The sequence below is a fragment of the Mesorhizobium sp. WSM4809 genome (assembly GCF_055811655.1).
In genome coordinates this window covers 1-87815 of record NZ_JBVVQW010000021.1, presented here as the reverse complement: position 1 = coordinate 87815, position 87815 = coordinate 1, and the positions used below count along the sequence as shown (strand labels likewise).

At 61.1% G+C, this 87815-nt stretch carries 74 protein-coding genes, 1 tRNA gene and 4 pseudogenes; 40 read left to right on the top strand and 39 right to left on the bottom strand.

Going from position 1 to position 87815, the window contains the following annotated elements:
* The 3 genes from AC0L24_RS30495 to AC0L24_RS30485 all read left to right on the top strand — a co-directional run.
* Positions 1 to 440: ATP-dependent Clp protease proteolytic subunit (locus AC0L24_RS30495; RefSeq protein ID WP_473564693.1), on the top strand; the 440-nt coding region annotated here is incomplete at its 5' end.
* Between the two features lie 403 nt (positions 441 to 843).
* On the top strand, positions 844 to 2127 hold the full coding sequence (locus tag AC0L24_RS30490) for an SDR family oxidoreductase (protein ID WP_127395298.1): 1284 nt from the start codon (positions 844 to 846) through the stop codon (positions 2125 to 2127).
* On the top strand, positions 2127 to 2609 hold the full coding sequence (locus tag AC0L24_RS30485) for a DUF2269 family protein (protein WP_128362374.1): 483 nt from the start codon (positions 2127 to 2129) through the stop codon (positions 2607 to 2609). The genes AC0L24_RS30490 and AC0L24_RS30485 overlap by 1 nt, the downstream gene beginning before the upstream one ends.
* Before the next feature lie 307 nt (positions 2610 to 2916).
* On the opposite strand, the gene AC0L24_RS30480 is transcribed toward AC0L24_RS30485, so the two are convergent.
* From AC0L24_RS30480 to cphA, 4 genes are all read right to left on the bottom strand, one after another.
* A complete protein-coding gene (locus AC0L24_RS30480) occupies positions 2917 to 3906 on the bottom strand; it encodes an alpha/beta fold hydrolase (protein ID WP_292336062.1) in 990 nt (329 codons plus the stop codon).
* 126 nt (positions 3907 to 4032) lie between these two features.
* Positions 4033 to 4857: a cyanophycinase gene (locus AC0L24_RS30475; protein WP_127807844.1), complete on the bottom strand. Its 825-nt coding sequence runs from the start codon at positions 4855 to 4857 to the stop codon at positions 4033 to 4035.
* Entirely contained in the window at positions 4854 to 5756 is a 903-nt protein-coding gene (locus AC0L24_RS30470) for an isoaspartyl peptidase/L-asparaginase family protein (protein WP_127395295.1), read from the bottom strand. Before AC0L24_RS30470 ends, AC0L24_RS30475 begins: the two co-directional genes overlap by 4 nt.
* Positions 5756 to 8536: a cyanophycin synthetase gene (cphA, locus tag AC0L24_RS30465; RefSeq protein WP_292679198.1), complete on the bottom strand. Its 2781-nt coding sequence runs from the start codon at positions 8534 to 8536 to the stop codon at positions 5756 to 5758. The genes AC0L24_RS30470 and cphA overlap by 1 nt, the downstream gene beginning before the upstream one ends.
* Before the next feature lie 659 nt (positions 8537 to 9195).
* Between cphA and sdhD the strand changes: the two genes are divergently transcribed.
* Positions 9196 to 9585, top strand: coding sequence for a succinate dehydrogenase, hydrophobic membrane anchor protein (gene sdhD / locus AC0L24_RS30460; RefSeq protein WP_127395293.1), 390 nt, complete (start codon positions 9196 to 9198; stop codon positions 9583 to 9585).
* Between the two features lie 77 nt (positions 9586 to 9662).
* On the opposite strand, the gene ctaD is transcribed toward sdhD, so the two are convergent.
* Positions 9663 to 11321, bottom strand: coding sequence for a cytochrome c oxidase subunit I (gene ctaD / locus AC0L24_RS30455; RefSeq protein WP_127395292.1), 1659 nt, complete (start codon positions 11319 to 11321; stop codon positions 9663 to 9665).
* Between the two features lie 332 nt (positions 11322 to 11653).
* Here ctaD and AC0L24_RS30450 point away from each other — a divergent pair, with 332 nt between their 5' ends.
* Together AC0L24_RS30450 and AC0L24_RS30445 are read left to right on the top strand one after the other, a co-directional pair.
* Entirely contained in the window at positions 11654 to 12460 is an 807-nt protein-coding gene (locus AC0L24_RS30450; protein WP_127807846.1) for a DUF2243 domain-containing protein, read from the top strand.
* Positions 12461 to 13336: 876 nt separating this feature from the next.
* Positions 13337 to 13639 carry a hypothetical protein gene (locus AC0L24_RS30445; RefSeq protein WP_245481911.1) on the top strand — a complete coding sequence of 101 codons (303 nt, stop codon included), beginning with the start codon at positions 13337 to 13339 and terminating at the stop codon, positions 13637 to 13639.
* 154 nt (positions 13640 to 13793) lie between these two features.
* On the opposite strand, the gene AC0L24_RS30440 is transcribed toward AC0L24_RS30445, so the two are convergent.
* Both AC0L24_RS30440 and AC0L24_RS30435 read right to left on the bottom strand, forming a co-directional pair.
* Positions 13794 to 13943: a DUF3606 domain-containing protein gene (locus tag AC0L24_RS30440; protein ID WP_348629727.1), complete on the bottom strand. Its 150-nt coding sequence runs from the start codon at positions 13941 to 13943 to the stop codon at positions 13794 to 13796.
* 131 nt (positions 13944 to 14074) lie between these two features.
* The gene (locus tag AC0L24_RS30435; RefSeq protein WP_164873702.1) at positions 14075 to 14218 is read right to left on the bottom strand and encodes a hypothetical protein; all 144 of its coding nucleotides are present in this window, start codon (positions 14216 to 14218) and stop codon (positions 14075 to 14077) included.
* 179 nt (positions 14219 to 14397) lie between these two features.
* Here AC0L24_RS30435 and AC0L24_RS30430 point away from each other — a divergent pair, with 179 nt between their 5' ends.
* The 4 genes from AC0L24_RS30430 to AC0L24_RS30415 all read left to right on the top strand — a co-directional run bounded on the left by AC0L24_RS30430 (position 14398) and on the right by AC0L24_RS30415 (position 17149).
* Positions 14398 to 15204, top strand: coding sequence for an ATP-dependent DNA ligase (locus AC0L24_RS30430; protein WP_348629332.1), 807 nt, complete (start codon positions 14398 to 14400; stop codon positions 15202 to 15204).
* A 1133-nt stretch (positions 15205 to 16337) separates the two neighbouring features.
* On the top strand, positions 16338 to 16571 hold the full coding sequence (locus AC0L24_RS30425; RefSeq protein WP_127807847.1) for a hypothetical protein: 234 nt from the start codon (positions 16338 to 16340) through the stop codon (positions 16569 to 16571).
* Positions 16572 to 16719: 148 nt separating this feature from the next.
* On the top strand, positions 16720 to 16923 hold the full coding sequence (locus tag AC0L24_RS30420) for a hypothetical protein (protein ID WP_127396924.1): 204 nt from the start codon (positions 16720 to 16722) through the stop codon (positions 16921 to 16923).
* A complete protein-coding gene (locus AC0L24_RS30415) occupies positions 16850 to 17149 on the top strand; it encodes a plasmid partitioning protein RepB C-terminal domain-containing protein (protein ID WP_365937225.1) in 300 nt (99 codons plus the stop codon). The genes AC0L24_RS30420 and AC0L24_RS30415 overlap by 74 nt, the downstream gene beginning before the upstream one ends.
* Here the strand turns inward: AC0L24_RS30415 and AC0L24_RS30410 are convergent.
* Genes AC0L24_RS30410 through AC0L24_RS30400 form a run of 3 tightly spaced genes read right to left on the bottom strand, consistent with a single transcriptional unit; the run spans position 17119 to position 18813 of the window.
* Entirely contained in the window at positions 17119 to 17712 is a 594-nt protein-coding gene (locus tag AC0L24_RS30410; protein ID WP_174800298.1) for a LysR family transcriptional regulator substrate-binding protein, read from the bottom strand. The two genes, AC0L24_RS30415 and AC0L24_RS30410, sit on opposite strands and share 31 nt — an antisense overlap.
* Positions 17654 to 18145 carry a LysR family transcriptional regulator gene (locus tag AC0L24_RS30405; protein WP_281040147.1) on the bottom strand — a complete coding sequence of 164 codons (492 nt, stop codon included), beginning with the start codon at positions 18143 to 18145 and terminating at the stop codon, positions 17654 to 17656. The genes AC0L24_RS30410 and AC0L24_RS30405 overlap by 59 nt, the downstream gene beginning before the upstream one ends.
* Positions 18142 to 18813 carry a FadR/GntR family transcriptional regulator gene (locus tag AC0L24_RS30400; RefSeq protein WP_127807849.1) on the bottom strand — a complete coding sequence of 224 codons (672 nt, stop codon included), beginning with the start codon at positions 18811 to 18813 and terminating at the stop codon, positions 18142 to 18144. The genes AC0L24_RS30405 and AC0L24_RS30400 overlap by 4 nt, the downstream gene beginning before the upstream one ends.
* Before the next feature lie 125 nt (positions 18814 to 18938).
* Here AC0L24_RS30400 and AC0L24_RS30395 point away from each other — a divergent pair, with 125 nt between their 5' ends.
* From AC0L24_RS30395 to AC0L24_RS30340, 12 genes are all read left to right on the top strand, one after another.
* Complete coding sequence (locus AC0L24_RS30395; protein ID WP_245481794.1) at positions 18939 to 19895, top strand: fumarylacetoacetate hydrolase family protein; 957 nt, start codon at positions 18939 to 18941, stop codon at positions 19893 to 19895.
* Positions 19892 to 20671: an alpha/beta fold hydrolase gene (locus AC0L24_RS30390; protein ID WP_127396928.1), complete on the top strand. Its 780-nt coding sequence runs from the start codon at positions 19892 to 19894 to the stop codon at positions 20669 to 20671. The genes AC0L24_RS30395 and AC0L24_RS30390 overlap by 4 nt, the downstream gene beginning before the upstream one ends.
* 52 nt (positions 20672 to 20723) lie before the next feature.
* A complete protein-coding gene (locus AC0L24_RS30385) occupies positions 20724 to 22052 on the top strand; it encodes a metal-dependent hydrolase family protein (protein ID WP_127807850.1) in 1329 nt (442 codons plus the stop codon).
* The gene (locus tag AC0L24_RS30380) at positions 22049 to 23098 is read left to right on the top strand and encodes a branched-chain amino acid ABC transporter permease (protein WP_127807851.1); all 1050 of its coding nucleotides are present in this window, start codon (positions 22049 to 22051) and stop codon (positions 23096 to 23098) included. The genes AC0L24_RS30385 and AC0L24_RS30380 overlap by 4 nt, the downstream gene beginning before the upstream one ends.
* Complete coding sequence (locus AC0L24_RS30375; protein WP_127395525.1) at positions 23095 to 24123, top strand: branched-chain amino acid ABC transporter permease; 1029 nt, start codon at positions 23095 to 23097, stop codon at positions 24121 to 24123. Before AC0L24_RS30380 ends, AC0L24_RS30375 begins: the two co-directional genes overlap by 4 nt.
* 55 nt (positions 24124 to 24178) lie before the next feature.
* On the top strand, positions 24179 to 25420 hold the full coding sequence (locus tag AC0L24_RS30370) for an ABC transporter substrate-binding protein (RefSeq protein WP_473564695.1): 1242 nt from the start codon (positions 24179 to 24181) through the stop codon (positions 25418 to 25420).
* A gap of 41 nt (positions 25421 to 25461) precedes the next feature.
* Positions 25462 to 26232 carry an ABC transporter ATP-binding protein gene (locus tag AC0L24_RS30365; RefSeq protein WP_473564694.1) on the top strand — a complete coding sequence of 257 codons (771 nt, stop codon included), beginning with the start codon at positions 25462 to 25464 and terminating at the stop codon, positions 26230 to 26232.
* Positions 26225 to 28432: an ABC transporter permease gene (locus AC0L24_RS30360; RefSeq protein ID WP_292133547.1), complete on the top strand. Its 2208-nt coding sequence runs from the start codon at positions 26225 to 26227 to the stop codon at positions 28430 to 28432. Before AC0L24_RS30365 ends, AC0L24_RS30360 begins: the two co-directional genes overlap by 8 nt.
* An 81-nt stretch (positions 28433 to 28513) precedes the next feature.
* Positions 28514 to 30703 carry a flotillin family protein gene (locus AC0L24_RS30355; protein ID WP_127395522.1) on the top strand — a complete coding sequence of 730 codons (2190 nt, stop codon included), beginning with the start codon at positions 28514 to 28516 and terminating at the stop codon, positions 30701 to 30703.
* A 17-nt stretch (positions 30704 to 30720) separates the two neighbouring features.
* On the top strand, positions 30721 to 31158 hold the full coding sequence (locus AC0L24_RS30350) for an SRPBCC family protein (RefSeq protein ID WP_292133541.1): 438 nt from the start codon (positions 30721 to 30723) through the stop codon (positions 31156 to 31158).
* Positions 31159 to 31167: 9 nt separating this feature from the next.
* On the top strand, positions 31168 to 32682 hold the full coding sequence (locus AC0L24_RS30345; protein WP_292133539.1) for a zinc-binding dehydrogenase: 1515 nt from the start codon (positions 31168 to 31170) through the stop codon (positions 32680 to 32682).
* A gap of 1132 nt (positions 32683 to 33814) precedes the next feature.
* Positions 33815 to 34345, top strand: coding sequence for a GNAT family N-acetyltransferase (locus tag AC0L24_RS30340; protein ID WP_164873703.1), 531 nt, complete (start codon positions 33815 to 33817; stop codon positions 34343 to 34345).
* Positions 34346 to 34784: 439 nt separating this feature from the next.
* On the opposite strand, the gene AC0L24_RS30335 is transcribed toward AC0L24_RS30340, so the two are convergent.
* The 9 genes from AC0L24_RS30335 to nanR form a co-directional block, all read right to left on the bottom strand.
* Positions 34785 to 36761 (bottom strand): D-apionate lactonase family protein, encoded by a 1977-nt coding sequence (locus tag AC0L24_RS30335; RefSeq protein ID WP_473564692.1) that lies wholly within the window; start codon positions 36759 to 36761, stop codon positions 34785 to 34787.
* On the bottom strand, positions 36758 to 37852 hold the full coding sequence (locus AC0L24_RS30330) for an ABC transporter ATP-binding protein (protein WP_127380543.1): 1095 nt from the start codon (positions 37850 to 37852) through the stop codon (positions 36758 to 36760). The genes AC0L24_RS30335 and AC0L24_RS30330 overlap by 4 nt, the downstream gene beginning before the upstream one ends.
* A gap of 12 nt (positions 37853 to 37864) precedes the next feature.
* A complete protein-coding gene (locus AC0L24_RS30325; RefSeq protein WP_473564691.1) occupies positions 37865 to 38671 on the bottom strand; it encodes a carbohydrate ABC transporter permease in 807 nt (268 codons plus the stop codon).
* A gap of 41 nt (positions 38672 to 38712) precedes the next feature.
* A complete protein-coding gene (locus AC0L24_RS30320) occupies positions 38713 to 39654 on the bottom strand; it encodes a carbohydrate ABC transporter permease (RefSeq protein WP_127380542.1) in 942 nt (313 codons plus the stop codon).
* Between the two features lie 88 nt (positions 39655 to 39742).
* Complete coding sequence (locus AC0L24_RS30315; RefSeq protein WP_127807859.1) at positions 39743 to 41398, bottom strand: extracellular solute-binding protein; 1656 nt, start codon at positions 41396 to 41398, stop codon at positions 39743 to 39745.
* A 119-nt stretch (positions 41399 to 41517) separates the two neighbouring features.
* Positions 41518 to 42570, bottom strand: a complete 1053-nt coding sequence (locus AC0L24_RS30310; RefSeq protein WP_128362381.1) for an NAD(P)-dependent oxidoreductase — start codon at positions 42568 to 42570, stop codon at positions 41518 to 41520.
* 13 nt (positions 42571 to 42583) lie between these two features.
* A complete protein-coding gene (locus tag AC0L24_RS30305) occupies positions 42584 to 43360 on the bottom strand; it encodes an HpcH/HpaI aldolase family protein (protein ID WP_127807861.1) in 777 nt (258 codons plus the stop codon).
* 49 nt (positions 43361 to 43409) lie between these two features.
* Positions 43410 to 43715, bottom strand: coding sequence for a putative quinol monooxygenase (locus AC0L24_RS30300; protein WP_127807862.1), 306 nt, complete (start codon positions 43713 to 43715; stop codon positions 43410 to 43412).
* Positions 43715 to 44422 carry a transcriptional regulator NanR gene (gene nanR, locus AC0L24_RS30295; protein WP_473564690.1) on the bottom strand — a complete coding sequence of 236 codons (708 nt, stop codon included), beginning with the start codon at positions 44420 to 44422 and terminating at the stop codon, positions 43715 to 43717. Before nanR ends, AC0L24_RS30300 begins: the two co-directional genes overlap by 1 nt.
* Between nanR and AC0L24_RS30290 the strand changes: the two genes are divergently transcribed.
* The 5 genes and pseudogenes from AC0L24_RS30290 (at position 44421) to AC0L24_RS30270 (ending at position 47495) form a co-directional block, all read left to right on the top strand.
* Positions 44421 to 44984 carry a 3-keto-5-aminohexanoate cleavage protein gene (locus AC0L24_RS30290; protein WP_473564689.1) on the top strand — a complete coding sequence of 188 codons (564 nt, stop codon included), beginning with the start codon at positions 44421 to 44423 and terminating at the stop codon, positions 44982 to 44984. The two genes, nanR and AC0L24_RS30290, sit on opposite strands and share 2 nt — an antisense overlap.
* Positions 44911 to 45147 (top strand): hypothetical protein, encoded by a 237-nt coding sequence (locus AC0L24_RS30285; protein ID WP_127395391.1) that lies wholly within the window; start codon positions 44911 to 44913, stop codon positions 45145 to 45147. The genes AC0L24_RS30290 and AC0L24_RS30285 overlap by 74 nt, the downstream gene beginning before the upstream one ends.
* Positions 45148 to 45161: 14 nt before the next feature.
* The gene (locus AC0L24_RS30280; RefSeq protein ID WP_127395390.1) at positions 45162 to 45755 is read left to right on the top strand and encodes an SOS response-associated peptidase; all 594 of its coding nucleotides are present in this window, start codon (positions 45162 to 45164) and stop codon (positions 45753 to 45755) included.
* 5 nt (positions 45756 to 45760) lie between these two features.
* Entirely contained in the window at positions 45761 to 46471 is a 711-nt protein-coding gene (locus tag AC0L24_RS30275) for a hypothetical protein (RefSeq protein ID WP_189367265.1), read from the top strand.
* A gap of 148 nt (positions 46472 to 46619) precedes the next feature.
* Positions 46620 to 47495, top strand: a pseudogene (locus AC0L24_RS30270) (alpha/beta fold hydrolase).
* 62 nt (positions 47496 to 47557) lie between these two features.
* Here AC0L24_RS30270 and AC0L24_RS30265 read toward each other — a convergent pair.
* Genes AC0L24_RS30265 through AC0L24_RS30255 form a run of 3 tightly spaced genes read right to left on the bottom strand, consistent with a single transcriptional unit; the run spans position 47558 to position 53020 of the window.
* Positions 47558 to 50824 (bottom strand): error-prone DNA polymerase, encoded by a 3267-nt coding sequence (locus AC0L24_RS30265; protein WP_473564688.1) that lies wholly within the window; start codon positions 50822 to 50824, stop codon positions 47558 to 47560.
* On the bottom strand, positions 50821 to 52344 hold the full coding sequence (locus AC0L24_RS30260; RefSeq protein ID WP_127395389.1) for a Y-family DNA polymerase: 1524 nt from the start codon (positions 52342 to 52344) through the stop codon (positions 50821 to 50823). The genes AC0L24_RS30265 and AC0L24_RS30260 overlap by 4 nt, the downstream gene beginning before the upstream one ends.
* Entirely contained in the window at positions 52256 to 53020 is a 765-nt protein-coding gene (locus tag AC0L24_RS30255) for an ImuA family protein (RefSeq protein WP_127807866.1), read from the bottom strand. The genes AC0L24_RS30260 and AC0L24_RS30255 overlap by 89 nt, the downstream gene beginning before the upstream one ends.
* Positions 53021 to 53956: 936 nt before the next feature.
* On the opposite strand from AC0L24_RS30255, the gene AC0L24_RS30250 reads away from it, so the two are divergent.
* The 5 genes from AC0L24_RS30250 (at position 53957) to AC0L24_RS30230 (ending at position 56755) form a co-directional block, all read left to right on the top strand.
* Positions 53957 to 54151, top strand: coding sequence for a hypothetical protein (locus AC0L24_RS30250; protein WP_245481798.1), 195 nt, complete (start codon positions 53957 to 53959; stop codon positions 54149 to 54151).
* Positions 54152 to 54381: 230 nt separating this feature from the next.
* Positions 54382 to 54579, top strand: a complete 198-nt coding sequence (locus AC0L24_RS30245) for a hypothetical protein (protein ID WP_127266529.1) — start codon at positions 54382 to 54384, stop codon at positions 54577 to 54579.
* Between the two features lie 930 nt (positions 54580 to 55509).
* Entirely contained in the window at positions 55510 to 55650 is a 141-nt protein-coding gene (locus AC0L24_RS30240) for an entericidin A/B family lipoprotein (RefSeq protein ID WP_127395386.1), read from the top strand.
* Positions 55650 to 55838 (top strand): hypothetical protein, encoded by a 189-nt coding sequence (locus tag AC0L24_RS30235; RefSeq protein ID WP_236383367.1) that lies wholly within the window; start codon positions 55650 to 55652, stop codon positions 55836 to 55838. The genes AC0L24_RS30240 and AC0L24_RS30235 overlap by 1 nt, the downstream gene beginning before the upstream one ends.
* Before the next feature lie 692 nt (positions 55839 to 56530).
* Positions 56531 to 56755: a KTSC domain-containing protein gene (locus tag AC0L24_RS30230; protein ID WP_164873705.1), complete on the top strand. Its 225-nt coding sequence runs from the start codon at positions 56531 to 56533 to the stop codon at positions 56753 to 56755.
* Here AC0L24_RS30230 and AC0L24_RS30225 read toward each other — a convergent pair.
* Positions 56680 to 56949: a hypothetical protein gene (locus tag AC0L24_RS30225; RefSeq protein ID WP_245481799.1), complete on the bottom strand. Its 270-nt coding sequence runs from the start codon at positions 56947 to 56949 to the stop codon at positions 56680 to 56682. The genes AC0L24_RS30230 and AC0L24_RS30225 overlap by 76 nt on opposite strands.
* A gap of 41 nt (positions 56950 to 56990) precedes the next feature.
* Between AC0L24_RS30225 and AC0L24_RS30220 the strand changes: the two genes are divergently transcribed.
* Positions 56991 to 57851 (top strand): ATP-dependent DNA ligase, encoded by an 861-nt coding sequence (locus tag AC0L24_RS30220; protein ID WP_127807867.1) that lies wholly within the window; start codon positions 56991 to 56993, stop codon positions 57849 to 57851.
* 153 nt (positions 57852 to 58004) lie between these two features.
* Positions 58005 to 58250 carry a hypothetical protein gene (locus AC0L24_RS30215; protein ID WP_127807868.1) on the top strand — a complete coding sequence of 82 codons (246 nt, stop codon included), beginning with the start codon at positions 58005 to 58007 and terminating at the stop codon, positions 58248 to 58250.
* Between the two features lie 536 nt (positions 58251 to 58786).
* Here AC0L24_RS30215 and xth read toward each other — a convergent pair.
* The 7 genes and pseudogenes from xth to AC0L24_RS30180 all read right to left on the bottom strand — a co-directional run bounded on the left by xth (position 58787) and on the right by AC0L24_RS30180 (position 66516).
* The gene (gene xth / locus AC0L24_RS30210) at positions 58787 to 59578 is read right to left on the bottom strand and encodes an exodeoxyribonuclease III (protein ID WP_127807869.1); all 792 of its coding nucleotides are present in this window, start codon (positions 59576 to 59578) and stop codon (positions 58787 to 58789) included.
* A gap of 1927 nt (positions 59579 to 61505) precedes the next feature.
* Entirely contained in the window at positions 61506 to 63092 is a 1587-nt protein-coding gene (locus AC0L24_RS30205) for an FAD-dependent oxidoreductase (protein WP_127395383.1), read from the bottom strand.
* 225 nt (positions 63093 to 63317) lie between these two features.
* Positions 63318 to 63696 (bottom strand): annotated as a pseudogene (gene dnaE2, locus AC0L24_RS30200) (error-prone DNA polymerase); the annotation flags it as partial.
* A gap of 500 nt (positions 63697 to 64196) precedes the next feature.
* On the bottom strand, positions 64197 to 64877 hold the full coding sequence (locus AC0L24_RS30195) for a site-specific integrase (RefSeq protein ID WP_245491243.1): 681 nt from the start codon (positions 64875 to 64877) through the stop codon (positions 64197 to 64199).
* 107 nt (positions 64878 to 64984) lie between these two features.
* Positions 64985 to 65443, bottom strand: coding sequence for a hypothetical protein (locus AC0L24_RS30190; protein ID WP_245481801.1), 459 nt, complete (start codon positions 65441 to 65443; stop codon positions 64985 to 64987).
* 167 nt (positions 65444 to 65610) lie between these two features.
* Positions 65611 to 65687 (bottom strand) — tRNA-His (locus AC0L24_RS30185).
* Positions 65688 to 66057: 370 nt separating this feature from the next.
* Positions 66058 to 66516 (bottom strand): phasin, encoded by a 459-nt coding sequence (locus AC0L24_RS30180; RefSeq protein WP_127327947.1) that lies wholly within the window; start codon positions 66514 to 66516, stop codon positions 66058 to 66060.
* A gap of 248 nt (positions 66517 to 66764) precedes the next feature.
* Between AC0L24_RS30180 and AC0L24_RS30175 the strand changes: the two are divergent.
* Positions 66765 to 70363, top strand: a pseudogene (locus AC0L24_RS30175) (histidine kinase dimerization/phospho-acceptor domain-containing protein).
* A gap of 327 nt (positions 70364 to 70690) precedes the next feature.
* On the opposite strand, the gene AC0L24_RS30170 reads toward AC0L24_RS30175, so the two are convergent.
* Complete coding sequence (locus AC0L24_RS30170; RefSeq protein WP_473564687.1) at positions 70691 to 72649, bottom strand: acetoacetate--CoA ligase; 1959 nt, start codon at positions 72647 to 72649, stop codon at positions 70691 to 70693.
* A gap of 272 nt (positions 72650 to 72921) precedes the next feature.
* Here AC0L24_RS30170 and AC0L24_RS30165 point away from each other — a divergent pair, with 272 nt between their 5' ends.
* Positions 72922 to 74772, top strand: a complete 1851-nt coding sequence (locus tag AC0L24_RS30165; RefSeq protein ID WP_127327951.1) for an AsmA family protein — start codon at positions 72922 to 72924, stop codon at positions 74770 to 74772.
* Positions 74773 to 74795: 23 nt separating this feature from the next.
* Here the strand turns inward: AC0L24_RS30165 and AC0L24_RS30160 are convergent, their stop codons facing one another.
* From AC0L24_RS30160 to AC0L24_RS30130, 7 genes and pseudogenes are all read right to left on the bottom strand, one after another.
* Positions 74796 to 75614 carry an ABC transporter permease gene (locus tag AC0L24_RS30160; protein WP_013530251.1) on the bottom strand — a complete coding sequence of 273 codons (819 nt, stop codon included), beginning with the start codon at positions 75612 to 75614 and terminating at the stop codon, positions 74796 to 74798.
* A gap of 4 nt (positions 75615 to 75618) precedes the next feature.
* Positions 75619 to 76593 carry an ABC transporter permease subunit gene (locus AC0L24_RS30155; RefSeq protein ID WP_127397455.1) on the bottom strand — a complete coding sequence of 325 codons (975 nt, stop codon included), beginning with the start codon at positions 76591 to 76593 and terminating at the stop codon, positions 75619 to 75621.
* A gap of 8 nt (positions 76594 to 76601) precedes the next feature.
* Positions 76602 to 77741: an ABC transporter ATP-binding protein gene (locus AC0L24_RS30150; protein ID WP_127397456.1), complete on the bottom strand. Its 1140-nt coding sequence runs from the start codon at positions 77739 to 77741 to the stop codon at positions 76602 to 76604.
* A gap of 84 nt (positions 77742 to 77825) precedes the next feature.
* Positions 77826 to 78923 (bottom strand): polyamine ABC transporter substrate-binding protein, encoded by a 1098-nt coding sequence (locus tag AC0L24_RS30145; RefSeq protein ID WP_127268369.1) that lies wholly within the window; start codon positions 78921 to 78923, stop codon positions 77826 to 77828.
* 340 nt (positions 78924 to 79263) lie between these two features.
* A pseudogene (locus AC0L24_RS30140) lies at positions 79264 to 80215 on the bottom strand (DMT family transporter).
* 178 nt (positions 80216 to 80393) lie between these two features.
* A complete protein-coding gene (locus tag AC0L24_RS30135; RefSeq protein ID WP_127807876.1) occupies positions 80394 to 81296 on the bottom strand; it encodes a DUF2167 domain-containing protein in 903 nt (300 codons plus the stop codon).
* Positions 81297 to 81445: 149 nt separating this feature from the next.
* Complete coding sequence (locus tag AC0L24_RS30130) at positions 81446 to 82888, bottom strand: helix-turn-helix domain-containing protein (protein WP_127807877.1); 1443 nt, start codon at positions 82886 to 82888, stop codon at positions 81446 to 81448.
* Between the two features lie 220 nt (positions 82889 to 83108).
* On the opposite strand from AC0L24_RS30130, the gene aceA reads away from it, so the two are divergent.
* The 3 genes from aceA (at position 83109) to AC0L24_RS30115 (ending at position 85382) form a co-directional block, all read left to right on the top strand.
* On the top strand, positions 83109 to 84398 hold the full coding sequence (gene aceA / locus AC0L24_RS30125; RefSeq protein ID WP_127268366.1) for an isocitrate lyase: 1290 nt from the start codon (positions 83109 to 83111) through the stop codon (positions 84396 to 84398).
* Positions 84399 to 84455: 57 nt separating this feature from the next.
* The gene (locus AC0L24_RS30120; RefSeq protein ID WP_006202762.1) at positions 84456 to 84698 is read left to right on the top strand and encodes an SMc00767 family acetate metabolism repressor; all 243 of its coding nucleotides are present in this window, start codon (positions 84456 to 84458) and stop codon (positions 84696 to 84698) included.
* A gap of 279 nt (positions 84699 to 84977) precedes the next feature.
* On the top strand, positions 84978 to 85382 hold the full coding sequence (locus AC0L24_RS30115) for an ANTAR domain-containing protein (RefSeq protein WP_245463682.1): 405 nt from the start codon (positions 84978 to 84980) through the stop codon (positions 85380 to 85382).
* A 69-nt stretch (positions 85383 to 85451) separates the two neighbouring features.
* Here AC0L24_RS30115 and AC0L24_RS30110 read toward each other — a convergent pair whose 3' ends face one another.
* Positions 85452 to 86165 carry an HAD family hydrolase gene (locus AC0L24_RS30110; RefSeq protein ID WP_127807878.1) on the bottom strand — a complete coding sequence of 238 codons (714 nt, stop codon included), beginning with the start codon at positions 86163 to 86165 and terminating at the stop codon, positions 85452 to 85454.
* Positions 86166 to 86328: 163 nt separating this feature from the next.
* Here AC0L24_RS30110 and AC0L24_RS30105 point away from each other — a divergent pair, with 163 nt between their 5' ends.
* Positions 86329 to 87765, top strand: coding sequence for a glutamine synthetase family protein (locus AC0L24_RS30105; protein WP_027035719.1), 1437 nt, complete (start codon positions 86329 to 86331; stop codon positions 87763 to 87765).
* Positions 87766 to 87815 lie beyond the last annotated feature (50 nt).

The window sequence follows — 87815 nt, the reverse complement described above, 5'->3', positions numbered from 1 at the left end:
TGATGGAGTTGAACACCAGCGGCGGCGATGCCGATGCCGCGCGTCGCATCGCGCTCGAAATCCGCCTGTTCCGCCTGCATTCAGGGCGACGCGCCTATTGTGTCGGCAAGACGCAGGTCTACTCGGCGGGAGTGACCATCTTTGCGGCGTTCGACCGGCATTGCCGCTTCCTGACGGAAGACGCGGTTCTGCTCGTGCATGAGCGGCGCATGGACACAAGCCTGGCGCTCAACGGCCCGATGCGGTCCTGCATCCAGATCGTGCGCGAAGAACTCGCCTTGCTCGAAACCGCCGAGCAGCTCGAAATGGAAGGCTTCAGGGAACTGGTCAACGGAAGCTCGCTGACCGCCGAAGAACTCTACCAACGCGCCACCAACAATTGCTATATCCATGCCGAGGACGCGTGTCGGTTGGGGCTCGTCGCCGAAGTGCTTGGCTAGGCCGATTGGTCGGTTGTGCAAAGCCCGAACCGTTTGGCTTTGCCAACTCGGACTTGCCACCCTTCAGACTTGACAGTTTTCAGACTTGCCGAGCAAAGTTTTGCAGGAACAGCGTGGCAGCTTAGGATGAGCACCCGATGATGGGCACCAGAGGAACAACCAACCCGAGTCCGCGCTCGGCGCCTTTGCTCCAGGACAAGGCCGCGCGAACAATGATGGGAGCTCTGGGCGCAGTTGCTTCCAGCGCCGCGCGGACGCTTGCTTCAATCAGCCCTCACCTGGGCGACCAGGTCTCGGACCACCCGATCGAGTGGCCGGGCTGCGAAGACAGCTTTGTGGCGTCGTCCGGCTCCGCGTCCAGACAGGTCGAGGCGCGCCTGCCGTCCCAGTTAGGGCACGCGGGATGAGGGTTCTCGTCACCGGCGCGTCGGGTCTGATCGGAACTTCGCTTTGCGCGCGCCTGGCCGCCGATGGATATGAAATCGTTCGCGTGCTGCATCGTGCCGGCACCGCGCCCTTCACAGGCTTGCCGCCTGTCTTGCTCGACATGGCAAAGGCGCGGACGCAGGACTGGAGCCCGCATCTGATAGGTATCGATGCGGTCGTTAACTGCGCCGGCGTGCTGCAGGACAGCACGCAAGAAAGCACTGGCGGTGTGCATGCGGGCGGCGCATCGGCACTCTTTGCCGCCTGTGAGCAGGCGGGCGTGAGAAAAGTCATTCACTTCTCGGCAATCGGGGTCGATCGGCTGCAGCCGTCCGCCTTCTCGGCCACCAAGCTGGCTGGCGACCAGGCGTTGATGGCGCGCGATTTGGACTGGGTCATCCTGCGCCCGTCGGTCGTGCTGGGCCGGCCGGCGTTCGGCGCCAGTGCGCTGTTTCGCGGACTGGCCGCATTGCCGCTGTTGCCGGTGATGCCCAGCACGGGTCGGCTTCAGGTCGTACAGTTGGACGACGTGATCGCCACTGTCCTGCATTTTCTCCGGCCCGATAGCGCATCGAGCATCGCGCTTGACCTTGCCGGACCTGAAGCGCTGCCGATGAGCAAGGTGGTTGGCCTCTACCGCTGCTGGCTCGGGTCGAGACCGGCTGGAGAGTTCACTCTGCCCGGAAGCGTCGCGGCCGGCCTGTACCGGATCGGCGATGCGACGGCTCTGCTCGGCTGGCGCCCGCCGATGCGCAGCAATGCGGCCAAGGAAATCGTGCGGGGCGCTGTCGGCGACCCGCACCCGTGGATCGCAGCGACAGGCATCCAACCATCCAGCCTCGAAGCAGCGCTAAAGCTCAATCCCGCGACGGTGCAGGAGCGATGGTTCGCCCGTCTCTATTTCGTCAAGCCGGCGATCTTTACTGTCCTGCCCTTCTTCTGGATCATGACGGGTGTCATTTCCCTGACCACTGGCTGGCGCCGCGGGGTCGACTTGCTGGTAGGCACTGCCATCGGTCCGCTGGCGGAACCGGCGGTCATCGCCGGAGCGCTGGCCGACATGGCGGTCGGCGCGTTGATCGCCTGGCGACCGACCAGTCGGCTGGGTCTGTTCGGGGCGATCGCGGTGGCTCTTTTCTATGCGATCGCGGGGACCATGCTGCGGCCCGAGCTGTGGAACGAGCCGCTCGGCCCTTTCTTGAAGATCCTGCCGATCATTGTTCTGCATTTTGTCGCGCTGGCGGTCCTGGAGGAACGCTGATGATCTACTTCATGCTCAAGTTCCTGCATGTCGTCGGCGCAGCGGTGCTGCTGGGCACCGGCGCCGGCATCGCCTTCTTCATGCTGCTCGCCCATCGGACCGCAAATTCGGCAACCATCGCGGCGGTCGCACGCATCGTCGTGATCGCCGATTTCATGTTCACTGCAACCGCCGTCGTCGCCCAACCTGTCACCGGCGCGTTCCTCGCCTGGCATTCCGGCTATTCGCTGACCGAGGGGTGGATTGTGCTTTCGATCCTGCTCTACCTCATCACCGGCCTGTTCTGGCTTCCAGTCGTGTGGATGCAGATCGAGATGCGCAATCTCGCCCTGCAGGCCGCGGCAGCGAAGCAACCTCCACCACAGCGCTATAACACCTTGTTTCGGCTCTGGTTCGCGTTCGGCTTTCCTGCTTTCGGGGCTGTGCTCGCCATCTTCTGGCTGATGATTTCGCGACCTTCGATCGATTGGTTCGCCTTGTAGCACCGGACTTCGTCTCCCTCGTCACGGTCTGCAACGTTGCGCCTAGCAAGTTGGGCGGCGATGGACGCCAGCCGCAGACTGCCTCGTTCCGTTCTTGCATTCGGGTGGCAATGGTTGCACAGGTCCCCGCTCATCGCCCGAGCACCTCTGTGGCGCTTCATGAGGCGGTTCGGCGGGTTGGTGTCGGGAGAAATCGGAATCTTTTGTAGGCTCTCAGCCTGCGGGCACCCGGCGAACCGGCTCCGCGCAAGTACCCCTGCCCTGCCCTGCCAACACGACAAACCGCAGGCTGCCCTGATCGATGATGTCAGCGCGCAGCTGGCGAGAGCGCGTCGCTGCTGCCTCCGTCTTTTGGTGGACGAGGCATACAGGTGACCTTGTCGATCATTCGGAGCACCGCCTGCGGGTCACTGTGGTGAGCCATGTGCCCGGAATTCGGGATTATTTCTATCAGTGATCCATAAATTTCGGCATGCAAGCGTTCCGCTTCACGCCGAGCGTCGAACAGCCTGTCCCCTGCTCCAGCGACGATTCCGGTAGGCACGTCGATGTCCCGATAGCAAGGCTTCGTGAACAGCGCCGCGCCGAGCATCAGGGCTGTCTCCACACAGACTGAGCGCAACTGAGAGGGGCGGCTGGCGACCTCCTTTGTGCTCACCGAAAAAACGTTCGAGATCGGCCCAGGCCGGAATATCTTTCGCATGGTCGACGGCCAGCCGAGCCTTACTGCGAGCGGCAGCAAGGTGTGACGGAATGCCGAGCCCATCAGCGGTACGGTCGGTAGTGCTGCAAGAGCGAGATCCAGCCTCGGTGAAGGATAGTAATATCCAGAGACGAGGACCAGGCCGGCGACCGAGGGAGCGTGCCTGCGGGCCATCTCCAGCGCGATCCAAGCGCCCCAGGAATGTCCGAGCACGAGGTATTTGTGAATGCCTAGTTTGGCGGCGGCCTCGTGGAAGAGATCGGCCTGCTCGCACGCCGACCATCGCTTTCGAGCCGGCCGCGAGCTTCCGCCGAAGCCTGGCCGGTCGAAGGCGAGGACCCGATGCTTGGCACTCGCCAGGTCGAGCACGCCGCTGATCGCAAAATCCTCCGCAACCGAGCCATTGCCATGCAACAGGAGCAAAGGAGGCCCGCTGCCTTTCTCAAGGATGCTCAAGTCCACCCCATCGATCCTCGGAGTGCGTTCCATCGAACGGGGAGCCAAGGCCTTCCTGGCGCGTGCGTTATTGTATGCCGCCAGCGACAGGGCGGCAGCCGCAAACAGTGTGGCGAGTTTTATCCGGTTCGAAAACATACTGACTCCTGCGCTGGGTCTGCACGGTGGCCCACCGTTGAGCGCGTCGCGGTTGCGCATCGGCATCGGCGTCGCCAACTCGGTTAGCCTGTCCCGCCGTATCTTTGCCATCCGGGTGTCAAAGCCTCACGGAACCCCGACCGGGCGTCGCATCGCGAGATCGAAGGCATCACCGGAGCTCAGCACGTGAACCCTCAAATCATGGATGGAAAGGGCGGCATCAGGTTCACCTTCCGCGATGTTGGAATGCGTGACGCCGGCTGCATCAACCAGATAGACAGCGCCGCTGCCGATGACCTTGAACATCTCGCCATTCACCACGATCGCCGTGTCTTCATCAATGCCGATGCCCAGGACCCGTGGGTTCTGCGACACCGCTCCGATGAGCCGCCCGATGCGGCCTCGCTCCGCAAAGTGCTGGTCGATGATGACATTCGGCAGCAGGCCCAACCCCGGCGCCATGCGAATATGGCCGATCCGAAAGGACGCAGCGTTCGGCCCCTTCACCATCATGGTATCGCTCATGACCGACGCGCCCGCGGAGGTGCCGGCAATTATGCCTCCGGCTTCATAGATTTCGTGCACCCGCTCGTCGATGGGGGTGTCGCCGATCTGGCTGGTGATGCGGAGCTGGTCGCCACCGGAGAAGAACACAGCGCTCACGTTTGCGAGCGCGCTTATTTTTTTTTCATGAGCCGCCTCGAGACGGTCGTTGACGTAGAGCTCGACGACTTCCTTGATGCCCAACTCGCCGAAGGACTTCTGATACTTCTCGAGATAGCCATCCGGCTCATGCGACGCGATGGTGGCAAGCACCAGGCGGCCGTTCGGAACCAGGCTGGCGACCTCCTTCAATATGACGCGATCGCCGTCATGGTCCTCGTGGCCACCGATGATGACAAGCGTTCCGGCTTTGCCATTGGAGGGGCGCCTTTTCTTCTTGCCGGTCATCTGCCCTCGTCTTTCTTGCGCAGGAAGACATGCCGATGGTTGTCCTCGCTGGTCATGAACGCGACTGCGAACTCCCGGCTGTTGTGCGCCCACCCGGACTTCCCGGTTGGGGTAAGCACGATGGCTCCCGCTTCACCGCCGATCGCCTCAACCTCCCTGAGGGAGGGCTCCAGCACCTCCTCCACGCCCGCCATAGCTGCCCGTCCGGCGGAAAGTGCGCGCCGCGCGGAAAGCGCCTGCATGACCCGAGCGGCGAGAGCCTTTCGCGCGATATGCTCGCCGTCTCCCGAAAAGGCCACGGCGCCCAATTGGTTGTCGGCGTAGTAGCCGCAACCGGGTTGAGGAGAATCGCCCACTCGGCCCGGAGCGCTGCCGTCCAGTCCCCCGGTGGAAGTGCCCACGGCGAGATCCCCATACTGGTCAAGGGCAACGACACCGATTGTATCCTTCGCCTCCGACTTGCTGGCGAAATCGCGTTGTTGCGGCGTGACCAAGTCAGCCGGATCGCAAAGCTCCAGTTGTTTATCGGCGGCGAAACGCCTGGCGCCGTCCGACGCCAGCAGGATTGGCTCCTCATGGAGCATGGCCTTGGCGACACTGATGGGATGGCGCACGCCCTTGATCACAGCCACGGCGCCCACATTGAAGTCCCTGCCCTCCATGACGCCTGCGCACATTTCGACCTCGCCGTCCGAATTGAGGGCACTGCCATATCCTGCATTGAACGTCGGGTCCGTCTCGAGGACACGACCGGCGGCTTCCACCGCATCGACTGCAGTTCCGCCGCCGGCCAGGACGGCGCGACCGGCCTCAAGCGCCTTGATGCACCCGTTGCGATGCGCCTCCTCCTCTTCTGGATCGATCTCCTTGGCGCCGCCGTGCAGGATGAGCGACCACATCAGCCAGCCCTCAGATGGCGAATATGGCTCTGATCGGGCCCTCGCCGAGAAGGTGCTGCGCCCTCAAACCCGGTCACCTGGCTCCAGACCGCCTCGACGTCGTCGACGGTGAGCACGACAAGGTCTTTCTCCCGAGCAAGCTGGAGACACACTTCGACAGCCTCTTTTTCGGGACAGACGGCTTGTATGCGCCCTGGAGCGCAGCCGGCGTTCAAGGCGCCTTCCCGCAGCAAGCCGGCGATCGTTCCGGGGGCTCGGCCGCGCAGTTCATGTTCATCCTCCTTGAAGACGATGACGTCGAATATTCGCGAAGCCACCGCCCCCATCTCGCGTATGTCGCAATCGCGGCGGTCGCCCGGTATGGCGACAAGGCCGATCGTGCGCTGATACCCGCGCTTCATATGGGAAACGAGTTTTCCCAGCGCCTTCAACCCCTCGGGATTGTGCGCGTAGTCAACGATCGTGCGGAAACCATGCCCGTCGAAGACGTTGAGGCGACCGGGAGAATGCTCGAACGAGGTGGTGAACTCGGTCAATGCAGCGCGGATAGTTGCCGCAGGTACGTCGTGGCAATGTGCCATCGCAACGGCCGCCAAGCTGTTGGCGACGTTGAATTCAGCGGACCCCTCGAAGGTCGCGGGAATTTCGTCGACGTCCATCAGGAACATCGACTCCCCATCCTCGTGGATGACGATGTCCCAACCGTCCCTGCTGCGCTCCCGCGTCACGGCGCGGCCGCCTTCCGCCACGTGGCTGCGCAGGAAATCGGGCCAGTCGCTCCTGTTCGCCAGCGAGAAGTAGCAGATCCTGCCCCCGGCGTCGCGCGACATCGCGGAGGTGTGAATGTCGTCGGCGTTGAGGATGCTCCACCCGCTGCGGCGGACCGACTCGACGACCACCGACTTCACTTCCGCCAGGTCCTCGATAGTGTCGATGCCTCTCAGCCCCAGATGATCGCCATGGACGTTCAGCACCGCGCCAATGTCGCACGCGTCGAATGCAAGGCCTTCGCGCAGCATGCCGCCGCGTGCACATTCCAGCACAGCGACATCGACACCTGGCTCGCGCAGCACGATCCTGGCGCTTTGCGGACCCGAGCAATCGCCTGTCATGATCCGCTCGCCGTTCAGGTAGACGCCGGTGGTCGAGGTGAGCCCGACCGTTGCACCATTCGCATGCAGAATGTGCGACAGCATTCTGGCGGTGGTCGACTTGCCGTTTGTCCCTGTGATCGCGAAGATTGGAATGCGGCCGTCCTTGCCACCCTTGAAGAGCAGATCGAGCACCGGCCGTGCGACATTGCGGGCGCGGCCCGAGGACGGTTCGAGATGCATGCGAAACCCGGGACCGGCATTCACCTCTATGATGCCGCCGCTGGTCTCGCTGACCGGCCGCGAAATGTCAGGACAGACGAAGTCGATCCCCGCGATGTCGAGACCGACGATCTGTGCCGCCCGCCTGGCGATCAGCGCGTTTTCCGGATGGATTTCATCAGTCCGGTCGGTTGCCGTCCCGCCGGTCGACAGATTAGCGGTGGGTCGCAGGAGCACCATTTGACCCGGCGCTGGAACGCTCGAAAGCGTGAGCTGCGACTTTGACAGGAAATGCTCGACACATTCGTCGATCTCGATGCGGGTCAGCACCGAAGAATGGCCCTCTCCCCGTCGCGGGTCGCGGTTCGTCTGCTCGACGAGTTCGGCGACAGAGCTCCGGCCATCGCCGACGACATGTGCCGGGACCCTCTCGGCAAGCGCCACCACCTTTCCTCCGATCACCAGGATCCTGTGGTCCGAGCCGACGAAGTGCTGCTCGACGATCACGCTGCGACTGTGTTCTCGCGCCTGTTCGAAGCCCCAGCGGACTTCGTCCTCTGTTGCGAGGCCGATGTTGACGCCGCTTCCATGATTGCCGTCCAGTGGTTTGGTGACCACAGGGTATCCGAGCCGTGCCGCTGCCGCGACAGCGTCCTGCGCCGATCGCACCAGTTCCCCGCTGGGGACCGGCAGCCCGGCCTGCTGCAGCAGGAATTTTGTCAGGTCCTTGTCGGAGGCGATTTCGGTCGCGATCTCAGAAGTGAGGTCGGTGCAACTGGCGCGAATGCGCTTCTGATGCTTGCCTTGGCCGAGCAGCACCAGGCTGCTGTCATCGAGCCGCGCCGCGGGAATCCCCCGTCTCTCGGCCTCGCGCACCAGAGAGGCGGTCGTGGGGCCGAAGGCACGCTCGGCGGCGCCAGCCTTGAGCTGCTGCAGCCTCACCGCGAAATCGAATGGCCCTTCCATTTCGGCAATCTCGTCGAGCCCCTCGAGGCCATGCAGATTGCCCGGCAGGAGACTATCCACCAACTCGAGCGCAACTCGTCCGGCGAGCAGCCCCACAACCTCATCATTGTAGGAGAACATGACGTTGTAAGTGCCCGGACTGCCTTTGACCGAACGTGTCTTTCCTCGTGTCACCGGGTGGCCCAGCATGCTCTGCAGTTCCAGGGCGACGTGCTCCACGACGTGGCCGAGCCAGGTTCCTTCCTGCATACGGCGGACGAACCCGCCGGCGACGCCATAGCTGCAGCCATGGCCCGCAAGGCCGGGCAACAGGCGAACGATGTCATCGGTAAATCCGGGCAGCTTGTCTGTCGGGAACGCTTCAAGGGCTCCGAGGTCGATCTGGATCCGGACCATTGGCGTCATGCTGTAAAGATGAGGTCCGCGGAACACGCGGGCGTCCACGACACGGATGCTGGTGCGAAAACGCGCGGCGTCTTGATGAATTTCGTTGCCCGACATAGTCCGTTCTCCTGACTAGCCCCGCAAACTTCTTGAGGATCGATAAGTTCCCGGCTGTGAAACGCAAATCTTTTTGCCCGATCGAGAAACAAAAAGGGCTTTTAACATATGTTGGCCAAGAACAGATTCTGGTCATCTTACCCGCCGCAAGGGGCGGGCCATGCATTGCGCCTGCTTGTTCCTAAGCGTAGCACGGCACGCTGCGGCCCATTGAAGGCAACCCCCGACCTACCGGACTGCGCAGAGATCCCAGCTGCCGAGTGCCGGGCGCCCGGCTTGGGCTCGTGGCGACCGCTTTGAGGGCAGCATCGAGGCGTTTGAATTTTCAACGCCGGACGGCCACCAGGGAACATTTTCAAATGCACTGTGTTTGGCGCCAACCTTGCACACCGGAACTACCGCCATGCAGAGTCGCGCGCTGGTCAAAGAGATCGACGCCGTCCGCCTCAGCATCTCGCTCCTTGAAAAGGAGTTGTGGACAGCTGGCAGACCCAACAAGATCCGATGGCGTTCAGGATACGAGCTAACCGCCCAAAAAGCTCGCCTTGCCAAACTGGAGAACGTGCTTGCCCACTATCAATCCGTGACGCGAGCCCGAGCATTGGACAGCAACAGCTTGAGTTACGGGCAAAGGAACCAGGTGAGTTAGGGGAAGCAAGATGGCTGACAGACACTCGATCAGAACTCCGTTAGCTCGAGTGCAGGGCCTTGGGTCGGCGAAACACGGAACCGAAACGTTCATGCTGGAACGACTGACATCTGCTGCACTTTTGATCCTCGTCATTTACATCGTCGCGGTCGTTATAAGGCTGATCGGAGAGCCTCGAGATGTCGTCATCCGCGCAGTCGGATCGGTCTATGTCGCACCCGCCCTCATCACCTTCATTCTGGTGAACTGCGTCCACATGCGGCTGGGCATGCAATCGATCATCGAAGACTACTGCCACGCCACCGTGCTGAAATCTGTCCTGCTGATCGCTAACTGGTTGTTTTGCTGGGCAGTAGCCCTCGCCAGCTTTTTCGCCGTGCTGGTGATCAGCTTCCGATAGGCGGATTCACGAACAGCGCGGCGCGGTTCCAACTCAGCGCGCCGATCCCGTTGTCTGTCGCGCACGGCGAGCCGTCTTCATTCTATTTTCGGCAGCCTGTCCCATTGATGGAAAGGCGGCGGAGAGGTCAATTCCCATTCCAACGTGGTGGCTCCCGGCCCCCAAGGGTTCATGCCGGCGGCCCTTCGCCGGTGGAAAGCCTCCACGATGCTGGCAAGGAAAATCAGGACACTCGCGGCCGACAGATAGGATCCAAAGGAGGAGACCATGTTCCAACCGGCAAAAGCGTCGGGATAGTCGATATAGCGACGCGGCATGCCGGCCATCCCGAGAAAGTGGTGGGGGAAGAAGACGAGGTTCACACCGACGAAGGTCGTCCAGAAATGGATCCCAGCCAAAACCGGATTGTACAAATATCCTGTCATCTTCGGGAACCAGTAATACCAGCCCGCGAAGATGCCGAAGATGGCGCCCAACGAAAGAATGTAGTGGAAGTGTGCGACGACATAGTAGGTGTCGTGCAATTGCCGGTCGAGGCTGGCGTTCGCAAGCTGTACGCCGGTCACGCCTCCGACAGTGAACAAGAATATGAAGCCGAGCGCCCACAGCATCGGGGTGCGCAAGCTAAGGGAACCGCCCCACATGGTTGCGATCCAGGAGAACACCTTGATCCCAGTCGGCACCGCGATCACCATCGTGGCGAAGGTGAAATAGCGCTGCGTGTCCAGCCCTATTCCGCTGGTGTACATATGGTGAGCCCAAACGACGAAACCGATCGCCCCGATCGCGACGATCGCATAGACCATCCCCAGATAGCCGAAGATCGGCTTTCGCGAAAATGTCGAGATCACCTGGCTCACGATGCCGAAGGCCGGCAAGATCATGATGTAGACTTCAGGATGGCCGAAAAACCAGAAGAGATGCTGGTACAGGATAGGATCGCCGCCGCCGTCCGGCGCGAAGAATGTGGTGCCAAAATTTCTATCGGTCAGGAGCATTGTAATGGCCCCTGCTAGGACAGGCAGGGCCAGCAGCAGCAGGAATCCGGTGATGAGGATCGACCACACGAACAGAGGCATTCTATGCAACGTCATCCCTGGCGCGCGCATATTGAAGATCGTGGTGATGAAATTGATGGCGCCGAGTATCGAAGAGGCTCCCGCGATGTGCAGAGAAAGAATGACCAGATCGACGGAAGGACCGGGATGGCCGGAGGTCGAAAGGGGCGGATAGAGGAACCAGCCGGTCCCGGGACCGTAGCCGCCGGGGACACTGGGCATGAAGATCGACAATAGAAGCAGCATCAATGCCGGCGGCAGCAGCCAGAACGAGATGTTGTTCATGCGTGGGAAGGCCATGTCCGGGGCGCCGATCATGATCGGAACCATCCAGTTGGCGAAACCACCGATCAGTGCGGGCATGACGGTGAAGAAGATCATGATCAGCGCGTGCGCCGTGGTGAACACGTTATAAAGTTGCTTGCCGGCATCTATGGCCGCGTCGCCTTGGTAGCCGTAGATCATCGATGCCAACCCGGGGAAAAGCTGGATCCCGGGTTGCTGCAGTTCAATTCGCATGCCCACCGACAAGAGCATGCCGATGACCCCCGCGATGAAGGCGAAGATCAGGTAGAGGGTTCCGATATCCTTGTGGTTTGTCGAAAACAGCCAGCGGGTGATGCCCCGCGGCTTGTGGTCGTCGCGGCTGCTCGGAGCCGCCGCCGAATATTCACTCATGAGCGTTCTCCGCTTCAGCCATCCGCCAACAGGGCATCCGAACCATGATGTCAGTTGATTGTTCCCTCCCCAGAACGCCCGACGCGAGGGAACATACGGCAGAAGCCGAGGTTCGGGTCGGGCGCGGCCTGTCCCTGCGCGGTTGAAGGATCGACATTCCATGCTGGCAGTCATTGCTGGGACTTTGGTTCTGACGACAGTGGTCGGCGGGCTGATTACGGCCTTCTGGATCGAGGCCCGTCATGATCTCCACGACCCGACGGCGGACAGGGCGATGCACCTGGAGCTGCTAACCAGACTTGGCTCTCCGGCTTCGGCGGAGTCGTCCTGATATGGACACCATCACCGCGAAACTCGATCCAAGAACGCGAGTCGGCTGGCTTCTGCTCGGCTTCGCGCTGGGCGGTTTCTTCGACGGCATCGTCCTGCACCAGATTCTACAATGGCATCATCTTCTCTCGGGCCTCGCCGACCCGGCGGGTTCCGACCTGCGCTTCCAGATCATAGCCGACGGCCTCTTCCACTTGTTCATGTACGTGTTCGCCGTTGCCGGCACGGTGCTACTGGTGGCGGCGAGGGCAGCAGGCGGGCGGGCCGGAACGACGACCGAGATCCTTCGGCTAGCCTTCACCGGGTTCGGCCTCTGGCATCTGGTGGACGCCATTGTGTTCCATTGGCTGCTCGGCCTGCATCGGATCAAGATGAACAGCGACATGCCGCTCGCCTGGGATATTGCGTGGCTGGTCATCTTCGGAATCGTGCCGCTGCTGTTGGTGCTGGTGCTGCCCAACCGCGGTAGACCGGCACGCGGTGCCTCGGCGGCTCTGACCAGCATCGTCCTGCTTGCAGGACTGACTACGGGTGCCGGCCCGCTCTTCAACGGTGCCACCACTTCCGTTATCGTCTTTCGAGCTGGGATGGAACCGGCCGCGATGATGCGGGCGGTTCAAGCCGCCGACACCGACCTCAAGTGGGTCGACGCCAGCGGCACCATCTGGGCGGTCGATAGGGTCTCATGGCGCGGGTTGATGACCCTGCACGCGCGCGGCGCCCTGGTCGTCGGCACAACGCCTGTCATTGCCGGATGCCTCGCCTGGACCGATGCCGCTGGTGCGAGCAGTCGCTCCGGCCAGCAGTGAGGCATCCTAGCCCGCTTCCGGAAGGTGGCGGGCTTTTTGTCGGCCGATTGCCACGCCTGGTCGAAGGCAAAGAGTGGCACATTGCGGATTGGCAAATTAGATCGAAGAAGAAGAGCTATCAGAAGCCCGCATTCACCAAAAGTGAGCGGCTGTCGTCGGTGACGGCATCGCCCAGTTCATCCGGGGTCTACGGGATCATCGATTAATCAAGAGAATTGCAGCTTGGAAGCCCGCTGCTGAATGGTGGCGGGCTTTTTAGTGCATTAGTGGAACCTGATATGTCGAGGCAGGTTGGAACCGGCGGCAGCGTCCCCCGCTGCCGGGCCGAGGCCCCAAGCCTTGGCCGGGTCCGCCTCTGCCCGCCAGTAGGGGCGGACCCACTGCAACATGGCTCCGAAATGAGTTTGGATCGCTCTCGGTTTCCCTGGCCGTGGATAACACCGGAAGGCCCGTTACTGCTCCCTCAGTGGCGGGTTTTTCAATGGCAGGTTGGCCGGTGAAGCATCACGTCCCGGTTCTCAGGAACCCGTAATGCTACCCTGAATTGCTGGATTTCGCTGCCCTTTGGCATCGCAGACCGTGCATATCAGATCGAGACGGGAGCCAGCCCCAGAACGGGCCAGCTCTGCCAGGATCTCGGTCAGTGCATCGGTGTCGGAAAGTTCGAAGCCAGTTCACTGACGGTGGAACAAAACTGCCCTGTCGAACTTTGGTCGTCGCACTGCTCCCGGTGCTTTCCCCCATGAGAACTGCCCGCTGGCTCCGGCCGGCGGGCTTTTTGCGTCATGTGCTGGGCGATTCTCGGACCCCATTCGTTGGAACCGCCGCTTCAATGCGAAGTTAGGTGCCCAGGGACATTCAAACATGGAGTTGATCATGAAACAGCTACTTTTCGCGTCCGCCATTGTGGCACTGTCAACTGGGTTGGCCTTTGCCCAATCGAGCAACACCACCGGTACTGGCGGGTCATCCACGACGACAACCAAGACCATGCCGAGCACTACGACCGACCAGGGCACGGATTCGACCACCACGAGTGGAACGAACTCGAACTCCGCCAAGGACTGCGCTCCTGGTCAGCAAACTGGCAGCGCCAACCAGGCCGCGCCAGGCCAGCAGGATACAAACGCTAACTCGGCCGCTCCTGGCCAGATGAAAAAGACCACGGACGGCTGCTGAGCGCGCTTTCGGAACCTTTGCCCCTGTCTCAGGTTGGTACAAGCGGTCGATTCCTAGGATGTAGCCGCACATATAGCCCGTCGTGCAAGGCCAGCACGGCGGGTCTTTCGCACGATACGAGCTGCCTGGTGCTTTCGCTTCGCGCTCCAGCGTCTCACGGGTCGTTGCCGTGCTTTTTGATAAGTTCCCGGACTTCAGGGATGGTAAGCTGGGATTTGCTGGCGAGATAGCCGACCTCGTATTCCTCGTCGCCCGATACGCGGTCGCGGTCACGAAAATCGCGCTTGCTTTTGTCATCTGGCATGGTTGTTCCTCCTGAGAGGAGAACAGCGAAAGTAGCGCCGGGTTCCACGTAAGGACGGGCCAGCGCTTGTCGCAGAGTTGGCCTGCGCCGGCTTGATTCTGCCTGCACGGGTTCCTTTGTTGCTCGGGAGTCTATCGATCTTGTATGGCGGCCTCGACCAAACGCCGTATCCTGCCGGAACGCTCAATGTTTTGAGCCACCATCTCTTTCGAGCGCTGAATCGCGAGCTCGGCCCGTTCCAGGCGTTGCTTGGCACTGGCGACTTCGGCCTCCATCGCGATTCCCTGGCGTTTCGGGATGTTTGTCATGAGATTGAAACACAGGGAGGACGGAATCGTTCCCTGACGCCGGCCGAAACGGGTGTGGCATGAACACCTGCCCAAGTGCCTGGTGCATTCCTTTGCAACTATTTTAGCCTATTCTAATTTAAATTCGGTCCTGTCCGAGTTCGCGTATGTTGAAGTTCATCCGGCCAATGTTCCCCACGCTTGTCGAGGTGCCGCCGACAGTGGACAACTGGATTCACGAAATCAAGTATGATGGCTACCGGACGCAAGTCATTGTCGAGGACGGCACTGCCCGAACGATCACGCGGAGGGGCTACGACTGGTCATCGACGTACAAGACGATTGTCGAGGCGGCGGCAACCATTCCGAAGTCGGCAATCATCGACGGCGAGGCAATCGTCCTTAACGAGAAAGGCGTGTCGGATTTCCATTCGCTGCGGTCGGCGATGCGATGGGCGCCGGATCGGATCATCTTCGTTGCCTTCGATCTGCTGCACCATGACGGCATCGATCTGCGTCGCGAACCGTTGCTGGCACGTCGGGAAAAGCTGCTCGAACTCGTCGGGCCTGCCAAAGGCGTGATCCAGTACAGCCACCATGTGCATGGCGGCGGGGCTGACTTTTATGCCGCGGTTGATCGGATGGGCCTAGAGGGCATGGTGTCGAAGCGGGAAGAGAGCAGCTATCGGTCAGGCGACACCGAAGCCTGGGTGAAAACGAAATGCTATGAGGAAGTCGACTTTGAAGTTGCAGGCGTGCAGCGAACGCCCGGTTCGGCTCCACTCGCCTTGATGGCAACCCGCGATGCGGAACGCCGCTACGTCGGCTCAGCAAACATCGCCCTGACCAAAGCCATGCGGGAACGCCTCTATGCCAAGGTGCAAGAGGGGAAAGGCGCGCCACCGAGGGGCGCCGACAAGCCCGACGCCGAATGGATCAAACCTGGCCTTGTCGGACGCGTGAAAGACCCTTAAGCGCGAAAATAAACTACGCCACGCCACGCTGCGGGCGATCCGGGAGGCAAAGGCATGACGGGCCGACGCGGCGACGCATCGCCCACAATGCACATCTCCGGAAGCGACCGGTGCGAGGGGTGGCCGGCGCCTGTGGCGGGTTTGTTGGGACGTTAGGCGCCGGCCGGGCGGGCGGAGGTGAGCCGCCGCAAGCTCAAGCTAATATATCCCCGACTCTCATGCCTATGGTGCTATCGCGGAATGGCCTGACGGGCAGTCTAGGCCAACAGGATTAATTGCTGCGCTTTCATTCTGCCAGTAGCTTGCAGGCCTGGTCATTTAGCCCCAGATGAGGTCGGCACGCTCACCGTTACCGGTGCGTGGTAACTTGATCGTGCCGACCTCACCTTTGACACATGGAACCGATGCCCCTGTGGCAACCGAGCGAAGCTCTGGCCAACGCGATCATTGAGACCGTCGAGCGTCTGACGAAGGAAGCCCGCCGCTGAAGGACACGGACAGCGACGGGCCTTGCACCAGAGCTTGGACTTGAGGAGGGGACATCTCAACCAAGCACATTTCCAACTTCAATTGCGGATGCTTGTTCCAGCCCTACGAGAAAGATTTAGCGCTAGCCGACGTCTGACGAAGTAGGCCCGTCACTGGACTTCAGGGAAATCAGTGACGGGCCTCTGCTAGGGTGTTTCCACGAGTTATCCTTGCACTTGGATGAGACTGCAAGGAGCCTGTTCCGCATTCTCCGTGGGCAGTTGCTTGCCTTCTCAGGGCGCGCCAGAGCTGAGTTCCAGATACGGACGGCAAAAGTCAAGCCGCTCGGGAACGACACAGCTTGGCACATGGCCGCCCGGGCGGCGGAATGCGATGCCGAGGCGAGAGTCATCGAAGGGATCATCCATCGCCAAAAATCATGACGAACAGCATTCTTAAGTCGGTAGAGATAGAGGCCGTTTAAGGTAGTGCAGTTTGCGGCCCATCCTTGCGTGCGCTGGCGTCTCGGAACACACGCCGGCGCCTCCAAAGAAATTTGTACGATTTTTACCAAGCGCCTCCTTGTACGCAAATGATAATGACCGTTGCTGGCTTTGGAGCCATTCTTCAGCACTCAAGATCAGCATTATTCAAAGGACGTTCATATGAATTTCCCCATCGGCGGCGAGCAACCTATTTTCCCCGAGGAACTGGGCACGCTGAGGATTGTATTCTCGCAGCTTTGTGAGGAACACGAGATTCTAACCACTTCCGGTGAGGCCGGGGAACTCGCCTCAGAGTTGGTCCGACTGTTTCAAACACGCATCAAAGACGAGACTGTGCTGATGGTCTTGATGCGCGCCAGGTTGAACCACTGGCAGGCCCAGTCCGTAGGCTAGTAAAAGTGGTTCCAGTGACACGGTGGGTGGTCAGTTTTGACCACAGCCGTATGGAGGAAAATTTATGTTGTACCCTGGTCACTGCCTTGGTCCGTGCGAGATTGAAATGTTGTCTCGCATTTGCCGGACTGTGTGCGACGAGAGCAAATTGCCGCTTACTTCGCCCGATGCCGAAAAAGCGGCTTCTCACCTGCTGAAGCTCTTTATGAACGGCCTTACCCGCGAAGAGGAACTGGTTGATGCGGCCAGAAACCGTATGAAATGGCTGCCTCCAGCTCATGGTTTTCAAAAGGCGACGCTGCCGCACTTCCGAGCCGTTAATCACCCCGACATCAGCCAGGAAGTGGCTTAGCCGGTTACGAATGCGGGCAGCTCATTTTTCACGCAGGCCCTGCCAGGCCGAGTTGAGCCAGGAATTTCGAAACTCCGCTGAGCACATGGGTTCGTGGGGCCTCGAACTTGTAGCGGTACGACGATACCTAAACCGGCTGATGGATAGCCACAAACTCGTACGCTACCTCGCTCATCATTTTCCAAAGCAACTCGCTCAATTCCAAGACGGTTTGGAAACGGCTTGAGTTCCCAGTGCGGCCGCCGGCGCACGCGCCGCGCTTGGCCGCCTAGTGTCGTTCTCTAGCCGCCCTCTGAGAAATCTCACCCTTTCGCAGGGGTGGAAAAGGCCGCGATGATCGCCTCGAGCGACACGCTCAGAGGCATTCGAAAAGGTCCTGCCCTTCTGCCAAATCGCGACGTAATGATAGAGCGCTGACGGTTCCACCGGTTTTGCTTGGAGGTTAAACGCTTCGTATTCACGCGCAATGATTTCATTGGTTATGGAAATGCCCAGGCCAGCCGAAACGTATCCGGCCTCGTGACCGTTGCAATCGGATTCCACCAGTATGTCTGTCTCAACGCCGGCGAAGCGCAACGCATTGAAGTTCATCTGGTGGGCGGCGAACTGGGGATCGATATCGACGGTCGTTTCGCCTGCCAGGTCGTGAGCCTCGATACAGGCCTGTTTCGAAAAGCGGTGGTCGGGATGAAAGATGCATACGTTTTGTGCCGACCCGAGCGGCGCCCATTCAAACAGGCGTGGGTCCAGCGGCAATCTCGAGATCCCCAGATCTGCGCGACCGGCCAAGATGTGCTCGCCGATCTGGTCGTAGCTTCCAGAAAATTGACCGGACGTTCGAAGCGGTCTTTGCGTGGATCATCGCCACCACCTTGGGCATGGTCACGAAACCGAAAACAGAAGGCGCGGCAATTCCAATCCTTTGCTTTTCCTCGTGCTTCATCGCGAAGATTGACGCTTCCAGCCGATCCAGGGACGTCAGGGCAAGTTCTACGTTTCGCAGGAGCTCCCATGCTTCCTGCAAGGGGACGATGCGGTTGGCTGATCTCTTGAAGAGGGTGATGCCGAGCGTGGTCTCGAGCTGCTTCACATGTTGACTGACAGCCGGCTGGCTTATCCCGAGGGCTGCCGCTGCTCGCCTTGTCGAACCGGCCCGCAACACAGACTGAGGGGTCGAGGAGACAATCGAATGGCCAGGCACGCTGACTTTGGCCGACTTCAACGTCCCAGAAGGTTCTTCTCGACGGTTCTGAGATGAACCAGCATCGCTGTCTTGGCGCCATCGGGATCGCGACGGAGCAATGCATCTAGAAGCGCCTGATGTTCCTCGCAATACACTTGGCGGCGCTCTTCGGAGAATGACCGCTTTTTCATCTCGAACCAGGGCGACTGGTTTCGGATCGCACGCATGAGATTGTGGATTTCCTTCAAAAAATCATTGCGGCAGCATGCGAACAAACGGTGATGGAATTCCGCGTCCCAATGCTCGAAGGTGGGCATGTCTTGCGACTCGCAAGCGGTCTTGTGAGCTTCGCGAACAGCGTTGAGGTCTGCCGCACTTGCATTGGTTGCGGCAAAAGCCGCGGCAGTTGGTTCCAGCAATTGCCTGATTTCCATCATATCAGCCGGGCTGGTGCCTTCCATCCGCGCCACAGTCGAGGCAATCGACAAGGGATTTGTCGCGGTTAGAAACGTCCCACGACCGACGTGGCGAACAACCGTTCCGTCACCTTCCAGGAAACCGACGGCGCGCCGCACTGTGTTGCGCGCCACCCCAAACTCGACCGCCAGATCACGCTCAGGAGGCATCCGCCCGTCCTCAAGCCATTCGCCGGATGAAATCCGCTTCTTGAGCATCAAGGCAATATCGTTCGCAACGAGCTTCGGCATATCAAAACTTCTATCTGATCCAATTGTGGACCAATACTATCAGTCATTGGGTGTCCGGTCTAGTAGTTCGAGCCCTTAAATAGGGCGTTTTCATCAGATATGCAAAGATTCTTGCACTCAGCCCATTGCCAAGCCCAACCAATCGTGGCTATCGTGTCTTCAAAGGCCACATATTGGCTCATAAAAGGTTCAGGGAGAGAGGCATGAAAATTGCGACATTCGCGATCGCCGGAGAGCGTCGCGTCGGCATCGTCGATCTCGAGAAGCAGACCGTTTCGCCTTTTGATCTGCCCGTCGAACAGGCGCAGACAGGTCTTCTGGCGTTGATCCGTCGCAATGGCGCCGGGATGCCGCGAACGCTTTCGCCGATCCCCCTTGCGCAGGTCGAGATCGAAGCGCCAATCCCGCTGCCGGCCCGCAACATTTTCTGCGTCGGCAAGAACTATCATGAGCATGCCCACGAGTTTTCCCGCAGCGGATTTGATTCAAGCGCGGCCGCAGGGACCATCCCCAAGCACCCGATTATCTTCACCAAGGTTCCAGAGTCGGTGATACCGACCAACACCAATGTGTTGATCGACTCCTCTGTATCGACTTCCATCGACTATGAGGCAGAGCTTGCCGTCATCATCGGCAAGGGTGGGCGTGGAATTTCAAAGGAACACGCTTACGATCACGTTTGGGGCTACACGATCGTCAACGACGTCACCGCCCGCGATTTGCAGGGCAAATACAGTCAGTGGCTGATAGGCAAGTCCCAGGACACTTTCTGCCCCATGGGGCCTTGGGCCATAACCAAGGATGAACTCGACCTCGATAGTGCTTCGGTCCGCTGTTTCGTCAATGACGACCTGCGCCAGAACTCGAAGATTTCGCTGCTCATTTTCGATATCCCGACGATCATCTCGACGCTCTCGCAAGGCATCACACTGAACCCGGGCGATATCATTGCGACGGGCACACCAGCGGGAGTCGGTATCGGGTTTGACCCGCCGAGATATCTGAAGGCCGGCGACGTTGTGCGCGTCGAGATCGACGGCATTGGGTCTCTGGAGAACCGCTTCGCGGAGCGTGCGCAATGACGACCGTGACGATCGGACCGATCGTTGCCGAGGTCACCGGCGAAGGGATGCCGGTGGTGATGATCCATGGCCTCGGCGGAACATCAAATATGTTCCAGCCTCAGATGGCCGCACTTTCTGGATATCGTGTGGTCCGGCTCGATTTGCCTGGCTCGGGGCGCTCGCCAAGGCCGTTCGAGCCTCTGACGATGGAAATTATGAGCGAGGCCGTTGTCCGTGCTATGGACGGCATGGGCGTGACGCGGGCACATTTCATCGGCCATTCGATGGGCACCATCGTCTGTCAGCAGATCGCTGCCAAACATCCTGCACTGGTCGCCTCGCTGGCATTGTTCGGCGCCTTGGCCGAACCTGCCGAAGCGACACGGCTGGGCCTCGCCAAGCGAGCCCAACTGGCCAGGTCCGGCGGCATTGCCGACATTGCCGATCAGATCGTCGCCAATGCGCTGTCGGCGCATACAAGGGAGACGTCGCCTGCGGCAATCGCCTTCGTGCGCGAGTCGATAACACGTCAGGATCCGGAGTCCTATGCGCGCACTTGCGAGGCACTGGCGAAGGCGGTGGCGGTCGACCCCAGGCGCATTGCGGCCCCTACCCTGTTGGTTACCGGCGACGCCGACACGGTCAATCCGATGAGCGTCGGTCAGGCGCTTGCCGATGGGATCAAGGGAGCCGTAATCTCGTCGCTCGATCGGTGCGGACACTGGGCTACCATTGAGTGCCCCCGCGAAAGCAGCCAAAAGCTCGCCGATTTTTTGCGACGCGTTGATAGGTGAGGACCTGAACAGCGCGTAAAACTGCGCGTTCGAAAGTTTTTGGGAGGATAAGATGGCAGAAGACAGCTGGAACGGAAACGGTTCGGGCGGCACGCTCTTCACCAATGTGCGCGTGCTCGACGCGACGGGTGAGTATCCCTACACCGGGGAAGTGCTGGTGCAGGGCAACCGCATCAAGCAGATCACCAAGGGTTCGTCACGTTTTGGCTCATCATCGTCACCGTCATATGGTGGCGGTGCGACGGTCATCGACGGCATGGGCGCGACGCTGATGCCCGGCATGATCGATGCCCATTTGCACCTGTCCTGGAACAATGCGCCCGGCATCGACCCGATCCAGATGATGGAAATCGAAGAGCATATGCTGGTCACCATGGAAATGGCCAAGCTCGTGCTGGACGCGGGCTTTACAGCCGGCCGAGGTGCTGCGGCAGCCAAGCCCAGGCTGGATGTCGTGTGCAAGAAGTTCATCAATCAGGGACGGTTTCCTGGCCCGCGCTACCTTGCAGCTGGACCCGAGATCACCACGGTGGGAGGCCTCGGAGATTCGTCGCCGTCTCATATCCCCCATGAAGGTCTCAACCTCGGCATCGTCGTCTCGGGGCCGGAAGAAATCCGGCGCACCGTGCGCCAGCTGATCAAATACGGCGTCGACTCGATCAAGCTCAACCTGTCCGGTGAAAGCATCACCGGCATGGGCGCCGAAGAGACACCGATGTCCGAAGAGGAGGTCGCCATGGCGGCCTCGGAGGCACGCTGTCGCAACAAGGTGTTGTCGGCGCACGCGCGCTCATCCGGATCGGTCAAGCAGTGCATCAGGCACGGCATCCAGAACATCTACCATGCCTCTTTCGCCGACGAAGAGGCACTCGACATGCTTGAAGCAGCCAAGGACAAGCACTTCGTTGCGCCCGGCATTGCCTGGCTCATCAACACTGCTCGCCATGCCGAGCAATGGGGCATCAAGCCGGGCTCGCCACTTTCGCTCGAATATGAGCGGGAGCTCGAAATGTGCATCGATACGATGAAGAAGATGCATCGGCGCGGTATCCGCGTCTGCATCGGCGGCGACTATGGTTTTGCGTGGACGCCGCAAGGCACCAACGCCAAGGACATCCAGACGTTCGTGGAGATGCTTGGCTACTCACCGATGGAAGCGATCCAGGCCGGAACCAAGTTTGGCGGCCAGATCATGGGCATGGGCGACGAGCTCGGTCTGATCAAGGAAGGCTATCTCGCCGACCTGCTGCTGATCGACGGTGATCCGATCTCGGACGTGCGCATCCTGCAGGACAAGAACCGCATCCTCGCCATCATGAAGGACGGCAAATTCCATAAGGCGCCGCGCATCAACGAACAGCGCCGTCGGCTGACTGCATGAGTATCCTGGACCGGCCATCTTCGTCCGGGATTTCGGGCGGCGGCGTGTCGCGCCGGCAGGCGTGGGGCCTTTTCTGGCTCCTGGTCGCCGCGCTCGTCGCATGGCTGGTTTTCGCCGTCTGGCCGGATTGGCTCAACGCGATCCTGATATCGAAGAAAGCCTTTGTCAGCGCCATCCTCAATGGCATCACCCTGGCAGGTCTCTACTTTCTGGTTGCCAGCGGTTTCACATTGATCTTCGGCCTCATGCGCAACGTCAACCTGGCGCATGGCTCGCTCTATCTGCTCGGCGCCTACATCGGCTACGAAGTGGCGAGCCGCACAGGTTACTGGCTGCTGGGGGTCGCTGCCGGCTTCATCGTGCTGGCCGCGATCGGTGTCGTCATGCAGGTCGTCGTCTTCCGTCGCCTGGAGGGTGACGATCTCAGACAAACCCTGGTCAGCATCGGCATCTCCATTGTCGCTGCCGACCTGATGCTTGCCGTCTGGGCCGGCGGCACTTACCAGATCGCGGTGCCGGAATGGCTGGACGGTGCAGTGACCTTGCCGGTTATAACGGCAGTCCGATCCAACGGCGCATCGGTCTTTCTTACCTACCCATTTTATCGGATAGCCGTGCTGGCCGCCGCCATCGTCATTGGCATCGGCCTGTGGCTGATGCTGAACAAGACCCGCATCGGCATGATGATCCGCGCCGGCGTCGACGACCGCGCGATGCTCTCGGCGTCCGGCGTCAACGTGCATGCGGTCTTTGCCATCGTCTTTGCGGTCGGCGCCGGACTTGCCGGCTTTGCCGGCGTCGTTGGCGGATCGGCGCTGTCCGTCGCGCCGGGCGAAGACATTCGTTACCTGCTGGCCTCGCTCGTGGTTGTCATCGTTGGCGGGATGGGCTCGATATCAGGCGCAGCCATAGGCGCGCTTCTCATTGGTCTGGCCGAGCAACTCGGCCTCGTCTACTTCCCGACCTATGGCGTCGTGCTGACCTTCATCATCATGGTCGTGACACTTGCGATCCGGCCGCAAGGCATCATGGGCAAATCACGATGACCATAAGCCTCCAATCCACGCCCGTCGCAACCCAGCCAAACTGGCTGGACAAAATTGGCGCGGGCCACATTCTCCTCGGCATCGCGCTGGTTCTGTATCCGTTGGTGGCGTCGGATTTCTTCCTGACGCAGATCGGCGGCTACTCCTTGATCTTTGGCATGCTTGGGCTGTCGTTGATGATGCTCGCCGGCTACGGCGGCATGGTCAGCCTGGCTCAGATCACCGTTGCCGGCATCGCTGCCTATTGCATCGCGATCTTCGGCGACAACAACAGCCATCTTCTTGGCTTTGGCTGGCCGTGGTGGATTGCAGCCCCGGTTGCGATCCTGATCGCGGCGATCGCCTCGTCCCTGATCGGATGGATATCGGTCCGCACCGAAGGCATCTACACCATCATGATCACGCTGGCGATTGCCACCGCCACCTTCTACTTCGCGCAGCAGAACTACGCGATCTTCAATGGTCATTCGGGCTATGCCGGCATACGCGCCCCAGCTTTCTGGGGCGTGAACTGGCGCGATCCGAAGGCGTTCTATTATCTGTGCCTTGGGTTCTCGGTGCTCGCCTATGCCGCGATCCTCTACGGCTCCAGGTCAACGTTCGGGCTGACCCTGCAGGCGATCCGTGACAATCCGCGCCGGATGCGCGCTCTGGGCTTCAACGTCACCGCGCACAAGGTGTTCGCCTGGTTCCTGGCCGGCATCATAGGTGGCTTGGCCGGTGTGCTCCTGGTCTGGTTCAACGGCCGCGTCTCGCCCGGCACCATAGGTGTGGACGCTGCAATCGATGTTCTGATCATCGCTGTCATTGGCGGCCTGCGGCATCCGATCGGGCCGTTCCTTGGCGCCCTCGTCGTCGTCCTGATGCAGACGTTCGCGATCGATCTCGTCGGGGCCGAGCGTTTCAACACGCTGATCGGCCTGGTCTTCCTGGTGATCGTTTTCATTTCACCAGACGGAATTCTTGGGTTGTGGGCAAAGTTCAAGCCCAACTTTTCTCAGGAGTCCTTGCGCCCCGGCCTGTGACGGCCGGGCGGAATGAACTGCATAACTCTGTCAATCAAGGGAGGAAATAATGAAGATGCACAGACGCACATTACTGGCTTTGGCATTGGCGAGCGGACTGACCGCTCCGTCCTTGGCTCTCGCTGCTGACGACACCATCAAGATTGGTCTGCTTGCGACCTTCGAAGGGCCCTTCACGGTGCTTGGCGAAGATAGCGAGCGCGGCGCAATGACTGCCGTGGAAGAGGTCGCCGGCACCGTGGCCGGCAAAAGAATCGAGATCGTCAAGGGATCGTCCGATGCGTCGCCCGACAGTGCGGTGCGCGCAGCCCGCAAGCTGGTCGAACAGGATGGCGTCAAGGTCCTGATCGGTCCGCTTTCCGGCGACGAAGGTCTGGCCGTCAAGGACTACGCCAAGACCCAACCGACCGTCACGTTCCTGAATGGCGCCTCTGCTGCCCAGGACACGACTTTCCGGGATCCCGCGCCGAACTTCTTCCGCTTTGGAACCGATGGCGCGCAATGGATGGCAGGCCTCGGCACCTACGCCTTCAAGGACAAAGGCTACAAGAACGTTGCGACCGTGGCGGAGGACTACTCCTTCCCCTACACGCAGGTGTTCGGCTTCATGGCCGAGTTCTGCAAGGCAGGCGGGCACGTGCCATCGAAGTCCTGGGTGCCGATCGGCAACAAGGATTTCTCATCGGTCATCGCTGCCATCCCCGACAATGTCGACGCAATCTATGTGGCACTCGGCGGTGCAGATGCCGTCAACTTCCTCACTCAATACCAACAGTCCGGCGGTGCAGCCCCGCTAATCGGAGGCTCGATCACGGTCGATCAGACGGTGCTCACGGCCAAGGGCAAGCTGCGGGACGTGCTCGTTGGAACGCCTTCGGCCGGTCCGACGGCCGATACAAATGACACCCCTTCCTGGACCAAGTTTGTCGAGGCTTACAAAAAGCAGCCAGGTGCATTCCCGTCGCCGTCGCTGTTTGCCCATGCCTACTACATCAACATGAAAGCCGCGCTGCTTGGCCTCGACAAGGTCGGTGGCGATGTGTCGGATGGCGGTGCGAAGCTCCGCGAAACCCTTTCGTCGCTGTCTTTCGAGACGCCGACGGGCAAGGTTTCGCTCGACAAGAACCGCAATGCGATTGCCGACATCTTCCTGACGGAGGTGACTGAAAACGAAGACGGGACGCTGTTGAACAAGCTGATCAAAGTGGTTCCGCAGGTAAACCAGACACTCGGCATCGCTGAAGCGGACTTCACGGCGCTGGGCGCGGTGAGCCGCGACAATCCGAACTGCCCATAATCGGTCGAACGCAGGAGCGCGCGCCAGTGGCCGAGAATGACATGGCTTCCCGTCTGCAAGGAACCGGTGCTTACGCACTGGAACTGGACGGCGTCGCGCGTCACTTCGGTGCTCTGGTGGCGCTCTCCGGCATCAATATGAGGATCGCGGCCGGTGAACGGCGCGCGGTCCTCGGCTCCAACGGCGCCAGCAAGACGACGCTTTTCAACGCGGTGACCGGCGACTTCTTGCCAACCGCCGGGCGCATCCGTTTCTTCGGCGAAGACATAACCGATCTGCCCCCACATGAACGCATCAGGCGTGGCTTGCGGCGGACCTACCAGATTTCGCAGCTGTTCAAGGGGCTGTCGGTTCTGGATTCGATCTTCCTAGCGTGCCGTGGAGTGTCGCGCCGCCGGTTCTCATTGCTTCGGCCGCGGTTGAATGACGTCAACAGGGTTCAGGCCGAGTCGATCCTCCACGCCGTGCATCTGGACGGCGACCGCGACGCGTTGGTGGCGACGCTAAGCCATGGTCAGCAAAGACAGCTGGAGATCGCTCTGGCGCTCGCCGGCGCACCGCGTTTCATACTGTTCGACGAACCCGCAGCCGGTCTGTCCCCGACAGAGCGCCGTGATCTGGTTGCGATCCTGAACGGCCTTCCCAAGCACATCGGCTATGTCATCATCGAGCATGATCTCGACGTGGCGCTTCGTGTCTCCGAATATGTCTCGATGATGCACAATGGCCGACTGTTCAAGGAAGGCACGCCCCAGGAGATCGAGGCCGATCCTGAGGTCCAGGAAATCTACCTTGGAGGCAAGCATGGCTGAGCGCGCCGCTTCCTCAGGCAAGGCGGTTCTCAAGATCGAGGACCTTCAGGTCTACTATGGCCAAAGTCATGCGCTGCAGGGCGTCTCGCTGACTTTGGAAACCGGCGTGTTGTCGGTCGTCGGCCGCAATGGCATGGGCAAGACGACACTGTGCAACACCATCACTGGCCTGAAGCGCGCACAATCCGGTTCCATTCGAGTCAACGGTCGAGAGATATCATCGCTCGAACCGCACGAGATCCACCGCCTCGGCGTCGGCTACGTCCCGCAAGGCAGGCGAGTCTGGCCAAGCCTGTCCGTGGATGAGCATTTGCGGATGTCGTCGAAACGCGACGCCAACTGGACGGTCGAGCGTGTCTACCAGACCTTTCCGCGCCTGGCGGAACGCAAGAGCAATGGCGGCTCTCAACTGTCGGGTGGCGAGCAGCAGATGCTGGCCATTTCGCGTGCGCTGCTGAGCGACCCTAAACTGCTGGTCATGGATGAGCCGACCGAAGGGCTGGCGCCGGTCATTGTCGAACAGGTCGAGCGCATGCTCGTCAGCCTGGCGGAAGAAGGCGAGATGGCGATCCTCGTCATCGAACAGAATATCGGTGTTGCAACGGCGGTGTCGGACCGCGTCGCTATCATGGTCAACGGGCGCATCAACCGGGTCATGGAAGCCTCGGCGCTTGCCGCCGATCGCGACTTGCAGCAACGCCTGCTCGGCGTTGGCCGCCACTCCGATGAACCTGCTGTTACTCCAGCCGCGATCGCCGAAGCACAAGAGCAACTGGCGGAGATCTACCGCATTGATCGGGCAGGCACACGCACAGAGCCGGTGGTTCAGAATGGGGTCTATCGTCCGGTCACTGAGCTGCCAAACCGGTGGAACGTGCCGGTTGCAGCCATGCGGCAAGCGGCAGTCGAAAAACACAATCCTCAAGACGAACTGAAAAAGGTCTTCGCCATCCCCTTCGCCGAGCGGATCGGCCGCACCGTTCTTGTCGCCGGAACGTTCGACACGAAGGCGAAGGAATTGCGGTTCGTAGCCGATCGTCTGAAATCCCTAGGGATCCCCGTTCGCACAGTCGACCTCTCGACCTCGGGAAGGCCGTCGAGCGCGGACGTTCCCGCTATGCAGGTCGCAGGCATGCATGCGCGAGGATCATCGGCTGTGTTTTCGAATGACCGCGGCGGCTCGGTCGCCGCAATGGCCGAGGCCTTTGCTCGCTGGATCGAACGCGAGCCAGGTCTTGGCGGGGTGATTTCGGCCGGCGGCTCAGGTGGAACAACCATGGCCACCGCCGGCATGCGCGTCCTGCCGGTGGGCGTCCCCAAACTGATGGTGTCCACCGTGGCAGCCGGCGACGTCGGCAAATATGTCGGTGGCGCCGATATCATGATGTTCCACTCGGTCGCGGATGTTCAGGGTCTCAACTCAATCACTGAGGCCGTCCTGGGCAACGCTGCTCACGCTATGGCGGGTATGGTCGCGCAGCTGCCTACCGGCGAAGCCTGGGAAGCCAAGCGAAAGCTGGCACGTCCTGCTGTCGGCATCACCATGTTTGGCGTCACCACGCCCGCCGTGCAGGCCGTGACCAAACGTTTGGAAGCGGATTATGACTGCCTGGTTTTCCACGCGACAGGCATTGGTGGCCGGGCCATGGAGAACCTCGCCGATTCCCGAATGCTGTCAGCCTTCATCGACCTGACCACGACGGAAATAGCCGATATGGTGGTCGGCGGCGTGTTCCCGGCAAGCGATGATCGCTTCGGTGCGGCGATACGCACGGGCTTGCCCTATGTCGGATCCACCGGCGCGCTAGACATGGTCAATTTCGGTCCGCGCGACAGTGTGCCGGAGAAATTCAAAAGTCGGAAGTTCGTCGTCCACAATCCCAACGTCACCCTGATGCGCACCACCAGGGACGAAAACCGGCAGTTTGGCGAATGGATCGGCGCGCGGCTGAATTCCATGAACGGGCCTGTGCGCTTTCTCCTGCCCGAAGGCGGCGTCTCGATGCTCGACGCACCCGGCCAGCCATTCCACGATCCGGAAGCCGACAATGCGCTGTTCGAGGCGATCCAGAAAACCGTGCGCCAGACCTCACTGCGTGTGGTTCAGCGGGTCCGATCCAACATCAACGATGCGCCATTCATCGATGCGGTGATCACTGCATTCCATGCAATCGGACCGAAACTGCAGAGGCGCGCATGACCCGATCTGCAGTTCGACAGCTTCAAGAAAATCAAGCCGGTCGGCTTCGGTCGATCGCATCCTGTTTGGGAGGGTAGAAAAATGGCCGCGCAGACTTTTGGCACGTTCCTTTTGTGGTTGATCGTCGCCGCGATCATCGTCGTGATTGCTGTCTATATCCTGCGATGGCTGTATCGCCGCTCCACCAAGGAAACTGCGTTCGTGCGAACCGGTTTCATGGGCGAGAAAGTGGTCGTCAATGGCGGCGCTTTCGTCATACCGGTCCTGCACGAAATAACTCCCGTCAACATGAACGTGCTGCGCATCGAGGTGCGTCGCGAAGACGCTCACGCGTTGATCACCAAGAACCGGATGCGCGTCGACCTGATCGCCGAGTTCTTCGTGCGGGTCGGAGCAAGCCGCGAATTGGTCGCCGCCGCCGCGCAAACACTTGGTCGACGCACATTGCAGCCTGAAAGCCTGCGCGAATTGCTTGAGGGAAAATTCGCTGGCGCTATGCGCACGATCGCTGCGCAGATGAGCCTGGAGGAAATGCACGAGTTGCGCGGCGACTATGCGGCCAAGGTGCGCACGCTTGCCTCCGAATCGCTAGCCGCAAACGGCCTCGAACTTGAGAGTGTCGCTATCGTCGACCTCGACCAGACCAGCCTTGAGTATTTCGATCCGTCCAACGCTTTCGATGCCGAGGGTCTGACGCAACTGACGGAATCCATCGAAACTCGCCGCCGGATGCGCAACGAGATTGAACAGCGCACCCTCGTCGATATCCGCAACCAGAACCTCGATACGCAGCGCAAGGTTTTGGAGATCGACCGTGACACCGAATATGCCCGGCTCGAACAGGAGCGCGAGGTCGAAATCCGTCGTGCGTCGCAACGTTCTGAGCTGGCCATAGAGCGCGCGCTCCGCGACCAGGAATCGGAACAGGCGCAGTTGTCCTCGCGCGAAGCCGTCGAAAAATCCCGGCTGAATCAGGAAAGGAACATCACGGAAGAGCGTATCAAGAGCGAAGAGGACACACAGCGGCGCGAGATCGCCCGCCGCCGATCCCTCGATGAAACTGAGATGAAAATGCGCGAATTGACAGAGCGGGAGCAGATCGCCCTGGAACTGTCGCTGGAAAAGGCCCGCATCGAGCGCGAAGGCGCGCAGAGCGGACTGGAGATCGAGCGCAAAAAGGTGCTCGAGATCGCGGAGCTTGAGCGACAGATCGCGTTGGCAGAGAAGGCGCTGGAAGTCACGAAGGCAGAGGCTGAAAAGCGCCGCGCCGAGATTGTTGAGAACCAGGCCACGGAAACCGCGCGCATCGCGCAGGAGCGCGCCATTGACGAGGTGAGGATCGCTCGCGAGCGCCACCTTGAAGCGTTGCAGATCGCCAAGCGCCAAGCGTTCGAGGAAGCCGAGATTTCTGCCGGCGAAGAGGTGGAACGCGCCCGCATCACCACCGAGCGCGGCATTGAGGAGGCCCGCTTGATCAAGGATCGCGACATGCGCCAGCTCGGTGTCGATCGCGACCAGAAGATCGAGATCGCCGAGATCCAGAAGGCTATCGACATCGCCAAGAAAACACAGGAGCGTTCGTCCGCGATCGCCGCATCGGAAGCCGTTCGTGCAAAGGCCATTCAGGCGGAGGAACAGGCCTTCACCGCCCGTGAGCGCGAGATTGCCGAGCGCCGCAAGCTGACCGATCTCATCGGCGCCGCCCGGGAAGCCGAGCGCGATGCCCTGCGCATCACCTCGGCCGCCGACGCCGAGATGAAGGCGGCCAAGAGCCTGGCGGAAGCGCAGAAGATCGCTGCTGTCGCTTCGGCGGAAGCGGAGAAGATCCATGCCCTGGCCGCAGCCCAGCGCTACGAGGTCGACGCCGCCGGTCACAGGCAGCTCAACGAGGCCGAGAACCTGCTTTCCGACGAAGCCCGCGCGGGGCGCCTGCGCGGCAAGTTGCTGGACCATATGGAAGGCATCATCCGCGAGAGCGTCAAGCCGATGGAGAAGATCGAAGGCATCAAGATCCTGCATGTCGAGGGCATCAACGGTGGCCAGGGCGGCAGCCGCAACGTCACCGACGAGGTCATCGATTCAGCGCTGCGTTACAGGGTGCAGGCGCCGATGATCGACAATCTGATGAAGGAGATCGGCATCGAGGGCGGATCGCTCGGCCGCATGACGGACGTTTTGCGAGACGCCAAGGACATAGCCAGCCTCAGCCGCGACAAGAAAGGCAAAGCAAAGAGCGGCAAGGAAACCGACGATGACGATCGCGACCAGTGAAGCCGTAGGGTTACCCAATGCCGAAGATCTATGTGTCGTCGACGATCAATGCGCCAGCTGTGGAAGTCTGGAAACTTGTCCGAAGCTTCAATGGCTTGCCAAGCTGGACGCCGTTCGTAGCGGAGAGCCGCATCGAACAGAACGCGCATCCGGACCAGATCGGCTGCATTCGCAATTTCACGCTGAAGGACGGCGCCCGGATTCGGGAGAAACTGCTGGCTCTGTCTGACTACGACCTCTCCTGCAGCTATGCGATGCTGGAGAGCCCGATGGAAGTCGAGAACTACATAGCCACACTCTCCCTGACCCCTGTCACCGACGGCAACATGACGTTCGCCGAGTGGCAGGCCGAGTTCGACTGTGCACCCGACCGGGAAAGCGCATTGGTGCAGCAGATCGGCACGGGCGTATTCCAGAGCGCCTTCACAGCGCTCAAACAGCGCTTCGCGCGCTGACATCGACGAATGGTCAAGGTTTGCCAGAGTACGATCATCAACGCGCCTGTCCAGGACGTCTGGTCTGTCCTGCGCGATTTCAACGGTCATGAACGCTGGCATCCGGCAATCTCCTTCAGCGAGATCGAGGGCGGTGATGCGGCCGATGCGATCGGCGCGGTGCGTCATTTCCGGCTTACGGATGGCAGCGAGCTGCGCGAACAACTCCTGGCCTTGTCCGACAAGGACCGGCGGCTGAGCTATTGTCTGCTGGAAGCGCCGTTGCCGTTGATGGGGTATGTCGCGTCGATCCGGCTGAAGCCGGTGACTGACGGCAACGCCACCTTCTGGGAATGGTCCTCGGAGTTCCATCCGCCGGCGCATCGCCGTGATGAACTGGTCAAGCTGGTCACCGAAGACATCTACCAAGCCGGTTTTGAATCCGTTCGCCGGCTCTTGAACGGAAGGCCGGTTGCCGGACCAACCAGGACCACGTCAGAGCAACCAGTAGCGCGGTTGATCCCCGAGATGCGCCAGCTGGAGCCGCCTGGAGCCAGCGCCCAGGGCACACGGACCAAGGCAATCCTCGTCGAGCGACACGGAGGACCGGAGGTTCTGCGGCTTGCGGAGATCGGCTTGGCGCCGCCATCGCGTGGCGAGGTCCAGATCCGTCACACATTCATTGGGGTCAACTTCATCGACGTCTATTGCAGGACCGGCTATTTCGATCTCCTGCAGCCGCCAGCCGTTCCAGGCATGGAAGCCGCAGGCGTCATTGCAGCGGTCGGCCCCGAAGTTTCGGGCTTTTCAGTCGGCGACCGGATTGCCTACGCATGCCCGCCGGTCGGCTCATACTGCGAACGACGCAACATGGCACCGGACCTTTTGGTTCACTTGTCGGACGATATTGCCGATGCAACTGCCGCGGCAGGTCTGTTGAAAGGCATTACCGCGAGCTTCCTGCTCCACGACGTCTATCCCGTGAAGCCCGGGTCCTTCGTGCTCATCCATGCGGCAGCTGGCGGGGTCGGCCAGTTGCTGATGCAATGGGCACGCCATCTCGGCGCGACGGTGATCGCCACCGTCTCGAGCGACGACAAGGCCCGGATCGTGGAACGCCTCGGCGCCCACCACGTGATCGTCTACTCCAGAGAGAATTTCGCCGAGGCCGTCATGCGTTTGACCGAAGGCAAGGGCGCAGATGTCGCCTATGACGCCGTCGGCAATGACACGTTCGGTGGATCATTGGCCGCATTGGGTATCCGTGGCCATCTCGTCAGTTTCGGTCAGGCCTCGGGACCTGTGGGAAATTGGGACATCGGTAGGTTCTCTTCGAAGTCGATCACCATTTCCCGTCCGAACTACGCCCATTACACGGACAGCCCCGAAAAGCTTGGTCCTCACATCAACCGGTTTTTCGCTGCTTTGCGCCAAGGTGTGATCAAGATCGGCGCGCCCAGGCAATATGATCTGGCACGGGCTGCCGACGCTCATCGCGACCTCGAGGCTAGGAGGACAACCGGGGCACTTGTGCTGAGGGTGTGATAGTACTGCCCCCCGGTGCCTTCTGCAGGCGCTCTCAAGGTCCGCTTCTGACGAACGTCGAGTTGGGCTTTGACGACCGATATTAGGCGCAAGGCCGCCGTTCACCTCTCCTTCTAGTCAGCGCTCCGGCCAGCGAAAAAGCGTCGAGGCCCCAACAGAGTGAAAATCGGTATTTCACATTGACGCGCAACCAGGTGATGAAGGTATGCCGCAGCTCATCATCGGCGACCGCAACAGCACCGGCCGCAGCGCCCAGCAGGAATGCAACGAGGGTTTCATGAGCGCTCGTGCTGGGCCGTCCCGAGCGCCCAGCCAGGTGCTTGGACTTGCGGTTCGATAGCGCGCGAAGTGTGAGAAGCCGCGCGAGAAGAGCCCGGACCGCCGCGAGAATCCGGGACGCTGGCGGAAATTTCGCCGAACCGCGCCCGAAACAGACATCCGTTGCCACATTGTCGTCGTAACTTTCCGGTGGTGAGCATGAACGCCAAAGCGCGACCTCCTCCTAGGGCAAGCCCCCTCAGCTCCCTGCCGGTGGGGCTTTTCACATATTGAGACCTATATTTGTTGGCTCAAAGCATTGGTCATTGATGTGGTGGCAGCGCGCCTGGGCAGAGGAACTTGTCTTGAAGGCGAGGGAGACGCGTGCGATTAGCGAAACCCTTACGAGATGGTCACGCCGGAGATGTCGCCCAAGCACTCTTCAAGGCTGCTCGAAAGAGCATCCCAAAACGGCCAACAAGGATATCGCCAGAGCGGCGTTCTACTCGATTATGCCAATGCGGATCAGGAAACCGTCAAGGTCAGGAACCTGCAGGCATTCGCTCTCGCTGAGCGCCCCGGCCGGAGAATTAAACTAGGACAATCAGCGAATTCTGTAGGCTTGATCGTCTGCGGGAATTGGAGTGGCGCAAGCATTGGTCAACGGGGTTCCCTGCCGCGATCGCACCATAACGGCACGCCCACGAATCGGCCATTTAGGATAGGCGGCGGGCCTGAGCGTCCGCTTGGCCGGCGTCGAGACCCATAACTCCCAACCCTTGGCGCCGGCCGCCCTCTATGAACACTGCCTTGCGAACGCGTTTGCATTGCGTAATGTTCAGCCGGGGCAATGGATTTCACAGGGGTTGGGCACGTGGCGAACGCCGATATTGCACAGATCGACGCGGCAGGTCTGAACCGGGTCCGGGATCTGGCTCTGATCATCTGGCCAGCGCACTATGCGCCGTTGATCGGCGCCGACCTGATCCCACCAATGGTAGCGGACATGTATTCGCTTAACACGCTTGGCGCGGACATGCGCGAGCGAGGCCACCTGTACTGGATCGCCTCGGTTGATGGGAAAGATATTGGCTATGCGTCGGCCTACTTGAAAGACGGGCGGCTGTGGATCAAAAAGCTTTACCTGCTGCCGTCCGTTCGGGGCATGGGGCTGGGAAAGCAGCTTATCGCGACGATCAGAGACCATTACGGGAGGCAGCACCCGCAGGCCCTCTACGTAAGCGATCGCAATGAGACAGCCATCGCGTTCTACAAGTCGCAAGGCTTCACCGTCGAGAGCTTGGAGCCTGTACAGATGGGCCCTTATCATTTCGAGGATTATGTGATGGTACGCCCTGGAGAGATTGCCTTGCCCCAGTCTCGTCCGGACGTGCCGACCTACTGAATGGCGCAGTAGCCAACCCCCTTTTGACCCCGTTACCAGCTATCCGAACAAAAGGGCTACAGGTGCACTTCGCGGAGCCCGTTCGTTTTGCCGCTACTCGTGTCCGTTTCGTGCGTCGCAGAAAGTCGGACCGGCGCCCTGGTGGCCGCCTGGCGTCAGATTGACCGATGGGCAAAAAATCGTTCCACGGCCGGTCGACCGGTTCTTCCACAAGCGATCCCATAATTCCGGAGTGGTAAACCCGTGAAATGCCAGATAATTCCAGACGTACCAGTATCCATGTTATGCTACTTTGTTTTTAGCAGCTATTTAGTAATGTGGATCAGCGCCCTTCCGGACTTTCCAGTATAGTCTTCAGCGAAACCTTGGCCGAGCCCGGCTTCAGCGGTTTCGGCTGCGAAGCGTCGGGCGATCAACGCCTCAATCCACCTACGCGGGGCTAAATCGAACACGAACCGTGCAGATCGACCCGCGCCACGGCGTAGGCGTCCAGAATTAATTGCTCATCCAACTGTCGTCCGAACCCTCCCATGAAGTTCGGATCGGCGGCCGCCCGCTCGAAATGGTCGGCAGAAAGAAGACAAATGCGCGCGCCGACCGGCATACCCGAAAGCCGCACGGATTGCCTCTTGGCAGTAAGGTTAGAAAGCCAAAGCGTCGTGCTCCCGTCTTTTTCGGCGGCGATCGCCGCGATGCTGTCAAGTCCGGAAGTTCCCACCGACAGCAGACTGGCGCCACCGAGCTTTGATAGGCCTGCCATGATATGGAAAGCGGGATACACCATTGGGCCATCCTGTTGGTCGAACCACGGCTGCGCGAAATTGCCTCTCCTGTAGACGAAACCAAATGGGCCGGTGAAGTCACCGAAGGCGACGGCTTCGATGCCCTCGCGAGCGCAGGCCGCGAAATAGCCGATGATCCAGGCCGCATTGAACAGCCCGCGCTGGCGAGGATCGATGCGGGTGAGGCAGACGCGACCGTTCGCTTCGTTCTGCGCCGTGGAGGCTCCGTAAGGGTTCTCGCGGCAGCCGAGTTGACTGGGGCCCACACGCAGGGGCAAGCGTTCGCCCATGAAGGCACGGGCAGAGCGGATCAGATGGGGAATGGCCTCAAGCGTCTCCATCACCGACACATCGTCTGCAGCGTGCACGCTTGGACAGGTGGTGAAGGTCGCGTAGTCGAGCGCCTCGCGTGGCGGGCGCTTGCGATTGAGCTCGGTGAAGTACGCGGCCATGCCGCCGCCCAGCGTTACACCCGGGAAAGCCCGGCGCGCCGCGGAGTAGTTTTCGTGGAAGCTTGGCATCGCCGGCCATGTTGCTCCCGGCTGTACCGATTTCATGTCCTGCGTCGGAAAGACGCAGACAGCCTCTGGAGCGAGGCCGAGGCGACGGACAGCGTCCGCGACCGGCTTCAACTCGCCGAACGGATCCAGCGTTCCCCTGGTTATGATCTCCAGTACGACGCTTGCCCCGATCAACCGGGTCAGCGCTGCGTAGCGTTCAAGTTCATCGTGACCGTGGCCGAGACGGAGATCGACCTGGCAGACCATCCACTGCGGAGCCAATTGCCGAATTAGATCGGAGGTTTCAAGGGCGTGCCTGGCTTCCCCGGCGGCGACGCCGACGCCAATGCGAGGCACTCGGCCGGCCGGTCCGCCAATTGTCACGTTGATCGGTGGGTTGGGGTTTTCAGACGTCCCCCTACAAAGCGTCCCCGACACATGAAGCCGGACGGCCTGCGTGAATTTCTCACCCTTGGGCAGTCTGTAGGGCCACGGGCGACGCAGGGGACGAACATAGGTCTTATAGGAGGCATCAGACCAGTTGCGTTGGTCCTCCATCTCAAAGGCATCACCATCCATGGTGCAGGTGGCCCAGATCCCAGGCGCGATCTCATGCGACAACGCGCGCACGTCAGTAAACGGACATTCAGGATCAATAACGTCTGGAAAAAGCGAAGGCCTTTCGAGACCATCCTGATGCAGCACCCTCACCGGCTTGCCGGCCAAAGCCGCGATCGGATGCAGCACGACGAAGCCGGTCCGGTTGGTCAAAAGGTCGGTCTCGGGCTCTGCTTCTGCCACAAACGACAGTGCGCCATCGCTACTGCCCGAGATCCGGGCCCGGTAAACCAGGCGGCCCGATGTTGCGGCACATGTTCCACGGTATTCAATGGCGAACGCATCCGGCCTCTCGTCGATCCGCAGATCATCGAGAACGGGGGTACATGTTCCCCAGTTTTCGTCCCGTACAAGGAACGAGATTCCGCGCAAAACCTCGATCGTCCCAATGCGGATGTAACGCAACGCCCCATTGTCGAACGCGAGCGACAGGGAGCCGGCGCGCAGTGTGCGCAGCGGTTCCTCGAGCTGTTCGGTGCCACACAAGCGGACTGCCAGAGAAGCTGTCGAGGTCAAAGTGCCCGCTCCGTCGTGGCGTCGAAGATCGATGCCCGTTTCATGTTGATGTCGATCGCCAGCTTCTCCCCAGGACGGCTGACGTCGTGCGCCTGCAACTCCGCCATCACCGGCGCACCCGCAAGTCGGAATGTCGCGTAGCTGCGCGAGCCGGTCGGCTGCAGCAGGTCGATTGTTGCCTCATAGCGAAACGTGCCCTGCGCCGGCGTGGCAGTGTGCGCACGAGTGAGGTGCTCCGGTCTCAACCCGAGCAGCACCTTCTGTCCGTCTGCGACGCCCTGCAGCCCCCTGCCGGGCGCTAAAGGCAGCAGTGCGTCCGCGAGCCGGATGGCGGCGGTGCTTCCCTCCAAGGCAAGGGTCCCTGGCAGGAAGCTCATCCGCGGCGAACCCAGGAACCCAGCGACGAAGGTCGAGGCCGGGCGCTCGAACAACTCGAGTGGCGCGCCCTGCTGCTCTATCAGCCCGTCGCGCATCAGCACGATGCGGTCAGCCAACGTCATTGCTTCGATCTGGTCATGGGTGACGTAGATCATCGTTGTGGCAATGTCCTGGTGAAGGCGTTTGATCTCGCCGCGCATTTCGTCGCGAAGCTGTGCGTCGAGATTGGACAGCGGCTCGTCGAACAAAAAGATGCGGGGGTTGCGGACTATGGCTCGGCCGATGGCGACGCGCTGGCGCTGGCCACCGGACAGTTGGCGCGGAAAACGCCCCAGCAAGGGAGTGATGCCAAGCATGCGCGCCGCCTCGGCAACGCGCATCTCCACCTCTGGCTTCGGCATCTTGCGAGCCTTGAGGCCGAAGCCAATGTTCTTGGCCACGCTCATATGCGGATAGAGCGCATAATCTTGGAACACCATTGCCACGTCGCGGTCGCGCGGCCTGAAATCATTGACCACCTCGCCGCCGATCTCGATCGTGCCTTGTGAACTCTCCTCCAGTCCGGCGATGGTCCTCAACAGGGTGCTCTTGCCGCAGCCGGACGGACCAACCAGAACGGTGAACTCGCCGTCGCGGATGTGGAGGTCAATACCGCGCACCGCATGGAAGGCGCCGTAGCGCTTGTGCAAGCCGGTGATTCTGACTTCGGCCATGCCTACCCTTCCCTATCCGCGAACGGCGCCGAGCGTCAGCCCGCGCACGAGATGTCGTTGAGCAAGCACTCCAAGGGCGATCGATGGCACGAGGGAGACGATGGCAAGGGCCGCGGCTTCACCATATTGTGCGCCCTGGAAGCCGATGAAGGCGCGGAAGACCGTTGGCAGCGTGAAGGCGGTTCGGCTTGTCAAAATCAGCGCGAAGAAGAACTCGGTCCAGCAGGCAATGAAGGCGAAGACAGCCGCCGCGACGATGCCGGGCGCGGCCAGCGGCACGGCAACGCGCCAGAAAGCCTCCCATCGCGTGCAGCCATCGACGAGGGCCGCCTCCTCCATCGACTTCGGCATGCCGCGGAAATAGGCGAACATCATCCAAACGGACACCGGCAGCGTGAAGACCGTGTAGGCTATGATCAGCCCGATATGGGTGTCGTATAGCCCGACGCCGCGGTAGATCAGGAATACCGGTAGGACGATGCCGATAGGTGGCAGGAAGCGCTGCGACAGCACCCAGAAGGACAGATGCCGGCCACCCGTGTTGTAGCGCGCCAGACTATAGGCCATCAGCGTGCCGAACAGTGCCGAAAGCACCGTGGCCGAAAGCGAAATAATCAGGCTGTTGATAAGCCCGTCGAGACCGCGATAGGTGAACAGCGCGGCTTCGTAGTGGACAAGCGTCGGCTCCGCGGGGAACCAGACAGGCGGTACGGTGAGGTAGTCGTCGCTGGGCTTGATTGAGGTGTTGAACATCCAGTAGAGCGGCCACAGCACGAACACTACGAAGAACCCCAAAAGCAGGATTCGCCCGATCGGCAACGACCGGCGTTTCCTGCGGCGGGCGGGCGCTACGGCGGCCATCAGACCGGATCGACCTTCAAGAGCCGGCGTACCAGCAACGCCACGATGAGCGCCGTAAAGATCAGGAACAGCCAACTTCCGGCCGTTGCCTGCGACAGATGAAACTGCGTGAAGCCGACGGTATAGAGATAATAGGAGGCCGTGTACGTTTGTGTTCCCGGGCCGCCGCCTGTCATGATGAATATGGTATCGAACATACGGATGGCGTCGAGCAGACGGAAAGTCAGCGCCAGCAGCATCATCGGCCCCAGATGGGGGAGCGTGATCGCCCAGAAGACCTGCCAGGCGTTGACCCCGTCGAGTTCTGCCGCCTCATAGAGATTGGGAGGAATTGCGGTCAGGCCAGCGAGCAGGATGACGAACATGAATGGCGTCCACTGCCAGACATCGGCGATGATGAGCGAGACATAGAGCCACGGGCGCTCGGTCATCCAGCCGATCGTAACCTCCTGCCCCAGCAATTGCGTCAGGATATAGTTGGTCGGTCCGAAAGGCCGCTGCAAAAGCAGCGTCCAGGCCTGGCCGACGATGACTGGGCTGATGAACAGCGGCACGATCAGGATCGACATGATCACGCCGCGGCCCGGAAAGCTGCGCACCATTGTCAGCGCCACCAGGAGACCGAGCACGAATTCGATAGCGACGCTGATGCCCGACAGCCATGCCGTCAGCAACAGTGACCAACGTGCCACGGGATCGAACACGACCCGCTCGAAGTTCTTCAATCCGACAAATGCGTGGCCCGGCACCTGGAAGTCGTAGTTGATGAAGGATACGACCAGCGAGAACAGGAGCGGATAGATCGACAGCGCCAATATCAGCAGCACCGCGGGCGCGACCAGCAGCCACTTGAAATGGCGGTCGGCCCATTGGGCGAACGCAGATAGCCGGGGCGGTGCGCCGGCGGCCTTCAAGCGGTGAATCGTAGCGGTGGGCTGCATCGGTGTATCCAAAAGGCTGCTTAGCGGTTCGGCGAGGTGTTGCGAGCCAAGCGCCCGCAACACCAATTGCTCCAGGCTCTGCCTCCCCTCAGAGGGTGACCGCCATGCCAAGTTTTTCCACCGTGTTGTCGGCGGTGGCGCCAGGCAGTTTCAGGAACTCGGTGTAGAAACCTTTCTGCGAATCTACACCCAGTCGGTCGGTCGTCTCGTTCCACTCGGCCGCCGCCGTTTCCAGCGACGCCTTCGGATCCGCACCAGCCCACACCGCCGTGCACATACGGTCGATGCTCAAGAAGTAGTCCTGCGCGCCTGGCATGATCGGGTCGAGCAGACCAACATTTGCCGAGTTGTTGAGATTGGCAAGGTACTCCTTGGCACTTGGGAAGAGCGCGCCGTAGAGTTCGGACTTGAAGTGCGAGATGCGGTACGGGTCTCGTAGCGCATAGGGCAGCATGCAACGCGCCAGCGAGACCGGTGGCGAGCATATCCATTGCATGAACAGATACGCCGCCTCGGGGTTGGGCGAGTCCGCCGACAGCGCCTTGTTGTAGCCGGTGGCATGTTCCGGATTGCCCGGAACGACGGCATAGCCGACCTTGCCAGCGATCTGGGACTGGGGGATGAAGTTGATCGCCGTGGCGGACTGCGAGTAATTCGCCGCCATGCGGCCGCTGGGAGGCCAGGAATAGATCATCGCGACTTTGCCGGTCAGGAAGGCTGCCCACAGGGAGACGGCGTCGAGCTCGTTGTTGCCGGGGATCGAGGCCTTGTTCGCCGCGAGCATGTTGGTCAGCGTCTTGACGCCGGCGTCCGAAACTAGGCCCGCCTTCATGTCGTCGCCGAACAGTTTGCCGCCATTGGCGCGGTACTGCTGCAGGAAGTCGAACTGGTTGCCGGGGCTGCCCGCCTTGCGGAAGTGTCCCGCGCCATAGACCTTTGGCGCCATCTGGTCGGTGATGAACTGGGCGATCTGGGCATATTCCTCCCAGGTCTTCGGCGGTCCAAGCTTGGCGTTGAACTTTGCTTGGTAGGCCTCCATCATCTTCGGATCCTCGAAAATGTCCTTGCGGTAATAGAGAGCGAACATGTCGCCGTCGTCGAAGAACCCCCAGATCTTGCCCTTATAGGTTGGCAGCGCCTTGTACAGAGGGTGATAGTCCTCGAGGTCTGCCGGGTTCATGTATTTGGCGATGTAGTCGTCGAGAGGTGCGATGACGCCGCCATCGGCAAGCGATGGTGTCCAGGCCGGCGAGACGTCGAGGACGTCATAGGCACCTGAGCCGGCGATGTGCTCGGCGACCGCCTTGGAGTACTGGTCCGGGTTCGACAGTTCGACGACATTCGACTTCATCCCCGTAAGCTGCTCCCACATCGGCCCACTGAAATTGCGCGGATCGAGTGCCTGCAGGCCAGCCTCGTAGGTCATGTTGAGGGTGACGCCCGAATGCGCCTTGGCGGCCTCCACCGCGCGAAAGGCGGAACCGTCCGCCGGGCCTTCCTTCGATGCTTTCAGGGCTGCAGCCTGCGCTTGGCCGAGCGGCGAGGTGGCGTCCGCCAGTTCCAGCGTCTGCTGCGCCACCGCCCAATCGGTCATCATCCCCAGCATCGGGCCAGACGCAGCCAACATGCCGGTCATCTGACCGAAGCGGGTTATGAAAGTTCGGCGGGTAGTTTCGCCGCGCATGAAGGCGTCGACCTCTGCTTCGAGACCTGCCTGAAAGTCACGTTTGTCACGATCGTTCATAGTGCTTGGTCCTCCCGTTTCCATTTGCCTCACTCGTCCGCGGGCGCGGCGGTCGAGCATTCCTCCCGTAAACTCGCCGCAAGGGGGCCGCGGCGGCGCACCAAAAAATCAGCGTCCTCCTAGGTTCCGAAGCGGGCCGCGAGCCCCGACAGCCTGGTCTTCCACAGCTCGCTCGAAAGCACCTCGCGATTGACCACGCCGCGCGGCTCGCGACCGTGTTGCACCTCGATCACCGCCTTGACGTCGGCGGCACCGTTGCCGGCAAAGCACTGGTCGGTCCAGCAAAGCGCGTGCGGCGCCAGGATGACATTGTCGAGTTTGAGGATCGCATCGTCTGCATCGGGAGGCTCCTGCTCGAGCACGTCGAGACCGGCCCCCGCGATGCGGCGCGCCTGCAGCGCTTGTGTCAGCGCTTTCTGGTCGACGATCGGGCCGCGCGCGGTGTTGATCAGGTAAGCTGTCGGCTTCATCAGGGCGATCCGCTCAGCATTGACGATGTGGTGGGTCTGCGGCGACAGCGGGCAACTCACCGACAGCACGTCGGCGCGGCGAAACAGGTCCTCCAGCCCGACCAGTTCGACGCCCAGGTCGGCAGCAACCCTCTTGTCAGCGAACGGGTCATGGGCAATGAATTGCATGTCAAAGGGCCTCGCCAAGCGGAAGACCTCGGCGCCGATGTTGCCGATGCCCAGCGACCCAAGCGTACGCCCGACGAGCCCGACGCCCATATGTTCCGAGCGCTCCTGGAAGCCATGAGGTCCCTTGCGGGTGAGCGCGTCCTTTGTCAGCAGTTTGCCGGTCAGTGCCAGCATGAAGGTGATGACGGATACGGCGACGGGCCGTCGCACGCCATCGGGCGTGATGACCAAGGCAATGCCGGCGGCGGTGCAGGCCTCAACATCGACAGTGTCGTAGCCGACCCCGAAGCGGGCAACGACGGCCAGGCGGCCGCTCCTGGGGACACTCGTGGAATCGAAGCGATGGGCGAGAAGGATCAGCGCATCGAAATCCTCAAGTTGGTCGGCGCGAAGCGGACTGTTCGATTCCAGGAACACCATCTCGACGCCCGCCGCATTGCGCAGCGGCTCCAGATCGAAATCTGGATAGATCGGCGAGCCGTCCGGCTTACGGAAATCACCCGAAAGCGCCACCCTGAATTTCACGCTGTCCATCGTCTCCTCCGCTCTATTGGCACCCGGCCCGGATTTTGGAAACCGCGTCAGCCATCGCGTCGTGCAAGACCCAAACGTCGCCCGAATAACAAATGAAATCGAAACCTTGTGCGTAGAAGTCGTGTCCCTGCGCGACGTTGGGCACCAGGCGTCCAAGCGATTTGTTGTGCTTCTTGGCGGCTGCAACGATTTTGGCCATTGCAGCGGTGAAAGTGGGGTGGGCGAAGTCGCCCGGAATGCCGAGCGAGACGGACAGATCGAAATGTCCGACCCACAGACAATCGACCCCGTCCAGTCCCGCGATGCCGTCGATGTTCTTGACGCCGTCCGCGGTCTCGATCAGGCAGATGAACGTCGAGCGCTTGTTGGCGGCCTCGAATTTGTTAGCGACCGAACCCGGACGGTAGCGGTCGTGAGCGATCTGCAGCGCCACGCCGCGGGCGCCGGCAGGATGGTATTTCATGGATTTGATGATGTGTTGCGCCTGTTCGACCGAACTCACCATCGGTGCGATCAGCCCTTCAGCACCCATGTCCATCGCGCGGGCAAGGAAATGGTAGTCCTGCGACGGCACGCGCACCATAACCGGCAGATCGGCTGCCTCGAAATAGCGGATCGCGCTCTTCAGCGTTTCCAAGCTGAATCCCGAATGCTCCATGTCGAAAAAGACGAAATCGCAACCAGCGGACTTCAGGATGTGACCAATTCCCGGAGTGGCGAATTCGGCGACAAGCGTACCGAGCTTGACCCGCCTGTGAGAGGCTAACGCCTTGAGACTTGGTTCCGACATGACTTCCCTCCCCTTCGCCCACAAGGGGCGCATTGCCCTTACGCGTTCTTCAAGACGAAGCTTCGAGAACAAGGTCGCAGATGGTCACCAGCTTGGTGTCGACGAGCGGCGCGCTCTGCGAATTGAATTCGTCGAAATGAACCGTACGGCAGTGGTGCTCGAATGCCGCTTCGCTGTCGTAAATCTCGTAGAGCAGGACCCGGTCAGGCTCGTCGCGCGCCTGCGTCACATCAAAGCGACGGCAACCGGTTTCGCTGCGCATCGACGCGGTCGCATTGGCGTCGACAAGCTCGCGGAATCTGCCCCGGGCACCCGGCTTGAGGCGGAAATCGACCCAGACCACGAAGCCCCTCATCACTTGGCACCCGCAATTTCCAGATAGCGCCTGGACACATATTCCAGATGCCTGCGCATAGCCGCTTCGGAGGCGTCTGGATCGCGCGCTGCGACGGCGTCAAAGATTTCGCGATGAGCCTCATAGGCCTTGCGGTCTTCACCTTTGGCCAAAGTCGTGCGCCGCTGTTCGAGCAGCCATTCGGCCAACGCCGCGTGGATAGCTGTGAAGATTCGATTGCGGGTGATCACCGCCAGCACGTAGTGGAAGTCGACGTCGGTGCGCTCGAAGCGCGTCAGGTCCCCGATCGACTGCCGGTTGATTTCGAGCGCCTCCTCAAGGCTTTCGATATCCTCTGGCGTGGCATTGATGGCGGCGTTGCGGGCAAGCCCGACTTCGAAAAACAAACGCGCGCTCTGGAAGTCATGAATCCCGCCCGGCGCCGAAATCATGTGCCGCGCCGGCCCCGAGAGGGCGTCGATCACGAATTGGGGAGTTGGCCGAGTGACGCGGGCGCGCTCGCCGGATTTCACCTCGACAAGGCCCATCTTGCTCAGATGCAGCAGGGCCTCGCGGATTGAAGGGCGCCCAACCCCGAACTGCCGCATCAGTTCCCGTTCGGATGGGAGCCGGTCGGCTTCGGCCAGCTCTCCCTTGCGGATCAGCCTCTCTAGATGCGCGGCAACATCGTCCGAGAGCTTCCGCTGTTTGATCAGAACTCCGATCATGTGGCATACCTGTTATACCAGTCAGATACGCTATGGCCCCAGAGCGCCTCTGTCAACGAGGCTTCTGCGCGGAGAACGGCACGCGTTTCGAAATCGAGTGCTACCACATCGGCAATTTCTACACTCGCCATCCGTCGAGCGGGCCTGGTCAACGCACCGTTCTTCGTACAGAGCGTGTTCGGCACACAGTGGCATCGGCACTCATCCCGAGGACGTGGCGCATATGAAGCGCACCGCCGACCCGCCGGTTCGAACAGGATCGCCATTGGTCGGTGCTGGGCGCCGGTCGCAGCCGCTGCGATCGCCACCCCAGGCGATCGCACCGGGCGGCAATGTACGCGTTGGACTGGAGGACTGGCTGTGGATCGGCAAGGGCCAATTGGCGGCCGATCTCACGTTAGGGACGGAAGCCCGTAGGGTGAAGACCGTCGCAAATTGGCGCCCACATTATAGCGCGTGTGCTTGGCTTTGGCGTCGACCGGCCCAGCATGCCGCGTGTTGCCAAGTGGTTCTTTGTCAAGGACGGCCAGGCGCTGGGCGCGGCTTTCCGCAGATGCTCTGATGAGCCTGACCTTGAGCGCATCATTGTGAGCCACGGCGATGTCATCACCGACAAACCGCGCGATGCTCAAGCAGATCGCGAGATTTCGGGCATAGCGGAAAATCTCGCGATGGTGGCGCCGCAGCCAAGCCGCGTTATTTGTTATAAGTCATCAACTGACTGAAAGCGTGGGCAGCCGTGTGCAACGACTATGAGCAGCATATCGCCTGGGCCGAATATTGCAGGATGATGCAATTGCTGGCGCTCGACATTCCCACCCAGCAAACGGAACTGGATTTGCCGCAGGCGGATGACATCCGCATCAGTGATCCCGCCCCGATCATGCGCGCCGTCGGCGACACGATCGAACTCACGCGCATGACCTTTGCCTTTCCGCCCTCCGGGCCCAAAGGCGGGCCGATCTTCAACTTCCGCTCGGAAGGACGGAGCTTCTCCAACAGCAAGCGCTGCCTTATTCCGGCGTCGGCTTTCTTCGAATTCACCGGAAAGAAGTCTCCAAAGGCTAAGCATCGCTTCACGCTCAACGGCGCCTCGTTCATGGCGATCGCCGGCCTGTGGCGCGATGGCGAAGGCAACAAGCCCCCGACGTTCGCTATGCTGACGACGGAACCCGGCCCGGACGTGGCGCCCATCCACAATCGCCAGATTGTGGTTCTGCGCCCGGACGATTGGGCGGCATGGATCTACCTCACGAAACCCGAGGTGGAGCTGTTGAAGGCCCTGCCGGCCGGGTCGCTGGCGGTAGAAACCGTGCGACAAGGAAGCGACTAGCTCAGATGCCGGTGCGTTTTGCGCAAACACGGAAGATTCTTGGCGGCATCGCTGCGGCAATTGCGGCCCCTCGGGATCGCGGCTCTCGCCAAAGCGTCAGCACCTCGTTGTCACTGATTGCCGAGTGGCCACTTCCGCCATCAGCGACGCTTGGCTCGTCGGTGCGCACGAAAGGTATCGAGCGTGAAATACGTGCCCGCCTGCCATGGGCGGTGAGGAAGTACGTCAAAGCCGAGACTGGTCGCATAGCCTTGCGGATGCGCGAAGACGATGCCGAAGAGTTCGAGGCCGCCTCGAACAAGATCGCCAAGATCCTGGAAACCATCGAAGTACTCCCGGTCCTGCCGCGCGAGGCCGAGGACATCCTCACAATTTCTTCGCGTGAGCGTCACAAGTGGCTGAAAGACGGACGGCTGCAAAGCATTGGCACCCGCACCGTGAAGATGCGCGGTCGATCCAAGGCCGTCACCTTCCACGTGTTCGATCCCAAGCACATCGAGGACATCCTTGATCGTGATCTGCCAAGCCTTTGGCGCGAAGAAGACGCGCAGCAAGTTACGGAGAACAGGCGACGTGGCGCCGGCAAGGCTGCCCTGACGCGGGCGGGAAAGGGTAGCGAGAAGGTTCGCGGTTCCGGGAATAACCCCAGAGATGACGATCCCCGGCCTAAGTTGAAGGGCTGGGACGCGTTCGACGACGAGGGCCTGCTCCGTTAGATCCGCCTTGTAGCCATTCGCGCGTCCAGAATGGACCCTGAGGGAAAGCTAACCGGGAGAAACGATTTGCAGTCGCGATTTGCCCCGAACCATTCCATGCTCAAGGAGTTCTTAAAGCCGACAACAGCCCGTTTCCTGAGGATGGCCGATGTTCGAAAACTTCCGCTTGAAATGGTGGAAACCGAGGGCGGGCCGATAAGGCTTCGGCATGGCGGATCTGGGCCGCCTCTGCTTCTGATCCATGGCCATCCTCGCGCGCATATGACTTGGGGCCAGGTCGCGGACTTGCTGTCAGCAGATTTCAGTATCGTGTGCCCCGACGTTCCGGGCTTCGGTCGCTCCTACGTACCGGCCGATGACCCCGAGAGCAGGTTCTCGTCCAAGCGGGCAAAGGCTTCGGCGCTGGTGGAGGTGATGGAAAGGTTGGGCCACCACGCTTTCTTCGTCGCCGGGCATGATCGTGGAAGTCTGGTCGCTTTCAGAATGGCGATGGACCATCCCGACCTGGTGCGAAAGCTGATTGCCGTGGATGGGTTGCCAGTTATCGAGCATCTGGAACGGACCGACTGGAACTTTGCCCGCGATTGGTACCACTGGTTCTTCTTTGCTCAACCCGAGAAGCCGGAACGGGCCATCCTGGCAGACCCGATGGCATGGTATATTGACTTGCGGCCAGATGAGATGGGACACGATGCCTATGGCGAATTGGTTTCATTCATCCACGATCCCGCCATCGTCCATGGCATGGTCGAAGACTACCGCGCTGGCATAAGGATCGACCATCGCCACGACCGCGAAGATCGAGAGGCCCGCAGGAAGGTGCGATTGTCCGATGCTTTGTCTGTGGTCAATCGACGATGATTTGGAACAGATTTATGGCGATCCGGTTGCCATCTGGAAGCACTGGGCCGACGACGTGGGGGGCTACGGAATCAAGAGCGGGCACCATGTCGCCGAAGAAAATCCCGCCGCTCTCGCAGCAGCGTTCAAGGCCTTTCTGAAAAATGACAGAAGCACCGATTGAGCGATCGCTCATGCGTGTCGACGAACCCGGCCATTGTTCGGCAGACCCGTTCTTGCACCGCGCTATTTGAAATCCCGTGTCTTCACCTTGATCTGGTCGATGTGCAGATGGGGGTCGATAATGTTCCGGGGCCTCGGCCCCTTCGGCATGCCGCGCGGATCGGGCGTCGGGCTGCCATGATGGAATTCGTCGCCGCGCCCATGCGGCAGGGGAAAGGCAGACTGCCGATCGCCGACGCAGGCCAGCTCGCCTGAGAGATCGCTCAGCCGATGAGCGACGAGATGGACCACCTCGCCTTCCCTTTGGATGCGACCATAAACGCCAATCATGCCGGCGCCGAGCACGACCCGGCGATATTTTTCGAAGACCTTGACCCACACCACCAGATTGGCGATGCCGGTCTCATCCTCGATCGTGATGAACATGACGCCCTTGGCCGAGCCAGGTCGTTGGCGGACCAGCACGAGGCCAGCCGCCTCCAGCCAGTGTCCGTCGCGCGCCTGCATGGCCTCACGACACGAGACGATGCGCTTGCGCCCCAGGTCGGCGCGCAGGAAGGAAACAGGATGGTCGCGCAGGGTCAGTCCAACATGTCCATAGTCCTCGACCACTTCGCCGCCGGCGGTCATCGCACGCAGCGCGACAAGGGGCTCCTGGATCTCCGATACCGTCCGCTGCTCGCGGCCGGAGGCCGCGGCAAACAGTGGCAGCGGTTCGTCGCGCAGTGCCTTGATCGCCCACAGGGCCTCACGCCTCGCCAGCAATAGGGATGGTTGGAAAGCGTCAGCCTGGGCGAGTTCAACCAGAGAGGCAGCAGGAACACCGGCACGGTGCCAGAGGTCATCCACCGACGCAAAGGGCTGGTCTGCGCGTGCGATGACGATGGTCGCAGCATCGGCGTTGGCAAGACCCCGGACCATGCGCAGACCAAGCCGGACAGCGAACCGACCGTCATCGGCGGTGGGCTCGAGCGTGCAATCCCAACGCGACGCGTTGATGCAGACAGGGCGCACCTCGACACCATGGTCACGTGCATCGCGAACGATCTGCGCCGGCGCGTAGAAGCCCATCGGCTGAGCATTGAGAAGAGCGGCGCAGAAGACATCGGGGTGATGGCATTTCATCCAGGACGAGGCGTAGGCGATCAGGGCGAAGCTGGCGGCATGGCTTTCGGGAAAGCCATAGCTGCCAAAGCCTTCGAGCTGCTTGAAGGTCTTTTCGGCGAACTCGCGCTCGTAGCCGTTCTTCACCATGCCGCCGATAAGCTTGGCGCCGAAGCTGGAAACGCCACCGGTGTGCTTGAATGTCGCCATGGCGCGGCGCAGTTGATCCGCTTCGCCTGGCGTGAAGCCGGCGCATTCAATCGCCACCCGCATCGCCTGCTCCTGGAACAGCGGCACGCCCAGCGTCTTTCCAAGCACCTTTTCGAGCTCAGGCTTGGGATAGACGACGTCTTCCTTGCCTTCGCGCCGGCGCAGATAGGGGTGGACCATGTCGCCCTGGATCGGACCTGGCCGAACAATCGCAACCTCGATGACAAGATCGTAGAAAGTACGCGGTTTGATGCGCGGCAGCATCGACATCTGGGCGCGGGATTCGATCTGGAAGGTGCCGAGCGTGTCGGCCTTGCGGATCATCGCATAGGTGCGTGGATCCTCGGCAGGGATCGTCGCGAGATCGAGAGTGATGCCCTTGTGCTCGGCCAGCAGATCGAAACCGCGCTTCATGCAGGACAGCATGCCGAGCGCCAGCACGTCCACCTTCATGAACTTCAACGCGTCGATGTCGTCCTTGTCCCATTCGATAACCTGACGATCCTTCATCGCGGCTGGCTCGATCGGCACCAGATCGTCGAGCCTGTCGCGGGTCAGGACGAAGCCGCCCGGATGTTGCGACAAATGCCGCGGCGCGCCGATCAACTGCCTGGCCAAGTCCAGCGCCAGACGCAGGCGACGGTCGCCGAGATTGAGGTTCAGCTCCTCGGCATGTTTCGGCTGGACGCCTTCGTCCGACCAGCCCCACACTTGCGAGGACAGCATCTTGATGAGGTCTTCGGGCAGTCCAAGCGCCTTGCCGACATCGCGCAAGGCGCCCTTCGAGCGATAGCGGATGACCGTCGAGCAGAGCGCGGCGTGTTCGCGGCCATAGGTTTCGAACACCCATTGCATGACGATTTCCCGACGCTCATGCTCGAAGTCGACATCGATGTCAGGCGGCTCACGCCGCTCCTCCGAGACGAAGCGTTCGAACAGCAGGTCATTGCGGTCGGGATCGATCGAGGTGATGCCGAGCACATAGCAGACGGCGCTGTTGGCTGCTGATCCCCTGCCCTGGCAGAGAATGCCCTGGCTGCGGGCAAAGCGAACGATCGAGTTGACCGTCAGAAAAAAAGGCGCGTATTGCAGCTTCTCAATGAGCTGCAACTCGTGCCTGAGCGTGCCAACGACCTTGTCCGGCACGCCCTCGGGAAAGCGCTCCGTCGCGCCCTCCCAGGTGAGTTTCTCCAGAGCTTGCTGCGGTGTCAGACCCGGCAGCATCCGCTCCTCGGGATATTGATAGGCAAGCTCGTCCAATGAGAACCGGCAGCGCTCGGCGATCTCGATCGTCCGCGCTAGCGCTTCGGGATAGCGGCTGAACAGCCGTGCCATTTCATCGGGCCGCTTCAGGTAGCGGTCGGCGTGCCGCTCGCGCCGAAACCCGGCATCATCGATCGTCACATTGTGCCGGATGCAGGTGACGACGTCCTGCAGGATGCGCCGTGACGGTTCGTGGAACAGGACATCATTGGTGACAACCGTTGGCACGTTGGCCTGTCCGGCAAGATTGGCCAGATCGTGCAGCCGCAGCGCCTCGTTGGGACGGCGCCGCAACGTCAGCGCCATATAGGCGCGATCGCCAAATGCGTCGCGCAGCCGGCGCCGCCAGAGTGAGCATGTGTCATCTGCCTGGTCGGGCACGAGCACTGCAAGGAGGCCCTCGCCATAGGCGACAACGTCAGCCCAATGAAGCACGCATTTTGCCTTGCCGCCACGCTTCTTGCCCAGCGACAGCAAGCGGCACAGCCGCGAGTAGGCCGGGCGATCGGTCGGGTAGACCAGGATGGAAATCTCTTCCACCAGATCCAGCCGGCAGCCGACGATCAGCCTGACGCCGGTTGCCTTTGCAGCCTCGTGGGCGCGGACAATGCCGGCCAGACTGTTGCGATCACAGATGGCAAGGGCGGGCATTCCCATGCTGGCTGCTTGCGCGAACAGTTCCTCACAGGAACTCGCGCCCCGCAGAAAGGAAAAATGCGAGGTGCATTGCAGCTCGACATAGCACGCGTTCATCCGAAGATGCCGTGCAGGAACCAGCGATGCGAGCCGGTCGCGGCATCCTCGCCATCGCCTGCGCGATAAATCCAGAACCGCTCGCCGGCTTCGTCCTCGACCTGGAAATAGTCGCGCACGGCAGTTAGCTCGGCGTCGCGCTTCCACCATTCGCCGAAAACCCGCTCAGGTCCATCGGCGCGCTTGATCCGTCGACGGATGCCTTTCCAGGTGAAGCTCGCCGGCGGATGGTCCGGTAGCAGCGCAATGGCCTCGATCGGCTCCGGCACGGTAAACAAGCGAGCCGGACGCGGCCAATGGTCTGGCCATGCGTCGCCGGTCTCAGCCGATGCAGCGGCTACACGCCGGAAAGATCGCTCGGGCACATCGCTGGCAACCGGGGTAAACCGATAGAGCTTTTCCTCACCGACACGGTTGCCGAGTGTGTCGATCAAATCCGAGATGTCTGCATCCCGTTGCTCGATCAGCGACGAAACGGTCTGCCTGGGAGCGAGTGATTCTGCCAAGGGCGCGGACAACCGCATCAGCTCGATGCCGAAGCCCGGATCGACCGTCTCGATCTTGTCGCAGAGCAGCCGCGTCAGCCGCTTCACATCACGGACAGGCAAGGCCGTGCCGACGCGAATGGCTTCGACGCGGTTGTCGACGCGGTAGAGCAGCAGGTCAAGCCGCCGGGCGCCGAACCCTTTGGTCTCCAGCCCGACACACAGCGCCTGAACAAGCTTGCCGACATAGCGCGCGATTGTCTCGGCCGCACTGATGGGCTCGCCAAAGGCGCGCCTTACCTCGACCACATCGACCGGCCGCACTGGCTCTATCGGCTCGGCGAGACGTCCAGCAGCCTGGTCAAGCCGGCGGCCGAGTTCCGGCCCGAAGCGCAGCGCCAGTGGGGCGCGCGGCTGCTGCAGAAGCTCACCCACCCTGTCGAAGCCCAAAACCCGCAGACCGCTGACGATCTCATCGGGCAAACGCAATGCTGCGATGGGCAGAGGAAGGATCGCATCGCAGGTTGCGTTGACCGCGACCACGCTCACGGCTTGCCTGACATATCGCGCAAAGGCATGAGCAGCACCCCAGCTATCCGCTATGGCTGCGCGCGCCGAGAAGCCGACCTTGCCGAGACGTTCGACCATATCTGCGAGCATCAAGCGTTCACCGCCATGAAGATGATCGGCGCCCGTGGTATCCATCACCAATCCGTCGGGAGGATCTGCTGCGACAATCGGCGCGTACCGCCGCAAAGCCCACAGGGCCAACCGATCCAATGCCTGCGCGTCTGCTTCAGGTTCGGCATCCATGACCGCCAGCCCCTGGACGAGGGCCTGTGCCTTCGTCGCGGGCATTCCGACGCGCAGGCCCGCTTCTGTTGCCGCGCGATCCACCGCAGTCACCAGGCGACGATTACCGTGCCGCCCGACCAGCACCAAAGGCTTATCCGGTGGCGGCGAGACGTCGCCCAATTTCCTTCTGAGCCGGTCGGTCGACCAGCTTGGAAGGAACAGCGAGACGACCCTTTGCATCACAAGCCTCCACTTCGATATCGAGTGTTTCCCCTCCACGAGACCGGATCAGTTCAAGTTGCCATCGCGCCCGGCCAACGCCGGGCACAGGCAGCGGTCGCGACGGCAGCACGGAAACCCGCCAGCGGGTGACGGACGCCGTCGGCTGCCCGAAATCGGCGGCTTCGGTCTGGCGGCGCCAGCGGCGGATCGCGATGCCGATCGCGCCGGAGCCTTCCGATGCCAGTTGCAACCGGCGCGAGGCAGTCATGGACAGGCGCGCCACTTCCGCGACCACAGCCCCAAGTCCGACATGCCGCAGGCCTTCCTCGAAGCAGGCGAGCAAGGATTTGTCGTCACCGGCTTCGACATAGATCACCCGGTCGGGATGCAGTCCGACCTGTGCGATTGCCGGTGCAAACAGATCCTGGCGCGTCACGCACCACAGCACCTTGCCTTGCGTCCTGGCCGCAATGCCTGCAGCAAAAAGCGACGCGGCAGCGCCATCGATTGCACCATTGCCGCCGCCGGCAACTTCATGAAGTGCGCCAAGCGCCACGCCCCCGCCTGGCAGATGACTGTCGATCGAGGAGATACCGAATGGGAGCACCGCTCTTTTGCGCGCGTTACCGCCTTCGAGACGCGCAATGCGATCTCGCAGATCGGAAATAGCAGCGTTTGGCGTCGATGCACTCATCTGTCCCCTGAACGCGACATGGTGGCGGAATGTTCCTCATTTGTTCCCTTCCTAATGAAGAGTCAATGGGATGGCGAGGTGGCGCTGCGGAAGAAATGTTTGTGGCGACCGCCCGGTGGCATCGACAGAACCGTTTGCCAGCAGGACGAGGCGTCGAAGCCACCTGTCCTGTTGGGATGTTCGCGCCGGCGGCTGGCGGCGCCCAAGGAAAAACGGCGTATAAACCGCAGTCCTGCGCGCGTCCGCAATTGCGGACATTGTCGCGCGCGGGACGGAGGAAATTCGCCCCCGCCGCGGGCGGTTAACAGGACAGCCGTAGGAGCGTCAGCATAGCGCCGGCCGCAGGACGGGACGCGGGACCGACTGTCCCCGTCCGCGGTGGTCCGCGTGTAGCATCGGCCATGAATGCAGTTGCGTTGGGATTGAGCACGAAGCCTCAACCGATTGCCAGATCTCCCTATCCAATTGGAAAAAAACCATTTTTCCAAACCATCAGGAGTCTATTGACACCTTTGTTCTTATTTTGTTCACTGTTGGTGATTGATACTGGAGGCGAACCGTGGAACTTCGCTTGAACATTGAAGGTGCAACGCCCGAGGAACTGGCACGCGGGATCGCGGCAGCCGAAGCAGTCTTCTCGCGCGCCGGCATTACGGCTTTGCAAGGCGCGGAAGGTTTGTTCGCGTTGGAAGGCTGGGATATCAAGGGCTTCCCGGAAGACGACCAGCCAACCGAGGACGAGGACCAGGCTGCTTCGGTCTGGATGGAAGCCGACGAGGCTGCGACGACTGCATGTTGTGCGGGCTGGCCGGAGGATAAAGTTCCGGGCCATCAGATCATGGAGCTGATCGACGTGCCCCGAACGAGATTGCAGGCCGAGGCGCTCCCGGACACGTGGCCGGCGCGCAAACAGCTCTATCCCGATGTTGTCACCCGGTGGAGACCACGACCGGGCCGGACCGCCAGATCGATTTCGATATTGCCTTCGTTCTTGGTTGGGTGCCCGAGCGGCCGACGCTGGATCAGGTCGAGCCGCTTTCGGAAAATGGCGACCGTATCCCCTTCTTCACCAGCAACCTCGCCCAGGTGGAAGAAATGGCTCGCAAGGCACTCAAGGACTGGACGATCTAGATTGACCAGGACCCCTACGATGCCCACGTTTTCGATCCTGCAGCCAGCGAAGACGGTGAAGAATTGCGGATCGCACTGACCCTGGCGATGATGCGCGGCCAGTCGATGCATTTCGATTAGCGGTGAACGGGTTACACGGCCAACGTCGATCGATCGTGCTTGGCCACTCCAGGTCGCACGCTGGATGGCTAAAAACCTGACCAGCCCACACCGCACCCGAGGAGAGAACAATGTCAGAAAAACCACCCTATATGCCGACCGGCATTGGAACAGGCATGATGAGCGACGACGAGACCAAGGTCGGCGTTCTGATATTCGAAACGGCGCAAGGGAACTTCGACTTCGCAGTCAATCTGCAGGCAGTCGATATCCTCACCAAGGCCATCAACAAGATCGAGATGCATCTTCGCTCCGGCAAGACGCGCTGAGTGTCCGACGATGTGCCAGATCAGAGAAGCCGAAGCCAGGACCTTCGGGAGATCACGCAGGGACCAGGCATCGTGTGGCGGGTCGGCTGGGCGTCGCAAATCCGTTGTCAGTCGCCGACTGGCTCGGCTGGAGGAAACGCTCGGAAGCCAGTGCTCTCGCGCACGACTCGCGGCGCCGGGTTGACGGACTGCCGCTGCGATCGATCACGACTTGCTCACGCTGCATGCCGGCGGTCGGTGGGCCCGGCGATGTAGCGCTCTCCCGTTAACATCGTTCCCCGGATTTGGGAGGGCCGGCTAAGTCTTGGTCGACCAATTTCGACAGGACAGCCGTCAATCTGGATTGCCCGTTTGCCGTCCAACGCGACCGAAGTTCTTCGCCCGCTGGTTCGCACCGGGTCATTCTCCGTCTTCTCTGCGACGATCGCGACGCGTGGCGTGCGTCACTGGCGGCCATTTTAGCATCAGCTTGACAAGTTAATTGCCCCAAAGCAGTTTCGGTGTGTGAAAAGGGAGGAACAGCTATGAAAAAAGCCTATGAAAAGCCAGTCCTGACCAAGCGGGGAATTCTTTCCTCAATCACGGCGCAAGTCATCGAGTCGGGTCTTTCTGCGACCTGAGCAGGTCTTTGACCACTGGAAGCCCGCTGGCTCCGGCTGGCGGGCTTTTTGGTCTTCAGGGCGTGGATTAGGTCCTGACCGACAAAGGGTGCTACATGGGCGATGAAGAATGCCCGCCCAGCGTACGTTGTCTACGCACCACCGCTGATCGGCCTTCCGTTCCTGGCTGTGAATACTGGCTCTGGATGGGACGACCATCGCAACGCCCTTTGACACCGCAGATGAAGCGGCCGCCCACAACAAGGTGATGGCGGTTACAGGTGCGATACGGCAAAGCGGACTTGATAACCACAAATAGGAGAACCCGTCCATGAGACTGCTACGCATCACACCGATTGTCATTCTTGCCTGTGCCTTGGCCCTTGCGGCCTGCGCCAACACCGTCCGAGGCGTCGGCAGGGACGTCAAATCGACGGCCAACGCAGTCGACGACACGGTCAATAAACCCTGATGCAGAGGACCGTCACGGTCATCGAGAAGACAACGGGCCGCGTGATCGGAGCTCTGCCGATCGATCTTGCGCAGCAGAATCACGAGGCTTCCGATGATCAGTATTTCACCAAGGCGTTCGAAGCCGCCATGGACAGCGGCCTTATTAGTGAGGCCGACAAGCATGCGGTTGAATTCCGGCTTGAGTAAAGTTGACGTTGCGACGGCTTTCTGTCGCGTATCGGGGTTTGTGGTTGCATGGTTTTGCACCTCAGCCATCCATCAGGGGTGAATCAACACACCGTCTAGTCCAACTATCCCTAGGCACGGCCCGCCGCTGCTATGAATGGGGCGGCGGGTTTTTGACCCGGAGGCGAGCAGCAGCCGCTACTCAGACCCACTCAGTAGAGCAAGTCGGCGTATCGGTAGGCGAACACTCGGCCATTGCTCTCGTCGGTCACCTCAAAAAAGTAGTTTCCGGATCGGTGGAGCGTCAGTGGCCTTTTCGTTGCCTGTGCGGCGGCGCAATAGGATGTCGGGGCCTCAGCCCGGTATTCCGCTATCACCTGGCCCGCAAGATATTCTCGGATTTGATACGCCACGGTCAGCCCCCGGGGTCCGAATCATACATTAGAGATATCTAACATTTCCCTTTTGGCGAGACGGGGTGTACTTTAGTTACCGCTGGGTTTCCTAGCGACCTACACTGCCCGCTGCCGAGAGGTGGCGGGCCTTTTCGTTTATGTGTGGAACGCCGCAATCCAATGGGAGTTGAAATTCTGTCACCGCCCCTTCCGTGGAGGCGATAATGGCCACGGACGTACAGCCGTGCTCGGCCCGCTCCCGCTTCCTCAGTGGGCGGGCCATCTCGCGGGTCGCTCACTAGCAGCATCTGGTGCACCATGCCGTCAACCTCGATACGCAGGTTCGAATACAATCCGGACACCAGGGTTCTATCGGTGTGGTTTGTAGCGAGCGGCAGGCAGTACGACTTTCTGGACGTGCCGCCTGATACCTACGCCGATTTTAAAACTGCCTTTGCCAAGGGCCGCTATTTCAACGATCGCATCCGCAACCATTTCGCGTTCCGGCCTGTGGCAAGCTCCGGCTCCAGCGGCTCATGCTGAGGCAGATTGTGCCAAGCGACCTGGCGGAAGTCGCGCATGTCGAACTGCTGGCCGCACACCGGACAGGTCATAAAATTGTTGCGCTCGTCGGCAGGCTCGCCGCCGTGCTGCTTGCCGGGAATCGGCGGTCCAAGGTCGGATAGCTTCGTCATAACTGTCAAACATTCAATTCGTCTAAAATGTTCCGGAACCATTTTAGCGCGCGCTAATTGAATCGCACTATGCGAGTCGGCGCATGCCTCTGAAGTTCATCAAGCCCATGGAGCCCGAGCTGGTCGACACGCCACCGCAGGGCGACGAATGGCTCCATGAGATCAAATTCGACGGGTATCGCACCCAAATCATCAAGGATGAAAACGGAATCCGGCTGTTCACCAAGAATGGTTACGACTGGACCGGCCGCTACATCGAACTTGCCGGAGAGGCGGAGGCGATCGAGGCCGAAAGTTTCATCATCGATGGCGAGACTATCACGGTCGACGAGGCCGGACGGTCCGACTTCCACGCCCTGCAATCAGCCGTTACCCGCCGTAAGCCGTCGCGCGACCTGTATTTGGTGGCGTTCGATCTCCTGCACCTGAACGGGCACGATCTGCGCAACATGCCGGTGGAAGACCGCCGCGAGATCCTGCAGGCATTGATACCAGCCGTCGGCCGCATTCAGGTCAGCAAAGCTATGCCCGGCACTGGCGATGCGGTTTATCACCTAGTCGACAGGGCAGGGCTGGAGGGCATGGTCTCAAAGCGCAAGGATAGCGTCTACCGCAGCGGGCCGACGATGAACTGGCGCAAGATCAAGTGCTATGCCGAAAAGGAAATGGACATCATTGGCGTGCAGCGCGAGGCCGGAAAGCCCGCGATGGTGCTCATGGCCGACAAGGGTCGCTATGCTGGCGGCGCGTTCGTTGCCTTTAAAGCCGACAAGCGTCAGCGACTATGGGATCGCGTGCAAGGGAAGGTCGGGGGACCAGTGCCGATCGGTCTAAAGAAAGAAAAGGCCGAATGGCTCAAGCCTGGTCTGGTCGGTCGCGTGCGGTTCCTGAAGGGCGAGGAGAAGCTTCGCCATGCGAAGCTGCTGGACTACCGGGAGGAATAATTCTTGGGCTGCTGGCAATGAGTGCCCACGTTGCGGAACAGAACCGTGTGGCTGGCGTTGTGCCGACATCTGCACGTCTACGAGCAGCCTAGACACATCGGGCTTTGACCGCGACACGATAGCCAGAAGGTCACCGAATGGACCTTTAAAGTCATGGCAGCGGGAGATCCGATCGAGGTGGTGGATGACCCGGTACTCGCACCCGACGAGAAACGTGCCGTGCTCAAGAACTGGGCCTGGAACGAGTACCTGATCGACCTGGCCACCGCAGAAGGCATGCCGGAAAATGCACGTCCGACGCGACGGGACGAGGTTGAACTCGCTCTGCTGGCGTTGGAGGGCCGCACCCAGACATTCCAGACTCGGCTCAGCCCGGTATGCTCCCGGACAGCCGCATGATTGGAGGCAAGAATGGACCCACTGATCGTCTTCGACGCCCAACCGACCATCCCGAACCCCTTCGCGAGCTCACCTAGCTCGTGCGAGTTCACCCGCGGCGCGGCATGCGCCAGATGCCTGACTAATAGGCCGTGACCAGCGATCCCACGCGGCCGCTGCCGTACCGGTGACACCCGAAGCCAAGCCCATGAGCTCCAGCGGGTACCCTCGGCGCTGGCTGTCTTCACTCCTGCATCATCCTTTAGCTTGCCGACAGGAATAGTTCGTGGGGAGCGACAAAGAGATGGCCGGTCGCGCGTGATGGCGCGGCTCGGCCTGAGAAGTAATTGGATCGGGCGGCCAAAGGACTATCCCCGTGCCATCGCTTTCGGCCGCAAGCGACTTCTCGGCGCCCGCAAACTGCCTGCGCTTTTCGGCCAGTTCTGCAGTGAATGCGAAGCTTCTGCCATCACGAGATTGGTAGATCCCATGCTCGAGTGCAGAGACCAGCTTTGCAATTAGCGAAAGCCCGGCATCCTGGCGAACAACGGCACCCTTCAATGACGGCCGGGTAGGTTGAGCTCTATCCAGGCTGGCGCATGATCACTCGGTTTTTCCCAGCCGCGCAAATCAGCGTCCACCCCGGCATCACGTAACCTGGACGAAAGTGACGGGCTGACGAGGAGATGGTCCATGCGCAGGCCGGAACTCCTGTCGAAACCGCCACGATACGAAAAGTTCCAATACGTATAGATGCCCTTCTCCGGATGGAAACGGCGGACAGCATCGATCCAGCCATAACCAAGCATTTCGGCGTAAGCTTGCCGGCTCTCCGGAAAGTAGACCGCGTCGCCTAGCCAACGTCCTGGCACCGCGGCATCGATCGGCGTTGGCACGACATTATAGTCGCCGCACAGAACGCACGGGGGTCCTTCCCTGAGCAGTACCTGGCTGTAACTGATCAGACGATCGAACCATCGGAGCTTGTAGTCGAATTTCGGGCCAGGCGCTGGATTGCCGTTGGGCAGGTACAGACAGCCGATCACGATCCCATCCACCTCCGCCTCGATATACCGGCTGTGAGTATCGTCAGGATCACCCGGGAGGCCACGCCGACGCTCCAGCGGCTCTTTCCCTCGGGCGAGTACAGCTACACCGTTATAAGACTTCTGCCCATGCCAGACGGCACCGTAACCGGCGTTCCTGATGGCTTCGGCGGGAAATTTCTCATCCGAGGTCTTCAATTCCTGAAGGCATACGATGTCATAGTTGGTCTGACCTAGCCATCTGATGAGCACCGGCAGGCGACCGTTCACGCCATTCAAATTAAAGGTCGCGATGCGGGTCATTGCATTATGCCGGCGGCGGGGTTGTCAGTCTTGCAGGCAGCCTCGCCAATAACCGCCGCTCCTTTTCCATACCGGCGCATATCTCGTGCCCGGGCTGGCGACCGATGTGTCTCGATGCCATGTTTCACCTCCTGCGCCCTCCCCTCTTCTGGCACGCGACCGACCCTTTTGGGGAGGCTCGCCCGCAGCCGATCTCTCGTTTCGATTTAGACGGTGTAGTCCTCTCAGCTCCTTAACCGCGGGACGGGGGGAAAGTTTCACTACAGCTTTGGCATTTGGCATCGGTTCAGGGGTCCGGAGGCTTGCGAGGCCGATGAACCTTTAGGGCCGTCACTGCGTTCCCTGCGACAAAACGCGAACGATGCATTCCAATGGATCACAACCCACGTCCCGGGCCGCAGAAGCAGGAGGCAAGTGGCGCCGAAGCCCGCTTTTCCTTCGATCGAATGGCCGTCGAGCGGTTTCAGCAAGCTTTTCCGCGCGCAAGATGGAGTGACGAGCGCAAGAGCTGGTTCGTACCCGGCACGACGGCAGCCCGGCGGATTGAACGCTGGCTAGCGCAAGAGGCAGCGCTACGGACGCCCCACGAGGACAGCAAGGGACGAGATGCGTTCGCCTTCGATCCAATATCGAGCCAATATCTGGAGATCGCGGACGACCTGCGCATTCGTACGCCCTACTCGAGGACAGTGCTTGAAGAGTTGCGCGCCGTCCCGTGGTCGGGTTGGGACGACGAATTGCGGGCCTGGAGAGTTCCATTTCGCTCATATGACGAACTCCGGCGCCGGTGGCCAAGCATCGAAAAAGCTGCTCGCAATGCCGAGCCGGAGGAAAGGAAACGGCGACGTGTGGACGCCAGAAATACTGAAGCCTACAGAACCTCGCGCCAACTGGCTGCTGAACGCCGGCGTCACCGCTATCCGTTGCCAACTCACGATCAACCTCGCCTGGGTCGCGCTGTCGCAACCGAGCTCTACGGGGTCGTCGTCTTCACTGACATTTCCGGTGAAGTGGTCGTGCCATCAGACGCAACTGCCCTTTATCCTCACGCAATGGCTTCGAACGGCGAGTTGGTTTGGGGCAGATGGCGCTCGGCTACGCTGGGCGAACTTGTAAGGACATGGCCCGCAAGGGTGGCCGCTGGACCGACCGAACGCCTGAGGGGTTGGTGGTGGCCAACACTTGCCGAGCTTAGAGTTGCGCGTCGAAAAGCCCGCAGTCGAGAGCGTATTAGGCGAAGTCGCAGCTGGCAGATGTGACGCTCGCATCCGGCCGTGCGGCTGCCACGAAGGTCGCTAATCGGGGCTGTCCGTCGAGCGGACTTCAGGCAGGTTTACGGCAGCACGATGTCACCCGCGTTGAATCATGGGCGTGAGTTTCGACAGAGCGTCATTCGGCCCCCGCTCAAGCGTCAGCTTCACCAGTGTCACTCCGGCCGAGCTATCCCGGAAGGAACGGGGCGCCATGAAGGCCGTTGGATGCTTTTCAGCGAGAAGTCGCCATGCACCTCTTCCAAATCCTGCTTCCTCGCGCGGACAATGACGGCCGGCCATTTGAGCGGGAAGCTTTCGATCGGGTCAAGGAAGAGCTGGCTGCCCGGTTCGATGGCGTCACTACCTTCAGGCGCCAGCAGAGGGGTTGTGGCGAAAGGGTGCCGACTCCGCCATCGATGAAATTGTCATCTTCGAGGTCATGGCGGAAGAAGCCGACTTGTCCGATTGGTGCGCCCGCCGCTCCGAACTGGAGCGCCGTTTCCGGCAAGACAGGGTAATCATCCGTTACATGCCGATGGCATTGGTCTAGCGCGACACCGTCGTCGCGTTCGCGATCCTCGCGTTCAGCGAGATATTTTGAACGATGAAGTGTGTCCAGGTGGGAAAGCGCCCCGCCGGTTGAAATGTTGGTGTTCAAGACCGGACCGGGAGTTTCAGTCTGCGCCGCTGTGGGATTGTGCGTGTGATCTCTTGGACCAATCTGAGGCGGTTCCGGTCCGGCGCGACAAAGGACGGATGGCGGGACCGTTGAGAACGGCTCCATCCGGCGCGAACTGGGAGCCATGGCAGGGGCAGTCCCAGCACTGCTCGGTCGAATTCCAATGGACGATGCAGCCGAGATGCGTGCAACTGGCGGAATGCATGTGCATTCCACCGTTTTGGTCACGGCACACGGCGAGTTTTCTCAAACCATCGCGGAGAATACCGCCCTGACCGGGTTCCAGATCGGCGGCTGATTTGATCTCGCCGGGCAACAGATACTCCGCGAAATTCTTCAACGCCGTCAGATTCTCGCTAACGTAGTTCGCCAATGCCAAGGGAGGCTTGCGATCGGGGGCATAAACCTCCTCCCACACACTGGACCCACCGACGACAAGGTCCCGGATGAGCAGGCCAGCCAACGCTCCGTGGGTGATTCCTTGTCCTGAATCCCCGGTAGCGATAAAGACGTTCTTGCTGCAAGGATTGCGGCCGATGAATCCGCAATAATCGATCGTGTCGAGAACCTGGCCAGACCAACGCGCTGCTTCCTCGCCCAGTTCCGGGACAAGGGCGCGGATCCAGGCGTCCAATGCATCGAAACGCGCCGAGCCGTCATCGGCTTCGCCAGATTTATGATCACGACCGCCCGCAATTAGATAGTCGATGTCACCCTCCCCGGGTTGGAGACGAACGTAGTAGTAGGGATCGTCCATATCCCAATAGAGCGCGTCCGGAAGAGTTGCTTTGGGCAGCTCGAATGCCATCGCATAGGTCCGATAGGGCGCCATCTTGCTGTGGATGGCCACCACCGTATTGACCGGCGAGTTTGTGGCAAACACGGCGTTATCGGCTGTGATGGTTGCGCCCCCTTCGACGCGAAGGCGGATCTGTTCACCCTCCTCGATCTCGGTGACGGCACTTTCGGCAAAAGCCTTGCCTCCGCGCTCCCGGAAATCGTCAAGCAGGGCACGAAGATATTTCAGTGGGTGAAACGTGGCCTGATCGGGATAGCGTAGCACCGGCGCCGCCTCATGGCCTTTCAACGGAACGCCGCGGCCGTGGTCTGCGATTGCACCAACCTTGCCAGCCGCTTCATACTCTTCATCACATTGCTTGGTGGCTTCATTTTCGTCCATCCAGGCTGCGGGAAAAAGAAATCCGTCGAGCCGACGAAAGTCGCAGTCTATTTCAAGATCGCTGACGTGTTCCTCGATCCGGTCGACAGCGGCTTGCTGGCTCTCTTGAAAACCTCGAGCGAGATCCTCGCCGCGGATTTTGACGAGTTCGCTTAGGCCGTCGTCGCAGATCGGGGCCAAGTGGGCGGTCGTGCGGCAAGTCATCCCACCGAGCAGCCGCCCCCTGTCAACCAGCACCACTGACTGTCCCGCCAGCGCAAGTTCGTAGGCAATAGAAACGCCGGCCATCCCCGCCCCCACCACCGCCACATCGCATCGCACATCCTGTTCCAGTTGCGGGGCCGAGGGCAACTCCGTGTCCTTCATCCAAAAAGATTTCGTGGCTTCGTCACTGACGTTCATCGCTGCCTCCAACCTGGCTGCGCGTCTAACGGTCGGAACTGCATTTTGATCCGAAATGTGCAAACGAATCCAAATTGTTTGCTCCCTTGCGCGGAAATGGGACTACCAACGGGTAGACCGTCGCAGATCGTGATGGCCGACATCGGCTAGGACAAAGCGTCTCGTTGGCCGCGACAAGAGGTCGTTTAAGGAGCCTGACGATGTCGGGCGCTCGCTCCCAGGGGGTTCGTCGAGCCGATCATGGCTCAGGACGAAGCCACCGGGAAAGCCGCAGCCGCCGATCATCGAGATTCAGATTCAGCCCTGTGGCTCGCTGCGCGTGGACGGCTTCGACATGGCCCCAAATCTGCGAGGACAGAAGTCTGGTCATGTCTCGGGCAATCCGAGCGCCTTTCCCACATCGCGGATGGTACCCTTGGTACCCATTGCATGACGATCTCGCGCCGCTCGTTGCTCAACCTTCGAACAGGAGATTGCTGCGTTCGGGATCAATGGAGGTGATGCCGAGCACGTAACACACGGCGGAATTGGCGGCCGAGCCGCGGCCCTGGCACAGAATGTCCTGGCTGCGGGCGATACGAACGATCGAGTTCACGGCCAAAAATACGGCGCGTAGACTGGAAAAAGACGGCTGACCTGCTCGGCTTTGGGCCGGCGTTGCCTTTTCGGTTTTGCAGCAGCAAGACAGTCCATCACGCCCTACATCGTAGAAGATGCCGCAAGTCTTCCGAATGCGGGGAAAGGCGGTAGCGCTCTCCCGTACCAATCCCCGATGGGCAAAGAGCCTTTCCCATTTGCACGCCGCAGCCGCCGACTACACCCCGAGCCGAACGCAGGCCCTTCACTGCGCCAAGAAAATCCGCCTACGCATTAGGCACGGTACATTTCTGGTCTTGCAGAAAGGCGAAGCATTGAGGCGATATTCGCCCACGCTTCAACCAATCACCGTGCACCGGATTGAGCGAGCGCTCGATCGCGTGGCCGAGATAATCGTCGGGCGCGACGACCAAGGCGAGATATGGCTCCCGCTGTACGACTATCTTGAACGCGCCCTGCAGGATTATCGAGCGAAGGAGGAACGCCTCGCCGCAGTGCGCCAGCGTGTCATACGATCCCAGGATCGAACGGCAACACGATCTTCATAAGTTCCTCTTGCCACATCTTCATGTCGCCGCCCTCGCCGTATTTCGGACGGTCGATCGTGTGGCCCATCAGCATGCGCCGAAGCTCCTCGTCCAGCCTACCGTTCTTCATGCGGTCTTCGAATGAATGGCGCAGTGAATAGACAGTGTGATTGTCAGTCGGGAACAAATTGTAGCTCTTGAAGTGCTTGTTGAGCAGGGCTGACAGCGACGCCTCGCGATCCTTGTACCGCGGGAAGCCGTTGGGATGCTTTTTGAACACCTCAAGCGCCACGCCGACCAGCGGTATCTTGCGCACCGACGAGGCGGTCTTGATCTCTCGTGGATCGTCGGGATCGTCACGCGGCTCGACTGAAATGTGCGGCACCTCGTGGTCAACATGGATGACACCGGTATGCAGGTTCGCGAGTTCGCTCGGCCGGGCTCCTGTCTCAGCGAAGGCAAGCACGATTCCCCTCGCCTCATCATTGAGTGTCGCAAGCGCGCCAGGCGCAAATATCTTGTCGCGAATCCAGTCGGTCGGGAACGGCGGTCGACTGCGTTTCGACTTGTCGGCGAATGACAGATCGGCGAACGGATTCTTCTGTTCGGGGAAACCTAGATGGCGAAAGTAGTCGGCGTAGAGGGTCCGAAGATTGCCCATGTTTCGGTTGCCTGTCGACGCTGAACGGTCTGCTCTCCCTTTCTCAGGCGCAATTCGATCCAGCCAATATTTGTGTACCACTCGCGCGTCGTCGCGCGTTATCTCGCTCATAGGCTTGTCGCCGACCATGCCGATAAACACCTCGACCTCATTTCGCGCTTTGCTTTCCAGCGCTTCTTCTGGTCAGGGCTTTTTGTGCGGATTTCGTCGCGGGCAATCTCGTTGAAGTATAGCTTCAGCGCTTCCGATATCTTGTCGTCAGGGCGAGCGACCGCCCCGCCGACCGCATCGACAGATGGTGATTTGGCAGGCTCGCCTATCGTGCTCTCTACCCGCTGCAGGATGGTATCGAGGGGCTCGGCGACCAGGATCTCGGCGAGCGGTCGATAGACAAATCCCAAGGACTCGGCGCGCTTGATGGCTTGTTGGTATCGGATACGCGCCGCCTGTGGATTTTCACCCAGCATCAACGAAGCCCATAAAGCATTGTCAGCAGCCTCATGGAGATCTCGGGCGGTGCGCGCCTTTATCCGGTCTGCGGTGTCGAGGGCGCGGCGCACGAACACGCGACGCTCGTCGAGGTCCCTGACCTCTCTGGGCAGACGACGGTAGTAATGGAAATGATCGCCTCTCCGTTGCACAATATGTAACACAAAATAGGAAATAGCCGCAAGACCGATCCCCAGATGTTACAAATTCTATAACAGACTCAATGATTTAGCGGAAAATCCAGTGGTACCGTTGGCTGGGATCGAACCAGCGACCTCCGGATCCACAATCCGGCGCTCTAACCATCTGAGCTACAACGGCACGTTGCCTGAGCGGATCGAAACAGAAACTCATCCGCCCGCTCTGTCGTTCGGCGATGCGTCCTTACGGGCTTATGGATTCTAATTCAAGGCTTTTGGAAAGCAAAGGTCACTTCCCCACATCGACGCGGCATTTGCCCAGCAAGAAGGCGCAGGCAAGGGCCGGGCGACGGACAAAGAAAAAGGCCGGCGGGAGGAGGTGCCGGCCTTTTCCTGTTACGAGCCAGCGGGAGGAGGTGCTGGCTGGTCACCCCGGGGAGCAGAGGGAGGAGGTTCCACTCACCGGGTATTCCTTGATGGCTGCTATCATACACCTGATCGTTTTTAAGAAAATGCGACCTTTTGTTGCATCTTCAGATCATGCGCAAATGTTAGGCAACCTTGATTTCCTTCATCGCCTTCTCGAAGGCGGTCTTGATCGGCTTGGAGACGTCCTCGGCCGCCTTGGAGGCAACGGCCTGGAAGTCCTTGGCCTGCTCGACGGTCGATTCGACGCGCTTGCGCAGGAAGGCGGTCTGCAGCTCGACGACTTCCGACAGCGACTTGGCGCCGATCAGGGCTTCGAGGTGGGAAAAGCCGGCCTCGGCATTGGCACGCAAAGCGGAGATGGTCTTGAGCGACAGGTCGTTGGAAACGGTCTTGGCGGTCTCGTAGGTCGACTCCAGAGCCTTCTGGGTCTCCTCGGCGCCGGTCTTCAGCTTGGCATAGGCCTCTTTCGACTGCTCAACGCCCTTTTCGGCGAAGGCGCGCATCTGGTCGGTGGCCTTGGAAGCGTCGAAGCTCGGGAATTCAACGTTTTCGATCGTCTCGGCGGTCTTGGTCCTGGACATTTTCCATCCTTTTCAGCGGCAGCGGCTTTGACAGAAAGCCGTCTCGTTCCTGTATGATGGCAATATAAAGGCAAATTTTGTGCGTTGCAATATCTTTGTTGCAGTGCACCATAAATTTCTTTTGGGCCGTTAACCAAGAGCCCAGATTCAAGCCTTTGCACGTTCTGGCTTGTGGACCTTCGCGCCTCCGGCTTTTATTAACAAAGCGTTAACTGCAAAATCGCCGCTCCGTGAGGTCCGCCAAGCGCATGCCGTCCGAATATTCCTTCCTCGATGTCGCCGTGCTCGACGCGGTCCGCCAGCGCTTTGCGGCAGGCGACGCGATCGCGATCCTGTCGGCGGATCTGGAGCAGGTGATCTGGGCCAACGGGCCAGGAGCCGCGATGTTCGGTTATCCCGACATCGAGGCGATCATCGGCGCCTCGGCGCAGTTGCCCGTGATCGCCAGGCGCCAGATCATGGCGACCAGCGGATTTCCCGAGATTGGCAGTGACCGCGCCATCATGGTGCGGCTGGCGACCGGCATGACCAGCCGCGCCGTCGGCTTCCTGGCCAGTGCGGTGACCATGCCGGACGCCGAAAAGGCGATCATGCTGGCAGTGCCGGCGGCTCAGACCGGGTCACGCAGTGCCGGCGAAATCGCCGCGCGCGCCATTAGCGGCCTCACCGAGGATGGTCATTTCATCGCCTTTGTCGATGCCGGGGGCAACGTCGAGGCGGCCTCGGAAGGATTTTCGGCACTGGGCATCCTCCCGGAGACGCTGGCGGCACTGGTCGCCGACGTCGCAGCCGAGAGCGACCGCATCGTCAAGCGCCTTGTCCCCGGCGGCACGGCCTCCTACCCGGCAGGGCTGGCAAGATTGACCGAGGAGCGGCATCTGCTGGTGGTGATCGACGAGGACCAGCTCGACGACACAGCCCCTGCGGGCGAACATCCTACGCAAACCATTGCCGAGACGGCACCTGCTGGCGACGCGGCTTCCCAGCCGGAACAGGGTCGCGAGGCACCGGCCGACGAACCGAGCGCCTCGCAGCCGGCCGGCGACATCGCCGCATCGCAGCAGCATGAGATCGCCGATGCGATCGGACAGGCGCCGACGGCGGCCAACAGCGATCGGCCGGCAGCAGAGCGCATGCCCGCGCAGCACGACCATTGGTACTTCAACGCCGGCGAAGACGGAGGGCAACAGGCGCCGCGACCTGCCGCGTCCGGACCTGAAGCGCCTCAAGAGCCGGCCGCCGCTTCAGGGATGTCGCCGCTACATTCGGCCTCGACCCCTCCGGCGAGATATCAGGGCTCCTCGAACGGCGCGATACCTGGTCCGGGCGCTCCGTGCTGTGGCCGGTCGTCGGCACCGATCTGAAGATACCGGTCGACCTGGCGGCGCTGCCTGTCTATGGCCGCAGCCGCGCCTTCGAGGGTTTCCGCGGCTTCGGCGTCGCCCGCGCCAGCGACGCGGTCGTCGATCCGGAGGCCATCGGCATGGCGCTGGTGCCCAATAGCCAGGCGCCGGCAACGCCGGAACCGCAAATCATCCAACCCGCGCCCGAACAGCCGAACGCCGAAGAGCCCAAGACCGAGGACACGCAGGCATCGGATCCGTTCAAGGGCGAGGTGCCGGCGTTGACCATCGTGCCGAAACAGGAGCGGCGCTTTGCCGATAAGGTGATCCGGCTCGCCGAACATCGCCAGCCTGCCAACGACAAGGGCCTGTCGACCCTGGAACGCAGCGCGTTCCGCGAAATCGGCGAGCGGCTGAAGAAGGATAGCGCTCCGGTCGGGCCGCCAGAGACCGAGACTGTGGAGGCATCGGCAGCGGAGACCGAGGCTCCGGTCAATGCGTCCGACGACCCGATGCGCACCGACGGCATCCCTGCGTCAGGGCCAGAGAACGAACCGGTCGAGGCATCCGATGTCGATGCCGAAGACGAGCGGGATCTGGCACGGCTTGACGGTCACGCGGACGAAGCCCCTCGTGACGCCCGCTCGGGGGTGAATGTGACGGGCTCGTTGCTCGACTATGCCGGCCAAGATGACGAACGTGGCCCCGTGGCGGCGGAACCAGAGAACACAGCTGCCGTTTCGCCCGGCGAAGAGCCTGAAGCCACTGACGCGACACATGATAGCCTCGATGACGACAGCATGACGTCGGCGGATTTTCGCGATGCCGAAGACAATGAGGATTGGGCGCAGCCCGACGAGGAAGCCGCGTCGCCCGACGAGCAGACGGTTGGCGAGGAAACCGCAGGCGACTCTGCGGAAATACCCCTCGAGCGCCCTCGCCTGCAGGTTCCGCCGCTCAAGGCCGAAGGGTTCGTGCCGTCGGCGTTTTCCGCCGGAAATGAACACAAGGCTCCGGACACGTCGCTGCTCGGCAAGCTGCCCGTGCCGCTGCTCATCCATTCCGGGGACCGGTTGCACTATGCGAATGAGGAATTCCTCAGCCTGACGGGTTACGAGGCGCTTGACGATCTGGCGGATGCCGGCGGCCTCGGCGCGTTGTTTGCCGACCCCTATGCCGACGACGGCGTTTCCGACGGCACCGATCGCGCGCTGCGGCTGAAAACGCGTGACGGACAGGAATTCCCGATCGAGGCCATTTTGCGCTCGGTCCCCTGGCGCGACGGCAAGGCGCTGATGCTGGTCGTGCGACGCTCCGGCGAGGATGATGCGCCGGCGAGCCTGCATGTGGTTGGCGACGAGCAGACGCAGCCGGATATTTCCGAACTCAAGGCGCGCATCGCCGAGATGCGCACCATTATCGACACCGCCACCGACGGCGTCGTGTTGATCGGCCGTGACGGCACCATCCGATCGATCAGCCGGCCTGCGGAAGCGCTGTTCGGCTTCGACAGCGACGATGTGACCGGCAAGCCGTTCGCCTCGCTGTTTGCGATCGAAAGCCAGCGCGCGGCGCGCGACTATCTCAACGGACTGTCCGAGCCCGGCGTGGCGAGTGTCATGAACGACGGCCGCGAGGTGATCGGGCGCGAGTCGCAAGGCCGCTTCATTCCGCTGTTCATGACCATCGGTCGGCTGCCCAACGACAGCGGCTTCTGCGCCGTCGTTCGCGACATCACGCAGTGGAAGCGGGCCGAAGAGGACTTGACGCAGGCACGTGCGGTGGCCGAGCGCGCGTCCTCGCAGAAGACCGATTTCCTGGCCCGCATCAGCCACGAGATCCGCACCCCGCTCAATGCCATCATCGGTTTTTCGGAATTGATGGTCGACGAGAAGTTCGGACCTGTCGCCAACGATCGCTACCGCGACTATCTGCGCGATATCAACCGCTCGGGCAATCATGTGCTCGATCTGGTCAACGACCTGCTCGACATCTCCAAGATCGAGGCCGGCCAGCAGGAGATGGCCTATGAAGCGGTGTCGCTCAACGACACGCTGGCCGAGACGGTGGCGATGATGCAGCCGCAGGCCAACCGCGAACGGGTCATCATCCGCTCCAGCTTCGCTTCGCGGCTGCCGGAAGTGGTGGCGGACCTGCGCAGCGTGCGCCAGATCGCGCTCAACATCCTGTCGAATGCCATCCGTTACACCCAGGCCGGCGGCCAGGTGATCGTCTCGACCGCCTATGAGACGTCGGGCGACGTCGTCATGCGGGTGCGCGACACCGGCATCGGCATGAGCCATGCCGAGATCGAGCAGGCGCTAAAGCCGTTCAAGCAGATCAACGCGCTGAAGCGCGGACGCGGTGACGGTACCGGGCTTGGACTGCCGTTGACCAAAGCGATGGTGGAAGCCAACCGTGCCCGGTTCACCATCAATTCGACACCGGGCGAAGGCACTCTGGTCGAGGTCGCTTTTCCGTCGACCCGTGTGCTCGCGGAATAGATCAGCCCTCTCCGCGGTTCGGTCCCGATAAAAAGAAAAGGCGCCCAAAGGGCGCCTTAAGAGATGGGATTGCTGTCACAACGGGGGCTTGAGCGAATTCGGATCCTCGGGGCTGAGGAACGGGATTTCTCCCTCAAGTTACCTGCGACTATCGACGCCGGACCTTAACAACTCCTTACCGGAGTGCCGGAAAATTTACGAATGTGTACCACTCATGAAATCTAGGTAAATTCTAGCGAGATATTTCGTTAACCATGCCGGAAAGGCCTTTTTCATGCATGTCGTTGTCTCAAAACCGGACCACTTTTGAGCGACATGCAGTAGCAGCTACTCGGCCAGCTGCGGCAGGTTCTTGAACAGGTCGAGCGCTTCCGGGTTGGCGAGCGCTTCCTTGTTCTTGATGGCGCGGCCGTGCACCACGTCGCGCACCGCGAGTTCGGTGATCTTACCCGACTTGGTGCGGGGAATATCCGACACGGCAACGATCCTGGCCGGGACATGGCGGGGACTGGCGCCACTGCGGATCTTGGCGCGGATGCGTTTTTCCAGATTTTCGTCGAGCTGCGCGCCGGCGGCCAGGCGCACGAACAGGACGACGCGCACGTCGTTGTCGAAGTCCTGGCCGATGCACAGTGCTTCCAGAATCTCCGGCATCTGTTCGACCTGGTTGTAGATCTCCGCCGTGCCGATGCGCACGCCGCCCGGGTTGAGCGTGGCGTCGGAGCGGCCATGGATGATCAGGCCGCCATGCGCGGTCCATTCGGCGAAATCGCCGTGACACCAGACATTGTCGAAGCGCTCGAAATAGGCCGCCCGGTACTTCTTGCCCTCGGGGTCGTTCCAGAAGCCGATCGGCATCGCCGGAAAAGCCTTGGTGCAGACCAACTCGCCCTTCTCCTGCCGGACCGGCCTGCCGTCATCGTCCCAGACATCGACCGCAAGGGCAAGGCCGGGTCCCTGGATCTCGCCGGTCCAGACAGGCTGCGTCGGCACGCCGAGCACGAAGCAGGAGACGATGTCGGTGCCGCCGGAGACCGAGGCCAGATGCACGTCCTTCTTGATGCCGTCATAAACGAAGCGGAAATCTTCCGGCGACAGCGGCGAGCCGGTGGAGGAGATTGCCCGCACCGTGGCCAGATCATGCGTGCGGATCGGCTTGAGGCCGGCCTTGCGCACGGAATCGATGAACTTGGCCGAGGTGCCGAGGAACGTCATCTTCTCGGCATCGGCGAAATCGAACAGCACATTGCCGTCGGGGTAGAAGGGCGAACCGTCATAGAGCAGCAACGTGGCCCCCGAAGCGAGCCCCGACACCAGCCAGTTCCACATCATCCAGCCGCAGGTGGTGAAGTAGAAGAAGCGGTCGCCATCGGTGAGACCGGCATGCAGCCGGTGTTCCTTGACATGCTGGATCAGCGTGCCGCCGGCCGAATGGACGATGCATTTGGGAATGCCGGTCGTTCCCGACGAAAACAGGATGTAGAGCGGATGCGAAAACGGCAGCGGCTCGAAGGCAACGGGCTTGCCGACGAAGGGCGACAGCGCCTCTTCCAGCGCTACCGCCTTGTCGATGGCCCCGGCGACATCGCTCGATGTGCCGAGATAATCGACGACCAGAATCTTGCGGACAGTGCCGAGCTTGGCCGCGACCGCGGCGATCTTGTCGGCGACTTCGATCGCCTTGCCATTGTACCAATAGCCATCCGGCGCGATGAAGACGACGGGCTCGATCTGGCCGAACCTGTCGAGCACGCCCTGCTCGCCGAAATCGGGAGAGCAGGACGACCAAACCGCGCCGATCGAGGCGGCGGCCAGCATGGCGGCGACGGTCTCCGGCATGTTGGGCATCATGGCGGCGATGCGGTCGCCCTTCTTCACCTTGAGCGACAGGAAAAGCTGCTGCAGCCGCGAGGTCAGCGCGTGCAACGCGTTCCAGGACAGCCGGCGCTCGACCTTGTCTTCGCCGCGAAACACGATTGCGTCGCCTGAGCCGGTCTTCTTCAGCAGATTCTCGGCGAAATTCAGTGTCGCATCGGGAAAGAAAGAAGCGCCGGGCATCTTGTCGCCGTCGACGAGCAGGTTATCGCCCTTGTCGCCGACGATGCCGCAGAAATCCCAGATCAGGCTCCAGAACCCCTCACGGTCCTCGACCGACCAGGCATGAAGCTGCGAATACGAGGAAAACGCTACGCCGGCTTTCACTCCGGCGGCCTTGGTGAAGGCGGTCAAGGGTGCTGCGTCAATCTGGTCTTGCGTCGGGGTCCAGAGCGGTTGTCCGGCAGCCATGATCGTTCCTCCACGGTCGCCATCGCTTATGCATATCGCAGCGCAGCAGAGCAAGATTTTGTTCGGCTGATGCGACCAGATGTGCGCAAATGCCATCGCCGGGCCATAAAGACTTGAAATGCCTCAGCCCTAAGTCGTAGTGACAACTTGAAGTCGTGGTGACGACTGGGGGTCGTGGTGACGACTGGGGTCGTGGTGACGACTGGGGTCGTGGTGACGACCGGGGTTACACCCGCCGGGCGATTTGTCGGAATGGAAGCATACGGGGCCATATGCCATCATCTATGATCCGGCGCGGAATATGGGCGATCGGCGCTGCCGTGATCGTCGTCGCGCTGGTCGTTGCCGCCCTGCCGCTGATTGCCTCCACCCGTATCGTGCGCGACCGCATCGCCTGGGAAATGAGCGCGTGGAGCGGCTTCCGGGTCGCCATCGACGGTTCGCCGCGCATCGAGGTCTGGCCGACATTCCGGGCAATCCTGACCGATGTGACGCTTTCACAATGGACCGACACCGAGGCGCCGCCTGTGGTCGAGGCAGAACGGGTCGAGGTCGACCTTTCCGCCATGGCGGCGCTGCGCGGCGACGTGGTGTTTTCGACGGCGCGGCTGGTGCGGCCGACGATCCGGGTCCAGCGCACGCCTGCCGGCCTTTTCCTGCCCGCTGTCCCCACCGGCGGGCGCATCACGCGTTCCATCGACACGGCGCGCGGCGTGGTCAATGCCGACCCCGCCAAGCCGGACCTCGACAAGCTGCCTACCGACACCTTCGGCACGGTCGAGTTTCGCGACGGCCGAATGGTAGCGTCCATCGGCGGCAAGGACGTCGAGATCCTGAGCAGTTTAAACGGTCAGGCGAATTGGGCGGCGATGAACAGCAATGCGACGCTGTCGGCAACAGGGATCTGGCGGGGCGAAAGCGTCGCGCTGGACGTCGCCTCGGCCAGACCACTTGTGCTGTTTGCCGGCGGCACGGCGCCGCTGACGCTGTCCTTCAAGGCGGCGCCCGCCACCTTCTCGTTCGACGGCACGGCCAGCATGTCTGAAAATACCTATTTCGACGGTCAGGCGAAGTTCTCGGCACCCTCGCTGCGGCGTGTCCTGGAATGGTCGCAGGCCGGCATCGCTCCGGGTGCGGCGATCGGCTCGGTCAGCATTTCGAGCAAGATCACCGCGACGGGCGGGCGCGTCAAGTTCGACAACACGGCAATTGCACTCGACAACAATCCGGGGATGGGTGCACTGGACCTCTCGCTTGGCGCACAACCTGTGATCTCCGGTACGCTCGCCTTCGACACGCTCGACCTCAGATCGTTTCTTTCGGCCTTCACCCCGCTGGTGCCGACCGGAGGGGCGGGCCCCGGCGAAATCGACACAAGTTTCGCCGACAAGATCAATCTCGATCTGAGGCTGTCGGCAGCCCACGCCACGGCGGGACCTATCCAGCTCGCCGATGTCGCCGCCACCGCCCAGGTCAAGGATGGTCTGTCGGTATTCGACATCTCCGATGCCTCGGCCTTCGGCGGCAACATCCAGACCAGCCTTCGCTTCGATCGCAAGCCGGAGGGCTCGCAGGTCGAAATCCGCCTTCTGGCGTCCGACATCGACGGCGGTGCGTTCGGCACGGCGGCAGGGATGACGCGGCTGGTGCCGGTCGGCACGGGCACCGTCTCGGTGATCCTCAAGGGGCCGGGCAGAACCTGGGATTCCATCTTCGACAATGCCGACGGCTCGGTCTCGGCGACCTTCGGGCCGGGTGCGTTGAGCAAGCTCAACCTGCCGGCCTTCCTCAAACATACCGAACAGGGCGGCTTCTTCGCGCTCGACGACGTCTCCGACGGAACATTGCCGATCGACGGCGCCGAGATCAAGGCCACCATTTCGAAGGGCGTGGCGCGGATCGACAAGGCCGAGGCCAATTCAGCGAAGTACAAGATCTGGCTGTCCGGCATCGCGTCCTACGCCGGGCGCGGACTGGCCTTGTCCGGCGGCGTCATTCAGCCTGACCAGGCGGCAACGCAGGCCAACGGCCAGCAAGGTCCCAACCAGTCATCGTTCTTCGTCGGCGGAACCTGGAGCACGCCGTTCATTTCCCCGATCAGCCGCGGCGTTTCGGGGGAATAGGCCGCCACTGCGCCTCCTGTCTTTCACCCGCGCTGCGCCGCCTGCTCGTCGAGCTGGCGCTGCACCTCACGCCGCTTGTTGGCAAGCGAGGCGATGATGACGCCAATCGCCACGACAGCGATCAGGATGGTGCAGGCAGCGTTGATTTCCGGCGTCACGCCGAGGCGAACCTGGCTGTAGATCTTCATCGGCAGCGTCGTCGCGCCCGGCCCGGAGGTGAAGCTTGCGATGACCAGATCGTCGAGCGAAAGCGTGAAAGCCAGCATCCAGCCGGAGACGATCGCCGGCATGATGACCGGCAATGTGATCTGGAAGAAGGTCTTCACCGGCGTTGCGCCAAGATCCATCGCGGCTTCTTCCAGCGAGCGGTCGAAGGTCATAAGGCGCGACTGCACGACCACGGCGACGAAGCACATGGTCAGCGTGATGTGGGCGAGCGTCACGGTGAGGAAGCCGCGGTCGAGCCCGACGGCGACAAAGAGCAGCAGCAGCGACAGGCCGGTGATGACTTCCGGCATGACCAGCGGCGCAAAGACCATGCCGGAGAACAGCACCCTGCCCTTGAAGCGCGTGTAGCGGGTCAAGGTGAGTGCCGCCAGCGTGCCGAGAACGGTCGCTACCGTGGCCGAGATCAGGCCAACGCGCGCCGTCACCCAGGTCGCGTCCATGAGGCCCTGATTGTGGAACAGCGAGACGTACCATTTGGTCGAGAAACCGCCCCAGACCGTAACCAGTTTCGACTCGTTGAACGAGAAGACGATGAGCAGCACGATCGGCAGATAGAGAAAGGCAAAGCCAAGCACGATCGAAGTGATGTTGAAGCGGCTCCAGGTGGCGTTCATGAGGTCACCTGTCCATTTCCTGAGCGCGCGCCTGGGCCCGCTGGAAGAGCATGATCGGCACGATCAGCAGCAACAGCAGGATGACGGCAACGGCCGACGATACCGGCCAGTCGCGATTGGCGAAGAACTCGTTCCACAACGTCTTGCCGATCATCAGCGTCTGCGAGCCGCCGAGCAGATCGGGAATGACGAACTCGCCGACGGCCGGAATGAACACCAGCAGACAGCCGGCGATGACGCCGGGCAGCGACAGCGGGAAGGTGATCTTCCAGAACGCACTTGTCGGCGGACAGCCGAGATCCTTGGCTGCCTCGATCAGCGAATAGTCCATCTTCTCAAGCGCGGAATAGAGCGGCAACACCATGAACGGCAGGTAGGAATAGACGATGCCGATGAAGATCGCCGTATAGGTGTTGAGGATGATCAGCGGCTGGTGGATGACGCCGGTGGCGAGCAGCAACTGATTGAGCAGCCCTTCGGGCTTGAGAATGCCGATCCAGGCGTAGACCCGGATCAGGAACGAGGTCCAGAACGGTAGGATCACCAGCATCAGCAAGGTCGGGCGGATCGTCGCCGGCGCGCGCGCCATGCCATAGGCGATGGGGTAGCCGACGAGCAATGTCAGGACCGTCGAGACCGCGGCGATGATGACGCTGGTTACATAGGCGTTGAAGTAGAGGGCGTCCTGCGTCAGCCAGGCGTAATTGTCGAGGCTGAGTTGCTTCAGCTGAGCCAGGAACCCGGAAATGCCGCCGCTGAAATCGAGCGCCGGCGTATAGGGCGGAATGGCGATCGCCGTCTGCGACAGCGAGATCTTGAAGACGATGACGAACGGAATGAGGAAGAAGAACAGCAGCCAGACATACGGGATGATGATGACCAGTCGGCCAACGAAGGCAGCACCCAGCCTGGCAAGGAGGGATCTGCCGGCATTGGATGCCGGAGAGGCTGATGAGGTGGTGACGGCAGCGCTCGACATGGTCGCCCCTACCGCGTCAGCACGACGCCGGCATCGGGCCGGAAGGAAACCCAGGCGCGGTCGTTCCAGCTCAACGGATCCTCGGTGATGCGGGCCGCATTCATGGTGCTCGCGCGCACCACCTGGCCGTCGTCCAGCCTGACATGGTAGACGGTCATGTCGCCGAGATAGGCGATGTCGTAGACCTCGCCCTCGATGGCGTTGACCGCCTCGGCCGGCTTCTTCGACGACACCTTGATCTTTTCGGGCCTGATGGCGAAGGTGACGGCCGTCCCGGCGCCGGCGGCGCCGGCATTGTCGGTGCGGATGGTGAGGCCATTGCCGGCATCGATGCTGGCGCTGCCGGCCTCGCCACGCGCAATCTTGCCCTCGAACATGTTCACATTGCCGACGAAGCCGGCGACGAAGCGCGATCCGGGCGCCTCGTAGACTTCGGCCGGCGTTGCCACCTGCATCACCTCGCCCTTGTCGATGATGGCGATGCGATCGGCCATGGTCATCGCCTCTTCCTGGTCGTGGGTGACGACGACGAAGGTCAGGCCGAGGTTCTGCTGCAAATCCATCAGTTCGAATTGCGTCTCTTCGCGCAGCTTCTTGTCCAACGCGCCGAGCGGCTCGTCGAGCAGCAGCACCTTCGGCCGCTTGGCGACCGAGCGGGCGAGCGCGACGCGCTGGCGCTGGCCGCCGGATAGTTGGTGCGGCTTGCGCTTGGCGAACTGCTCGAGTTTGACCAGCTTCAGCATCTCGGCAACGCGCGATGCGATTTCGGGCTTCGGCATGCCGTCCTGCTTGAGGCCGAAGGCGATGTTGTTCTCGACCGTCATATGCGGGAACAGCGCATAGGACTGGAACATCATGTTGACAGGCCGCCGGTAGGGCGGGATGCCACGCAGATCCTGGCCGTCAAGCAGAATGCGGCCGGCTGTCGGCTCCTCGAAGCCGGCGAGCATCCTGAGCAGCGTCGACTTTCCGCAACCGGAGGCGCCGAGCAGCGCGAAGAACTCGCGCTCGAAGATGGTCAGAGACAGATTGTTGACGGCGGTGAAGTCACCGAACTTCTTGGTGACGTTGTCGAACTGGATGTACGGCTTGGCATTCGGGTCGTTCCACGGTGCAAAATCCCTGCGGATGCTGCCAAGCGATTTCATATCCCACTCCGTCCTGATTTTCTTGCTTCTTGCCCCAGGTAGAAACGGTCCCGGCAGGTGGCTGCCGGGACCGTGTCGGATTGCTTACTGGCCAGTGACGATCTTGGTCCAGGTGCGCGTGATGACGCGCTGGGTCTTGGGATCGTATGGCGAGACGGTGTAGAGCTTCTTTATGGTCTCGGCATCGGGATAAACCGAAGGATCCTCCAACAATGCCTTGTCGACGAATTGCTGCGAAGCCTTGTTGCCGTTTGCGTAGAGCACGTAGTTCGACGACTTGGCGATGACTTCCGGCTTCATCATGTAGTTGATGAACTCGAGCGCCTCCGCGACATGCGGTGCGTCGGCGGGGATCGCCATCTGGTCGAACCACATCTGCGCGCCCTCCTTCGGCACGGAATAGCCGATTTCGACGCCCTGCTTGGCCTCGACCGCGCGGTTGCGGGCCTGGAACACGTCACCCGACCAGCCGACCGCCAGGCAGATATCACCGTTGGCGAGCGCGTTGATGTATTCGGAGGAATGGAACTTCCTGATGTAAGGCCGCACCTTGAGCAAGGTCTCCTCGGCCTTGGCGATATCATCGGGTGACGTGCTGTTCGGGTCGAGGTTGAGATATTTCAACGCCGCCGGGATGATATCTGCCGGCGAGTCCAGCACGTAGACGCCGCAGTCCTTCAATTTGGCCAGGCTATCGGGATTGAAGAAGACGTCCCAGCTGTCGATCTTGTCAGTGCCAAGCGCCGCCTGCACCTTCTTGATGTTGTAGCCGATGCCAACCGTGCCCCACATGTAGTTGACCGAGTATTCGTTGCCGGGGTCATATTTGGCGGTTCGCTCGGTAACCGTGTCCCACATGTTGGAAATGTTGGGCAGTTTCGACTTGTCGAGCTTCTGGAACACGCCGGCCTGGATCTGGCGCGCAAGGAAATTGCCGCTGGGCACGACGACGTCATAGCCGCTGCCGCCGGCAAGCAGCTTGGTCTCAAGGATTTCGTTGGAATCGAAGGTGTCGTAGACGACCTTGATGCCGGTTTCCTTGGTGAAATCGTCGATGATCGAACTGTCGATGTAGTCCGACCAGTTGAAGACGTTGACGACACGATCCGCGGCGTGACCGCCGACGGTGAACAATGTCAGGAATGCCGAGGTTGCCGAAAGCCAGAGCGCTTTGCGGATCATGCTATTCTCCTTTGATGAGTGTTCCTTCACCGGCTCGTCGCGATATCAGCGCGACCGGCATTTTCTTCAGACTATTGAGCTTTCCAAGGGGCGACAAGCGCGAACTGCCGAGACCATTCAGGCGGTTCGATGAGATGGCTGGATGCCCCTGAGGCGGCTTGGGAGGCGTGCCAATACCGTCATAGGCTTTCGCCGTAGCGCGGGCAGAGATACGACTATATGGTCCGGTCCCGATCGGACCGGCTTGGAGACCTGGCAAGATACGCCTGTCTTGTTGTTGCCGTATTCCCAGCCTGCCCGTGCTGCAGCGACGTTGTCAATGGCAAAGCTGCAGGCCGCCTCAATTAGGCGACGGCACCCCGGTGACCCCTGCGCGTTCGGGCCGTGCCTGCCGCTTGAATTCGAGCCCGATATGGACGAGCAGCGCCGTGACCACCACCGCGCCACCGATGATGGTGCGCCCCGACGGCACCTCGGAATGGATGAGCCAGACCCATATCGGGCCGAGGATCGGCTCGAACGTGCCGAGCAGAGCCGCGATGGCCGCCGGGATCAACCGTGCGCCGGTGGCGAAGAAGGCGAGACCGAGGCCGAGATTGACCACGCCGAAGGCAAACAGAAAGCCCATGTCGCTGACTGACACGGTGAAGGTCGATGCCTGCGAGACGGCAAAGCCGGCCGCGAGCATGGTGCCGAGGCACGTCGCCGGCGTCATGCGCACGCCGGAAAACCGCCGGGTGATGACGGTGGCGACCGAGAACATGACCGCGATCAACAGCGCCAGCCCATCGCCTATGGGCGAGACGGCGCCATCCAGCGATTCCGACACCATGATGGCGACGCCGGTGATGACGGCGGGGATTGCCACCCAGGTGGCGACACCCGACCCTTTCGCGAAACAACGCCCAGGCAAACAGCGCCGCCAGCAACGGCACGCCTGCCTGCATCAAAAGGATGTTGGCGACGGTGGTGTAGGCCAGCGCCACGACGAAGGCGGTCGATGCGGTGGCAAAGCAGATCCCGACGGCAAGACCGGGCAGACCCATGTCGCGGAACAGCTTCCGCGTGCCACGCCAGCCGTCACGCCAGACCATGAAGCAGACCAGGAAGGCGGCTGCCCAGACGGAGCGCCAGAAAATGACCGTCCAGCTGTCACCGACGGTGATGAAGCGGGCGATGGTGCCGCCGAAACTCCACATCAGCGCCGACAGGAAGACCAAAAGCATGCCGACGCGTTCCTCGCGCGGCGACACGGCTGGCGATGCGACGATTGGCGATGCGGTATTGGTCATGGCTGCCACTGTCGGTGTTTCCGGCGGTGCACGATGCGCGATGGGCGACAAGGACGTGCCATTTTCGCCTAATGCGTCGGCAACGGCCGGGCGTGATCCAGCTTCATGTTCCCCTTTGGCGCACTGGTCAGACGCCTGGACCAAATTCGCCCTGCTGGGGTTGGCTGATCATCCCAATCTAGGAGGAAGCGTTCCTGTTGCCCCGAATGAGCCGCCAAAGGCCGGCCAACGGAATCAGCAGGATCAGGCCGAATTTCTTCAAGGCGATGAGCGCCACCGCCAGAAGACCAGCCTTTGCCGCCAATTTCCCGGCGATGAGGCCGCCAATCCCAACCGCGGCGACCGTGTCGGTGCCGGGCAGGAAATCCGTGTATCTCTTGCCCGTGCTGAAGCCCGCCAGGCCAAGCACTTCATCCAGGCTCTGCTTTATCTCCGGCAACTGCTCCACATTGGCGATGTAACTCATCACGAAGACGCCCTCCCTGCCAAGGAAACGGACATCGTAGTTGAGCGTGTGGACGGCGTCGTTTCCGAACTGGAGTTCCTTGGCCCAATGCAGACGCTTGTTGACGGCATCATAGACTGGCGGCGAAGCCCAACCGATCAACGTGACGGGCGGAAAACCGTCCTTCACCCGTTGATCGTTGCCCGACAAAGTGTCGGCCTTCATGCTGCTCAATAGTTCGCTGTAGTTGATGGAGGCAGCGTCGCCGTCATCGACATAACCGATCTTTTCCCATCGCAGCTCTATTCCCCAATTGTTGTCGGCGATGGGGTCATAATTGCTCGGGAAGATCATGCCGATCGCGTCGGAACCGGCATCGGGTGGGTTACCCCAAGCCTCGGTCAGGACCGAGACGGCGTCCTTCTTATTCAGAAAATAGAACTTGCCCTTGAGATCGAGGTGAATGCCTTCGGCGAGGTCTATCGGTCCGGTCTTTGGATCTATCTTGTCCAGGAATGCCTTGCCGGCATCATTGTACTGTTTGTAGGAGCTGAAGAAATCCGAGGATTTTTCTGCATATGCAGATGAAGCTGAGAGGGCAAATGTCAGCCCAAGCGAAAAAACCGTCCTGCCCATCGCCGCCCCCCAGCCTTGCGTAGTTCGTCTTGATACCTCGTCGTCAACGCCGAATCAATATTTCGATCGGCAATACTCGGCAATATTATCTAGGGAAGACTCCGCAGCTTTCGCCGCCGGACGAAAGATATTCTTGCCGACTCATGTCGTCACTGGAAATCGAAGGCACTCAGGCCCGTCACCATCTCGTCGAGGCCGAGCGGGCGCGTCACCGGCGGCTCGGCGCGCGCCAGGCAGCCGACGCGTTCGCAAAGCCGGCAGGCAGGCCCGACCGGCGTCGCCGCAATACTGCCGGCCTTTGCGGTGATTGCCGCACCGGGTAATGCCGCGCCATAGACGATTTCGTCACGAAAGCCGATATCGCAGCCAAGCAGCAATGCGGTGCGGCGCGGACGTTCCGAGAACGCGCCTTGCGGCCCTTCCAGCGTGCGGGCGATGCACAGGAACTCGGCGCCGTCGGGCATTTCCACTGCCTCGACGAAGACCTGGCCAGGTTGGGTGAAGGCAACATGCACGGGCAGCTTGGGACAGCCGCCGCCAAAGCGGCTTTGTGGAAAGCCCTGGCTGCCGGCCTTGCGGAAGCGGTTGCCTGCATTGTCGACCTCCAGCATGAAGAACGGCACCCCCGAGGCACCCTGCCGCTGCAGCATGGTCAGCCGGTTGGCTGCCTGTTCGAAGGAGACGCCGAAGCGCGAACGCAGGACATCGATGTCATAGCGGGCGCGCACGGCAGCCGCGTGAAAGGCCTGATAGGGCATCATCAGCGCATGCGCCGCATAACGGCCAAGTTCGAAGCGGGCCAGGCGGCGCGCCTCGTCGGTGCTCAGCTTGAGCGCCTGGATCTCGCCGGCGACCGCGACCGTCATGCGGATCAGGCAGGCCTCCATCGCGACTTCGCGCAACTGGTCGAACGGCGACAGGCGTTCGGACAGGAACAGGCGCTGCGAATGACGATCATAACGGCGGCGCCAGTTAGGCATGGTGGCGACCGGCAGCACCTTGACGACGATGCCATATTCTCGCTTCAGCCAGGCCTTCAGCGCGCCGAACAGATCGTCGCCGGGATCGAGCACCGAGGTGAACGCCGCGGCCTCCTCCTCGAGGGCAGCGAAATGGTTCGGCCGGCGCTCGAGAATCTCGTGCACCTCGTCGATCGGCAGGCGGGCGCCGGAAAGCGCCGTCGCCCGACCTTCGCGCGCCAACAGTTCGTTGAGGTCGGACAGGCGCTCGGCCTGCTCGCGATAGGCGCGGAACAGTTTTATCACCGCCGCAGACGCGTTGGGCGCGGCCTCGGCAAGCTCGATCAGTTCCTGATCACCCGGCAACTCGCCGACCAGCAGGGGATCGGTGAACACTTCCTTCAAGGCAGCGACAGATCCCCTCGCCTCGCCCTGCAGTTCGTGTGGATCGACCTTGTAGACGGAAGCCAGCCTGAGGATCAGCTGCACCGTCAGCGGCCGCTGGTTGCGCTCGATCAGATTGAGATAGGACGGTGAAATGCCGAGGCCCTCGGCCATCGCCGTCTGGGTCAGGCCCTTGGCATTGCGGATGCGGCGGATGCGCGGCCCGGCGAAGATCTTCTGGTCAGCCACGGACTGTCCTTTACAGCAATTTACATGAACTTTCTGGGCTCTGGCGTTTTACAATAATGACAAATTTACAACGCACCTCTGTCAAACGCAACACAGGTTTTCTCTTATATTCCGTCGGCTTCCCGGATTTTTGTGGCTGATTTCGCGCAGAAATGTAAATCCAGTCATACCCAACGACCCCAGATTCTCGACGCAGTTCAGCAATTCCTCGGAGTGACCAATGACTGATTTTTACAACCTCGTCCCATCGGCCCCGGAAGGTCGTTTCGACGGTATCGAACGGCCCTACTCCGCGGCGGATGTGAAGCGTCTGCGCGGTTCGGTGCAGATCCGTCAGAGCCTCGCCGAAATGGGTGCCAACCGGCTGTGGAAGCTCATCCATGAGGAGGACTTCGTCAACGCGCTCGGTGCCATGTCCGGCAATCAGGCGATGCAGCAGGTGCGCGCCGGACTGAAAGCGATCTACCTGTCGGGCTGGCAGGTTGCCGCCGACGCCAACACGGCTGGCGCGATGTATCCGGACCAGTCGCTCTATCCGGCCAATGCAGCGCCCGAACTGGTCAAGCGCATCAACCGGACGCTGCAGCGCGCCGACCAGATCGAAACGTCCGAAGGCAACGGGCTTTCCGTCGAGACATGGTTCGCGCCGATCGTCGCCGACGCGGAAGCCGGTTTCGGCGGACCGCTCAACGCCTTCGAAATCATGAAGGCCTTCATCGAGGCGGGCGCCGCCGGCGTCCATTATGAGGACCAGTTGGCGTCGGAAAAGAAATGCGGCCATCTCGGCGGCAAGGTGCTGATCCCGACCGCGGCGCACATCCGCAACCTCAACGCCGCGCGCCTGGCGGCGGACGTGATGGGCACGCCGACCCTGGTCGTCGCGCGCACCGATGCGGAAGCCGCCAAGCTGCTCACCTCCGACATCGACGAACGCGACCAGCCTTTCGTCGACTACGACGCCGGGCGCACGGTGGAAGGCTTCTACCATGTCAGGAACGGCATCGAGCCCTGCATCGCCCGCGCCATTGCCTATGCGCCTTACGCGGATCTGATCTGGTGCGAGACCTCGAAGCCGGACCTGACGCAGGCCAGGAAATTCGCCGAGGGCGTGCGCAAGCATCATCCCGACAAGCTGCTCGCCTACAATTGCTCGCCCTCGTTCAACTGGAAGAAGAACCTCGACGACGCGACGATCGCCAGGTTCCAGAAGGAGCTCGGCGCGATGGGCTACAAGTTCCAGTTCATCACGCTCGCCGGCTTCCACCAGCTCAACTACGGCATGTTCGAACTGGCGCGCGGCTACAAGGCGCGGCAGATGGCGGCCTATTCCGAGTTGCAGGAAGCGGAGTTCGCGGCCGAGGCCGATGGCTACACCGCGACCAAACATCAGCGCGAAGTCGGCACCGGCTATTTCGACGCCGTGTCGATGGCGATCACCGGCGGCCAGTCATCGACCACCGCCATGCATGAATCGACCGAGCACGCGCAGTTCAAACCGGCCGCGGAATAGCGAGCAGCAAAGTACAGAGGAAACGCCCAACAGGGCTGGGAACACAGGAGAAGACCAATGGCATCGATAAGCCGCGTCAAGGAACGCGCCGAGGAACAGTCGACGACGATGAGCGTCGACCAGCAGGCGACGATCCGCATGCTGGCCAACGACCTGCACCGCCTCAACCAGTCGGTGATGAAGGCGGTCGAGGCGGGCGTCTCGGTGGAACTCGTGCGCTCGGCACGACATCACGGCGGCGACGGCAACTGGGGCGATCTGCTGATCCCGGTGATCGTCACGCAGCAGAGCCACGGCTGACTGAAATCCATGCAACCGACCCTTCACCTGCGCAGCCCCTGCGCAGGTGAATTTTCTCTTTAGGAAATCCACGTGTGGACAGTTGAGTACAGTAGCGTTGCTTGAAATTCACTGCTCCCGGCGATGATTTCGAGCACTTTTATTTCAACTTGACACAGGCTACGATCTCACGCCAATTGCGCTCCGGATTCAACTCTGCATTGAAATAGGGGCGAGCTTCTTGGCCGACTTGTGTGCCCGGTGAATCGCGAAGGCGAGACTCCAAGACATCCGAATCCGGTGACCCGCGACTCAACCACCGAGGCGATCCGCGATCCGTCGCAGGTGCTTGTCGTCGGGAAATCGCCCATCAATCGCGTGGTGATTTCAAAGATCGTCGAGCGATCCGGGCTCAAGCCGATTTCGGAATCTCCCGACACGGCGGCAAGGATCTTGCGGTCGCTCATTCCCGGTGTGGTTGTCCTTGACGGCGGCGCCGACAACAAGGACTGCGACAATCTGATGTCCAGCATCGACGCGTTGCGCCGCGCCTCGGGCAAATCACTGCCACCGGTAATCCTGCTGTCAACCAAGAACGGCACGACGGAAAGTCTGGGCCTGTCTGGTATCATCGACGTGGTGGTCGCCAAGCCGATCACGCCCGAACGGTTGCAACCGGTGATCGATCGCCTGATCGGCCGCTAAGGCAACTGCGGGAAAAGTACGCAGGCGGTTTTCCGTCCGGAATTGAGCAAACCAGGTAAGGCCCGGCGATCACGGATCGATGATGCTTTCGATCAGTCCGGGCAGTTGTCCGAGATCGGATATCTGGCGGAACCTCGATTCGGTTACCGGCGCCTCGACATGCTCCAGCACCCATGTCAGTTCATGCGGCACATGGACACCCCAGCCGCCGGCCTCTATGGCCGGCACCACATCCGACTTCAGCGAGTTGCCGACCATCATGCTTTTCGCCGGACCATCACCGTGGCGGTTGAAGAGCCTGCTATAGGTGGCTGCATTCTTGTCACTGACGATCTCGACCGCGTCGAACAGATCGCCAAGGCCTGAGCCAGCCAGCTTGCGCTCCTGATCGAAGAGGTCGCCCTTGGTGATCAGCACGAGGCGGAATGCACCGGCAAGCTTTTCGACCGTCTCGCGGGCGTGCGGCAAGGCCTCGATCGGATGGCTCAGCATCTCGCGGCCGGCATCGAGAATCTCCGCTATGACCGAAGCCGGCACGCGGCCTTGCGTGACCTCGATCGCCGTCTCGATCATCGACAGGGTAAATCCCTTGATGCCGAAGCCATAGACGGCGAGGTTGCGCCTTTCGACCTCCAGCAATCGTGCCGAGATATGCTCGGCTTCGCCATGGTCGACGAGCATGGCGGCAAAGCGCTTTTCCGTCAGCCGGAAGAACTGCTCGTTCTGCCACAGCGTGTCGTCGGCATCGAATCCGATCGTTGTCAGTCTGCCGTTGGGCCGCATTCAATTTCTCGATTAAGATTTGGGCCTCGATTGGAATTGCGACGGCCGAAACTAGGCCGATTGGCGTGATTTTCAACCGCGCCGGCCAATGCCCGACGCGGCTCCCCTTCCCTTCCATAGGAGGGCACGGCTATACTCCACAATCCGCAACCCAATCTGGTGAATGATGCCGCCTGCAAAAAAGGAAGTCCGTCCGTCGAGCCGCGGAGGACGCGCCCGCACGCCTGCCTTCGTGAAAAACCAACGGGGCGTCAAGAACTGGAAGGAAGTCAGCGCCTGGCTGGAGTGGCGCGGCATCGAGGATATCGAGTGCATCACGCCCGATCAGGCAGGCGTTGCGCGTGGCAAAATGATGCCATCGAAGAAATTCACCTCCAACACCTCGCTGGCGCTGCCGTCGGCAGTCTTCATGACGACGATTTCCGGCGGCTACCCCGAGGATGGCAACGGCTTCCATTACCCGGAAGACGACGGCGACCTCAAACTCATGCCCGACCTGTCGACGCTGACGGTGGTGCCCTGGGAAGAAGACCCGACGGCCGCGGTCATCTGCGACCTCGTCCACCAGGACGGACGCTCGGTCGAGTTCACGCCGCGCAATGTGTTGAAACGTGTGGTGGCCGCCTATGACAAGCTCGGCCTGAAGCCAGTGGTGGCGCCCGAGATCGAGTTCTACCTGGTGCGCAAGAATCCCGATCCGGACTATCCGCTGACCCCGCCGGTCGGCCGGTCGGGACGCGCGATCGGTGGCGGCGCCGGCTATTCGATCGCCGGCGTCAACGAATTCGACGAACTGATCGATGACATCTACCATTTCTCTGAAAGCCAGGGCCTGGAGATCGACACGCTGATCCACGAGGAAGGCGCCGGCCAGCTGGAGATCAATCTGCGCCACGGCGACCCGATCGAACTGGCCGACCAGGTGTTCATGTTCAAGCGCACCATTCGCGAGGCGGCGCTGAAGCACGAGATCTACGCCACCTTCATGGCCAAGCCGATCCAAGGGCAACCCGGCTCCGCCATGCACATCCACCAGTCGATCATCGACAAGAAGACCGGACAGAACATCTTTTCGGCCGCTGACGGCTCGGAAACCGACGATTTTTTCCACTTCATCGGCGGCATGCAGAAGCATGTGCCGAACGCGCTGGTGATGTTCGCGCCCTACGTCAATTCCTACCGCCGGCTGACACAGGCGGCGTCGGCGCCGGTCAACAACAAATGGGGCTATGACAACCGCACCACGGCGTTTCGCGTGCCACGCTCGGATCCGGCGGCACGGCGCGTCGAAAACCGCATCCCGTCCTCCGATGCCAACCCCTATCTGGCGCTGGCGGCATCGCTTGCCTGCGGGCTGATCGGCATCACCAACAAGATCAAGGCCGAGCCTCCCGTCCTGACCACCGCCAATGCCGACGAAATCGACCTGCCGCGTGGCCTGCTCGAAGCCGTCGACCTGTTCGAGGGCGACGAGGAACTCTGCGCGCATCTGGGCAAGTCCTTCGCCGCCACCTATGCGGCGATCAAGCGGGCGGAGTTCGAGACCTTCATGGAAGTGATCAGCCCGTGGGAGCGGGAGTATTTGTTGCTGAATGTGTAGGGAATAGGGCAGTAGGGGAGTAGGGGAGTAGGGGAGTAGGGGAGTAGGGG

Bases quoted from the DNA above. Each gene is read 5' to 3' on its own strand.
- AC0L24_RS30490 (WP_127395298.1), top strand. From the start codon at position 844: ATGAGGGTTCTCGTCACCGGCGCGTCGGGTCTGATCGGAACTTCGCTT.
- AC0L24_RS30485 (WP_128362374.1), top strand. From the start codon at position 2,127: ATGATCTACTTCATGCTCAAGTTCCTGCATGTCGTCGGCGCAGCGGTG.
- AC0L24_RS30480 (WP_292336062.1), bottom strand. From the start codon at position 3,906: ATGTTTTCGAACCGGATAAAACTCGCCACACTGTTTGCGGCTGCCGCC.
- AC0L24_RS30475 (WP_127807844.1), bottom strand. From the start codon at position 4,857: ATGACCGGCAAGAAGAAAAGGCGCCCCTCCAATGGCAAAGCCGGAACG.
- AC0L24_RS30470 (WP_127395295.1), bottom strand. From the start codon at position 5,756: ATGTGGTCGCTCATCCTGCACGGCGGCGCCAAGGAGATCGATCCAGAA.
- cphA (WP_292679198.1), bottom strand. From the start codon at position 8,536: ATGTCGGGCAACGAAATTCATCAAGACGCCGCGCGTTTTCGCACCAGC.
- sdhD (WP_127395293.1), top strand. From the start codon at position 9,196: ATGGCTGACAGACACTCGATCAGAACTCCGTTAGCTCGAGTGCAGGGC.
- ctaD (WP_127395292.1), bottom strand. From the start codon at position 11,321: ATGAGTGAATATTCGGCGGCGGCTCCGAGCAGCCGCGACGACCACAAG.
- AC0L24_RS30450 (WP_127807846.1), top strand. From the start codon at position 11,654: ATGGACACCATCACCGCGAAACTCGATCCAAGAACGCGAGTCGGCTGG.
- AC0L24_RS30445 (WP_245481911.1), top strand. From the start codon at position 13,337: ATGAAACAGCTACTTTTCGCGTCCGCCATTGTGGCACTGTCAACTGGG.
- AC0L24_RS30440 (WP_348629727.1), bottom strand. From the start codon at position 13,943: ATGCCAGATGACAAAAGCAAGCGCGATTTTCGTGACCGCGACCGCGTA.
- AC0L24_RS30435 (WP_164873702.1), bottom strand. From the start codon at position 14,218: ATGGAGGCCGAAGTCGCCAGTGCCAAGCAACGCCTGGAACGGGCCGAG.
- AC0L24_RS30430 (WP_348629332.1), top strand. From the start codon at position 14,398: ATGTTGAAGTTCATCCGGCCAATGTTCCCCACGCTTGTCGAGGTGCCG.
- AC0L24_RS30425 (WP_127807847.1), top strand. From the start codon at position 16,338: ATGAATTTCCCCATCGGCGGCGAGCAACCTATTTTCCCCGAGGAACTG.
- AC0L24_RS30415 (WP_365937225.1), top strand. From the start codon at position 16,850: ATGGTTTTCAAAAGGCGACGCTGCCGCACTTCCGAGCCGTTAATCACC.
- AC0L24_RS30400 (WP_127807849.1), bottom strand. From the start codon at position 18,813: ATGCCGAAGCTCGTTGCGAACGATATTGCCTTGATGCTCAAGAAGCGG.
- AC0L24_RS30390 (WP_127396928.1), top strand. From the start codon at position 19,892: ATGACGACCGTGACGATCGGACCGATCGTTGCCGAGGTCACCGGCGAA.
- AC0L24_RS30385 (WP_127807850.1), top strand. From the start codon at position 20,724: ATGGCAGAAGACAGCTGGAACGGAAACGGTTCGGGCGGCACGCTCTTC.
- AC0L24_RS30380 (WP_127807851.1), top strand. From the start codon at position 22,049: ATGAGTATCCTGGACCGGCCATCTTCGTCCGGGATTTCGGGCGGCGGC.
- AC0L24_RS30375 (WP_127395525.1), top strand. From the start codon at position 23,095: ATGACCATAAGCCTCCAATCCACGCCCGTCGCAACCCAGCCAAACTGG.
- AC0L24_RS30370 (WP_473564695.1), top strand. From the start codon at position 24,179: ATGCACAGACGCACATTACTGGCTTTGGCATTGGCGAGCGGACTGACC.
- AC0L24_RS30365 (WP_473564694.1), top strand. From the start codon at position 25,462: ATGGCTTCCCGTCTGCAAGGAACCGGTGCTTACGCACTGGAACTGGAC.
- AC0L24_RS30360 (WP_292133547.1), top strand. From the start codon at position 26,225: ATGGCTGAGCGCGCCGCTTCCTCAGGCAAGGCGGTTCTCAAGATCGAG.
- AC0L24_RS30355 (WP_127395522.1), top strand. From the start codon at position 28,514: ATGGCCGCGCAGACTTTTGGCACGTTCCTTTTGTGGTTGATCGTCGCC.
- AC0L24_RS30350 (WP_292133541.1), top strand. From the start codon at position 30,721: ATGCCGAAGATCTATGTGTCGTCGACGATCAATGCGCCAGCTGTGGAA.
- AC0L24_RS30345 (WP_292133539.1), top strand. From the start codon at position 31,168: ATGGTCAAGGTTTGCCAGAGTACGATCATCAACGCGCCTGTCCAGGAC.
- AC0L24_RS30330 (WP_127380543.1), bottom strand. From the start codon at position 37,852: ATGGCCGAAGTCAGAATCACCGGCTTGCACAAGCGCTACGGCGCCTTC.
- AC0L24_RS30320 (WP_127380542.1), bottom strand. From the start codon at position 39,654: ATGCAGCCCACCGCTACGATTCACCGCTTGAAGGCCGCCGGCGCACCG.
- AC0L24_RS30315 (WP_127807859.1), bottom strand. From the start codon at position 41,398: ATGAACGATCGTGACAAACGTGACTTTCAGGCAGGTCTCGAAGCAGAG.
- AC0L24_RS30310 (WP_128362381.1), bottom strand. From the start codon at position 42,570: ATGGACAGCGTGAAATTCAGGGTGGCGCTTTCGGGTGATTTCCGTAAG.
- AC0L24_RS30305 (WP_127807861.1), bottom strand. From the start codon at position 43,360: ATGTCGGAACCAAGTCTCAAGGCGTTAGCCTCTCACAGGCGGGTCAAG.
- AC0L24_RS30300 (WP_127807862.1), bottom strand. From the start codon at position 43,715: ATGAGGGGCTTCGTGGTCTGGGTCGATTTCCGCCTCAAGCCGGGTGCC.
- AC0L24_RS30290 (WP_473564689.1), top strand. From the start codon at position 44,421: ATGTGGCATACCTGTTATACCAGTCAGATACGCTATGGCCCCAGAGCG.
- nanR (WP_473564690.1), bottom strand. From the start codon at position 44,422: ATGATCGGAGTTCTGATCAAACAGCGGAAGCTCTCGGACGATGTTGCC.
- AC0L24_RS30285 (WP_127395391.1), top strand. From the start codon at position 44,911: ATGCCGCGTGTTGCCAAGTGGTTCTTTGTCAAGGACGGCCAGGCGCTG.
- AC0L24_RS30275 (WP_189367265.1), top strand. From the start codon at position 45,761: ATGCCGGTGCGTTTTGCGCAAACACGGAAGATTCTTGGCGGCATCGCT.
- AC0L24_RS30265 (WP_473564688.1), bottom strand. From the start codon at position 50,824: ATGAACGCGTGCTATGTCGAGCTGCAATGCACCTCGCATTTTTCCTTT.
- AC0L24_RS30260 (WP_127395389.1), bottom strand. From the start codon at position 52,344: ATGCAAAGGGTCGTCTCGCTGTTCCTTCCAAGCTGGTCGACCGACCGG.
- AC0L24_RS30255 (WP_127807866.1), bottom strand. From the start codon at position 53,020: ATGAGTGCATCGACGCCAAACGCTGCTATTTCCGATCTGCGAGATCGC.
- AC0L24_RS30245 (WP_127266529.1), top strand. From the start codon at position 54,382: ATGTCAGAAAAACCACCCTATATGCCGACCGGCATTGGAACAGGCATG.
- AC0L24_RS30240 (WP_127395386.1), top strand. From the start codon at position 55,510: ATGAGACTGCTACGCATCACACCGATTGTCATTCTTGCCTGTGCCTTG.
- AC0L24_RS30235 (WP_236383367.1), top strand. From the start codon at position 55,650: ATGCAGAGGACCGTCACGGTCATCGAGAAGACAACGGGCCGCGTGATC.
- AC0L24_RS30230 (WP_164873705.1), top strand. From the start codon at position 56,531: ATGCCGTCAACCTCGATACGCAGGTTCGAATACAATCCGGACACCAGG.
- AC0L24_RS30225 (WP_245481799.1), bottom strand. From the start codon at position 56,949: ATGGTTCCGGAACATTTTAGACGAATTGAATGTTTGACAGTTATGACG.
- AC0L24_RS30220 (WP_127807867.1), top strand. From the start codon at position 56,991: ATGCCTCTGAAGTTCATCAAGCCCATGGAGCCCGAGCTGGTCGACACG.
- AC0L24_RS30215 (WP_127807868.1), top strand. From the start codon at position 58,005: ATGGCAGCGGGAGATCCGATCGAGGTGGTGGATGACCCGGTACTCGCA.
- xth (WP_127807869.1), bottom strand. From the start codon at position 59,578: ATGACCCGCATCGCGACCTTTAATTTGAATGGCGTGAACGGTCGCCTG.
- AC0L24_RS30205 (WP_127395383.1), bottom strand. From the start codon at position 63,092: ATGAACGTCAGTGACGAAGCCACGAAATCTTTTTGGATGAAGGACACG.
- AC0L24_RS30195 (WP_245491243.1), bottom strand. From the start codon at position 64,877: ATGGGCAATCTTCGGACCCTCTACGCCGACTACTTTCGCCATCTAGGT.
- AC0L24_RS30180 (WP_127327947.1), bottom strand. From the start codon at position 66,516: ATGTCCAGGACCAAGACCGCCGAGACGATCGAAAACGTTGAATTCCCG.
- AC0L24_RS30170 (WP_473564687.1), bottom strand. From the start codon at position 72,649: ATGGCTGCCGGACAACCGCTCTGGACCCCGACGCAAGACCAGATTGAC.
- AC0L24_RS30165 (WP_127327951.1), top strand. From the start codon at position 72,922: ATGCCATCATCTATGATCCGGCGCGGAATATGGGCGATCGGCGCTGCC.
- AC0L24_RS30160 (WP_013530251.1), bottom strand. From the start codon at position 75,614: ATGAACGCCACCTGGAGCCGCTTCAACATCACTTCGATCGTGCTTGGC.
- AC0L24_RS30155 (WP_127397455.1), bottom strand. From the start codon at position 76,593: ATGTCGAGCGCTGCCGTCACCACCTCATCAGCCTCTCCGGCATCCAAT.
- AC0L24_RS30150 (WP_127397456.1), bottom strand. From the start codon at position 77,741: ATGAAATCGCTTGGCAGCATCCGCAGGGATTTTGCACCGTGGAACGAC.
- AC0L24_RS30145 (WP_127268369.1), bottom strand. From the start codon at position 78,923: ATGATCCGCAAAGCGCTCTGGCTTTCGGCAACCTCGGCATTCCTGACA.
- AC0L24_RS30135 (WP_127807876.1), bottom strand. From the start codon at position 81,296: ATGGGCAGGACGGTTTTTTCGCTTGGGCTGACATTTGCCCTCTCAGCT.
- aceA (WP_127268366.1), top strand. From the start codon at position 83,109: ATGACTGATTTTTACAACCTCGTCCCATCGGCCCCGGAAGGTCGTTTC.
- AC0L24_RS30120 (WP_006202762.1), top strand. From the start codon at position 84,456: ATGGCATCGATAAGCCGCGTCAAGGAACGCGCCGAGGAACAGTCGACG.
- AC0L24_RS30110 (WP_127807878.1), bottom strand. From the start codon at position 86,165: ATGCGGCCCAACGGCAGACTGACAACGATCGGATTCGATGCCGACGAC.
- AC0L24_RS30105 (WP_027035719.1), top strand. From the start codon at position 86,329: ATGATGCCGCCTGCAAAAAAGGAAGTCCGTCCGTCGAGCCGCGGAGGA.